The following is a 107,949-nucleotide window of genomic DNA, read 5'->3' on the forward strand; positions in this document are numbered from 1 at the left end:
TCCCTTCGGACAACTTGTCACCTTCGCTGACCAATACTTTGGTGATCTTGCCAGCATGGGGAGACGGGATTTCGAACGTGGCTTTGTCTGATTCCACCGTTACCAGCGGATCATCCACTTCGACCTCGTCACCTTCCGAGACGTTGATTTCGATGATCGGCACATCTTCAGCGCCATCCATCCCGGGCACTTTGACGGTTTCCTTGCGGCTACCGCCAGATGATTTCTTCGGCTTTGGCTTTTCCTTTTTGGCAGTTTCGCCAGAGTCACTGCTCTTGCCGGAAGATGGTTTCTCGTCTGGCGTGTCATCCTCCGAAGCGCTCTCGTCACTGACGGACATTTCCAGCAGATCCTGACCTTCGGACAACTTATCGCCCTCACTGACCAGTACCTTGCCAACCTTGCCGGCATAGGGCGACGGGATTTCGAACGTGGCTTTGTCTGATTCCACCGTTACCAGCGGATCATCCACTTCGACCTCATCGCCTTCCGAGACGTTGATTTCGATGATCGGCACATCTTCAGCACCGTCCATACCGGGTACTTTGACGGTTTCCTTGCGGGAACCACCTGATGACTTGCCGCCCCCGGATGCAGGTTGACTGTCTTTTTCACTGGTTTTCTTGTCGTCGTTATCGTCAGTGTCATCGTCTTTCGAGGCTGACGACTCCTCGGAGGGCTCATCCTCTTCATCATCAGAGTCTGAACCATCGGTGTCGATGACGCCGACAACATCGCCTTCTTTGACGGTGTCCCCGACCTTCACGGTGATTTTGACGATTTTGCCAGCAGCAGGCGAAGGCAGGTCAACGGAAGCTTTGTCCGACTCTATGGTCAGAATCGAATCTTCTTCCTCGACCGTATCGCCCTTGCTGACGGTAATTTCGATGATCTCAACTTCATCCGCGCCGCCGAGATCGGGAACCTTGATTTCCTGTTCGCTCATGGCGGTCTCCTCAGCTAATCGCCGGATTGGGTTTGTTGCGATCAATGTCGTACTCGCGCATGGCTTCGAGCACTTTCTTCTGCTCGATCTCACCGTCCCGCGCCAGCGCGGTTAACGCGGAAATCACAACGTGATAGCGATCCACCTCAAAGAAGCTGCGGAGACGTTCGCGGGTATCACTGCGCCCATAGCCATCCGTGCCCAGCACTTCATAACGAGCCGGAACCCAGGCACGCACCTGATCCGAGTAGAGCTTCATGTAATCTGTGGACGCCACAACCGGGCCCTTCTGTTTTTCCAGACACTGGGTGATATAAGGCTGTTTGGGCTTGTCATCCGGATGCAGCCGGTTCCAGCGATCCACATGCTGACCGTCCCGGGCCAGTTCGTTGAAGCTGGTAACACTCCACACATCGCTGGCGATGCCGTGATCGTCCTTCAACAATTGCGCGGCAGCCCGCACTTCGTTGAGGATGGCGCCGCTGCCAAGCAACTGCACCCTGGGTGTTTTTTTACGACCCTTGGTTTCTACCGACTCCAGCAGGTACATGCCGCGAATGATGCCGTCTTCTACGCCCTTGGGCATCGCCGGCTGTTCGTAGTTCTCATTCATCATGGTGAGGTAATAGAAGACGTTTTCGTTGCGCTCGTACATGCGCTTCATGCCTTCGTGGATCACCACAGCCATTTCATAGACGTAGGCAGGATCGTAGGACACACAGGACGGAATGGTCTGGGACAGGATAAAGCTGTGCCCGTCCTGATGCTGCAGACCTTCACCGTTAATCGTGGTGCGCCCGGCAGTACCCGCAATCAGGAAACCGCGAGCCTGAATGTCACCAGCCGCCCAGGCCAGATCACCAATCCGCTGGAAGCCGAACATCGAATAGAAACAATAGAACGGAATCAACGGGAAGTTGTTGGTGCTATAGGAGGTGGCTGCCGCTATCCAGGCTGCCATTGAGCCAGCTTCTGTGATGCCCTCCTCCAGAATCTGGCCCGTTTTCTCCTCCTTGTAATACATAATCTGGTCACGGTCCTCGGGAACGTATTTCTGCCCCTCGGCGGTGTAGATACCCAGTTGGCGGAACATGCCTTCCATACCAAAGGTACGCGCCTCATCCGGCACAATCGGTACTACCCGTTTGCCCACCCGCTTGTCTTTTGTCAGTGCGGTGAGCAGGCGCACAAAGCCCATCGTGGTGGAGACTTCCCGGCCATCCGAGCCATCCAGCATTTTCTGGAAAATATCCAGCCCAGGCACTTTCAGCGGCTGGCTATCGGTGCGGCGCTTGGGATAGAAGCCGCCCAGCTCCTGCCGGCGCTTGATCATGTACTTCATTTCAGGGCTGTCCGGCGCCGGACGATAGTAAGGCACTTCCTCCAGTTCATCGTCATTGAGCGGGACGCCAAAGCGGTCACGGAAGGCCTTGAGCCCTTCATAATCCAGCTTCTTCAGGGAGTGCGTCGTATTCTGAGCTTCACCTGCAGCACCGAAACCATAGCCCTTGATGGTATGGGCCAGAATCACAGTGGGCTGCTCTTTGTTATTCACCGCATTATGGTAGGCCGCATAAACCTTGTACGGATCATGACCGCCGCGATTGAGCTGCATGATGTCGTCATCCGACAGATCTTCCACCATTTTGGCCAGTTCCGGATAACGGCCAAAAAAGTGCTGACGCGTATAAGCGCCACCGCTATTTTTGAAGTTCTGCAATTCACCATCACAGACTTCGTCCATCACGCGCTGCATCAGGCCATCGTCATCCTGCTCAAACAGCGGGTCCCACTTGCGGCCCCAGACCACTTTCTGGACGTTCCAGTTGGCGCCCCGGAAAATGCCCTCCAGTTCCTGGATAATCTTGCCGTTGCCACGGACCGGACCATCCAGACGCTGAAGGTTGCAGTTCACCACGAAGATCAGGTTCTCGAGCTTTTCACGCCCCGCCTTGGCGATCGCACCCAGCGTCTCGGGCTCATCGCATTCGCCATCCCCCACGAAACACCAGACATGACGATCCTGTTTATCGATCAGCTCTCGGCTGTCCAGATACTTCATGATGTGGGCCTGGTAAATGGCCTGAATTGGCCCCAGCCCCATCGAAACAGTGGGGAACTGCCAGTAATCCGGCATCAACCAGGGATGGGGATAGGACGACAGCCCTGTGCCATCGGTTTCCTCACGGAACTTGTCCAGTTGCTCTTCGGTAAACCGGCCTTCCAGATAGGAGCGAGCATAAATACCGGGCGCGGAATGGCCCTGGAAATAGACCAGATCCGATTCCTGATCGCCGTCTCCGCCTTTGAAAAAGTAGTTAAACCCTACGTCGTAAAGCGTGGCGGCAGAGGAGAACGTGGAGATGTGCCCGCCCAGATCGCCAGGGCGTTTGCTCGCCCGCAACACCATCGCCAGCGCATTCCAACGAATCAGCGAGCGGATGCGGCGTTCCATGAACAGATCGCCCGGCATGCGCGCTTCCCGCGACACAGGGATGGTGTTCCTGAAAGGTGTGGTGATGGAGTATGGCAGCTCGGTGCCATCTCGGGTGGCGCGCTCGGAAAGACGTTCCATGATGAACTTGGCGCGCTCGATCCCTTCATTTTCGATCAGCGAGTCCAGTGAATCTATCCATTCCTGGGTTTCGATAGGATCTTCGTCCTGGTACATCCGACCCTCCTAAAGGTGTCAGTCAGGTTTTGCGAGGAAATAGCAATCGTTTCCAGACCTCCGCATCGCAGAGGCAGAAGCGAGGCCTGGACTATTGTTCTTAAATAAAATCGGATCTGGCAGACCTGCGAAATCATCCCTAAGCATAGAACAGCTGAAACAATTTGCTTGCTCACAGGGACGCGGCGAACGCGCTACACTGAACTACAATGGGCCTTTCATATGAACAGGACAAGACATCTGCGACCAATGTCTGATCGAGACAAGTCGCAGGCTGCGTAAAGATAAAGCGGCCCGGAACGACGCCTGCACACAACAACAATGATAGCCACTGACGCCGGCCTTACCCCGTCATCAGTCCGGCCCGGCAGCAGCACCGACAGGATCCGCATCATGTCACCCACGATCGACCGCGTTTATTTCTTCGGCACCTGCCTGATTGATGTTTTCTATCCGGGCGCAGGCATGGCCGCGATCACCCTGCTCGAGCGCGAAGGCATTGAGGTGCTGTTTCCCCAGGCCCAAACCTGTTGCGGCCAGCCGCCCTACAATTCCGGTTATGACGACGAAGCCCGCACGATTGCACGCCAGGTGATCGAGACATTCGATTTACCCATTCCCATTATTGTGCCGAGCGGCTCCTGTGCCGGCATGCTACGCAAACATTATCCCGCCCTGATGGCGGGCGACCCGCTTGAAGAAAAGGCGAACCAGCTGGCAACCCGGGTCTATGAGCTGCACCAATTCCTTCACCGGGTACTGAACATCACGCTGGAAGATCAAGGAAAACCGACGCGTGTCGTGATGCACACCTCCTGCAGCGCACGACGCGAAATGGAAGTGATGGACGACGGGCTGAGCCTGCTCCGCCAGCTCGGTAACGTCGAGGTGTGCGAACCGGAAAATGCTGAAACCTGCTGCGGCTTTGGCGGAACCTTCGCCGTGAAAATGTCGGACATATCGGAGGCCATGGTCGCTGACAAGTGCGCAGCGGTTAACGCAACGGGCGCCAGCACTTTGCTCAGCAGCGATTGTGGCTGCCTGATGAATATCCACGGCGCTCTAAAGCACCGGAATCCAGACGCGATGCCCGCCGAGCATCTTGCCGAGTTTCTATTGCGCCGAACCAGCGGAGATGCCTCATGAGTGGCTTCAGCCCCAACCCGGACCAGAATTTCGGCGTTCGCATTCAGGAGGCGTTGGGCAACAAGGAGCTGCGGGAGAGCTTCCACGGCGCGATGACATTCCTGCGGGAAAAACGCCGCCAGCAATTCCCCGACCCCGATGCGCTGGACGCCCTGCGCACCCGTGGCGCCGCCATTCGGGAACGCGCTCTGGCACAGCTCCCGGACTTGCTGGAGCAGCTAGAAGGCCAGTGCCAGCACAACGGTATCCGCGTGCACTGGGCGGAGGACGCGGCTGAGGCCAACGAGATCATCACCGGAGTTGCCCGTAAAACCGGCGGTAAACGGGTAGTCAAAGGCAAGTCGATGGCGACTGAAGAAATCGGCCTCAACACAGCCTTTGAAAATGCAGGATTCTCTTGCCTTGAATCAGATATGGGCGAGTACATCGTGCAGCAGGCCCAAGAGACGCCATCTCACATCATCATGCCGGCGATTCATCGCAACAAAGCCAGCATTGCCCGCCAGTTTGCCGAGCAAATCCCCGACACCCCCTATACCGAAGATGTCGATGAACTGATCGGCATCGGACGCCGGGTTTTACGGCGTGCTTTTGCTGACGCGGATATCGGCATCTCGGGAGTTAACTTCGCCATCGCAGAAACCGGCACACTTTGCCTGGTAGAAAACGAAGGCAATGGCCGTATGTCGACCACAGTACCCGACACACACGTTGCAGTGATGGGCATAGAGAAAGTCATTGAAAAACTGACAGACCTGCCAGATCTCTACCGGCTCCTGACCCGCTCGGCAACCGGCCAGCCAATCACCACCTACCTGAACCTGATAAGCGGACCGCGCAAGCCTGACGAAATTGACGGCCCGAGGCAGGTGCACCTGGTGCTGCTCGACAATGGCCGCAGCCGGATCTATGCCGACCGCCAGCTGCGAGAAACCCTGCGCTGCATTCGCTGCGGTGCCTGCATGAACCACTGTCCTGTATACGAGCGTCTGGGTGGCCATGCCTACGGCACAGTCTACCCCGGGCCCATCGGGCAAGTGGTGATGCCTCAACTGCTGGGGCTCGATAAAGCCGGAAAGCTGACTCAGGCCTGTTCGCTTAACGGCGCCTGCGGCGAAGCCTGCCCGGTCAAAATTCCGCTTCCAGATCTCATCCGGCGCTTGCGGCACGATGGCGTTTCCAGAACGGCCAGCCCGGTCCGTGGCCAGGGCAAACAACGCAAATGGATTGAGGCGACCATCTGGGCAACATGGCTCAGCATTCACACCCATCCCCGGCTATACCGGTTGTCGACCCTGATGGCCACCCGACTGCGCCGGCTGATGCCGCCACTACCGCGCGCGTGGACGCGGCACCGGTCACCATTGCGACCCGCCGCCAGAACATTGCATGAGACCCTGCAGCAACGCGAACGCGCGCGCCAGAAGGGGTCCGCCCGTGAGCAGTAAGAACGCTATTCTTTCCCGGCTCCGTCACGGACGGGCGGCATCCCCGGCTAACACCGCAGCCTTCGCGGCAGAGCGTGCATCTGACGCCGTCACGCCGGATCTGGACGTTATGGTTTCGGCCCTCGAAGCGGCCCATGCGCGGGTTTTTCGCTCTACCACCGGCCAGTGGGCCGACGATCTCGCCAAGCTGGCGCGCGAGCGCGGCTGGGCAAACTGGTGGATCGGCGAGGACGATGTGGGGCGCACATGGCAGGCACACGACTCAGCGCCCGCAACAACTGTTTTCAGTGATTGGGATAGCCAGAAAGCCCCCTTGTTCGATGCGGCTGAAGTGGCGCTTTGCAGGGCCCGCGCGGGCATAGCGGAAACGGGCACACTGGTTGTTGAAAGCAGTCCTCAGGTTCCGCGCACCCTGTCGCTGGTGCCCCCGGTTCACGTTGTTGTCATCGACGAAGACAGCGTCGTGGGCAGCCTGCATCAAGCCCTTGCCCACTATGAAAACAAATCCCTGCCAACCAATCTGATCTTCATTTCAGGCCCGTCAAAGACAGCGGATATTCAGCAGACGCTGGCTTATGGCGCTCACGGGCCCAGAGAGCTGATTGTTTATTTATGCCGGCGTGAGTGAGCGCCGGTTTGAGGGCCGCAGCGCCAACCCGGATTGTCCCGCCACGAATTGTAGAAACACCGATTTTTGCTTACCACTCTAAATAAAAACGTTTCTTATCCCCGCCGATTTCAGTGGCAACCAGAATACAAAAGCCGATCTTTCAACGAAAATTCTGGCGATGCGCCTCGAAAACAGCCCCTAACCAGCTGATATTGCGTTCAATGCCCGCTCCATTTTCATTAGAGCTGAAAACACTTTCGGGTTCCGGTATACTCCTCTGCCGTTTTGATCGGGGCTCCAGGAGGGTGGTGAACGCACGACAGATCGCTATTGTTTACTCGCACAGATGACGCGAGCCCCACTCCGTCCATGCCCCTTTGAAATTCTTCTGATTGATCGGTTCGCCTGTTGCGACATTGCCGATGGCAGCGATCAATGCACTAACGTAAGAGGACCTCGCATGAACTCCATCGTCAGATTTCCAGATCGCATTCCCGCTGTGGAGTTTGAAGAACGTCGCTTTCAGGTATACACCGACCGCCAGATGGACAAGATCGACGTTATTCAGTCACTTCCCGAAGAAACCCTGTTCGAAATGAAAGTGGTCGCCAGCGTGCTGCCGTTTCGGGTCAATGAATATGTCATCAACGAGCTGATCAACTGGGACAAGGTACCGAATGATCCGATCTACCAGCTGGTATTCCCGCAGCGCGAAATGCTCAGGCCCGAGCACTACGACCAGATGGCCGAACTGCATCGTTCCGGCGCCGACAAGAAAAAAATCCAGGCGCTTGCCAAGATACTGCGGGAAGATCTGAACCCTCACCCGGCAGGTCAGATGGAAATGAACATGCCCACGCTGGACGGTGAAGTGCTCGACGGTGTGCAGCACAAGTACCGCGAGACCATGCTGTTCTTCCCCTCGCAGGGCCAAACCTGTCACTCCTATTGCACATTCTGCTTCCGTTGGGCGCAGTTCGTAGGTGACAAGGATCTGAAAATGGCCAGCACCGACGCCGAAAAGATGCATGGCTATCTGAAAGAACACACCGAGATTTCAGACCTGCTGATGACCGGTGGCGACCCGATGGTGATGAAGACCAAGCATCTGGTGCAATATCTGGAGGCGTTGCTGGAGCCGGAATTCGATCACGTACAGACCATTCGTATCGGCACCAAAGCACTCACCTTCTGGCCCTATCGGTTTGTGACGGACAAGGATGCCGATGAGCTGATTGACCTGTTCGCACGTCTGGCTGAAGGCGGCAAGCACGTCGCGATCATGGCGCACTACAACCACTGGCAGGAAATCACCACGGATATCGCTGAAGAAGCCATCCGCCGGATTCGCTCAACCGGTGCCGAAATCCGCGCGCAGGGCCCGCTGATCAAGCACGTCAACGACGACGCCGATGCCTGGGCGAAGATGTGGAAGAAGCAGGTTCAGCTGGGCATTATTCCCTACTACATGTTTGTGGAGCGCGACACCGGCGCCAAGAACTACTTTGAAGTACCGCTGGCCGAGGCTTACGAGATTTACCGCGAAGCGATCAAGAAGGTTTCCGGGCTTGGCCGCACCGCTCGCGGCCCGTCAATGAGTGCGGGCCCAGGCAAAGTGGAAATTCAGGGAATTGCGGACATAAAAGGCGAGAAAGTCTTTGTGCTGCGCTTCCTGCAGGGGCGTAATCCAGATTGGGTTCAGCGGCCTTTCTTTGCCAAATACAGCGACACCGCGACCTGGCTGCATGAACTGGAACCGGCGTTTGGCGAGGAGAAGTTCTTCTTTGAAGACGAGTACGAGCAGATGCGCAAAGGAAACGGCTAAGCCCGCTGCCACCTGAATGTAAAAGCCGGACCACGTGTCCGGCTTTTTTGTGTCCGATCCGGATCGCCGCTAATTCTGACTCCGGCGATGCCCTTTGGGCACAAAACCTTCCGGCTTGTCCCGCAGCCATTCGACAAATACCCGAAGCTCCTCTAGCTCCAGCAACTTCTCGCGGGAATTGAATGTCAGGCCAAGCTCATACTCGGAACAGGTGCGATGAATCGCATTATGGCAAGGTCGGCACACCCAAAGCGTGCGGGTAATCATGTCCTCCCGGCTGAACAGCTTCAGAAAACGCCGTTTACTGTGGAGGCGACGGGGAATGAGGTGGTGACGGGTGAGCTTGGCCACGGGCCGCCGGCAAAGCTCACAGGAATCGGGTTGGGGTGGTAACTTGAGCATCGCGTTGCCGCCCCCAGCGGCCGTCCCGATTGACTAGTGCATTAACGTGTACAACTTACGACGATAGGTCCGGACATCAGGGTTGTTGTTGCCCAGCTTATCGAATAGCTCCACCAGCGTGGTTTTGGCGATGCCATCCTTATACTGACTATCGGCCTGCATCAATCGAATCAGCAGATCCATCGCCTCTGCATTGTTGTCCTTGAGGACATGCTGAAGGGCCAGTTGATGCAACGCATCGCAATCTTTCGGATTCGACTCAAGCCGGGCTTCCAGCTCCGCCATCGGCGGCAATTCGCCGGCCTGTTTCATAAACTTCAGTCGCGCCGCCAGCTGCTTGGCATGGCTTTGCATTTTATCTTCCGGCGCCAGGCTGTCGAGAATCTGCTGGGCCGTGTCGGTATCGCCCAGTTCCGCCTTGATCTGCGCCAGATCAATCAGTACGGCGATATTTTGAGGATCATCCTGATTCATCTGAACCAGAATCGTCAGCGCACCGTCGAGATCCCCCTCTTCCCAAAGCCGGTTCGCTTTGTCGTGCGGATTTTCAGCTGGAGCTTCCACGTGCTTTTCAAGCACCTTGCGAATCTCGCCTTCCGGGAGTGCGCCGTTAAAACCGTCAACCGCCTGGCCACCCTTGACCAGAATAACCGTCGGCAGGCTGCGCACACCAAGATGCCCGCTCAGTTCCTGCTGCTCGTCAGCATTGACCTTGGCCAACAGAAACGCACCTTTGTATTCCGTCGCCAGCTTTTCAAGGTGGGGCATCAACTGTTTGCAGGGCTCGCACCAGTCAGCCCAGACATCCACCAGCACAGGCGTTTCCATTGAGGCCTGCATGACCTTTTCCTGAAAGTTTTCCAGTGTGGCTTCGAAGATATGAGGTGACTCGCTCATGCACAAACCCTTGTTCGGTTGATATTGGCCTTATCGAGAGACATAAAAAGACCGGGTGATTGATTCCTTAACATGGAGCCGGCGAAGGCAATTTCAAGGCCAGCGACCGGCCGGTGCACTTGCAACCGGCCTGATCAGGGCACAGGGCTTGAAATCGAACGTAGCGCCGCTACATCAATCAAAGGCGGCAGGGTTCAGATGACCCGGCCCGACGCCACCACACAACCGACTTTTGATGCCCGGCAACAGAGAGCGACGATGACTGATCAACAACACGGTGATGAGAGCATGGAGTTCATTGGCAAGGAAGAGAACCATCGAGGTCTTGCCATCAGCCGACAGCACTTACCCAAGCGCATGTACCTGCTACCAATCTCCAATCGGCCGTTCTTCCCTGCACAGGTGCAGCCAGTGGTGGTCAACCAGAACCCCTGGAGTGAAACCATCCAGAAAGTCGGCGAGTCCAACCACCATGTACTCGGTCTCTGTTTTGTCGACTCGGAGGAAGAACACCCCGCCCCGGACAGCGATGACCTTGAAGTCATGGGCTGCGCTGTGCGCATACACAACCACCAGCAGGAAGGCGGCAAGATACAGTTCATAGCCCAGGGCCTGCGGCGGTTCCGGATAACCAAATGGCTTCAGCACAGCCCGCCGTATCTGGTAGAAGTCACCTATCCCGATGAGCCTGAAGAAGAAGCGGATGAGCTGAAGGCCTATACCCTGGCCATCATCAGCGCGATCAAGGATCTTCTGCGGACCAACCCGCTGTATGGCGAGGAGGTCAAGCAATACCTGTCGCGCTTCGGACCTGATGACAGTTCACCGCTGGCCGATTTCGGCGCATCCATGACCAGCGCTGCCGGCCGTGAACTGCAGGATGTAATCAATACGGTTCCGCTGCTGAGGCGCATGGAAAAAGTACTGCTGCTGATGCGCAAGGAGCAGGAGGTCGCCCGCCTGCAGGCAGAGATCAACGACGAAGTGAATACCAAGGTGCAAAAGCACCAGCGAGACTTCTTCCTGCGCGAACAACTCAAGGTCATACAACGCGAACTCGGCATGGCAAAGGATGACAAAACTGCCGATGTCGAGCGCTTCAATGACCGAATGGCCGCCCTTTCACCGCCTGAGCACGTTCAGGAGCGCTTTGACGAAGAGGTTCGCAAGCTATCGGTTCTGGAACAGGGATCTCCCGAATACGGCGTCACGCGTAATTATCTCGACTGGCTCACCCAGGTGCCCTGGGGTCAGTATTCCGAAGATCATTTTGACCTGTCGAGTGCGCGACAGGTGCTCGACCGTGACCATGACGGCCTCGAAGACGTTAAAGACCGCATTATCGAATTCCTCGCCGAAGGGGCCTATCGTGGAGAGGTGTCGGGCTCAATCATATTGCTTGTCGGCCCGCCGGGGGTTGGCAAAACCTCTATCGGCCGCTCGGTAGCAGACGCCCTTGGCCGAACATTCTATCGATTCAGCCTCGGCGGCATGCGGGATGAAGCCGAGATCAAGGGCCACCGGCGCACCTATATCGGTGCAATGCCGGGCAAACTGGTGCAGGCTCTGAAAGACAGCAAGGTATCAAACCCGGTGATCATGCTGGACGAGATCGATAAAATCGGCGCCTCCTTCCAGGGTGATCCCGCCTCGGCGTTACTGGAAACGCTGGATCCGGAGCAGAATCGTGACTTTCTGGATCACTATCTGGATGTCCGCACCGACCTGTCAAAAGTTCTTTTCATCTGCACGGCAAACCAGCTGGACACCATCCCCCGGCCGCTGCTCGACCGCATGGATATCATTCGCCTGTCCGGCTATATCGCAGAAGAAAAGCAGGTCATCGCCAAGCATCACCTGCTTCCCAGGCTACTCAAGCGCGCCGGGCTGCTGAAGAAGCAATTGAACATAACCGATGCGGCGATTCGCCAGATCATCGACGGATATGCACGGGAGGCCGGTGTTCGGAATCTCGAAAAGCAGCTACACAAGGTGGTGCGCAAAGGCATCGTCAAGTTGCTGCAACAACCGGACACACCGGTCAAAGTCGGCGTTGGCGATGTGCAGGACTACCTGGGCCAGCCAACCTTCCGCAAGGAAAAATCGCTTAAAGGCATCGGCGTGGTGACAGGCCTTGCCTGGACCGCCATGGGCGGCGCCACCCTGAGCATTGAGGCGTCGCGCATTCACGCCAGCCAACGGGGCTTCAAGCTGACCGGCCAACTGGGTGATGTGATGCGCGAATCGGCTGAAATCGCATACAGCTATATCGCTTCGAACCTGAAGCGCTACAAGGGCGACCCCGGTTTCTTTGACAAGTCATTTGTCCACCTGCACGTACCGGAGGGGGCAACGCCCAAAGACGGCCCCAGTGCCGGCGTGACCATGGCAACAGCGCTCTTGTCGATTGCCCGCAAAGAATCGCCGCAACCGGGTATCGCCATGACAGGCGAGTTAACACTGACCGGTCAGGTACTGCCAGTGGGGGGCATCCGTGAAAAAGTAATCGCGGCTCGTCGCCAGAAGCTGAACACACTGGTATTGCCTGAGGCGAATCGGGGGGATTTTGAGGAATTACCGGACTATCTGCGCGAAGGGATAGAAGTACACTTTGCCAAACACTTTTCGGATGTATCCAGCATTTGCTTCGGCCATAAGCCCCGGGGAGGAACTCGCGTCCACTGACGCTGTCAGAGGCTTCAGGCAAATGATGGAATTGATCTGAAGCCTTACGCATAACCCGTACGCGCAATCCACTATGGTTCAATCAAGACTCATTACTTAAACTAATTACCATCGAATTTACACATATCATGTTGCTATTCATGTTACGTGTCTGTCATCTGAGAAGAGCCCGTTGGGCGCCCATTGAGGCGCCCTTTTTTTTGCCTCGCCAACGGCTTATTTGCGCTTACCTTTGCGGCCAATAAAGCGTGCTACAAGGTCGTGCAGCCCGTCAGAAAACACTTTCACTTCCTCACTGGCCTGATCGGCCGTTTCCGCCCGGCGGGTACTGCTGTCCGCCAGCTCGGCTATGTTGACGACCTGACGGTTAATTTCCTCTGACACCTGACTTTGCTGCTCCACCGCTGCGGACATTTGCAGAAAACGATCCGTAATACGGCTGATGGCCTCTACGATTTCAGACAATGCGTGTTCCGCCTCGCGCACCCGGTCAAGCCCGGCGCCGGCAACCACCTCACCTTCACGCGCTGCGCCGACTGCGGTTCCAACTTGGCTACGGAACTCTTCTATCACATTGTGAATCCGACTTGTCGATTCCCGGGTCCGGCCCGCCAGCGATCTGACCTCATCAGCGACAACCGCAAAACCTCGCCCCTGGTCACCGGCTCTTGCAGCCTCAATGGCGGCATTGAGGGCAAGCAGGTTGGTTTGCTCGGCAATTTCAGAGATCAGATTGGCCGCCTCGCCGATGCTTTCAGTAGAACGCCCGAGCGACTCCACCGCATTGCCCACCTCATGAACGCGCTCAACCAGCGTTTCAATAGCCTTCAGAGCTTCGCGGGAGAGGCTGGCACCTTGAGCCGCATGCTCATTGGCTGTCTCTGCCTCTTTTGCGTTACTTGAGACATTCTCCGCTACCTCCTGGATCGACGCCGTCATTTGGTTAATGGCGGAAGCAACCAGATCTGTCTCAGTACGTTGGCGAGCGATAAAACTCGCACCCTCATTGATGGCTTCGTGACTTTTTGTCGCGTGACCCGCAAGAATGCCAGCCTGATCCTCGATGCGTGCCAGCGCGGTCCTTAACCTGGCCTCCTCGCTGATCAGCAACATCGCCATCTGCCCATACCGACCACGCTGATTGGTGTATGTCATGGCGATCAACGGATCTGTAAACGCATCCTCTCGCAACGCCAGGAGGGCCTGCATTCGCCCGTCGATCAGCTTGCGCAGCCCCAGGCCTGAGATCAACTGTGCAATAACGACCACAACAGAAGCTGCCACCGGCGCCAGCCAGAAGATCGCAGCAACGCTGACCACCGCGGCCACCACTAGCGGGATCGCCAGTGCCGCCAGATTTGCCAGTCGCGCGTTTGCCAACACACTGGTTTTACCAGCGTTCAGTTTGATATAAAGCGCCTCCGCCCGCTTGATCTGACTCTCGGTCGGACAGGTGCGCACTGACTCGTATCCCACCAACTCGCCGTTTTCACGAACCGGCGTCACATAGGCGCTCACCCAATAATGATCGCCGTTCTTGCAGCGGTTTTTGACGATCCCCATCCACGCAGTGCCGGACTTCAGGGTGTCCCACATATGCTTGAAAACTGACTGCGGCATATCCGGATGACGGATAATATTATGGGCTTGGCCAACCAACTCTTCACGGGAGAAACCGCTGATGGCAACAAACTCGTCGTTGCAGTACGTGATGACACCTTTGAGATTGGTAGTCGTAATCAGGCGCCCATCATTCGCCATATCAATATGGCGCTGGGTGACGGGAAGGTTTCGGCGCATAAACTCACCTCAGTTATTGGCCATTGAATGCTCACAGCTCGGGACGAACTGATACCGTACCACCGACTATAGACGACGCAGGTTTCGCTGCCGCGAGGACGCGCTGAATGTCCGCATGCCGATGAGCCTGATCAATGTCACAGTGTTTCAGGTAATTGCAAAGGCGCCAGGGTTATCCGGAAAAGGAATCAACCCCGCGCTGAAGGGAAATAGGGGGCGATGGCCCCAGTGAGCTGCAGCGCTACTCAGCTCGCCTGGGTCTTACCAGCCTTCCATCCGTCTTCACGGTTGATCGGCCCGACATCCAGCACAGGGGATGCATCGATATGATCCGCATCCATCATATTGGCGACACGCTGGAGCGATGAGACGATCATGTTCTGCTCCCACTCGTGCAGGCTCTGGAACTTTTCGATGAACTCTTCCTGCAATGGCTGCGGAGCGCTGGCGAGCAACGCCGCGCCATCGTCGGTCAGGTGGGCATGCACCTTGCGCTTGTCGGTGGTACTGCGAACCCGATAAACCAGTTTGCGATGTTCCAGCCGGTCGAGAATTGTCGTCACCGTGGCCTGACTGAGGCTGACCTTGTCAGCAATCGTGCCGATGGTGACCTGACCAAGATCGCGGATGGTCCGCATGATCAGGAGCTGGGGTGCCGTTAGTCCGGCGTTCTTGCTCAAGCGCTTTGAATGAAGATCTGTGGCACGGATGACGCGCCTGAGAGCGACAAGCACCTGCTCATAATTATTCATGGTTAAATCCCACGCGACGGGTTCGGCGAGTTCGCGATTATAAAGGCGCAGACTTTTTGATGACAAAACTTTCTTTACAGACATAACCACTCTTAACCCGACCCGAGTCCGTCTGGCACCATACCAGACCAACATCGAAGCGGCGCCTTGTGCTCTGATTGGAGAACAGGCGAGAATATGAAACCGCGCAACGGCGCTCAATTATTTACAACTCTAACTATTTTCCAAAATAAAGTCTAACACCTGCCCTTTGTGTCGTTTTGTTTCGCCTTTTGCCTCACCCGGCTGCGTCAGGCACTATGCTTGGGTTATCAACGTCAATTGGGCGTTCTGACGAGCCATTTCAACGGGATATGATCCCGCACGACATCGTCATCGCCCTTGTGACCGCAAGCATTCAACCCTGACAGGTCAACGAAACAAGAACAGGATGATCATGAACAGACTGACTCCGCGGCACGTAAACACACAGCGCCCGGCCCCCACACCCCCGAACCTGATCACACTGGTGTTGATGGCCATGTTGATGTACGGCACAGCGCCTGCCCTTGCGCAGGACATGAGTCAGCCCGGCGGCCCTGACGCCCCCCAGCCCAGCCCACCTCAAGGGGCAACAGCTCAGGACGTCACTGAACGCATCAATCATCTCGAAGAACCACTGTACAACCCGTTTGTTGAACGCTATCTGCTTGATGAAGTCAAAACGCTGCGCTCGGACCTGCTCAACACGCGTGCCGAGCTGATCGAGAAAGTGGTCGACAAGGAACTGACAGTCGCAGACAAAACCATGTCCTACGCCACCGACACGGTCACCTATTTCTTTTATCTGATAGCCGGTGCCACTTCGATACTGGTCATTATCGGCTGGAACTCGATCCGGGATATGCGCAACCAACTCTCCAGCGTTGCTGAAAGCCGCATGAATGAACTCGTCGCTGAATACGAAAAGCGACTGCAGTTCATCGAGGAACAGCTTCGACAGAAATCGGACATCATCAATCAGAACCAGGAAGAGATCGAACGCACTAACGAAGTGCATTCGCTGTGGCTGAAAGCCAGCCAGGAAACATCACAGCAGAATAAGGTATCCACTTACGACCAGATCCTGCTTCTGCGCCCAGACGACGTGGAGGCGCTGAGCTTCAAAGCCGATGCTGTGCTGGAAATGAATGAGCCCTTGTGGGCTATCAGCCTCTGCCTGCGGGCACTGAAACTGGCACCGGACAACGGCCACGCGCACTACCAGCTGGCCTGCGCCTATGCAGAAATCGGCCGCTGGGAAGACGCCATTCGGACCCTGGCCAGTGCCATCGAAATATCCGAAGCTTACCGGGATGATGCCTCGGTCGATCCCAGCTTCGCGCGACTGAAGGATTTCGACCAGTTCCTGCAACTGGTCACCCCGGAAGAAGTCGATGATCCGGACCTCACACCGCCGCCAGCGTGATGCAAACGGATGAGAGTGGCACGATCCCTGCGTATACAGGGGAATCGTGACTCGCATGTTGCTTGACAACACTGAGCCGGTGGTGTTTGTTTGTTGCATCGCTATAGGCTGATCACGCCTCATAGCATACAAAAATCATAATTAACGTCTCTTAGAAAGTTAAGGCAGGGTTCATAAACATGAAAATCAAACTGAACAAGCTTGTTGTTGGAGTTAGCGCTTCACTCGCAATGATGGCCTCTGGCGTCACCCAGGCGGACATCAAAATCGGCATCGCCGGCCCGATGACCGGCGCGGTTGCGCAGTACGGCGACATGCAGTTTTCCGGCGCACGCATGGCGATCGAGCAGATCAATGCCAATGGCGGTGTAATGGGCGAGAAGCTGGTTGCGGTAGAGCAGGATGACGTTTGTGATCCAAAACAGGCCGTAACGGTTGCCAACAACATGGTCAATGAAGGCGTTCGCTTCGTTGTCGGCCACCTGTGCTCAAGCTCGACCCAGCCTGCCTCTGACATTTATGAGGACGAAGGCATCCTGATGGTGACGCCTGCGTCAACCAGCCCGGCTATCACCGAGCGCGGATACGAGCTGGTATTCCGCACGATCGGCCTGGACAGCATGCAAGGCCCTGTCGCCGGCAAGTACATTGCCAGCCAGAAACCTGAACGTGTTGCCGTTATCCACGACAAACAGCAGTACGGTGAAGGCATCGCAAGCGCTGTTAAATCAACGCTGGAAGACGACGGCATTGACGTTGTGATGTATGAAGGCATCACCGCCGGCCAGAAAGACTTTTCATCACTGGTCACCAAGCTCAAGAAAGAAAACGTTGATTTCGTCTACTACGGCGGCTATCACCCGGAACTGGGTCTGATCCTGCGCCAGGCTCAACAGGCTAAGCTGGACGCCAAGTTCATGGGCCCTGAGGGTGTTGGCAACAAGGACATCAACACCATCGCCGGCGACGCCGCTGAAGGCCTGCTGGTAACCCTGCCACCAAGCTTCGATGAGAAAGCCGAAAACAAGTCGCTGGTCGATGCCTTTGCTAAAAAAGGTGAAGACCCTTCAGGTCCATTCGTGCTGACTTCGTACACAGCTGTTCAATTGATTGCTGACGGTATCGAAAAGGCTGACTCAAAAGACCCGATCGACGTTGCCAAAGCTCTGCGCGCCAACACCTTCAAGACTCCGATTGGCGACGTCGCGTATGACAAAAACGGCGATCTGAAATCTTTTGAGTTTGTTGTGTACGAATGGCATTCAGATGGCAGCAAAACTCCGGTAAAATGAGCTCCGTTAATATTCGGTAATGGAAGCAAGGAAAGTTTCAGGGATATCGCCTGCGCTTTCTAACGACACCTTCCCCTCAAGAGGGGGAAGGTGTTTTTTTGGAACCCTGGGTTGGCTTTTCATGGACGTGAAGCGTTTGAGCTTTCTGCAGCAAGCAGCTTTACTTACCCATGATCGGACACCCGGGGTTTTTCATATTCGGAGTTCCCAACAATGCACGACGTACTGTACTTTCTCCAGCAGCTCATAAACGGGCTGACGGTAGGAAGCGCTTATGCCCTGATAGCCATTGGGTACACAATGGTTTACGGCATTATTGGCATGATCAATTTTGCCCACGGTGAGATTTACATGATTGGCGCCTATATATCGCTGATCGTCATCACCGGCCTGGCCACGCTAGGTTCCGCGTGGCTTCCACTGGTTCTTCTTGTGGCGCTGATCTGTGCCGTAATTGTCTCCAGCTCGATGGGCTGGGCAGTTGAGCGTGTTGCCTACCGCCCGGTTCGCGGTCAGCACCGACTGATCCCCCTGATCTCAGCGATCGGCATGTCGATCTTCCTGCAAAACTATGTTCATCTCGCCCAGGGCTCGCGCAACATCGGTTTCCCATCACTGATTCAAGGTGGCATCACTATGGGTGCTGAGGATGGCTTCCAGACATCCATTTCCTATATGCAGATCACCATATTTGTTGTCACCCTGGTCTGCATGACGGCCCTGTCGATGTTTATTTCAAAGTCACGGCTCGGCCGCGCCTGCCGTGCTGTGTCGCAGGACCTAAAGATGTCGAACCTGCTAGGCATCGATACCAACCGCATCATCGCCGCCACCTTTGTTATCGGTGCAGCCCTGGCCGCTGTCGCGGGCCTGCTACTGGGCATGTATTACGGTTCGATTGATCCGCTGTTTGGCTTTATAGCCGGTCTGAAAGCATTCACCGCGGCAGTACTCGGCGGTATAGGCAGTATACCGGGCGCGATGTTGGGTGGTTTGATCCTGGGCGTTGCCGAGGCTATGACCTCCGGCTACCTGAGTGGTGAATATAAAGATGTGGTTTCCTTTGGCCTACTGATCCTCATCCTCCTGTTCCGGCCTACCGGGCTCCTCGGCAAACCGGAAGTGGAGAAGATCTGATGGTTGCACAGAATATTAAACACGCATTGTTTTGCGCGGTCATCACGCTGATCATTTCTTACCCGATACTGGGGCTTGACCTGATTGCCGAAGGGATCCAGATCAAACTGTCCGGTGCCGATACCAGCACTTACATCGGTATCGCTGCGGCTGTTTTGATCGTCTTCCTGTTCCAGCTTTTCAGGCCGGCAATCACTGGCTCACTGAGCGCCATCGGTGCGGCCAACCCGCTCCGCGATCGCAAACCACTTCCACAGGACAAGCGTGTCAGGCTGGAACGTGCAGCACTGATTCTGATCGTTATCGGCGCGCTACTGTGGCCCTTCTTTGCGTCACGCGGATCTGTCGATCTGGCGACACTGGTACTGATTTACATCATGCTGGGCCTGGGCCTGAACGTGGTGGTCGGTCTGGCAGGCTTGCTGGATCTGGGCTACGTTGCGTTCTACGCTGTGGGCGCCTACACCTTTGCATTGCTGTCGCAGTACTACGACATTTCGTTCTGGGTCGCCCTGCCGCTTGGCGCGCTGCTCGCCGCCGCCTTCGGTTTTTTGCTCGGCTTTCCGGTGCTCCGTCTGCGAGGGGACTACCTTGCAATCGTCACTCTCGGCTTTGGTGAAATCATCCGTATCCTGCTGAACAACCTGACGTCGCTGACCGGCGGCCCCAATGGCGTGGGTGGCATTCCCGACCCCACCCTGTTCGGTATGGAGTTCGGCCGACGCATCAAAACTGAAGGCAACACCTCATTCCATGAAGTCTTCAACATCCCGTACAACAGTGATCACAAGGTCATTTTCCTCTACCTTATCGCGCTACTGCTGGCCGTCGTGACACTGGTTGTCATTCGCCGATTGGTACGGATGCCGGTAGGACGCTCCTGGGAAGCGCTTCGCGAAGATGAGATCGCAGCCCGTTCGCTCGGCATGAGCCGGACCGGCGTGAAGCTTTCCGCCTTCACCATCGGTGCATTCTTTGCCGGTTTTGCCGGCACCGTGTTTGCTTCCAAGCAGGGCTTTATCAGCCCCGAGTCGTTTGTCTTCCTGGAGTCGGCCATCATCCTGGCCATTGTCGTTCTGGGCGGCATGGGCTCACAGCTTGGTGTTATTCTGGCGGCTATCGCCGTGACTGTCCTGCCCGAACTGGCCCGGGAATTCTCTGAGTACCGCATGCTGATCTTTGGCGCCGCGATGGTGCTGATGATGATCTGGCGGCCCCAGGGACTGCTCCCCATGAGCCGGGTTCATATTCAATTGAAGCAGGAGTGACGGACAATGCTTGATGTACGCAATCTGTCGATGCGATTTGGCGGCCTGCTGGCAGTGGATGGCGTTTCGCTGGACGTAAAAGAGAAAGAGATCGTATCGATTATCGGCCCAAACGGCGCCGGCAAGACGACGGTATTCAACTGCCTGAGCGGCTTCTACCAGCCTTCAGGCGGCACCATTTCTTTTGAAGGAAAAGAGATCCAGGGCATTCCGGACTACAAGATCTCGCGCCTGGGTCTGGTGCGGACCTTCCAGCATGTGCGGCTGTTTAACAGCATGACCGTGGTCGAGAACCTGCTGGTGGCCCAACATCGGCACCTCAACACGAACCTGTTCGCGGGTCTGATCAAAACACCGGCTTACAGGAAGAAGGAAGAGAAATCCCTCGAGCGCGCAGCATACTGGCTCAAGCAGGTCGGCCTGCTCGACCTGGCCAACCGCGAGGCGGGTAATCTGGCCTACGGCCAGCAGCGACGCCTGGAGATCGCGCGCTGCATGGTCACCGAGCCCAGACTGCTGATGCTGGATGAGCCGGCTGCAGGCCTCAACCCGAACGAAACCCGTGAACTCAATCAGCTCATCATCAGGCTAAAAGAAGACTACTGTGTCTCCGTTGTCCTGATTGAGCACGACATGAGTCTGGTCATGGACATTTCAGACCGGATTAACGTTATCAATCAGGGGCGCCCTCTTGCCTCGGGTACACCGGACGAGATCCGTCAAAACGACGACGTGATCAAAGCCTACCTGGGGGAGGAGTAAGCACACTATGCTGACACTCGAAAATATTCATACGCATTACGGTAAAATTGAAGCACTCCACGGTGTCTCGGTGGAAATCAATGAGGGTGAAATTGTCTCGCTGATCGGCGCCAATGGCGCCGGCAAGACCACCCTGCTAATGACAGTTTGTGGCGACCCCCAGGCCAGTTCTGGCCGGGTCATCTTCCGTGGGGAGGATATTACCCACAAATCAACCTCAGAGATCATGCGCTCCGGTATCGCGATCGTGCCTGAAGGGCGCCGGGTCTTCTCGGGTTTGACTGTTGAAGAAAACCTCCATATGGGGGGCTTTTTCCAGGACAAGGACACTAATCGCAAAACCCAGGATTACGTCTTTGATCTGTTTCCGCGCCTGAAGGAACGCCGCAGTCAGCGGGCTGGCACAATGTCCGGTGGTGAACAACAGATGCTGGCGATCGGCCGGGCACTGATGACCAGGCCCAAGATGATCATTCTGGATGAGCCCTCACTCGGTCTTGCGCCGATCATCATCCGACAGATTTTCGACATTATCGGCAGCCTTCGCGATGAAGGCATGACCGTCTTTCTGGTGGAGCAAAACGCCAAACAGGCGCTTAAACTGGCCGATCGCGGGTATGTACTCGAAACCGGACGCATCCGGCTTCAGGATACCGGCGCTAATCTGCTGGCAAATGAAGATGTTCAGAAGGCCTATCTGGGCGGCTGAAACTGCCAATCCAGACATAAAAAAGCCGGGCAATTGCCCGGCTTTTTTATTTAAGGCTACCGCGTTTTACTTAACGCTTTTGATGGTGCCCTTGTAGCCTTCAACGGTCACGTCGATGGTGCCGTAAACAAAGTAATCTTTCTTCTTTACGGTATAACGTGGTGCAACGATTACGTCGGCGCCAGAACCTTTAATCGCGTTATATGCTGCAGCAGCCTTAACCGGGGCAACCATGTCCAGCGCCGCCAGCGGTGATGAACCAGAATTCGCACCGTATGCAACGCCATCTGCATATTCAGTTTCGCCACCAACGGTGAAGAACAGAATTTTGGTAGCAGAAGAAGTGCCGGTGATCTTTTCGCCCACTTCAATGTCAGCGTTGATGTCAGTGCCCACAGTACCAGCAAGTGGAACCGGCGTAGAACTAACGTTGAGAGAGCTACAACCGGTCAGAGCGCCTGCCAGCAAAAGGCTGGATGCAATAAGAGCTTTTTTCACAACTACTTTCTCCATGTGTCATGTATTTGCCATCTTGGCGGGCGCGACTATATCGAACAGAAGTCCATATTACAAACAGTTCCATTAAATAATTTTTTAAATTCTTTTTGGAATAAATGACGTCACCGTGTTCATTTTTTTCTTCTACAATCAGTAAATTAAAAGCGCGTCATCATCACCGAATAAAATTTTTCGTCTATACTCCGTAGAACGGTCATGCATTGCCATGAAGGTGACTCGACATGAGGGCCGTTAGTCATAGTGTTTTTACATCGATGAAAAACAGAACAAGGAGTTGGACTATGAAAAAATTGATCGCAGGAGCCATTCTGTTAGGTGCTTCAAGCATGGCATTTGCTCAGCCAGGCTGTGGCGTCGGCGCCATGATCTGGAAGGGCCAGTCAGGTGCAGCACCGCATATCCTTGCGGCAACCACCAACGGTACTTTTGGTAACCAGACATTTGGTATGACCACCGGTACCCTGGGCTGTGACACAAACGAAGCCGTCAAGTCCCTGGCCATGTACATGGATAGCAACATCGACAAGATTGCCCGTGACATGTCCCGTGGCGAAGGCGAAAACCTCGAAACTCTGGCTGTGCTGCTGGGTGTAGAGGCCTCTGATCGCGACGCGTTCCGTCAGACAATGCAGAACAACTTTGCAAGCGTATTCCCTTCATCAGAAACAACGTCAGATGAAGCGGTTACTGCAATTGTCGCAGTACTCGAGTCTCACGAAACACTGCGCAAGTACGTTTCGTAAATCAGTATTATCTCAGGGACTGAATACGCACCAGGGACGGTGCGCCAAAGGCTATTTGCTCCCCCGGACTGATTCAGAACCTCATGCAGCGATTTCTCAAATCGGGGCTAAGCCCCTGTCTGGCATTTGTATTCGTCACCAGCGCGACTGTTCCCGTTTATGCCGACGAGCCTCATCAGGCCGCCCCGGATACCGCCGCCCTAGCCCTGATGCCATCCTGGCTGACACTATTAAGCTATCGACCTGACCGACTATCACCGGGTTACACCTCACAGGCAGATGATCCTGAGTTCTTTCTCAGCCCAGACGGAAAAACATCGCCCCAGGCTGAACTTGAGGCAACACTGAAAGCCATACAGGCTCCCGGCGGCGGTGATGATCACGCCCGCTGCAGGTTCCCCGCCAGAGACCGCTGGCTACGAGAACAACTGGACCTGCCTCTCACACAGGTCAACTGCCCGACCTATGACGAGTGGCGCAGCACCCTCAATACCGAGACGGTCACACTGGTATTTGCCGCGTCGTACCTGAACAGCCCTTCCTCGATGTTCGGACATACTTTTTTAAGGCTCGATCCACCAAACCGTTCTGAAGAAGCGGATCTGTTGCTGGCCAGCACAATATCTTACGCCGCTGATGCTGCAGCCCATGACAGCGAATTGATGTTTGCGTACCGGGGCATTTTCGGCGGCTATCCCGGCATTACCACCGTCCAGCCCTACTACGAAAAAATCCGACTGTACTCAGACATCGAAAACCGGGACCTGTGGGAATATCAACTCAACCTGACGCCCGAAGAAACCAGCACATTGATGGCACACGCCTGGGAAATCAAAGATCACAATTTCGATTACTATTTCTTTGACGAAAATTGCGCTTACCGCCTGCTTGCCCTGATTGACGTCGCTCGCCCCGGCACCCATTTGCTGGATGAAGTGAACACCCACGCTATTCCTTCAGACACGGTGCGATGGGTGGTGGATCACGATCTGGTCGCGTCTGTTCGCTATCGCCCTTCATCAGCCACGGTGGTTCAGACTTACCTTGATCAGCTATCGTCAGAACAACGCGAGCATGCCGCTGCACTGGCCAGTGGCGACATATCGGTTGATGATCAACGCATCACCGACCTTGCCAACGATGAGCAGGCACAAGTGCTGGACGCCACCTATGAATACGTACGCTACCAGACTCAGGCAGAAAAGTGGCCCCGTGAACGCTCTGCTTCATTATCTTACTCACTGCTAAAAGCACGAAGCGAACTGGGCCATGAAATACCCCTGCCCCAGCCACCTGAACCCGAAGTGCGGGATGATCAGGGACATGACACATTCCGAATCAGCGCGCTCGGCGGCCAGCAGGGTTCTCGCAACTTCGCTCAGCTCACATTGAGACCCGCCTACCATGATCTTCTGGATCCACCGGAAGGTTATCGCAGCGGCGCGCAACTCCAGTTCCTTCGACTGGATGCTCGCCTGTATACGGACAATGATGAACTCCAGGTCGAGCAATTGACGGCAGTGGAAATTCGCTCGCTGTCCGTCCGTGATCAGTTCTTCTCGCCACTGTCGTGGCAGGTCGGATTTGGCGGACGGAGAGCAGAGATTGAGTCGGGCAAACGCATATTTACCCCCTATCTCGATGGAGGTGCAGGCGGAGGCTGGGCGATCACCGACCAAAGCCAGGTGTTCGCAATGGCCACAGCAGACGTTGAAATTGACAATGATCTGGACAAAGGGTTTGACGCAGCACCTGGCGCGGATTTTGGCGCTTTCTACCAGGGCCACACGCTGAGCGCCAAAGGAGGTCTGCGCACCAAGGCATGGCTGATCGGCGGCCAGCACAGGGAAGACAGCGTTTATGCTGACGCCAGCTGGCATATCCGTCGCGACCTCAGCCTGACAACCGGCTGGGAAAGACGCCACCAATTTGAAAGGTACGAAACCCGATGGCAGCTAGGACTGAACATTTATTTTTAATCATAGGCCGGGCAGGTATCACCTCAAGCGGAAGGACATTAACCAAAGCGCTCGTGATGGCATCGACTCTGCTACTTGGTGGTTGCTCCGGGTTGTTTTTCTTTCCCGATCAGACGGTCTACATTACTCCGGATCGCCTCAACCTGACCTTTGACGATGTCTACATTGACACCCCGGATGGCGAACGCCTCCATGGCTGGTGGCTACCCGCCAAAGCGGGAGACGAAGACCTGGAAGGGACCGTGTATTACCTCCACGGCAATGCCCAGAACATCAGCAGCCATTTGCTTAATGTCGCCTGGCTGCCGGAACGGGGCTACAACGTCTTCCTTTTGGATTACCGGGGATTTGGCCAGTCAACGGGCTCACCCGACATAGACGGCGCTCTCCACGACGTCGAAACCGGAATGCGGTGGCTCACCACTCACCACAAAGGCCCTTACGTTCTGCTTGGGCAAAGTCTTGGTGGCGGCCTCGGGATCATGCTCGCCAGCGAATGGACGCGCAGAGGCGAACAACCACCGCTCTCCGCCGTTATTATAGACAGCAGCTTCAGTGGCTTTCGTGCAATCGCCCGGGAAAAACTGGACTCTTTCTGGCTGACCTGGCCGTTTCAGGTTCCGCTGAGCTGGACGATCCCTGATGAGTACGAAGGGATTGACCATATTCGAAACATCAGCCCAGTGCCGCTACTGATCGTTCACAGTACGCGGGATGGCATTATCCCTTTCCACAACGGTTTTGAACTTTACGATGCCGCGAGTGATCCCAAAGATTTCTTGCGCACCGATACTCCTCACGCCGCGACGTTTGTTATACCGGCCTACCGCGACGAGGCCATTGAGTTTCTGGACAAAGCACTCAGTCATCAGTAAATCGCAGACATAAAAAAACCGCGCCGGAATCAACCGCCGCGGTTTTTTCTATTCAGTGCCTGTATCAGGCGCCGAAATCGGTAGGCTGTTCGCCTTCCTTCACTTCCTTGATCGACAATTTCACACGACCACGGTTATCAACGTCGAGCACCTTAACCAGCACTTGCTGGCCTTCGCTCAGCTCGTCGGTCACATTTTCGATGCGACGCTCGGAGATCTGGGAAATATGAACCAGACCATCCTTGCCAGGCAGGATGTTCACGAAGGCACCGAAATCGACAATCCGCTCAACCTTACCCTGGTAAATTGCGCCAACTTCGATTTCCGCTGTGATTTCCATCACGCGCTTCTGAGCCGCCTGAGCTGCTTCCTGGTTGTCCGCGTAGATCTTGACGTTACCTTCATCATCGAGATCGATGGAGGCGCCAGTATCGTCGCAAATACCACGAATAACCGAGCCGCCCTTACCGATGACGTCGCGGATCTTGTCCGGATGGATCTTCATGCTGGTGATGCTTGGCGCGCGATCAGACAGCGTGGCACGTGGCGTAGAAATAACTTTCGCCATTTCGCCCAGGATGTGGATACGCGCAGCGTGAGCCTGCTCCAGCGCCTTTTCCATGATTTCTTCGGTGATGCCGTTGATCTTGATATCCATCTGCAGTGCAGTGATACCTTCAGATGTGCCGGCAACCTTGAAATCCATGTCGCCCAGATGATCTTCATCACCCAGAATGTCAGTCAATACGGCGTAGTCTTCACCTTCTTTGACAAGACCCATGGCGATACCGGCAACAGCGGCCTTGATCGGCACACCGGCATCCATCAGCGCCAGACTGGAACCACAGACTGAAGCCATGGAGCTTGAGCCGTTGGATTCAGTGATCTCGGATACTGCACGAATGGTGTACGGGAATTCTTCAGCGGTCGGCATTACCGCTGCAACGCCACGCTTGGCCAGACGGCCATGACCAATCTCACGACGACCCGGCGCGCCTACACGGCCGGTCTCACCCACACTGTATGGAGGGAAGTTGTAGTGGAACAGGAATGGATCTTTCCGCTCACCTTCAAGGGCATCGATAATCTGCATGTCCCGCGAGGTGCCCAGGGTGGTGGTCACGATGGCCTGAGTTTCACCACGGGTAAACAGCGCTGAACCGTGAGTACTTGCCAGAACGCCAACTTCAATTTCAATCGGGCGAACGGTCTTGTTGTCACGACCATCGATACGCGGCTTGCCTTCAATGACCTGACGACGCACGGTCGCTTTTTCCAGCTTGCCGAAGTACTTTTTAACGTCGTCGGCAGAGGGCTGACCCTCTTCTTCACCGGCAAGCTTCTCGATCGCGTCGTTACGCACTTCGCCCAGACGCTTGTAACGCTCCATCTTGTCGCGGATACCGTAGGCTTCAATCACTGCGCCTTCAAAGCCGCTCTTCAGCGCTTCGGCAAGATCAGTGTTGACCGCTTCAGGATCCCACTCCCAACGTGGCAGTCCCGCTTCAGCAGCCAGCTCTGCAATCGCATTAACAGCGCTTTGCAGGGCGTCGTGAGCAAACAGGACACCGCCCAACATCTGATCTTCAGTCAGGCCAGTCGCTTCGGACTCAACCATCAATACCGCATCAGATGTACCGGCAACCACCATGTCGAGCTTGGAGGTCTTGAGCTCTTCAAAAGTCGGGTTCAGGAAGTAACCTTTCTCTTCGGTGAAGCCAACGCGGGATGCACCCACTGGGCCATCAAACGGAACGCCTGACAGCGCCAACGCTGCGGAAGCAGCCAGCATGCCGGCAATATCAGGATCCTGGGTTTTGCTGGATGACATGACAGTACAGACGACCTGTACTTCGTTCATGAAACCATTGGGGAAGAGAGGGCGAATAGGACGGTCGATCAGACGCGACGTGAGCGTCTCTTTCTCGGAAGGGCGACCTTCACGCTTGAAGAAGCCACCGGGAATACGGCCTACCGCATAGGTCTTCTCGAAGTAGTTAACTGTCAGCGGGAAGAAAGGCTGACCGGGCTTGGCTTCTTTGGCTGCGACGACAGTACCCAGTACGGCGATGTCATCAATAGTCACCAGTACAGAACCGGTGGCCTGGCGTGCAATACGACCTGTTTCGATCGTGACAGTTTTGCCACCCAACTCAAATGATTTTTTTACCGGGTTCACGGTAACTCCTTATCTTTTCAGTCAATTTCGACGAAATACTGCCCATGCAGCATCCCGCGTGACGGTATTTTGAGTTACCAGAGCGGCAGTCAGGACTTGCCGGAATGAAAGCTAACAGGCTGTTGAAAAGCGAACGGATAACAGGAACCATTCGATTTTCAACAACCTGCTATTGTTCTGGCTTTCATCACCAACCGGACACGTCGACGACGACACTGGCAATGATTCAATACCGGTTTTCTGCCGGAAAACTATTATCCGGCCGCTGACATCATAGTCGAGACCAACGATAACAGTTAAACGATGATGGCAGTTCTACAGGATTATCCGGACATCTGCTATCCGGGAAATCCGACAGCAAAACAGGGGGCGAGAAGTTCTGTCGGAAGGGAAACCCTTCCGACAGAACCAACAAGGGGGAAGAAGATGCAATCAGCAGCACGGCTGCTTCAGGTCTCATCCGACCCGATGTTGGCTCAGAGAGCGTGTGATCAGATGATCAGCGACGCAGGCCAAGACGCTTGATCAGCTCAAGGTAGCGATCAGCATTTTTCTTTTTCAGGTAATCCAGCAACTTACGACGCTGGTTAACCATGCGGATCAGACCACGACGTGAGTGGTGATCCTGCTTGTTGACCTTGAAGTGATCCTGCAGCTTGTCGATATTGGCGCTCAACAGGGCAACCTGAACTTCAGGAGACCCGGTGTCGCCTTCAACTTGCTGAAAATCCTTAACAATCTGTGACTTCTCTGCGGCATTAAGAGCCATAACTCACCTCAATATTGCGATGCCATTCATACGGCCGGACCGCGCATCTCTACAGCCCGGCTAGGACAGAACCGGCATTCCGGCTCAGTCCTTCCTGACCAGTCGACGGGGTAATAGCTCGCCGTCTGGTACCTGCTCACCTAATCCGAGGAAGCGTTCACCGCCATATAGACGCACCCACCCGGATGGATGACCCGACATTTTAACGGGTTGTCCGTTTAATATCGACACAATCTGCTCGTCAGTCAGTACAATTTTCGGAAACTCCATTAATGCTGACTCGACAGGCACCAATAACGGATCGAGAGACTCACCATTCTCCCGCATAGCCTCCAGCTTTTCAGGCAGCAATGCCTGATCCAGCTCGAATCCGGCAGCCTTGGTGCGCCGCAACGCGGTCACATAAGCCCCACAGCCCAGCGCCTCACCAATATCCTCAATCAACGAACGGATATAGGTACCCTTACTGCAGGTCACCTCGATATCGAAACTGTCGCCGGAAAAGTCCAGCAGATCCAGCTGGTAAATGCTGACCGGACGCGCAGGGCGCTCGACTTCAATACCCTCACGAGCGTATTCGTAAAGCGGTCGACCTTTGTGCTTCAGCGCCGAATACATGGATGGCACTTGAGAAATGTCGCCCCGGAACCGGGTCAACACATCTTCGATCATCGCTTCGGAAAGCCCCTCCGGAAGCGGACGTTCCTTGACCACAGCACCTTCAGCGTCGCCAGTATCCGTGACAACGCCCAGCCGCCCCGTCGCGACATAAGACTTGTCGCTCTCCAGCATCAGTTGCGAGAACTTGGTCGCCTCACCGAAACATAACGGCAACACGCCAGTCGCCAGAGGATCCAGGCTACCGGTATGCCCCGCCTTTGCGGCACCATAAAGCCGCTTAACTTGCTGTAGCACACCGTTAGAGCTCACACCGATTGGCTTGTCTATAACGAGGATGCCGTTAACATTACGACCGCGACGCCGACGACTCAACTATCTTCCCCCTCGCTATCCTCTGCGCGCACTGCCGGTTGCGTACCCATTGCACGATTAATAAGTGCATCCATACGACGGCTGGTTCCGACCAGAGTATCGAAATGAAAACGCAGCTGAGGCACAACACGCAGTTTCATAGCCTTACCCAGCTGCGTGCGCAGAAAACCTGCCGCGTTGCGCAAAACCTTGAGCGAATCGCGGACGCTTTCGGATTCTTCGGTCAGTTCTTCTGTGGTCAAAAGTGAGACGTATACGTCTGCATAACCCAGGTCACGGCTAACCTTGACCGCATTGACCGTCACCATACCGAGCCGGGGATCCTTGATATCGCGCTGAACCATTTGCGCCAGCTCTCGCTGGATCTGGTCCGCAACCCGATCAATACGACTGAATTCCTTTGGCATTAGTTCCGCCCTGTAAATAAGTAAGCAGCCCTTAACGGGCCGCAGACAATCTGTGTTCTCTGAATGCACAGCGCCCCGAAGTTCGGGGCGCTGTCCGGATTACATGTCAAAGCCTTGCGCGAGCCTTCAGCTTTCCAGCTTACGCTCTACCCGGACCCGATCAAACACCTCGATCTGGTCACCCACTTTCACATCATACCCCTTAACACCGATACCGCATTCGATGCCCTTCTTCACTTCCTGGACGTCGTCCTTGAAGCGGCGAAGCGATTCAAGCTCACCTTCAAAGATCACGACATTGTCGCGCAGAACCCGGATCGGCTTGTTACGGTATACCGTGCCTTCGGTAACCATACAGCCAGCCACCTGGCCAAACTTAGGCGAACGGAAAGTATCACGCACATCGGCGATACCGATGATGTCTTCGCGGAACTCCGGTGCCAACATCCCGGTAAGAGCAGAACGCACGTCATCAATCATGTTGTAGATGATGCTGTAGTAACGAAGGTCCAGACCTTCCTGCTCAACAAGTCGCTTAGCTGCGGTATCGGCTCGTACGTTGAAGCCGAAGATCACTGAACTGGTCGCCATCGCAAGGCTGACGTCAGTTTCAGCAATCCCACCTACACCGGAAGACACGATCTTGACCTGCACTTCTTCGTTACCCATATCGAGCAACGCTTTGGTGATAGCCTCAAGCGAACCGCGGACATCGGTCTTGAGCACGACGTTAAGAGTTTTAACTTCGTCCTTGCCCATGTTTTCGAACAGATTCTCAAGCTTCGCCGCCTGCTGGCGCTGCAAGCGCTGCTCGCGCTCACGAACCTGACGGAATTCCGCAAGCTCTTTGGCCTTGCGCTCGTCAGCGACTACGAAGAACTCGTCGCCCGCATCAGGGGTGCCATTCAGGCCCAGTATTTCCACCGGTATAGAAGGACCGGCGACTTTCACCTGCACACCTGCCTCATCGGACATGGCACGAACCTTACCGAAGAAGCCACCGGCGACAACCATATCGCCCTGCTTCAGGGTACCGTTCTGAACCAGCACGGTCGCCACCGAGCCGCGGCCTTTTTCAAGGCTTGATTCAACCACAACACCCGCGCCAGACGCTGACGGCACAGCGGTCAGCTCCAGAACTTCAGACTGCAACAGCACGGCTTCCAGCAGATTATCAATACCGTCACCGGTATGCGCCGAAACCGGCACGAACTGGACGTCACCGCCCCAGTCTTCCGGAATAACCTCAAGTGCAGAAAGCTCATTCTTGATCCGGTCCGGATCAGCACCTTCCTTGTCCATCTTGTTAATGGCAACAATCAACGGAACACCAGCTGCCCGCGCATGATTCACCGCTTCCTTGGTTTGCGGCATCACGCCATCGTCAGCCGCGACTACCAGGATAACGATATCAGTGCACTGAGCACCTCGCGCCCGCATGGAAGTAAAGGCCGCGTGACCCGGCGTATCCAGGAAAGTAATCATGCCGTGACCGGTTTCAACGTGATAAGCACCGATGTGCTGGGTAATACCACCTGACTCGCCAGCAGCGACCTTCGCGCGACGAATGTGGTCCAGCAGGGAAGTCTTGCCATGGTCAACATGACCCATAACACTGATGACAGGCGCACGTGTAACGGTTTCACCTTCGAATGTCAGGGTACTGAGAACAGACTCCTCAAAAGCGTTATCGCTGGTAGTCGTCGCCTTGTGCCCCATATCTTCGGTAATCAGAACAGCTGTTTCCTGATCCAACGCCTGATTAATGGTGGCCATAACCCCCATATTCATCAGTGTCTTGATGACGTCAGCGGCTTTCACCGACATACGCTGGGCCAGATCACCCACTGTAATGGTTTCCGGAATTTCTACTTCACGCACCATAGGTTTGGTCGGTTTTTCGAAACCGTGCCTCTTCTGTTTGGGTTTCTTTTTGGCCCGAAGCGGCTTGCGCAGCGTTGTTTCTTCCTCATCTTCGGAAAGAGCTGCAACGACCGGTTCAACCGGACGGTTTCTCGGACCACGATGACCCGCCGATTTCTTCTTCGGCTTGCCATCTTCAGCGTCATCTGTGCGCTCGCGTGTTTTTTCTTTCTTCTTTTTGCTCGCTTTGCGATCTTTACCGCCGTCAGCGTCATCAGCAGAGTTGCTGATTTCCGACGCATCTGCGATGGCGTTCAGATCGACTTCTGGTTCAGGCTCGGGCTCAGGCTCAGGTTTCTTAGCTGCAGGCTCCTCCGCCTTCGCCGGCGCATCCTCAGCAACAGACGCTTCCGTCTCTGCAGGCTTTGGTGCTTCTGCCGCAGCCTCTACGGGCGCCGGCGCTTCAACCGCCGCATCATTCGCTACCGCTTCTTCAGCAACTGACTCATCTTCAGGTTGCTGCGATTCCGCACGCTTGATGTAGGTGCGCTTCTTGCGCACTTCAACGTTTACAGTTTTGGCACGCCCTGCACCGCTGCCGGCCTTCAATGTTGTCGTCGTTTTACGCTTCAACGTAATTTTGCGTGGCTCGTCGTCTGATTCACCGTGATTCTTGCGCAGATACGCCAGCAATTGCTGCTTCTCATCACTGGAAACTGAATCAGATTCTGAACGGGCACTCAGGCCAGCCTCTACGATCTGGCGCAACAAGCGATCCACGGGAGCGCCTACATCATCGGCCAGCTGTTTTACAGTTACTTCAGCCATACTGGTCCTCCTCCCCGATTATTCCTGGTCCTGGAACCAAGGCGCGCGCGCGGTCATGATTAACTGTCCCGCCCGAGCTTCTTCCATACCGTCAATATCCATCAGATCATCAACAGACTGCTCTGCCAGATCATCCATGGTACGAATACCCATACCTGCGAGCTTGAATGCCAATCCGCGCTCCATACCTTCCATATCAAGAAGGTCCTGAGCAGGCTCATTGCCTTCCAGCGCTTCTTCGCTCGCCAATGCCTGATTCAACAGACGATCCTTGGCACGACGTCGCAACTCGGTCACGGTCTCTTCATCAAAACCGTCAATCGCCAACATCTCATCCATCGGCACATAGGCCACCTCTTCGAGCGAGGTAAACCCTTCTTCTATCAAGAAGCCGGCCAGCTCTTCATCAACATCGAGATTCTCGGTGAAGTGCGTCAACAGACGATTAAGTTCCTGCTCCTGACGCTCGCCCGCTTCCTCTTCGGTCATGACATTCAGTGTCCAGCCGGTCAACTCACTCGCAAGCCGAACGTTCTGCCCATTACGACCAATGGCCTGAGCCAGGTTATCTTCACCTACAGCCACATCCATCGTGTGACGATCTTCGTCCATCACAATGGAGGCCACTTCGGCCGGCGCCATCGCATTGATGACGAGTTGGGCCGGGTTATCATCCCACAGCACGATATCGACGCGTTCACCGCCAAGTTCGTTGGACACAGCCTGAACGCGCGAGCCGCGCATACCAACACAGGCGCCAACGGGATCGATCCGGCGATCATTGGTCTTCACGGCAATTTTAGCGCGAGACCCCGGGTCACGTGCTGCGCCACGAATTTCGATCAACTCTTCAGCGATCTCAGGTACTTCGATGCGGAACAGCTCAACCAGCATTGCCGGATTTGAACGACTCAGGATCAATTGCGGGCCACGGTGATCCGTGCGAATTTCCAGCAACAGGGCGCGCACCCGATCACCCATCCGGAAGGTTTCCCGAGGGATCAGTTGATCGCGAGGCAACAACGCTTCGGCATTAGCACCCAAGTCGACAATGACGTTGTCGCGGGTCACTTTCTTGACCGTACCGGAAACCAGCTCGCTTACGCGATCGCGGTAACTGTCGACAATCTTCATGCGCTCGGCTTCGCGAACCTTCTGGAAGATGATCTGCTTGGCTGCTTGCGCCCCGATACGACCGAAAGCGACGGATTCAACTTTCTCTTCGTGGGTGTCGCCGGGATTCAGGGCGGTGTCAATCTCTTCCGCTTCCTGGAAAGTCAGCTCGGTGCCCAGTGCAGGCACTGCATCGTTATCAACAACAAGCCAGCGACGGAAGGTTTCATATTCACCGGTTTTGCGATCGATCTCGACGCGGATATCCGCCTCTTCATCGTCATAACGTTTTTTGGCAGCAGTCGCCAAGGCAAGTTCGATGGCATCGAAAATAACCTCTTTATCAACACCCTTCTCGTTAGAGACGGCCTCAACTACCAGCAAGATCTCTTTACTCATCAGATTGCCCTGCCCTTAATCCTGTAGACTTGCAGTCGAACGATTTATTCAAAAACCGGAACCACGTTGGCTTTATCAATACTGTCAATCGGAAGCAAAAACTCGTGATCATCAACAACCACAACGATATCGCTACCTTCAATTCCTTTTAATACGCCTTCAAATTTACGCCGCCCTTCAAAGGCCATGCGCAATCGGATCCTGACCCGGTGCCCGGCATAAGCTTCAAATTGCTCAAGCCTGAACAGCGGACGATCCATTCCCGGAGATGACACCTCAAGCGTGTATTCTGTCTGAATGGGATCTTCCACGTCGAGCACACCACTGACCTGGCGACTGACCGTCTCACAATCATCCACCCCGATACCTTTTTCGGCGTCATCAATGAACACCCTCAGGATGGATTGATGCCCCTGGGACCGAAACTCAATACCCCAGCAGTCGTACCCCAGCCCTTCAATCACTGGCACCAGGATGCTTTCAAGTTGCTGTACTTTGGCTGACAAAGCGGCGCTCGCCCCCGTTAGATTACGTTTCACACAAACAAAAAAAGGGCCTGTTATTCAGCCCTTTTTCGTGAAATCAGGCCTCTGACGCCAGGCCCTTTAACCAGAAAATCTTGCAACTGCAAAACCTTCCGAAGTCGTTACGTGCCAGAACACCCGATGCGCGCATCACATATTCTGCCGACAGACACCTGGCCCGTCTGAGTGCCTCAAGGCCAAGCCGGGAGACACTGCAATAATCGCCGGAGTATAAGTATGCCGGCGAGACTGGTCAAGGACTGACCAAAAAAAACGGCTTGGTATTCCAAGCCGTTTTAATAATGGTGCCGAAGGCCGGACTCGAACCGGCACGGCTTACGCCACTACCCCCTCAAGATAGCGTGTCTACCAGTTCCACCACTTCGGCAACAACCTCACTCAAGCTCGGGGAGAGCTGAATCATCCCCGGCCTCAGATTTATCTTGCGCTGCATCACTTTCTGACGCAGCAGGCGTCGTGTTATCTGACGCCGAACCTTTATTCACCTGCACTTGCTGGACCTCAGGAATACCTGCGTTACCAGCAACTTCCGCATGCTGTTTTGCAAAAACGGCAAGCGTGAAACTTGTTACGAAAAAAAGCAGAGCCAGGAAAGTGGTGAAACGCGTCAGAAAGCTACCGCTACCCTGACTACCAAACACAGTCTGGGACGCACCGCCACCAAATGCGGCGCCAGCGTCAGCACCTTTCCCCTGCTGAATCAGAACGAGACCCACCAGCGCCACGGCTATCACGACGTGAGCAACGACTACCAGTGTTTCTATCCAACCCATAATAAACTCTCTTAAACTGCCTTGCAGATGGCAAGAAAATCGGGCGCACTTAACGATGCACCACCAATCAGACCGCCATCAACATCTGGCTGAGCAAATAATTCGATTGCGTTATCCGGCTTCACGCTACCGCCATACAATAGCGATATCTCATTGGCCGGCGCACTCATCGAACCCAGAACTTCACGCATTGACGCGTGGACTGCCTGAGCATCTTCGGCCGTCGCTGTTTTGCCAGTACCTATTGCCCATACTGGCTCGTACGCCACAACAACCCGTTCCCAATCCGACCCGGACACGCCTTTAAGCGCTTCCTTCAACTGTGCTCCTACCACTTCTTCGGCGAGCCCAGCCTCTCTTTGCGTAAGCGTTTCGCCAACGCAAAGTATCAAATTCACACCTGCCTCAAGCGCCCGCGTCACCTTTTCGGCAACCAACGCATCGGACTCATCGAACAATTCACGACGTTCGGAATGACCGATCAGCGCATAGCTGCAACCACAGTCAACAGCCATTTCTGCTGAGAGCTCGCCAGTATAAGCACCACTGACCCACCGGGATATATTCTGCACTCCCAGCGATATGTCAGAACCGCCAATTCTCTGCTGCACACCTGACACAAACAATGCGGGAGGAATAATAACAATCTCCGCGCCATTATCAAGCTTTGCCAGACCTTCTCGAATATCGCTAACCAACGAATTTACAAGGTCATTCGACCCGTTCATCTTCCAGTTAGCAGCTACAATCTTACGGCGCATGACGAACCCTCAATTCAAGGGAGGGCGAACTATACAGCAGTCCGCAAAGTGACACAAGCAAGTGCATACCTGAAAACATCCTTATAGCGGTTGCGAATTCCGGACAACTGACACCAGCTCGTCAGCCCATTTTTTCATCTCTGCTTCATCCTGCCCTTCCGTCATCACGCGAATCAACGGCTCGGTACCCGAAGCTCTCAAAAGCACCCGCCCGGTGCCGCCCATCGCCTTTTCCGCTCGCTCAATGGCACTCACAATGTCAGGCCTGCCATGGGGATCAAACCGCTCATCAACCCGAACATTAATCAGCACTTGCGGCAGCCGGGACATTTCACAACGCAGTTCATACAAGGTTTTGCCCGAACGCCAGACTGCCAGCATGACCTGAAGCGCTGAAACGATACCATCACCGGTAGAGGTACAATCCCGAACGACCAGGTGTCCCGATCCTTCGCCACCCAACAACCAGCCATTCGCAACCAGCTTCTCCATCACATAGCGATCGCCAACATTGGCCCGCTCGAAAGGAATCTTTTTCTCTTGTAGCGCCAGCTCAACACCCAGATTTGTCATCAGCGTACCCACTACGCCACCTTTGAGCTGACCATCGGCCTGGCGCTGCGCTGCTATGATAAACAGCAGCTCGTCACCATCAACGATTGAACCGTCCCGATCCACCATCAGCACTCGGTCACCGTCGCCATCAAAAGCGATACCGAGATCGGCACCTGACTCTCTGACCTTTTGCCTGAGCGCATCCAAGTGAGTAGACCCGACATTCAGGTTGATGTTCAGGCCGTCCGGATCATTGCCGATCACGTCGATTTCCGCTCCCAGCTCACGAAATACCCGTGGGGCGACGTGATAGGTTGCACCGTGCGCGCAGTCGAGCACGATTCGCATGCCATCGAGCGTAAAATCGTTAGGCACTGTGCTTTTACAGAATTCAATATAACGCCCAGGCGCATCGTCAATGCGCGCCGCCTTACCCAGATCTGCCGCTTCGCAGACCTGAATATCACGTTCAAGCCAGGCCTCTATTTCCCGCTCAACCGAGTCACTGAGCTTTGTGCCCTCTGCAGAAAAAAACTTGATACCGTTATCATGGTGCGGATTATGTGACGCACTGATAACGATACCTGCGGACGCTCTGAACGTGCGAGTCAAATAGGCAATCGCCGGGGTCGGCATGGGCCCCAACAGGCGCACATCAACGCCGGCGGCAGACAACCCAGCCTCGAGCGCTGACTCAAACATGTAACCGGACAAACGCGTGTCTTTGCCGATCAGCACTCGATTACGCTGACCATGCTTTTTGAACACCTGGCCTGCAGCCCAACCCAGCTTCAACATAAAATCAGGCGTTATCGGAGACTGCCCGACACGGCCGCGGATACCGTCTGTTCCAAAGTATTTTCTTTCGCTCATTGCGAGACTTCCTCCAACGCGGCGACGACCTTCAAGGCATCCACCGTCTCCCTGACATCATGTACCCGAATAATACTTGCGCCGCTCAGGGCTGCGATAGTCGATGCAGCCAAACCCGCCGGCAAACGCTCGCCAACAGCCCGACCGGTGATCTCGCCAAGCATTGTTTTGCGCGACATCCCGACCAGCAACGGGTACCCCACCGCACGCAGTTGGTTCAGCGAAGCCAGCAACTGAAGATTGTGCGTCACCGTTTTTCCGAAACCAAATCCCGGATCCAGAATAATCCGGTCGACAGCAATGCCCGCACCCTTCGCGTCCGCAACCCGGCCCAACAAATAGGCAGTCACCTCAGCGGCGACATTGTCATAGCAAGGCGCCTGCTGCATGTTATCCGGCCGACCCTGCATATGCATCAAACAAACCGGCAACGACGATGCGGCGGCAGCCTGCAGCGCACCGGGCCGCTCCAGCGACCTCACATCGTTGATAAGACCGGCTCCAAGCGCAGCGGTTTCACCGATAACTTCAGGCGTGCTGGTATCAACAGACACCACAACATCCAGCCGCTGGCAGATGGCCTCCACTACGGGACAAACCCGATCGAGCTCTTCCTGCACTGTCACCGCTGCCGCACCAGGGCGAGTGGACTCACCGCCCACGTCGATAAAAACTGCGCCCTCACGCATCATCTTTTCCGCATGCGCCACCGCACTGTCCAAGGCGTCATAACGGCCACCGTCCGAAAAAGAATCCGGCGTCACATTCAGAATACCCATCACACAGGGCTTTGAAAGATCAACCCACTGGCCAGCAAAGTTCATCTGTGGCATCTCGCTTCTGCATGCTTGATCATTGCATCTCATATCAAAACAAAAACGCCGTCCCGCGGGACGGCGCCTTTCAAGACCTGTTCAGATCTTGCTTATCAGCACTTTGCTTTAATGCTCTCCGGCAGGACCACCAACACCCTCACTCGGGCGACGACCATCGTCCTTTTCACCTGACTCAGGCCCGACAGCAGATGTGCCGTCATCGTTGGTTCCACCATCGGCCCCCGGGCCATTCCAACCCTGGGGTGGCCGCGGCGTCTTGCCACTCATGATGTCGTCAATCTGATGGCGATCGATCGTTTCATAACGCATCAGCGCATCGGTCATCACCTCAAGCTTATCGCGGTTTTCGATAAGCATCTTGCGAGCCGTTTCATAACAGTCGTCAATAATCGTCCGCACTTCCTCGTCGATACGCTGGGCTGTTTCAGGCGAGTAAATCGTCTGACTCTGCCCGGCCGTGCGACCGAGGAACGGCTCTTCACTGTCGGTATCATACTGCAGCGGGCCCAGCTTTTCGGACAAGCCCCAACGGGTAACCATGTTGCGAGCCAACTCGGTTGCGCGTTTGATGTCATTTGACGCACCCGTCGTGACGCCGTCGAACCCAAGGGTCAGCTCTTCAGCGATACGCCCACCGAACAGACTGCAGATCTGACTGATCAGATACCGCTTACTGTGGCTGTAACGATCTTCCTCGGGCAGAAACATCGTAACGCCCAACGCCCGGCCACGGGGAATAATACTGACTTTATAGACCGGATCATGCTCTGGCGACAGACGCCCGACGATCGCGTGTCCGGATTCGTGATAGGCCGTGTTGAGCTTCTCTTTTTCATTCATCACCATGGACTTGCGCTCAGCGCCCATCATGATTTTGTCTTTTGCCAGCTCAAGCTCTTCCATCGAGACCAGGCGCTGGTTCCGGCGCGCGGCAAACAGCGCCGCTTCGTTGATAAGGTTCGCCAAGTCAGCACCCGAAAAGCCAGGCGTACCACGCGCAATTACCTTGGGCTCAATGCCATCAGCCAGGGGCACTTTCTTCATATGTACTTTGAGGATCTGTTCACGCCCGATAATGTCAGGCAGGCTCACCACTACCTGGCGATCAAACCGTCCGGGACGCAGCAGCGCAGGATCCAGAACATCTGGCCTGTTGGTTGCGGCAATCACGATAACGCCTTCGTTACCCTCAAAACCGTCCATTTCAACCAGCAACTGGTTCAGTGTCTGCTCACGCTCGTCGTGACCGCCGCCCATGCCAGCACCACGGTGACGACCAACAGCATCGATCTCGTCGATGAAAATAATACAGGGGCTTTGTTTCTTGGCCTGCTCGAACATATCCCGGACACGGGACGCGCCCACACCCACAAACATTTCAACGAAGTCAGAACCGGAAATCGAGAAGAAAGGCACCTTGGCCTCACCCGCAATGGCTTTGGCCAGCAGTGTTTTACCGGTACCCGGAGGCCCTACCATCAGGACACCTTTCGGAATACGGCCGCCCAGACGCTGGAATTTGCTCGGGTCGCGGAGGAAATCAACGATTTCCTTCACATCCTCTTTCGCCTCATCCACACCGGCAACATCAGAGAAGGTGGTCTTGATCTGATCTTCACTCATCAAGCGGGCTTTGCTCTTGCCGAATGACATCGGCCCTTTGCCGCCGCCACCGCCTTGCATCTGTCGCATGAAAAATACAAACAGCGCGATGATGATCAGGATCGGGAAGGACGCAACCAGCAACTGAGTCCAAATACTTTGGCGATCCGGCTCCTTACCAACAACCACAACGTTATTGGCAAGCAGATCATCCATTAATTTGGTGTCAGGCACCTGAGGACGTACTGTATCGAAGCGCGTGCTGTCGCCTCGTATACCGTGGATATCAAGGCCGTCAATTGTGACCTGCTTGACCTGTCCCTGTTGCACCATTTGTACAAACTGGGAGTAATTGACCTGCTGCCCACTCGTTGTGGGAGAAAAGTTCTGAAAAACCATCAGCAGTACGGCTGCAATAATCAGCCAGAGAACCAGATTTTTAGCCATATCGTTCAAGGATCGCCACCTGTGAATGTAAGGGCTACATGCCGTGCAACCCCGCAGACGGCACCGGCAAATAACCGAAACCGCCTTTTCTACAACCTTACATCAATTGTACGCCCTTTCACTAGCAACGGCTCAGTTCAAGACGACTGCTGTTTGCGAACAATTGTATCTTGCTGCACCCGAAGGCCCTTGCCCCCGCCTGGGTATCAGACCGCCTTGAACCCGCGGCAAACCTGATACACCTCCCTGGATCGCGAGCGTGAAGCACCGGGCTTACGACTCACAACGGAACTGAAACTCCCTCTCATATCCTGCAGAAGGCTATCAAAGCCCTCGCCCTGAAACACCTTGGCAACGAATACGCCCTGCGGTTTCAGCACCTGTTTGGCCATATCCAGCGCCAACTCAACCAGATCCATCGACTTGGGAATATCAACTGCAGGCATACCACTCATGTTGGGGGCCATATCTGAAATTACAACGTCAGCACGCTGATCGCCCAACATTTCCAGCAAGGCGTCGAGCACAGACTGCTCAGTAAAATCCCCCTGCAGGAAGTCCACTCCGGCAATCGAGTCCATATCCAATATATCACTCGCGACCACGCGCCCCTTGTGGCCTATGCGCTGCGCCGCAACCTGGGACCAACCGCCAGGCGCCGCACCAAGATCGACAACAAGCTGTCCCGGGCGGAAAAAGCGATCTTTATCATCAAGCTCAATGAGCTTGTAGCTTGCCCTGGAGCGATAGCCATCAATTTGCGAGCGCTTGACATATTCGTCGTCAAAGTGCTCTTTCAGCCAGCTTTTGCTGGTCCTGGAACGTGCCAAGGAAACCTCCAAAACAATAAAAAACAGGCGGTATCAGTCAGACCCCGCAGAACATAAGTAGTGCCGGCAATTCACGCACCCGACGCGCACTGATACAATCCCGTCAGTATACGAGATCGGCACTGATCGTGCCGCTCGAGATTTTAATCGCATTCATTAAGAGACTGTATTATGAGCCTGTCGCCGGAACAGCGTCGTGAGTACCGCGCTATCGCCCATCACCTCAAACCGGTTGTCATGATCGGCGACAAAGGCCTGAGCGAAAACCTCCAGAAAGAACTGGACCGCGCCTTGAACGATCATGAGCTGATCAAAATCAAGGTCGCCAGCCCGGACCGCGAAGAGCGCCGGGAAGCCATTGAAGCGCTGTGCCAGGAAGCCGGCGCCGAACTGGTCCAGATTATCGGCAAAATCGCGATCATCCTGCGGCGGGCCAAAAAACCGAATCCGAAACTGTCCAATCTTCAACGATTCAAGGACTGATCACCCCTGAAGCAAAAAGCCGGCGAATCCCGCCGGCTTTTTGCTTTAACAGGCACCGCACAATCAAGGCGATGCCAGCCTTTGAGCTATCGGTTACTAGATATGCTCAACCGTTTCAATCTCGTATTCGACCGTACCGGACGGAACACGCACCGCAACGACGTCACCTTCACTTTTACCGATCAGTGCGCGGGCAATCGGAGATGACACAGACAGCTTACCTGCCTTGATATCCGCCTCGTCTTCACCACAAATCTTGTAGGTGACGGTTTCATCCGTATCCACATTCGTGAGCGTCACTGTCACCCCGAAAATAACCTTGCCGGTATTATCGATTTTGGTGACATCAATGATCTGTGAGCCGGCCAGCTTGGATTCGATCTCCTGGATCCTTCCCTCAATGAAGCTTTGCTGCTCCCGCGCTGCATGATATTCCGCATTTTCTTTCAGATCACCGTGCTCACGTGCCTCGGCAATCGCCGCAATTACCCGCGGACGATCTTCAGACTTTAGCTTCTGCAACTCTTCCCGCAGGCTTTGCTCGCCGTGAACGGTCATTGGAACGCGATTATTCATAAGATTTAAATTCCTGCATGCAGGTCCTGGAGGCGACGTACCGTGCGCTCCGGACCGAATTTTATAGCGCGACAGAAGGCTTCACCGCCCGCAAGCGTAGTGGTGTAGGTCACCTTGTGGCGCAATGCTGACTGGCGAATCTGCGCAGAATCTGAAATCGCCTTGCGACCCTCAGTCGTGTTGATAATCAACTGTGTCTGACCATTCTTGATGGCATCGACAATATGCGGGCGGCCTTCGCGGACCTTGTTGACACGCTCGACCTCAATACCCGCAGCCCGCAGATGTTCAGCTGTGCCCGTAGTGGCAACCAGTTTGAAGCCTGCATCAATCAGATCCCGGGCCACCTTCAGCGCGCCCGGCTTATCGACATCACGCACCGATATAAACGCGGTGCCCTGCTCAGGCAAACGTTCGCCGGCAGCCAGTGCGGCCTTGGCAAAGGCCTCATCAAAGCTGTCGCCAAGCCCCATCACTTCGCCGGTCGACTTCATTTCGGGACCGAGAATCGGATCAACCGAAGGGAACTTGGCGAACGGAAAAACGGACTCCTTCACAGCATAATACTTCGGCACGATCTCGGTGGTGAAGCCCTGAGCTTTCAGTGACTGACCCGCCATGCAACGCGCCGCAATCTTGGCAAGCGAGGCGCCAATAGCCTTGGAGACAAAGGGCACGGTCCGCGAAGCCCGAGGGTTAACCTCAATGACATAGACCGTGTCGTCCTGCCACGCTAACTGGACGTTCATCAGGCCAACAACTTCCAACTCCAGCGCCATCTGCTTGACCACGTTGCGCATTTCGTCCTGCACCGCAGCCGGAAGCGTGTAGGGCGGCAACGAGCAGGCAGAGTCGCCTGAGTGCACACCGGCCTGTTCGATATGCTGCATGATGCCGCCAATCACAACATCTTCACCATCACACACCGCATCAATATCCACTTCAATAGCGGCATTCAGGAAGTGATCAAGCAACACCGGGCTATCATTGGACACCAGAACCGCGTTGCGCATGTAACGCACCAGCTCGTCCTCGTCGTAGACGATTTCCATCGCCCGACCACCAAGGACATAAGACGGACGCACCACCAGCGGATAACCAATTTCACGCGCCGCCACAATACCATCTTCATGGCTACGTACGGTCGCATTCTGGGGCTGACGCAGATCCAGGCGTGTAATCATTTGCTGGAACCGCTCACGATCCTCCGCACGGTCAATTGCATCAGGGCTGGTGCCGATAATGGGAACACCCGCAGCCTCAAGACCGCGAGCCAGCTTCAACGGAGTCTGGCCGCCGTACTGAACAATCACGCCCTTTGGCTTTTCGACATTGATAATTTCAAGCACATCTTCAAGCGTTACCGGCTCGAAATACAACCGATCCGAGGTGTCGTAATCCGTTGAAACCGTCTCGGGATTACAATTGATCATGATGGTTTCATAGCCATCTTCACGCATCGCCAAAGCCGCGTGAACACAGCAGTAATCGAACTCAATACCCTGACCAATCCGGTTTGGACCGCCACCGATGACGATGATTTTTTCACGATCCGTCGGCTGAGCTTCGCACTCTTCCTCGTAGGAGGAATACATATACGCCGTGGAGGACGCAAACTCTGCCGCGCAGGTGTCCACCCGCTTATAGACAGGACGCACGCCCAGTTCCTGCCGATGCTTGCGCAGACTGGCTTCAGAAATACCCAGCAACTTCGCCAGACGTGCATCCGAGAAGCCTTTACGCTTCAGACGGAACAGGAAGTCACGGTCGATTTCTGCCTTGCCTGCCGTTTTCAGCTCTGCCTCTTCGCGAATCAAATCTTCGATCTGCACCAGATACCAGCGATCGACATGGGTATTGCGGAAGACTTCGTCAACCGTCATCCCGGCACGGAACGCATCACCGATGTACCAGATGCGATTGGCACCGGGTACATTCAACTCCTGAATCAGGGTTTCCCGGCCATCCGAAGTGGTCACATCAACCATTTCATCAAAGCCGTCGGAACCGACCTCAAGCCCCCTCAACGCCTTCTGCATCGATTCCTGGAACGTGCGGCCGATCGCCATCACCTCACCGACAGATTTCATCTGCGTTGTCAGCCGGGCATCCGCCTGCGGGAATTTTTCGAAGGTGAAACGGGGGATTTTGGTGACAACGTAATCGATACTCGGCTCGAAGGAGGCCGGAGTGACGCCGCCGGTAATATCGTTCTGCAGCTCATCCAGGGTGTACCCGATGGCCAGCTTGGCAGCGATTTTGGCGATCGGGAAACCGGTCGCTTTGGATGCCAGCGCTGAAGAGCGCGATACCCGCGGATTCATTTCGATTACAACCATGCGGCCGTTGTCCGGATGTATACCGAACTGGACGTTGGAACCGCCTGTTTCAACACCAATTTCACGCAAGACCGCCAGGGAGGCGTTCCGCATGATCTGGTATTCCTTGTCCGTCAACGTCTGGGCCGGCGCAACCGTGATGGAATCGCCGGTGTGCACGCCCATGGCGTCAAAGTTTTCAATAGCGCACACGATAATGCAGTTGTCCTTGGCATCACGGACAACTTCCATCTCGTATTCTTTCCAGCCGATCAGCGACTCGTCGATCAACAGCTCTTTGGTGGGCGACAGATCCAGTCCGCGGGTACAGATTTCCTCAAACTCTTCGCGGTTGTATGCAATACCACCGCCGGAGCCACCCATCGTGAAAGAGGGACGGATAATGCAGGGGAAACCGATATCCTCAAGGACCTGGAAGGCCTCATCCATCGAGTGCGCCATGGAGGCACGAGGTGTATCCAGGCCAATGGCCTTCATTGCCGAGTCAAAGCGTTCCCGGTCTTCCGCCTTATCGATAGCGTCGGCGTCGGCGCCAATCATTTCCACACCGAACTCAGCGAGAACGCCGTGCTTTTCCAGATCCAGCGCGCAGTTCAACGCGGTCTGACCACCCATTGTCGGCAGCAGTGCATCGGGACGCTCTTTCTCAATTATTTTGGCGACCGTTTTCCAGGTAATCGGCTCAATATAAGTGGCATCCGCCATCGCCGGATCGGTCATGATGGTCGCCGGATTGGAGTTCACCAGAATAACCCGGAACCCTTCCTCACGCAGCGCCTTGCAGGCCTGAGCCCCCGAGTAATCGAACTCACACGCCTGGCCAATCACAATCGGGCCCGCGCCGAGGATCAGGACGCTTTTGATATCTAAACGTTTTGGCATTTCGTCGTAAACCTGTCAGCAGCTTGTTTCAGTCGTCAGCAGTCGCCACGCAAACCGTGGCCCATCGGGAATCCCGAAACTCAGGATTTTCCTGAGGCTGCCCTCTGGTCCATCAATCGGATAAAACCATCAAACAATGGCGCGACATCATGGGGTCCCGGGCTCGCTTCAGGATGACCCTGAAAACTGAAAGCCGGTCGATCTGTGCGGCGAATACCTTGCAAGGTACCGTCGAACAGAGACTTGTGAGTTATTTCGAGCGTATCGGGGAGGCTGTCACCATCAACTGCAAAGCCGTGGTTCTGACTGGTGATCATGACCGTGCCATCGTCCAGATTTTGTACCGGATGATTCGCACCGTGATGACCGTGCCCCATTTTCAGAGTCTTGGCGCCGCTGGCCAGCGCGAGCAGCTGATGACCCAGACAGATACCAAACACCGGCATATCGGTTTCAAGGATTTCCGAAATCGCCTTAATCGCGTAGTCGCATGGCTCCGGATCACCCGGACCATTGGAGAGAAACACCCCGTCAGGCGACATCGCCAGCACTTCGGACGCCGGCGTTTGCGCTGGCACGACAGTGACATCACAGCCACGGGAGGCCAGCATGCGCAGAATATTGAACTTGATACCGTAATCGTAAGCGACAACCTTGTACTTGGGCTGACTCAGCTCACCGTAGCCGTTATCGAGCGTCCAGTCCGTCTGGCTCCAGCGGTAGCTCGTTTTGCTACCCACTTCTATGGCCAGATCCATACCCTTGAGCCCCGGAAAAGCGCGAGCAAGCTCCAGCGCTTTTTCTTCGGTTGCATCCGGGCCGGCGACGATTGCGCCGTTCTGGGAACCTTTCTCTCTCAAAATGCGCGTCAGGCGTCGTGTATCAATACCGGCAATGCCGATCACATTGCTATCACGCAGGTAAGCTTCAAGGGATTGGGTTTTGCGCCAGTTACTGGCCATCAAAGGCAGGTCGCGAATAATCAGGCCTGCAGCCTGAATGCGGTCTGACTCAACATCTTCTTCATTCACACCGGTATTACCGATGTGAGGGTAAGTCAGCGTCACCATCTGACGAGCATAGGAGGGATCTGTCAGAATCTCCTGATACCCTGTCATGGCGGTATTAAAGACGACCTCGCCGCTGGTCTCTCCGTCGGCGCCGATGGCGACCCCTCTAAACAGGCTACCGTCTGCGAGCGCTAGGATTGCTGGTGAAGTCAATGCCGTTTCCTCTTCGTACCGTCGTGGCGTAGCGTTAGCGCCTCTGGAAGCACTAACCGGGAACACAGCCTGACAAATTCAAGTCGCAAAAAAGCGAGAGGGAGTCCAGAACTCCGTCCCGCTTTCGATCTCGACAGCTTTGTCGGCTGCGCGTGGTGCAGTTAAACCGCCTTATTGTAAGAAATATGGCGGACTGTGTCCACGACAAAAGCAGCGAGCAGGCATCAGAGCCACGACCAGACAAGGTGCGATTCACTGGATAAGGCAGCTAACCTTCTGTGAATCCGCACCTCAGGCAAATCACTGTCGCCATACCGGCCGGGCACGACAGTTTTGCCTATGCTTGTCAGGACTTGAGGCCAAGCACATCCTGCATGTCGTAAAGCCCGGAAGGCTTGTCAGCCAACCATTGCGCCGCGCGGGCTGCGCCTTGGGCAAACGTCATTCGGCTGCTGGCCTTATGAGTGATCTCGATACGCTCGCCCATACTGGCGAACAGCACCGTATGATCACCAACAACGTCGCCGGCACGCACAGTCTCAAACCCGATTTCCCGGGTTGAGCGCTCACCGGTGAAACCCTCCCGACCGTAGACCGCGCATTCTTTAAGGTCACGCCCCAGCGCTTCGGCAACCACCTCACCCATCCGCAATGCTGTTCCGGACGGCGCATCCTTCTTATGACGATGATGGGTTTCGATAATTTCAACATCATAGTCGTCACCCAGCACCTGAGCCGCCGTGCGAAGCAGGTTCAGCGCTACGTTGACCCCGACACTCATGTTGGGAGCCAGCACGATCGGCACGCTTTCGGCCAATGCCGCAATCTGGGCCTTATCTTCGTCCGCCAGCCCGGTCGTGCCGATAATGAGTTGCTTGCCGTGCCGCTGACAGAATGCTGCATTTTCAAGCGTGAGCGACGGAAAGGTGAAATCAATCAGCAGATCAAAGTCGTCGACGACATCTCCAAGCTGTGCAGCCATAGCAACACCCAGCTTGCCAACACCCGCAACCTCACCGGCATCAGCGCCGATCAACGAGCTTTCAGGATGCACAATCGCTGCCCCCAATGTCAGCCCCTCGGCGGAATCCACAGCCTCGATCAACACCTTCCCCATACGCCCGGCTGCGCCGGTTATCGCTACACGCGTCATGCGACCTTCCTAGAATTTCATTTCATCGAAAAAACTTTTCACGCCCTCAAACCATGAGGTTTTACGAGGCCCGTGATTGGTTCCATTCTTTCCGTCTAGCGTCTGCTGCAGCTCTTCCAGCAATTCCTTCTGACGCTTGGTCAACTTCACCGGGGTCTCAACAATCACCCGGCACAACAGATCGCCTGCCGGACCACCACGGACAGGGGCAACACCCTTGTTGCGCAGCCGGAACAACTTGCCAGTCTGGGTTTCCGCCGGAATCTTGAGCTTGACGCGACCATCAAGGGTTGGCACTTCAAGCTCTCCGCCCAATGAGGCATCAATGATGCTAATGGGTACTTCACAATATAGATTGCGACCATCGCGAGAAAAGATGGAATGCTCTTTCACGGCAACCTGCACATACAAATCGCCGGATGGCCCGCCATCGATACCCATCTCACCCTCACCGGAAAGACGAATACGATCACCAGTATCAACACCTGGCGGCACTTTGACCGACAGTGTTTTGGCCTGCTCAACCCGACCGTTACCGTGACACTTCTTACAAGGATTCTTGATTACCTTGCCAGCACCGCGACAGGTCGGGCATGCCTGCTGAACGGCAAAGAACCCCTGCTGCATACGGACCTGACCGACACCACCACAGGTGCCACAAGTTTCAGCCTGACTGCCTTTTTCGGCGCCCGAACCATCACAAAGGTCGCACTCGATATGACCCGGCACCTTGATCTGAACAGTCGTGCCTTTTACAGCTTCTTCCAGATCAAGCTCTAGCGTATAGCGAAGGTCGGCCCCGCGATTACTGCGACCGCCACGACCGCCGCCGAAGATGTCACCAAATACATCGCCGAAGATATCAGAGAAACTTCCGCCGCCACCGCCGCCGAAGCCACCCGCACCGCCCTGACCATCGACACCCGCATGGCCGAACTGGTCATAAGCACCACGCTTACTGGCATCCGCCAACACTTCATAGGCCTCGCTGGCCTCCTTGAACTTGTTCTCAGCGTCCTTGTCGTCCGGATTACGATCCGGATGATATTTCATGGCAAGCTTGCGGTACGCGCGCTTTATTTCTTTCTCGTCTGCATCCCGGGATACACCGAGAATCTCGTAATAGTCGCGTTTGGACATGTTCTGACACCCATATTCGACCCATCCGTTACGGACAGACCTGTGACTTCATCGCTAGACACATCAGAACCGCACTGAGGCGGCCCTGCTGCAAATTCGTTCACCTACAAACGCGCAAAACGCGGGCAGCCTCAGCCACCCGCGTTTTACGGTACTCACGAAAACATCGCGATTACCGCTTGTCTTCGTCTTTCACTTCTTCGAACTCGGCATCAACGGCATCGTCACCGCTCTGTGCGCTTTCAGATTGCCCTTCAGCCTGAGCACCTTGCTCGGCCTGATCAGCATGCATCTTCTGCGCGAGCTCAGAAGAGACTTCGGTCAGCTTCTGGGTCTTGGCTTCGATATCGTCTTTGTCCTGACCTTTCAGCGCTTCTTCAAGATCGCTGATTGCCGCTTCGATAGACGTTTTCTCTTCTTCGGTCACCTTGTCGCCAGCTTCGGAAAGCGTCTTGCGAACAGCGTGGACCATACCGTCACCCTGGTTACGGGTCTGAACCAGCTCTTCGAACTTGCGATCTTCCTCAGCGTTAGCTTCGGCATCCTGCACCATCTTCTCGATTTCATCGTCATTCAGACCAGACGATGCCTTGATCACGATGGACTGCTCTTTACCTGTTGCCTTGTCCTTCGCGGACACGTTCAGGATACCGTTGGCATCAATATCGAAGGTGACTTCGATTTGTGGCATGCCACGTGGCGCCGGCGGAATATCAGCCAGATCGAAACGGCCCAGCGACTTATTCTGGGTCGCCTGCTTGCGCTCACCCTGAACAACATGGATGGTCACTGCAGTCTGGTTGTCATCAGCTGTCGAGAACGTCTGCGACTTCTTGGTCGGGATCGTGGTGTTCTTATCGATCAGCGGAGTCGCAACGCCACCCATGGTTTCGATACCCAACGTCAATGGCGTCACGTCCAACAGCAGAACGTCTTTCACATCACCAGACAGTACCGCGGCCTGAATAGCAGCACCCATGGCAACCGCTTCATCCGGGTTAACATCCCGACGAGATTCCTTGCCGAAGAAGTCTTTTACCTTTTCCTGAACCAGTGGCATACGGGTCTGACCACCGACCAGAATCACTTCGTCGATTTCACTGCTATCGCAACCGGAGTCTTTCATCGCGACACGGCAAGGCTCGAGGCTGCGCTGAACCAGATCTTCAACCAGCGACTCAAGTTTGGCGCGCGTCAGCTTGACGTTCATGTGCTTGGGACCGCTGGCATCTGCCGTGATATAAGGCAGGTTAACGTCGGTCTGCTGACTGCTGGAAAGCTCGATTTTGGCCTTCTCGCCCGCTTCTTTCAGACGCTGCATGGCCAGTGAGTCGCCGCGCAGATCGATACCACTGTCTTTCTTGAACTGGTCAGCAAGGAATTCGATGACTTTCATGTCAAAGTCTTCACCGCCCAGGAATGTGTCGCCATTAGTAGCCAACACTTCAAACTGGTGCTCACCGTCAACGTCTGCGATTTCGATGATCGAGATATCGAAAGTACCGCCACCCAGGTCATAAACCGCAACCTTGCGATCGCCGCTCTTCTTGTCGAGGCCATATGCCAGCGCAGCCGCAGTTGGCTCGTTGATAATGCGCTTGACTTCAAGGCCTGCGATCTTGCCGGCATCTTTGGTTGCCTGACGCTGACTGTCGTTAAAGTAAGCCGGGACAGTGATAACCGCTTCGGTTACTTTCTCGCCAAGGTAGTCTTCAGCGGTCTTCTTCATCTTCTTCAGAATTTCCGCAGACACCTGTGGCGGCGCCATCTTCTTGCCTTTTACTTCAACCCATGCGTCGCCGTTATCAGCGCCAACGATCTTGTAAGGCACCATTTTGATGTCTTTCTGCACGACAGCGTCTTCAAACCGACGACCGATCAGGCGCTTGATGGCATACAGGGTATTGTTCGGGTTGGTCACCGCCTGACGCTTGGCAGACTGACCTACCAGAATTTCGCCTTCGTCGGTATAGGCCACGATGGATGGCGTGGTGCGATCGCCTTCAGCACTCTCAATAACCTTGACCTTGTCGCCATCCATAATGGCGACACAAGAGTTTGTGGTTCCCAGGTCGATACCAATAATTTTGCTCATTGATTCACTCCAGTTCTGTATTAGCTTTTCAGCTGATCAATTCTTAAATCGGGCCGGCTTGTTGACCGTTTAAAGCCTATATTGGCTCACATCGGATTTTTTCAAGCCTGCTCGTCAATTTTTGCGCCACCTTCGGGTTTGGCGATCATGACCATGGCAGGGCGCACCAGCCGGTCATTCAGCGTGTAGCCTTTCTGAATACAGGCAACAACGCTATTGGGCTCGGCATCAGGCGCAGGAACCATCGACATGGCTTCGTGCAGCTGCGGGTCAAATGGTTCGCCGACGGGATTCAACTGCTTCACATTGAATTTGCCGAGGCTGGACAGGAACAGCCCGAGGGTCATTTCGGCACCTTCACGAAACGAAGCAACAACGGCATCGCCGGAAGCAGCCTCGGTGCTTTCGACCGCCTTCTCCAGACTGTCAGCAACAGGCAGAAGCTCTTTTACGAACTTCTCCAGTGCAAACTTGCGAGCCTTCTCAACATCCAGTTCCGAGCGACGGCGAACATTCTGCATCTCGGCCTGTACGCGCAACACCTGCTCTTTCTGCTCGGCCAGTTGCTGTTCAAGGGCTTCAACTTCGCTTCCCTCCTGGTCGCTCTTTTCGCCACTGACACCACCCTCAATAACAACGTCGTCATCATCCAGTGCTGTCATCGGCTCAAACTCTTCGCGAGGGTCTCTCAACTCTTCCTCACCATTGTCCTTGCGGGTTTCATCTGCGCTCATCGGTCGCTCCTGATTTCAAATCATCTCTACGGCGGAAAACCGCCTTTGCCAAACAACGTGTCTGGGATATGGGGTCGCATGACGGTGTTTCAACTGCCACCCGAGTATTACTTGCAACCTGTTTTTTTACTGTATATATTCACAGTTACTGTATATTCAAACAGCCAAGAGACGCTGCAAAACGTAGCGAGCGAAGACCAGGCAAAGCGGACATTCGCGAATAAGCGCAGTTTACGTATCGTAAATGAGCATTTCGAACGGATTTCCAACGCCGCATGGCCGAGCGCAGTGGTTTTGCAGCACCCTCGATACATCTTGCGACAGGTAAGCCGGAGCGCCTTATGCTGAACCAACTCATCGTCTCCAACTACGCCATAGCGGAACGCGTTGAACTTCAGTTCCGCCAGGGCATGACAACCCTCACTGGCGAGACAGGCGCGGGCAAATCCATTGTGCTCGACGCCCTCAGCCTTGTGCTGGGCGGGCGCGCTGACGCCGGAGCCGTCAGGCACGGCGCAAAACGCGCCGACATTACCGCGAGCTTTGACGTCAGCCGTATTCCCGAGGCAACCAGTTGGCTTGAAGCCCATGACCTGGACGATGACAGCGAATGCATACTTCGCAGGGTTATCAGCAAAGACGGCCGCTCCCGCGCTTACATTAACGGCCAGCCCTGCCCCCTCGCCGATCTTCGTGAGCTGGGCGGACAGCTGATGGACATTCACAGCCAGCATCAACATCAATCACTGCTACATAAAGAAACCCATCGCAAACTACTTGATGAATTCGCCGACGCCCAGATACTGGCCGAGGAAACCCGACAGGCATGGAAACGGTGGCACCAAACCCAGTTGCGCCTGACAGAACTTCAGAGCAACCACGACGAAAACGAAGCACGACTGCAACTGTTGCGCTATCAGGTTGAGGAGCTTGACAGGCTTGCTCTGACTGACGACGAAATCAGCACACTTGAGCAGGAACAAGCTCACCTGAGCCATGCTGAAGCCGTAATGCAAAGCTGCCATAAGGCGTCACTGCTGTGCAGCGAAGATGAGCCCAGTGCAGCTGCACTCGTGCGCCAAGCCGTACAAATGATCGAGCAGCTTCCGGTTGAGGTGCCACAACTCAACGACACCTTACAAATGCTCACTGATGCCCAGATTCAACTCGATGAAGCCGGTAATAATTTGCGGCATTTCGTCGACGACTACGATGCGGACCCCGCGAAGCTCGAACAGGTAGAGGAACGTCTGAGCCTGATCTACGACCTCGCTCGCAAGCATCGAGTTAATCCGCAGGAATTGACGGCGCTTCACAATCAACTTGCGAAGGAGCTGGAAGCACTCGACGGCGGCGAAGGCAGTCTGGAGAAACTTGAAGCGGATGCGGAACAACTCTCGCTACTCTGGCAGGAGAAAGCGGACGCCCTGACAACCAGACGCGAAGCGGCTGCTACCCAGCTGGACTCCAGAATTGCTGAGGAGCTGGTGCGTCTGAGCATGCCGTCCGTGCAATTTGTCACACGACTGGCCCGCCATGAAAAGTCTGGCCCGTCACCGCTTGGCAACGAGGACATTGAATTTCTGATCAGCGCAAACCCCGGACAACCTGCAAGACCTCTCAGCAAGGTCGCGTCCGGTGGCGAGCTTTCGCGGATCAGTCTTGCGATACAAGTGGTCGTCGCCCAGACGTCCACTATCCCCACCCTGATTTTTGACGAGGTGGATGTGGGCATTGGTGGCGGCACAGCAGAGGTAGTAGGCCGCCTGTTACGGCAACTTGGCGATAACGGCCAGGTGATCTGCGTCACCCACCTTGCACAGGTCGCGGCGCAGGCGCATCAGCACTTGTTTGTCAGTAAATTCAGTGAAAAAGATGCGACTTTCTCGCGCATCGAAACACTAACCGAAGACGGCAGAGTGCGGGAAGTGGCGAGAATGCTGGGCGGTGTCGACATGACAGATCAGACCCTCGCCCATGCTCAGGAAATGTTTCAGAAAGGCCAGGCAACCCACCACTAAGTGAACCAGATTTGATTCCCCTACGCTCAAACCCCGGGCGTTTTTGGAGGCAGCAAACGCTGCCTCTTTTTTTTGCAAACGATTTGCACCAGTGCCGATCGCAACACGCCCTTAGCTGTTTGAGGGCGACACCCATCAGGTAACGCCAGACACCACAAACAAAAACGCCCGCAAGATCAAAAATCCAACGGGCGTCACTATTGACCGGCTTCGCGCCTCGGAGAAGCGTCGAATGGGCCTGCTCTTATTTCTTACTGGGCTTCACATAAAGAATCAGGCTGTGATCGACAATTTCAAAGCCGTGTTCTTCTGCGATCTTGCGCTGGCGCTCTTCGATAACCGGATCGCAAAACTCAATGACTTTGCCGGTATCGGTGCACACCATGTGATCGTGATGATCTTCGCCCGCCATTTCAAAAACGGCATGGCCACCTTCAAAGTTATGACGCAGCACAAGGCCGGCCGCCTCAAATTGAGTCAGTACCCGGTAAACAGTGGCCAGACCAACATCATCACCCGCTTCCAGCAGTTTCTTGTATACATCCTCAGCGCTCAGATGATGCTCTGACGCACTCTCGAGAATGTTGAAAATCTTGACTCGCGGAAGAGTAACCTTGAGACCGACTTTACGTAATTCGGCATTTTCAGATGACATGCTGCTGTTCGCTCTTTGGTGAACTGTCGAGTTCCGTTATGATAGCCATCGCGAAGACGGCTGGCTAACTTTTTACCTGCCGTCTGGCAAGCGTCCCAAAGATAGAGGATTTCACTACCTGATGCAAAAGCTCGCCGCTCTACTCGCCCTTGTCCTGCTTACCGGCTGTGCATTTCCCGGCGTTTACAAAATCAATGTCCAACAGGGCAACATTATAGACGAAGAAGCGCTCGCCCAGCTGACCGAAGGCATGCCCCGCAGTCAGGTGCACGCAATTATCGGGACGCCGGTTATGATCAACCCGGTCGATGCTTCGAGGGAATACTATATTTACACGTACCAGAAGAGTGGCGGGGACATCAACGAACAGCGCATCATCGTGTACTACGATGCCGACAACTACTCGCACTACGAAGCGCAGCTGCTCGACGAGACGCCCGCCTACTGATCAAATCGACCTTCGGCGACACTGCAACCCTGAAATCAGTGTCGCCTGAACACAGCCTCAAAAGCACCTGAAGCGTTGTTTATTTTTTACGGGCACGATTGATACGCGCCTGTTTCGGATCGATTTTCAAGGGCCGGTAAATTTCCACACGATCTCCATCTCGCAGTGGGTGGGTCTTGGGCAACTTGATCACTTTGCCGTAGATTCCCAGATCCATTGCCTCCAGGTCGATCTCCGGGAAAACCTGCGTGATGCCTGAAGCCACAACCGCATCATAAGCCGTCGCACCATCCTCAAGCACTGCCGACATAATTTCCTGGCGCTCAGGCGTCGCGTATGCCACTTCCACGCTGATTTGCGCTCCACCCTTCACTCTTTCACTCCTCCATACACCACAAGCGCCCTCTGACAAAACGCATCCACCATGGTATTCGCCGCCTGACTGAATACGGGGCCAAACGTCATACGCGCCAGTGAGCTGGACAACTCAAACTCCAGACGCAACACCACCTTGCAGGCATTTTCCTCCAGCGGGCGAAACTCCCAGACGCCGCGAAGGCGACGGAATGGCCCGTCAACCAGCGCCATCTCGATCATCGTTGGAGCATCGAGCCGGTTGCGCGTCGTCAGCCGGTGGCGAACACCACCCTTTGCGATATCAATCGATGCGAGAATTTCCGCTTCTGTCGCTTCATGCACCTCGGACCCACCGCACCAGGGCAGGAATTCCGGGTATCGCGGAACGTCATTAACCAGCGCATACATTTGCTCGGCGGAGAACCAGACAAGTGCGGATTTTTCGATAACTTGAGCCATTCCGATGCTTCTTTCTCTCAGCAGGTTTTGAATTGCCGACACATGTCAGGCGCTCTGATAGAGCAGATCATCCGGTACAGGTTCCTCACTTCGACCTTTCACCGATTCCTGCAAGGTTTCAGCAGGGGTTACCTGAGGCTCAGCCCCGGGCTCCGCAGGCATTGTGTCGGGCGGCGGGGGCGGCTCGGGCGTACCCGAAGGCAGCTGCTCATTATGTGATTCACACCAGAACGGCGGAGACGATGACGAACAAAGCGAACCTCCGGACTGGATCGCATAGTGGACCCCGATATAGAGAATGACGGCCGGCAACACCAGACGGATCACCCATTGCCAGATTTGCCTTACGAATACCGGACCTCGGCCGATCAACCGATTCGCCAGTTCGTCCGGCACGGCCCAACCCGCGAAGAACGCAAGCAATACGCTCACTATCGGAATAAGCAACGTACTGGTCAGCATCTCCATCCAACGGTAGATACTCCCCCCCAGGAAAGTGTCATCCGACCAGGCGTTAAAGGACAGCAGACTTGCCAGCCCCACTCCCCAGGCGGCCAGCCCGATGAGCAGCACGCTCCAGCCCCGAGGCGCCGCCAGCCGCTCCTGCAGCCAGCTGACAGAGGGCTCAAGCAAAGCAATGGAAGAACTCCAGGCCGCCAGCACGATCGTAACGAAGAATACCGTTGTGACAAATTGCCCGAACGGCAGTGCTGACAGGGCTTCTGGCAGTGCCAGAAAAACCAGATTAAATCCTTGCGTCGCATTGCCCTGATGACTGAATACCGCTGCATAAATTACGAGGCCTGCGACAATCGCAATCAACGTATCAAACAGCGCCACCGCCAGCACTGAACGTTTCAGAGGCGTCGTAGGTGCAGAATAAGCACCAAACACAACCAGCACGCCAACCCCGAGCGCCAACGTATAGAAGGCATGAGTCAGTCCCTGGCGTACCCCATTAAAGCTCAACTGTTCGGGCCGCATCGCTAAAAGGTAATTCATCGCAGCATCGATATTGCCGTATTGAATGCCGTATACCAGCAACCCGACAAGCAACAATACAAACAGTGGCATGACCACCCGCAGCGCTCGCTCAAGCCCATTCACCACGCCCTGCATGGAGGCCACCATCACCAACCCCAGGAAGAACGCATGCCACCCCATGAAAGATCGATAGTGAGCCGGGTCCTGCACCAGCGACGTCAGCACCAGCGTTAACTTGGCATCGCCGGCTCCGTCCAGTCGGCCGTAGGCCGCATAGAACACATAAGCCAGGCAGATACCTCCGATCACGGCGTAGAAGGACAACACCAGAAACCCCGCCAGCACACTCAAGCGGCCCGGCCATACCCATCGATGTGGTGCACCCGAGGCGCGGGCCAGCGTACCAAGCGCCAGCACCGCTCCATGACGCGCACCACGACCGATCGCCGCTTCAGTGAGCATTAGCGGCAGAGTTAACAACAACAAGCAGGCCAGATAGACAAGCAGAAAAGCACCGCCGCCGCTTTCTCCGACAATGTGGGGAAATGTCCACAGGTTGCTCAGCCCGACAGTCGCACCAGTGGTCGCCCAGAAGAAGGTGGTTCTGTGAGTCCAAGAGCCGGCAGGCGTCTGGTAACGTGAATGCATGAAGGGTCCCATTATTTTGGCAGCATTGTAGCGGAAACCCGCTACCAGATTCATTAACCCGGGCACGCCTCGTGACCCGCTTTGCAATACTAAGCTACAATGCATGGCTTCGCAGGGGGCCTGACCATGGCCCGTGACGTTTTTCGATCTCAGACCGAGCATTCATGAGCAAGCAGAAACCAGGCACAGGCAGTGGCACAATAGCCCTGAACAAGAAAGCCAAACACGAATACCACATCGAAGATCGCTTCGAGGCTGGCTTGTCGTTATTGGGTTGGGAAGTAAAATCAATGCGAGCAGGCAAGGCTCAGCTCACTGACGCCTATGTGCTGCTTAAAAATGGCGAAGCCTTCCTGCTAGGCCTTCACGTTACACCGCTGTCCACAGCATCGACGCACGTCATCGCCGACCCGACCCGAACTCGCAAATTGCTTCTGCACGCCAAAGAGATCGGAAAATTGTTGGGTGCCACTCAGCAGAAGGGACATACCTGCGTCCCGCTCGCGCTGTATTGGAAGAAAAACAAGGTGAAGGCCGAAATTGCCCTCGTAAAAGGCAAAAAGGACTTCGACAAGCGGCATACCGAAAAAGAACGGGACTGGGACCGCCAGAAACAGCGCATAATGAGAAACACCAACTTAAGCTAATCCGCTGGCTACCCTGTCGCATTAACGACCACTTCATTCCCTCAGCGGCCAGCACTATACTTTTCGACTCAGGGTGGGCCTGCGCTCCTGATTTGCTGTCCTGCGCGCCAACCTCACTCTCTCCCACGGAAGGACAGAGGGCTCATGACTCGCACCAGAATGACTGCCGTCGACCGCGCCTGGCTGCGCATGGAGTCGACAGAAAACCCAATGATGATCGGCGTTGTACTTGTGTTCGATCAGCCCATCTCGCTGAAGCGATTCCGCCACCTGCTAGAAGAGCGTTTTCTTCGCTTCAGGCGTTTCCGCCAAAGGGTCGTGCAATCAGGTGATCGCGCATGGTGGCAAGACGATCCCTACTTCAGCCTGGATAATCACCTGCACATTACCGGGCTGCCGGGAAAGGCTGGTCAAAATGAACTTCAGGCACTGGCAAGCGATTTAAACAGCACGCCATTAAACCCCCAGCGCCCGCTTTGGCAGATTCATTTTGTCGAGAACTATGGAGAGGGCTGCGCGCTTATCGTACGCATCCACCACTGCATTGCCGACGGCATCTCACTGGTCAGGGTGCTACTTGCACTTACCGACGATGAGCCTGACAGTAATCTCTACCAGCTCCCCACGCGCCCTCAACAGGCTCCCGATCGCGGCAAGCGCCTCGCGAGCGCCTCTCGAGAGATGCGCAACACAGCGGATGCCGGCATCCAACAACTGCGGGTCTTTGCCCGAAACGTCGCATCAAAACGGGGCTACCCTCTCCAGCTTCTGAAAACGTCCGGCAAAATCGGAATGGAATGCCTGAAGCTGGGACTGAGCCCCTCCGATCCGGACACCCGCCTGAAAGGCTCCCTGTCTGGTCGCAAGTTGGTTGCCTGGGCTAACCCCATGCCACTGAGCGACATCAAGAATACCGCCCGGGCCCTGCGAGGCACGGTCAACGACGTGCTGATGTCGGCTGCGACCGGCGCCATTCATCAGTATCTTCACGACCAGCACGAGCCACCACCCGATAGCGGCATCCGCGTCGCCGTACCCTTTAACCTCCGCCCCCTGCGGCAGCCGGTAGAAACACTGGGCAATCAGTTTGGCCTGGTGCTGGTTCCGCTGCCCATAGACGAGAGCTGCCCGCGCATGCGCTTCCATCAGGTTCAGGAAAACATGAACCGGCTAAAACGCTCCTGGCAGGCACAAGTCACCTACAGCCTGCTCGATCTTTTCGGGCGTGGGCCAGATATGCTAGAGCGACGGGCAATACAACTCCTAAGCAGCAAGGCTTCAGCTGTGCTCACTAACGTGCCGGGCCCCAAAAAACCGGTGTATCTTGCCGGCGCTCGAATGTCACAACCCATGTTTTGGGTGCCTCAGACGGGTGGCATTGGTATCGGCCTGAGCATCTTCACGTACGCGGATACTGTGCAGTTCGGCATCATTGTGGACAGGAAATTGAAAGTAGACCCACAACGCGTCATTGCGGCGTTTAATCAAAGTATCGCCGACCTGCAAGCCGCCGCGGGATCACCCAAAACCTATCCGGAAGTCGAGCGCCGCCGCGCCACCTGATACGCCGACAACTGCGGTAAACCGAGATAAACCTTGAAGTCACAAGGCCCGGGCCAATATACTGCAGGTGTAAGGGGACGACATGGCTTCGACGCTGGTTGCGAACCCTTGGGTGCATGTCGAGATGGCAGCCAATCTCGTTAATCCAAAGCTGCATATTAATAGTCGCAAACGACGAAAACTACGCACTAGCAGCGTAAGCTGCTAGTCGTCCTGACTGGGGCGCCTGTAACCCAGAAGTTACATCTCAGGACGTCATCGCTTACAGGCTGCTCTGTTATCCAGAGTTCACTGGCTAACAGCTAAGATCTAAAGAACTCGCCTCTTACACCCTGACCTTCGGGTCGTTTGAGGTTAAATTAATAGAGGGATACTAAGCATGTAGATCTTAAGGCAGAGTTCTGGCGGACGCGGGTTCGATCCCCGCCGTCTCCACCAAACAAGTACTAAAAAGCCCCTGATTTCAGGGGCTTTTTTTTCGTCTCCAATAAACCACTTCCACGCAATTTCATACGCAGTACATAGCCAACAACGCTCGCCTCAAAACGACAAAAGCCCGCAACTCAGTGCAGGCTTTTGATTGTAATCACTCGGAAATTCCTGATTTCTAGAATGGAATATCGTCATCAAAATCGTCAACAGGCTCAGGCATGCCCCCCTGCTGGCCCTGGTTGTTCTGAGCCGGAGGAGGCTGCTGACTGTACCCGCCAGAGCCACCGCCCTGCTGGGCCGCTGGCTGCTGTGGGGGACGTTGCTGCTGCGGGGCATTTTGTTGCGGAGCACTTTGTTGGCTCATTCCACTGTTGTCGCCACCGCGACTGTCCAGCATTTGCATCTGCCCATTGATATCGACAACCACTTCCGTGGTGTAACGATCCTGACCATCCTGCCCCTGCCACTTGCGGGTCTGTAGCTTACCCTCAATGTAGACCTTCGAACCTTTACGCAGGTACTGTCCGGCGATTTCAGCGATCTTGCCGAACATCACAATGCGATGCCATTCAGTTTTTGGCACCAGCTGACCGGTCTGGCGGTCCTTGTAACTTTCGTCCGTCGCCAGATTAAGGTTGGTCACTGCATTCCCGTTCGGGGTATAGCGCGTCTCCGGATCGTTGCCCAGATTGCCAATCAGAATGACTTTGTTAACGCCCCTTGCCATGTTCAACTCCCGTTGTTGTCTGTCCCCGATCACCGTCCATGGTGAATCGCTGGAATAGGTTTTCTGCTCAGGCACCTGGATATCACTTCACGATCATGCCTTAACGAATGCAAACTGCCCCAGTTGCGCCGAGTCAAAATGCTGGTAATCCACCTTGAGGTACGCGGTATCCGCGTCGCTGAGGATGACCACATCTTCCACGCCAGGCAGTGCCCGTAAGGCCTGATCGATATCCCGCAAGCCCTTGCGGTTCGATTCCGCCAACTGTACCACGAAACTTGAAGTATGACTCGGGCGAGGCATGGTTAGTGCGAAACCCAACCAAGCCAGCAACACGGCCACCATCATCATAAAAACGCCGGCTGGCCCAAATTGCTGAAGCAACTGCCCCCCCAGGACACCACCGAGAAAGGCGCCCAAAAACTGGGAGGTTGAATAGACCCCCATGGCCGTCCCCTTGGCGGCTGCAGGCGACTCTTTGCTTATCAGTGACGGCAGGCAGGCCTCCAACAGGTTAAAAGCCATAAAGAAGAAAAACAGGATGCCCCACATCACCGGCAACGACTGCGGCAAACCGATCAAAGCAGCACAAGCCAGCGTCAATACACCAACCGCCCCGCACAAAACCGGTTTCATCATGCGTTTCTTCTCGCCAATGATGATAAACGGCACCATCGCAACAAACGCGACCGCCATAACCGACAAATACACCCACCAGTGCTGCCCTGAAGGCAACCCTATACGATCCTGTAGCAGCGTTGGAATTACCAGAAACGCAGAAGTCAGCACGAGATGGAGTGCAGCTATTCCGAAGTCCAACCTCAGCAGACGCCGATCCGTCAGCACCTGTTTTAATTTGGCTTTCGCTGGCTGAGCATCCAGATGCGCACTCTGGAGTGCAGGTTTCGGCACCAGCCAACGCACCATCGCAATGGCGACCAACGCGAAAAGGCCTGTGATGTAGAAGATACCCGACAGTCCCGCCAACGACCCCAGCAAAGGCCCCAGAAACAGCGACACTGAAAACGAGACCCCTATGGACAAACCGACTGTGGCCATCGCCTTGGTTCGGTTTTCTTCACGGGTGAGATCGCTGAGCAAAGCCATCAGCACACTGGCGATTGCCCCACTACCCTGCAGAGTGCGTCCAACGATGACACCGTAGATGCTGTCAGATGCCCCTGCGACTAAGCTGCCCAGTGCGAACAGCAGCAACCCGAAGTAGATGAGTCGTTTACGACCCAATCGGTCTGACAACATGCCAAACGGGATCTGCAGCATCGCCTGACTGAGGCCGTATGCGCCTATCGCCACGCCCAATAATGCCGGGGTTGCGCCATGCAGATCTTTGCCAAGCAAAACAAACACCGGCAACACCATGAATAAGCCGAGCATGCGCAGTGCATAAACAGATGCCAGGGCGGCGACGGAACGTTTCTCGAGCGCATTCATTAAACGGCGGTATTCCCGGGTCAGTTCATCAAGAAGATTTGGCGCGCAATTGTAGCAGAGGCTTGGATTTTATAGGAGAAAGACGTCACCCAGATCATCTCTCTTTGCCCTTTCAGGAATCCTCAATTACCTTAACTTACTCACTGTGGCGAATACCTGCGTTTTGTTACCTCCTTAAGGTTTCCCGCCACTTGCCCCCGTCGTATTATGGCGCGTTTTCCGGAAGGTTGGGTTCTGGATCAGGTCTTGCCAGAGTTGCGGGGCGCAATTTCGAAATCAAGAGGTCTGTTTGTGGATTTAGCAACACTTTTGGGTCTGGTTGGCGCATCACTGGTTATCGGGTCAGCGATAGTGCTGGGCGCTTCAAGCGACGTGTTCCTGAACATGCCCTCGGTTCTTATTGTGATCGTTGGGAGCCTCTGCGTTGTACTGGCCAAGTTCAGCTTCGCGCAGTTCCTGGGGGCGTTCAAAGTAGCAGGCAGAGCTTTCTCGTTTAAGTTGCCGGACACTGAGGAAATGATCACCGAGGTGATCGATATCGCCAATACCGCCCGCAAACAAGGGGTGCTTGCGCTCGAAGAAAAGACCATCAGCCTGCCCTTTCTCGAGCAGGGTGTTCAGTTTTTGCTGGAAAGCCAGCCTGCTGAAACCATTGAAAAGCTAATGCAGAAAGAACGCCTGATGACGCTGGACCGGAATCGTTGGGGCGCAAAAGTGTTCCGGGCCCTGGCCGATGTCGGGCCGGCCATGGGTATGATCGGCACTATCGTTGGGCTAGTGCAGATGCTGTCCAATATGGAAGATCCGAAATCGATCGGCCCGGCCATGGCCGTAGCGCTACTAACCACACTCTACGGCGCAATGATGGCCACTATGTTTGCCAGTCCGATTGCGGACAAACTGGAACTCAGGATGACTGAGGAGGCACGCATGCAGGCGCTGATCATTGATGCTGTTATTGCGATTCAGGAAGGCCGTAATCCACGCGTCATTGAACAAATGCTTTCAAGTTACCTGCCGCCATCCAAGCGCGATCAAAGCGGCGACGCCGACGCTCAGAGGCAATAGCGATGGACGAGCTACCAGAAGAGGATGCCCCCGGAGTACCGGCCTGGGTCGTTACCTTTGCCGACCTGATGTCGCTGCTGATGTGCTTCTTTGTCTTGCTGCTGTCGTTTTCCGAAATCGACGCCAGCAAGTTCAAACAGATAGCGGATGAGCTATCCAAGGCATTCGGGGTGCAACGGGATGTCCCGGCTCTTGAGGTTCCAATGGGCACCTCTGCGGTATTCGAGCACTTTTCTGCCGCCAAACCAGAGCCAACAGTAATCAACGAAGTCCGACAGCAAACATCTACGGACGCCCCCAACCTGGAAACCAATACCAGCCAGGCAGAACAAAGCGCGGTCGCGAGCGAGCAGGAACAGCGGGTTAATGCCCACTTCGAGCTCCTGGAAAAAGTGCTCGAAGACGAAATCAGCGGCGGGCGCGTTGACCTGATGAAAAAGGATCAACGCATTGTCATCCGCATAGAGGAAAAGGGCTCATTCCCGTCCGGCTCAGCCGAGCTCACCTTTGCGTTTGAGGACCTCCTCTACCGAATGGCAAATGTGCTATCTGATGTGGAGGGTGAGTTCACAATCGAAGGCCATACCGATGATATCCCCATCCACAGCTCGCGGTATGACTCCAACTGGAACCTGTCGGCTGACCGCGCAGCCTCGGTCGCCAACGTCCTGATTGAGGCCGGCAACATCGAGCCCTCGCGATTCCGCGTCCAGGGCTATGCCGCTACACGCCCTCGCGCTGAAAACACAACACCTGAAAACCGAGCACTTAACCGCCGGGTGGAAATCATCATTGACCTGTCCGATTCACATCAGGAGACCCGCGTGCGCCTGCAGGACCTGATTGAGCAGGAGACTGACGGGACCTCCGACTCCAGGGACACACAAACATCGCCCGAACCGTCCGAGATAACCGCGCCTGGCAGATCCGATATTTACTGGTAATCGTACACGCTCACCCCATCAGCGCCGTCACTATCAGGCTAATCCCGGATTGTTTCATGCAAGGCCTGCCATCACGGTATACTGGTGAATTCCCGATAGAACTGTTCGAAGGTTCCCAAATCCCGAATCGTCAGCTTGAGGAGTGTCATGGATTTTATCCAGGTCAAAGGCGCGCGTACCCATAATCTGAAAAATATAGATCTCGATATCCCCAGGGATAAACTGATCGTGATCACAGGACTATCTGGCTCAGGTAAGTCATCACTCGCTTTTGACACCCTGTATGCGGAAGGCCAGCGACGCTACGTTGAATCACTGTCGACCTATGCCCGTCAATTTCTGTCGATGATGGAAAAGCCGGATATTGATCATATTGAGGGACTTTCCCCGGCCATTTCGATCGAGCAGAAATCAACGTCTCACAACCCACGCTCCACTGTCGGCACTATCACCGAGATATACGACTACCTGCGCCTGATGTTCGCCCGCGCAGGCGAACCTCGCTGCCCGGACCATGACCAGCCACTCGAAGCTCAAACCGTCAGCCAGATGGTCGATCAGGTTCTGGCGATGCCGGAGGACAGTAAACTGATGATCCTCGCTCCGGTCATTCGGGACCGAAAGGGCGAGCACCTGCAAGTTATCGATACCATGCGAACTCAGGGGTTTATTCGCCTCAGAATCGATGGGCGTGTCTATGATATCGATGATTTACCCACCCTCGACAAAAAGCGCAAACACTCGATCGACGTCGTTGTCGACCGCTTCAAGGTCAAACCGGGCCTGGAGCAACGCCTGGCTGAGAGTTTTGAAACCGCCCTGGGGCTGGCCAGCGGCATCGCATTCGTTGCCCCGATGGATGGTGAGGAGCAAGGCGAAGAGCACACCTTTTCTGCGCTCTATGCCTGCAACCTGTGCGGCTATTCCCTGAGCGAGCTCGAGCCTCGCCTGTTTTCATTCAATAACCCGGCCGGCGCCTGCCCCACCTGTGACGGTCTGGGCGTAAAGCAGTTTTTTGATCAGGAAAAAATCGTGCATCATCCGGAAGCCACGCTTGCGGAGGGGGCGATTCGGGGCTGGGATCGCCGTGCAGTCTATTATTTCCAGCTATTAGCCAGCGTTGCGCAACACTACGACATCGATATGGATACGGCATTTTTCGACCTGCCTGCCGACTTCCAGAATGTGGTACTCCACGGTTCCGGTGATGAAAACATCACCTTCAAGTACGTGAATTCTCGCGGTCAGATCATGGAGAAGGCGCACCCTTTTGAAGGAGTCTTACCTAACCTCGAGCGTCGCTACCGGGAAACCGAATCGCAAAGCATGCGCGACGAGTTGTCCAAGCACCTGAGCACTCAGCCCTGCAAAGATTGCGGCGGCTCCCGGCTAAGGCGAAGCGCCCGCCACGTATTTATCGCGAACCGCAACCTGCCCGAGATCACCCTACTCCCGGTCGGTGAAGCCTTTGATTACTTCCAGAATCTGGAACTGCCCGGCAGGCGCGGCGAAATAGCGGAAAAAATCCTGAAAGAAGTGCGCCAACGTCTCCAATTCCTGGTGAACGTCGGACTGGAATATCTGACACTGGAGCGCAGCGCCGACACACTCTCCGGCGGTGAAGCGCAGCGAATACGACTTGCCAGCCAGATCGGGGCTGGCCTTGTGGGCGTAATGTACATTCTGGACGAGCCATCAATCGGCTTGCACCAGCGGGATAACGATCGCCTGCTTTCGACCCTGGTTCATTTGCGAGATCTGGGCAACACCGTCATCGTCGTTGAGCATGATGAGGACGCCATCCGGGCCGCAGACTATGTGATCGATATCGGTCCCGGGGCCGGCGTACACGGCGGACAGGTGATCGCCTCCGGCACGCCGGCGGACATTCTCGCCAATCCGAAGTCGCTGACCGGGCAATATCTGAATGGCACAAAAGCCATCGCTGTTCCGCCTGCGCGAGCCAAAGGAAATGGCAAATCGCTGGTGCTGGCCGGTGCGACGGGAAACAACCTCAAGTCGGTCACGCTTACCATTCCATTGGGCGTCATGACCTGTATTACCGGCGTGTCCGGCTCAGGCAAATCAACGTTGATCAACGGCACGCTATACCCCGTTGCAGCAAGCAAGCTCAACAAAGCCAGCACGTTGACTCACGGCCCCTACGAAAAGCTGAATGGCCTGGAGCATCTCGACAAGGTTATTGACATTGACCAAAGCCCGATCGGCCGCACACCCCGGTCGAATCCCGCCACCTATACCGGCCTGTTCACGCCGATCCGCGAACTTTTCTCCGGAACGCAGGAAGCGCGTTCGCGTGGATACAAGCCGGGGCGGTTCTCGTTCAACGTCAAAGGCGGGCGATGTGAAGCTTGCCAGGGCGACGGCGTGATCAAGGTGGAGATGCACTTTCTTCCTGATGTTTATGTTCCCTGCGACGTCTGTAAAGGCAAGCGCTACAATCGGGAAACTCTCGAAGTCCAGTACAAGCACAGGAACATTCACGAAGTGTTGGAGATGACAGTAGAGGAAGCACGCGAGTTCTTCGATTCTGTTCCCTTTCTGGCGCGCAAACTTCAGACACTTATCGACGTTGGCCTTTCATACGTCAGGCTCGGACAGAGCGCTGTAACACTGTCCGGTGGCGAGGCCCAACGGGTCAAACTGGCACGTGAACTATCCAAACGGGACACCGGCCAGACATTGTATATTCTCGACGAGCCGACTACGGGTCTGCACTTCTACGATATACAACAGCTTCTCAACGTACTGGAACGCCTGCGCGAACACGGCAATACCATTATTGTGATCGAGCATAATCTGGATGTGATCAAAACCGCTGACTGGATCGTCGATCTCGGCCCCGAGGGCGGGAGCGGTGGCGGTGAAATTGTTGCCGAGGGCACACCTGAGGACGTTTCGGAAAACAGCAAATCCCACACCGGCTATTACCTTAAACCACTGCTGAACCGCGCGAGACAAACCACTCAATCCGACGAGACTGCCTCGAGCTAATCAAAGGATACAGGGCACCCAAAAAATCGAGGTGCCCTGGGCATATAGAAACGCGCTTTTCAATAAACTGCAGACATAAAAAAACCGGGGAAAACCCCGGTTTTTTTATGTCTGACCGCAAAGGGTTACTCTGCGTCGTCCATCTCTTCTGCTTCGACATCCAGAGGACGCCCAACCAGCTCAACAAACGCCATAGGCGCGTTGTCGCCGGCACGGAAGCCACACTTAAGAATACGAAGATAACCACCAGGACGCTCGGTGTAACGGGGGCCAAGCTCATTGAACAGCTTAGCTACCGCAGCATCACTGCGCAGGCGAGAAAACGCCAAACGACGGTTTGCTACCGAATCATTCTTGGACAGTGTGATCAAAGGTTCTGCCACACGACGAAGCTCTTTCGCCTTGGGCAACGTGGTTTTGATCAACTCATGCTCAACCAGCGACGCGGTCATGTTACGAAACATGGCCTTGCGATGCGCGCTGGTCCTGCTGAACTTACGACCACTCTTACGATGACGCATTGCTCTGATTCCTTACCTTAAACTACTAATACGGCGATCAACCGCCCAGAACCCGGTCATCACCACGAAGGCTTGCCGGCGGCCAGTTATCGAGACGCATACCCAGGGACAGACCACGAGAGGCCAGAACGTCCTTGATTTCGGTAAGCGACTTTTTGCCCAGGTTAGGCGTCTTCAGCAGCTCAACTTCAGTCCGCTGGATAAGATCGCCGATGTAGTAAATATTTTCAGCCTTCAAGCAGTTAGCTGAACGTACGGTCAACTCAAGATCATCAACCGGGCGCAACAGAATCGGATCAACTTCTTCCTCTTCCTCTACACGCTCTGGCTCTTTTTCATGATCAAAATCGACGAACACTGCCAATTGCTGCTGCAGGATAGTCGCGGCGCGACGGATCGCTTCTTCAGGATCAATCGTTCCGTTCGTTTCCAGATCAATAACCAGCTTGTCCAGATCCGTACGCTGCTCAACACGTGCATTCTCTACGGCGTAGGAAACGCGACGCACGGGGCTGTATGTAGCGTCCAGCTGAAGCCGGCCAATTGCACGGGTCTCATCTTCGTCAAGACCGCGCTGATCAGCTGCTTCGTAGCCACGACCACGAGCAATCTTGAGACGCATGTTCAACTGACCCTTTTCGCTCAGGTGACAGATAACATGGTCCGGATTGGCGATTTCGATATCGTGATCGAGCTGAATGTCAGCTGCGGTTACAACACCGGGTCCCTTTTTGCTGACAGTCAGTTCCGCTTCATCACGGCTTCCCATCATCACGGCAACGCCCTTAAGATTCAGTAGAATCTCAATCACGTCCTCCTGGACACCTTCAATCGCACTGTACTCGTGCAGCACACCGTCAATCTGTGCTTCTGTAATTGCACAGCCCGGCATTGACGACAAGAGTATACGGCGAAGAGCGCTACCCAAGGTGTGCCCAAAACCCCTTTCGAGAGGCTCGAGCGTTACCTTGGCGTGCGTTTTGCCCAAATCTTTTACGTCGATGGTACGAGGTGTCAATAACTCATGTACTGAACGCTGCATAGACGCCCCTTCTGATCTCGTTGCTAACTCAGGCCTTACTTGGAGTAAAGCTCGACGATGAGGTTCTCGTTGATGTCGGCCGTCAGCTCAGTCCGTTCTGGCACTGATCTGTATACGCCGGACATCTTGCTGGCGTCGACCTCAATCCAGGTTACAGGGGCGCGGTTGCCAGCGAGATCCAGAGCGCCTTTAACGCGCAGCTGATTCTTCGCCTTTTCGCGAACACTCACTACGTCTCCTGGTTTAACCTGATAAGACGCGATGTTCACGACACTATCATTCACCAGGATAGACTTGTGCGATACAAGCTGACGGGCTTCTGCACGAGTTGAACCAAAACCCATACGATAAACTACGTTGTCCAGACGACCTTCCAGAAGCTGAAGCAGGTTCTCACCTGTTGCGCCTTTAATCCGCGCAGCTTCTTTATAGTAGTTCCGGAACTGTTTCTCGAGTACGCCGTAGATACGACGAACTTTTTGCTTCTCACGGAGCTGTACGCCGTATTCAGACAGACGACTTCTACGTGCACCGTGCATCCCCGGAGGGGTTTCAAGGTTACACTTCGAGTCGAGTGCGCGGACGCCGCTCTTCAAGAAAAGGTCTGTCCCTTCACGACGAGACAGCTTACACTTTGGACCTATGTAACGTGCCATACTTCACTGTCTCCTGTCTTACACGCGTCGCTTCTTGGGCGGACGACAGCCGTTGTGCGGAATCGGCGTCACATCAGTGATGTTAGTGATCTTGTACCCGCAACCATTCAGCGCGCGCACAGCGGATTCACGTCCGGGCCCAGGACCCTTAACCTCTACATCCAGGTTTTTCAGGCCGTATTCAGCAGCCGCATTACCGGCTCTTTCAGCTGCTACCTGCGCAGCAAAAGGTGTGCTCTTGCGTGACCCACGGAAACCTGAACCACCTGAAGTGGCCCACGACAGGACGTTGCCCTGACGATCAGAGATGGTCACGATCGTGTTGTTGAAGGACGCGTGGATGTGCGCGACGCCATCAACAACTGTCTTTTTCACCTTTTTACGGGTACGTGTACCTGGCTTTGCCATGTTTGCCTACCTGTTACTTACGAATAGGTTTGCGAGGACCTTTACGGGTGCGAGCGTTGGTCTTGGTGCGCTGGCCGCGGACAGGAAGTCCGTGACGGTGGCGCAGACCACGATGGCAGCCCAGATCCTTCAAACGCTTGATGTTCATCTGCACTTCACGACGCAGATCGCCTTCGACGCTCAGCTTGCCCACTTCAGTACGAAGTGACTCAACCTGGTCATCGCTAAGGTCCTTGACCTTGGCGTCCGGCTTAACACCGGCTGCATCGCAAAGCTTTTGAGCTGCTGTACGACCGACCCCGAAAATATAGGTCAGTGAGACAACAGCATGTTTGTGATCGGGTATATTGACACCGGCTATACGTGCCATCCAAATTACTCCGCGTTCAAAGCTTTGCTGTGTGAATTTTCCGCCACAAAAGGCGCGCGAAATAATAGCGCCTGATCAGTTAAAGATCAAGCCCTACCATTCCGCACTTCCAGTCATCAGTTGCTATCGCGAGGATATTAACCTTGACGCTGCTTGTGGCGAGGCTCCGAGCAGATGACTCGAACTGAGCCATTGCGACGAATAACTTTGCAGTTACGGCAAATTTTCTTTACCGAAGCGCGTACTTTCATTGTCGACTCCAGTGTTACTGGGGGACCGAATAATCAGCCCCGACCATAGCCCTTCAAATTGGACTTTTTCATCAGCGACTCATACTGATGAGACATCAGATGAGACTGAACCTGCGCCATGAAATCCATGACTACAACCACGACGATTAGCAATGATGTTCCGCCAAGGTAGAAAGGAACATTCCCCGCCACCATCAACAACTGCGGAAACAGTGCAACCGCTGTAATGTACATCGCACCAAACAATGTCAGACGCGTAAGTACACCATCGATATATTTGGCAGTTTGCTCGCCTGGACGAATCCCGGGAATAAATGCCCCGGACCGTTTCAGGTTATCGGCAACTTCCCGCGGATTGTACATCAGCGCTGTATAGAAGAAGCAGAAGAAAATCACTGCTGCAGCAAACAGAATGATGTACAACGGCTGACTGGGCGCCAAAGCCTGAGACACATTGCTCAGCCACTCCATGCCTTCACTTTGACCAAACCACTGCCCCAGCGATGCAGGGAAAAGCAGAATAGACGACGCGAAGATAGGCGGAATCACACCAGCCATATTAACCTTAAGCGGCAAATGACTGGACTGCTGAGCAAATACCCGACGACCTTGCTGGCGCTTCGCGTAGTTTATAGTTAGGCGCCTTTGGCCCCGCTCCATAAACACAACGAACCCAATGACGGCTACTGCCAGAATGGCAATACCCAACACCAGCAACAAACTCATCTCACCGTTACGGGCCTGCTCAAGCGTCTGCCCGATAGCACCGGGAAGCCCGGCCACAATGCCTGCAAAGATGAGCAGTGAAATACCGTTCCCTATGCCGCGCTCAGTGATCTGTTCGCCAAGCCACATCATGAAGACTGCGCCCGAAACAAACGATACAACCGCTACGAAATGGAAGCTGAAACTGTCGTTGAAGGTAACACCCTGAGATGCCAGTCCGACCGAGATACCCAATCCCTGAACCAGGGCGAGCAAAACGGTGCCGTAGCGAGTGTACTGGCTGATCTTACGGCGACCAGCCTCACCCTCTTTCTTTAACTGTTCCAGCTGCGGACTCACTGCTGTCATCAACTGCATGATGATCGAGGCCGAGATATAAGGCATGATCCCGAGCGCAAAAATACTCATGCGCTCAAGAGCACCACCCGAGAACATGTTGAACAGACCCAGAATTGTTCCCTGGTTCTGATCAAACAATGCTGCCAAGCGATCAGGATTTATACCCGGCACCGGAATATGCGCACCGATACGGTACACCAGCAACGCAAGGAAAACGAACCAGAGCCGCGAACGCAGCTCTGCAAATCCTTTTCCGACTCCTGCCGGCATTGATGCTGTCTTGGCCATTATGTCCCCGACTCGCCTTATTCTTCGATTTTTCCGCCCGCGGCCGAAATGGCCTCACGCGCACCCTTGGTTACTTTCAGACCTTTGACAGTAACCGGACGAGTGAGCTCGCCGGACAGGATAACTTTCGCAGCGCGAATGTCATCACGGATTACGTCAGCCTTCTTGAGAGCCGCCAGATCTACAACATCGCCTTCCACTTTCGCGAGTTCGTTCAGGCGAACTTCCGCCTCGTAACGCGCAGAGCGGGAGGTGAAGCCGAACTTGGGCAGACGGCGAGCCAGCGGCTGCTGGCCACCTTCAAACCCAGGCGCGACACTGCCGCCGGAACGGGCTTTCAGACCCTTATGACCACGACCTGCGGTTTTACCGAGACCGCTACCGATACCACGACCAACACGCTTACCTGCGGGACGTGAACCGGGCTCTGGACTAAGTTCGTTGAGATGCATCTTACTTATCCTCTACCCGAACCATGTAAAAAACGCGGTTAACCATGCCGCGAGTGGAGGGTGTATCTTCCACTTCGACAGTGTGACCGATTCTACGAAGACCCAGGCCTTTCACACAGGCTTTGTGCTTAGGCTGGCAGCCGATAATGCTGCGGGTCAGTGTGACTTTCATTGTCTTGTTCGCCATGACTTCAACCCAGGATGTCTTCCACGGTCTTGCCGCGCTTGGCTGCAATATCTTCAGGCGCATGCATGTCCCGAAGACCCTTGATAGTGGCACGTACTACGTTGACCGGGTTGGTCGAGCCGTAGCATTTTGCCAGAACGTTCTGCACGCCGGTTACTTCCAGCACTGCACGCATCGCGCCGCCGGCGATGATACCAGTACCGTCAGACGCTGGCTGCATATAAACTTTGGAAGCACCGTGATTGGCACGCACAGGATACTGAAGAGTAGTGCCATCCAGCGGTACGTCAACCATGTTTTTACGGGCAGCTTCCATAGCTTTCTGAATCGCAACTGGCACTTCACGCGCCTTACCGCGACCGAAGCCAACACGACCCTTACCATCACCAACCACTGTCAGCGCTGTGAAGGCAAAGATACGACCACCTTTCACAACTTTTGCTACGCGGTTGACCTGAACCAGCTTTTCCTGGAGCTCAGGCGCTTTTTGATCATTCACGCTCATCTTCTCCACCTCTTAGAATTGCAAGCCAGCTTCACGAGCTGCATCGGCCAGTGCCTGGATGCGTCCGTGATAGCGATAGCCAGAGCGATCGAATGCAACCTGCTCGATACCGGCTGCTTTGGCACGTTCAGCGACAAGCTTGCCAACTTTCTTGGCAGCTTCCACATTCCCGGTTGCACCCTGGCGCAATTCCTTGTCCAGCGTGGAGGCAGTCGCCAGCACTTTGCTGCCGTCTGCGGTCGTGACCTGGGCGTACATGTGTCGCGGCGTACGATGTACACAGAGACGATTGGCGCCTAGCTCACGGATCTTCATGCGCACTTTACGTGCGCGACGCAATCTTTCGTTATTCGCGCTCATAGTCCCGCCTTATTTCTTCTTGGCTTCTTTACGTCTGACCTGCTCATCCGCATAACGAACACCCTTGCCTTTATAAGGCTCCGGTGGACGGTAAGCGCGGATTTCCGCAGCGACCTGGCCAACCTGTTGTTTATCGATACCGCGAATCACTACCTCAGTCTGGGTAGGTGTCTCGGCGGTAACACCTTCGGGCAACTCGTATTCAACCGGGTGAGAGAACCCCAGTGTCAGATTGAGCTTGCTGCCCTGCGCCTGTGCACGATAACCAACGCCTACGAGCTGAAGCTTGCGCTCAAAGCCGGTAGTAACACCCATTACCATGTTGTTAATCAACGCACGGGTAGTACCGGCGAGTGCACGAGACTGTTTTGCGCCATCACGCGCGGCGAAACGCAGGACGTTCTCTTCCTGCTTTACTTCAACCGCGTTATGTACGGTGAATTGAAGTGCTCCCTTGGAGCCCTTCACATTGATTTCCTGTCCGCTCAGCTTAACCTCAACACCGGAAGGCAGCACGACAGGATTATTGGCAACCCTGGACATGTGTAACTCCTAAAATACGGTGCAGATGACTTCGCCACCCACGCCGGCTTGACGCGCAGCGCGGTCTGTCATTACGCCTTTCGACGTAGAGACAATAGCGATCCCCAAACCACCGGATACTTTCGGTAGCTCCCCAGCGCCCTTATAGCGGCGCAGACTTGGACGGCTGACCCGCGTAATCGACTCGATAACCGGCTTGCCCTCAAAATACTTAAGGGTAACGGTCAGCTCGGGCTTTACGTCAGCTGAGACAGAAAAATCTGCTACGTAACCCTCGTCCTTCAGGACTTGGGCCACTGAGACCTTCATTTTTGAAGACGGCATCGTAACGTCTGCTTTGGATGCCATCTGTCCATTGCGGATACGAGTAATCATATCCGCAAGCGTATCTTGCATACTCATTGGTATGAGGCTCCTGATCTTTTTAGTTGTGCAGCGGCTTGCCGCACCGCTTACCAACAGGCACCGAAGTGCCCTAAACCATTACCAGCTAGACTTGGTCAGACCCGGGACATCACCACGCATACCTGCTTCACGCAACTTGATACGAGAAAGCTGGAATTTACGCAGAACGCCGTGCGGACGACCTGTTACCTGGCAGCGGTTACGAAGACGTGACGGGCTTGAGTCACGCGGAAGCTGCTGCAGTTTCATCTGCGCATCCCACTTTTCTTCGTCGCTGGTATTCGGGTTCTTAATGATCGCTTTAAGCTCTGAGCGCTTGGCAGCGTACTTCGCCACCAGCTTCTCACGCTTAAATTCGCGATTTTTCATCGATACCTTAGCCATTACGCTCGTTCCTTATTTCTTGAACGGAAAGCCAAAGGCTTTCAACAGTTCACGGCCTTCTTCGTCGGACTCAGCAGAAGTGGTGATTGTGATATCCAGCCCGCGAATCTTGTCGACTTTGTCGTACTCGATTTCTGGGAAGATAATCTGCTCACGCACACCCATGCTGTAGTTACCGCGACCGTCGAACGATTTCGGGTTCAGGCCACGGAAGTCACGAACACGAGGAATCGCGATGTGAACAAGGCGATCAAAAAAGTCCCACATACGCTCACCGCGCAGAGTGACTTTACAACCGATCGGCCAACCTTCACGGACTTTGAAACCCGCCACGGATTTGCGAGCTTTGGTGACAACGACTTTCTGACCGGACAGACGCTCAAGATCAGCAACTGCGTTCTCGATCAGTTTTTTATCACCGATAGCTTCGCCTACACCCATATTCAGGGTGATTTTCTCGATACGCGGCACTTGCATCGGGTTCTTGTAGCTGAACTCTGCCTGCAGTGCTGGTACCACTTCCTTCTTGTACTGCTCTTTCATATTAAGCATCGTAACCACCACCGCTTACTGGTTATCGACCGCTTCTTTCGTGGACTTAAAAACTCGCGACTTGGTGCCGTCTTCCGAAACCTGGAAGCCTACACGATCGGCTTTGCCGGTCTGCGAGTTAAAAATAGCCACGTTGGAAGCTTGGATAGGTGCTTCTTTCTCGACGATGCCACCGGGGGTACCAACCATCGGGTTAGGCTTGGTGTGCTTCTTGATCATGTTGATGCCAGAAACAATCACCCGGCCGTCGTCCTGAACTTTCAGGACTTTGCCGCGCTTACCCTTGTCTTTTCCCGTGGTGACGATTACTTCGTCATCTCGTTTGATCTTCTTCATAACCGGCCTCTAGTCCTTACAGTACTTCGGGTGCCAGTGAAATAATCTTCATGAACTTCTCGCTACGCAGCTCACGGGTAACCGGTCCAAAGATCCGGGTGCCAATGGGCGCGTCTTGGTTGTTCAGAAGTACAGCTGCGTTTCCGTCGAAACGAATCAGCGAACCGTCTGGGCGACGAACGCCCTTTGCTGTGCGTACAACAACTGCTTTAAGGACCTGGCCTTTGCGCACTTTCCCGCGGGGAATGGCTTCCTTAACGGTCACCTTAATAATATCTCCCACGCTGGCGTAACGCCGGTGCGAACCGCCCAGGACCTTGATGCACATCACACGACGGGCACCACTGTTGTCCGCGACTTCAAGCATTGTTTGAGTCTGAATCATGGTTGTTCTCCAGCAGAAACCACTTTGCCGTTACGACAAGACTCACCGTCCGGGCGAGTTACACCTTCGATGCGCGCTCGACGACATCAACCAAGGACCAGCTTTTGGTCTTGGAGATCGGCCGAGTTTCCTCGATCCGAACGATGTCACCGATGTTGCACTGATTGTTCTCGTCATGAGCATGAATTTTGGTTGAACGCTTCAGGTATTTACCGTACAGCGGGTGCTTAACCTGACGCTCGACCAGAACGACGATGGACTTCTCCATCTTGTTGCTCACGACCTTGCCGCTCAGGGTTCTGGCAGTTTTGGTAGCTTCGGTCATGTTACTGTCCTACCTTTTCATTCAAAACCGTTTTGACGCGAGCAACGTCACGCTTCACCTTCGGAAGAAGGTGAGACTGATTCAGCTGACCTGTTGCTTTACGCATACGCAGGTTGAACTGCTCCTTAAGGAGGCCGATCAGCTCTTGCTTCAGCTCGTCGACTGATTTTTCACGCAGCTCTGTTGCTTTCATCACATCACCGTCCTCGTTACAAAGGTGGTCTGGACAGGCAACTTGGCAGCGGCCAACGTGAATGCTTCGCGCGCCACGTCTTCACCAACACCTTCCATTTCGTACAACATCCGGCCTGGCTGAATTTCAGCGACCCAGTACTCAACAGAACCCTTACCTTTACCCATCCGTACTTCAAGCGGCTTGCCGGTAATCGGCTTGTCAGGGAAGATCCGAATCCAGATCTTTCCGCCCCGCTTAATCCGACGAGTCATGGTACGACGTGCCGCCTCAATCTGGCGTGCAGTTATACGACCACGAGTCGTCGCCTTCAATCCGTATTCACCGAAGCTCACCTTGTTAGCGCGGTGCGCCAGACCGGCGTTACGGCCTTTCATTACCTTGCGAAATTTGGTGCGTTTTGGCTGCAGCATACGAGTGCCCCTTTACTTAGAACCTTTCTTGCGAGAGGCATCCTTTTCAGCACGGACTTGTTCCATGCCGCCAAGAATCTCGCCCTTGAAGATCCATACCTTGACGCCGATCACACCGTAAGTGGTGTGCGCTTCGTATGTCGCGTAGTCGATATCTGCACGCAGTGTGTGCAGAGGAACACGACCCTCGCGATACCATTCGGAGCGAGCGATTTCAGCACCGCCGAGACGGCCGCCGACCTGGATCTTGATACCTTTTGCGCCCTGGCGCATTGCGTTCTGGACCGCACGCTTCATAGCGCGACGGAACATCACACGACGCTCCAGCTGGCCAGCCACGTTCTGGGCTACCAACTTGGCATCCAGATCCGGCTTCCGGACCTCTTCGATGTTGATGTGCACTGGCACACCCATCATTGCGCTGACTTCGCGACGCAGACGATCAACATCTTCACCCTTCTTACCGATAACAATACCGGGACGGGCAGTATGGATCGTGATACGGGCGTTCTGAGCAGGGCGCTCGATCACAATCTTGCTTACCGACGCCTTAACCAGACGCTTTTCCAGGAACGCGCGAACCTCAAGATCATTTAGCAGGTTCTTGGCGTATTCCTTTTTCTCGGCATACCAGACTGAGTTGTGCTCTTTAATAACACCCAGCCGCATGCCGGTCGGATTTACTTTATGACCCATCTGAGCATCTCCTACTTGTCGGCGACCTTGACGGTGATATGACAGGTGCGCTTGAAAATACGATCAGCGCGCCCCTTGGCTCGAGCCTTAATACGCTTGAGCGTCGGACCTTCATCCACACAGATTGTGGAAACCCGCAATTCGTCAACGTCCAGACCTTCGTTGTGCTCAGCGTTAGCAATGGCGGATTCAAGAGCTTTCTTGATAACCGTCGCCGCTTTCTTTGGGCTGAAAGTCAGAATGTTCAGGGCGTCCTCAACCGCCTTGCCGCGGACTTGATCTGCAACAAGACGTGCTTTCTGAGCAGAGAGGCGAGCGCCCTTGTACTTAGCCGCTACTTCCATTTCATTTCCCCTCAATTCAGCGTTTAGCTTTCTTGTCGGCAGCATGACCGCGGTAAGTGCGCGTTGCGGCGAACTCACCCAGCTTATGACCGACCATGTCTTCTGTGACATGAACCGGCACGTGTTGTTTGCCGTTATGAACAGCAATAGTCAGGCCTACCATCTCCGGGAAAACAGTCGAACGGCGCGACCAGGTTTTAATTGGTCGCTTGTCGTTGTTTTCCAGAGCTGCTTCAACCTTCTTCAACAGATGCAGGTCTATAAATGGACCTTTCTTCAAAGAACGTGGCACAGCAATTACCTCTATGTAGTCGTTTACTTGGCCGAACGACGACGTACTATCATTCTGTCAGTACGTTTGTTCTTACGAGTCTTATGCCCTTTGGTCGGAACACCCCATGGAGTAACAGGGTGGCGTCCGCCAGAGGTACGCCCTTCACCACCACCATGCGGGTGGTCAACTGGGTTCATAGCAACACCACGTACTGTTGGCCGTTTGCCGCGCCAACGTGATGCACCCGCTTTACCAAGCTGCTTGAGACTGTGCTCGCTGTTGGAAACTTCGCCCAACGTTGCGCGGCAATCCACAAGCACCTTACGCATTTCACCTGACCGAAGACGCAGCGTTGCATATGCGCCTTCACGTGCGACCAACTGTACGGATGCGCCCGCACTGCGGGCCAGCTGAGCACCTTTACCAGGCTTGAGTTCGACGCAATGAATAACCGAACCAACCGGAATATTCCGGACTGGCAGCGTGCTACCCACCTTAATCGGCGCGTCGATACCGGAGCGCACTTCGTCGCCAGCCTTGACACCTTTGGGAGCGATCATGTAACGACGCTCGCCATCGGCATACTTCAGCAGCGCGATATGCGCAGAGCGGTTAGGATCATATTCCAGACGTTCTACTACCGCCGGAATACCATCTTTGGTCCGCTTAAAATCAATCACACGGTAATGACGCTTGTGGCCACCACCGATATGACGTGTAGTGATCCGACCGAAGTGGTTACGACCACCGGTCCGGCTTAATGTTTCTACCAACGGCTCGAAAGGCTTACCTTTGTGCAAGTCAGGATTGTAAGTTTTTACAACGTGACGGCGGCCAGGAGATGTTGGCTTGGTTTTGATGATCGGCATTCTACGACCCCTTTACCTTATTCCACATCCACAAAGTCGATGTCCTGACCTTCAGCAAGACGAACGTAAGCTTTGCGAATATCATCGCGCTTACCGAAGCCACGTACCGTGCGCTTCAACTTGCCTTTCCGATTCAGAATCTGGACACCTTCGACTTTAACGTTGAACAGCTGCTCAACAGCGCGTTTGACCTCCGGCTTCGTGGCATCGGGTGCTACACGAAACACAACCTGGTTGCTTTCGGCGACCAAGGAGGCTTTCTCGGAAACATGAGGCCCGAGAAGGACCTTGTAAATACGTTCCTGATTCATCCCAGCATCTCCTCAATCTTCTTCAGAGCCGGCACGGTAACCACAACGCTTTCGAATGCAACCAAGCTGTACGGATCCATACCCGCCACATCACGAACATCCACGTTAGGAACATTGCGCGCTGCGAGGTGAAGGTTCTGTTCAACATTCTCAGTCAGGATCAGAGCGTTAGAAACACCCAGATCAGTGAGCTTTGCAGTGAAGGCCTTGGTTTTTGGCGTCTCAACAGCAATGTCGTCAACCACAACCAGACGCTCCTGGCGAACGAGTTCCGAAAGAATGGAACGCATAGCCGCCTGATACATCTTGCGGTTTACTTTTTGCTCATAGTTCTGCGGCTTGGCAGCAAAAGTAACACCACCGGAGCGCCAGATTGGGCTGCGGATGGTGCCGGCACGTGCGCGACCGGTACCCTTTTGACGCCATGGCTTCTTACCGCCACCACTGACTTCTGAGCGAGTTTTCTGAGCGCGGGTACCCTGACGGCCCGCTGCCATATAGGCAGTGACAACCTGGTGAACCAGCGACTCATTAAAGTCTTTAGCGAAGGCTGCATCAGATACTGAAATGCCCTTGCCGCTACCTGTAATTGTTAATTCCATCGCAACGCTCCTCAGGCTTTAACAGCAGGCTTGATGACAACGTTACCGCCGGTCGGGCCTGGAACGGCACCCTTCACCAGCAGCAAGTTGCGCTCAGCATCGACGCGGATCACTTCAAGGTTCTGAGTCGTTACACGCTCATTACCCATCTGACCAGCCATCTTCTTGCCTTTGAAAACTTTACCCGGACTCTGGTTCTGACCAATAGAACCCGGAGCACGATGAGACAGGGAGTTACCGTGAGTAGCGTCTTGCATGGAGAAGTTCCAACGCTTAACGGCACCGGCAAAACCTTTACCCTTGGAGGTCGCTGTCGCGTCTACGAACTGGCCTTCTGAAAATACTGAGGCAACAATTTCGCCACCAGCAGCCAGATCTTCGCCCTCGCCTTCAGCCAGACGGAATTCCCACATTCCGCGACCAGCTTCAACACCGGCACGCGCGAAATGGCCCGCTGCGCTTTTAGTTACACGAGACGCGCGACGCGTACCAACAGTCACCTGAACACCACGGTAACCATCAGTTTCGAGCGTTTTGATTTGAGTGATCCGGTTAGCTTCAACCTCAATCACTGTGACGGGTACTGCCCGCCCATCTTCCGTAAAAATACGGGTCATACCGGCCTTACGACCGACAACACCAATTGCCATGTTTCACCTCTTAAGTGTACGGGGCTCGCACCCTCTATGGCCTTAGGACAGTTACACTGATCAACAGCTTTAGCTGTTAACCGAGGCTGATCTGAACGTCTACACCCGCTGCGAGATCAAGCTTCATCAATGCATCTACTGTCTTTTCCGTAGGCTCAACAATGTCAAGCAAACGCTTATGCGTACGAATTTCATACTGATCGCGCGCGTCTTTATTGACGTGCGGAGAAACCAATATCGTGTACTTTTCCTTCCGCGTAGGCAGAGGGATAGGGCCACGCACCTGAGCGCCGGTACGTTTAGCCGTATCGACGATCTCCTGCGTAGACTGGTCGATCAGGCGATAATCAAACGCCTTCAACCGAATTCTGATCTTTTGGCTTTGCATTTTGCACCAAACTCCACTCGTAGCAGCTACTGTTAGCCGACCTTAAAAAAAGGAGCCGCATTGTATGCATAACACCCAACCCTGTCAAGCAGCCAGATTTCGGCAGCCTGAAAAAGAGCCAGTGAAAGATGCCTACATGTAAAAAGGGGCCGCAAAGAGCGGCCCCTTTTCTGCACAAAACCTATCGATTACTCGATGATCTTGGCAACGACACCAGCACCAACGGTACGACCACCTTCGCGAATCGCAAAGCGCAGACCGTCTTCCATGGCGATCGGTGCGATCAGAGTCACTTCCAGCTTGACATTGTCGCCAGGCATGACCATCTCTACACCTTCCGGCAGTTCACAAGAACCCGTTACGTCTGTTGTCCGGAAGTAAAACTGCGGACGGTAGCCTTTGAAGAACGGTGTATGACGACCACCTTCTTCTTTGCTCAGCACGTATACTTCTGACTCGAACTTGGTGTGCGGCTTGATTGAACCCGGTACGCACAGAACCTGACCACGCTCAACGTCGTCACGCTTGGTACCACGCAGCAGTACACCAACGTTCTCACCTGCACGACCTTCGTCGAGCAGCTTGCGGAACATCTCTACGCCTGTGCAGATGGTCTTGGTGGTGTCGCGGATACCCACGATTTCCACTTCGTCACCTACCTTCACGATGCCACGCTCAACACGACCGGTCACAACCGTACCGCGACCAGAGATTGAGAACACGTCCTCGATTGGCATCAGGAACGGCTGATCGATAGCACGCTCCGGCTCAGGAATGTACGCATCCAGCGCTTCAACCAGCTTCTTGACTGCGGTTGTACCCATTTCGTTGTCATCTTTACCTTCCAGCGCCATCAGCGCTGAACCGGTGATGATCGGAGTATCGTCACCCGGGAAGTCATACGCAGCCAGCAGGTCACGCACTTCCATTTCAACCAGCTCAAGCAGCTCTTCATCGTCTACCATGTCCGCTTTGTTCAGGAACACAACGATGAAAGGTACGCCAACCTGGCGAGACAGCAGGATGTGCTCACGCGTCTGCGGCATTGGGCCGTCAGCTGCGGAACAAACCAGGATTGCGCCGTCCATCTGAGCTGCGCCAGTGATCATGTTCTTGACGTAGTCAGCGTGACCCGGGCAGTCAACGTGTGCGTAGTGACGCGTTGGCGAATCGTACTCAACGTGAGAGGTTGCGATGGTGATACCACGCGCTTTCTCTTCCGGTGCGTTATCGATCTGATCGAATGCGCGCAGCTCGCCCTGACCCCAGACTTCGTGACATACACGGGTCAGTGCCGCTGTCAGCGTGGTCTTGCCATGGTCAACGTGGCCAATCGTGCCCACGTTCAAGTGTGGTTTATTACGTTCAAATTTAGCTTTAGACACGGTTACACCTCTTCCTGTTTCTTAAGTCCGGGTATCAACCCTTTTTAATGATCGCTTCGGCAATGTTTGAGGGAGCTTCTGCATAGCGAGAGAACTCCATAGCGTAGGACGCACGCCCCTGCGTTGCAGAACGCAGATCTGTGGCGTAGCCAAACATCTCCGACAACGGAACCTCGGCATTAATGACTTTGCCCGATGGGCCGTCATCCATACCCTGAACAAGACCACGACGACGGTTAAGGTCACCAACAACATCGCCCATATAATCTTCAGGCGTAACAACCTCAACCTTCATCATCGGCTCCAGCAGCGCAGGGTTGGCGATTTCAGCCGCCTTCTTCAGCGCCATTGAGCCGGCGATTTTAAATGCCATCTCGTTCGAGTCGACGTCATGGAAAGAACCATCATGCAACGTCGCCTTGATACCCAGCAGCGGATAACCCGCGAGGATACCGTTCTGCATTTGCTCTGAAATACCTTGTGAAACAGCCGGGATGTATTCCTTGGGAACCGCACCACCAACAATTTCGTTCACAAAGACGTAGTTTTCAGCATCTTCGTCGTCCAGCGCCATCGGCTCGAAGCGAACGTGAACGTGACCATACTGACCACGACCACCAGACTGACGAACGAACTTGCCTTCAACATCAACCGCTTTGCGGATGCACTCACGATAAGCCACCTGTGGCTTACCGATGTTTGCCTCGACCTTGAACTCGCGACGCATACGATCGACGATAATATCGAGGTGAAGCTCACCCATACCGGAAATAATGGTCTGACCGGATTCTTCGTCAGTGCGAACACGGAACGAAGGATCTTCCTGGGCCAATTTGCCCAGCGCCACGCCCATCTTCTCCTGGTCGGCCTTTGACTTCGGCTCAACCGCAACAGAGATAACCGGCTCCGGAAATTCCATCCGCTCGAGGACGATTTTGGCGTCTTCAGCACACAGAGTATCACCAGTACTTACGCTCTTGAGACCAATGGCAGCTGCGATATCGCCCGCAAGAACCTCTTTGATTTCCTGGCGGTCTTTCGAGTGCATCTGAACCATACGGCCAACGCGCTCTTTTTTCTGCTTAACAGAGTTATAGACCGCCTGACCGGATTCCAGCTTACCGGAGTAAACGCGGAAGAAGGTCAGCGTACCCACGAACGGATCGGTTGCGATCTTGAACGCAAGCGCTGCAAACGGTGCGTCATCGTCGACCGGACGGGTTTCTTCGCTACCGTCTTCGTCAACTTCACCGCGAATGGCTTTAACTTCATCCGGAGCAGGCAGGAATTCGACAACCGCATCCAGAACCGCCTGAACACCCTTGTTCTTAAATGCAGAACCACAGGTAGCCAGAACGATTTCGTTAGCGATGGTGCGAAGACGAAGACCTTTCTTGATATCTTCGTTGCTCAGCTCACCGTTTTCGAGATACTTCTCCATGAGCTCTTCATTGGCTTCCGCTGCAGCTTCAGCCATTTGCTCACGGTACATCTCGCACTCTTCCTGCATTTCCGCAGGAACATCCACTTCGTCGTAGGTCATACCGGAATCAGCTTCATTCCAGTAAATGGCCTTCATACGAATCAGGTCGACAACGCCTTTGAAATCTTCCTCAGCGCCAATTGGCAACTGAATAGGCACTGGTGTCGCACCAAGGCGGTTCTTGATCTGAGCAACAACACGCAGGAAGTTAGCACCAGCACGATCCATCTTGTTAACAAAGACCATGCGAGGCACTTCGTACTTGTTCGCCTGACGCCAAACAGTCTCTGACTGGGGCTCAACACCTGAAGAGCCACAGAAGACAACAACGGCACCATCAAGCACGCGCAGGGAACGCTCAACTTCAATCGTGAAGTCTACGTGGCCCGGTGTATCGATGATGTTGATGCGGTGCTCAGGGTACTGCTTGTCCATGCCGCTCCAGAAGCAAGTAGTCGCAGCAGAGGTGATGGTAATACCACGCTCCTGCTCCTGCTCCATCCAGTCCATGGTCGCCGCACCGTCGTGCACTTCACCAATTTTGTGAGAAATGCCCGTGTAAAACAGAACACGTTCGGTAGTAGTGGTTTTGCCCGCATCGACGTGCGCACAAATCCCGATATTGCGATAACGCTTGATTGGGGTCTTGCGTGCCACAGTAAAAACCTCGACTTATTAGAAACGGAAGTGAGAGAACGCCTTGTTGGCTTCTGCCATGCGGTGTACGTCTTCGCGCTTCTTAACTGCCGAACCTTTGCTGTCGGCAGCATCAAGGATTTCACCAGCCAGACGTTGCGCCATGGACTTTTCGCCACGCTTGCGCGAGAACTCTACAAGCCAGCGCATCGCCAGTGCATTCTGACGGGAGGCGCGGACTTCTACCGGAACCTGGTAGGTTGCGCCGCCAACACGGCGAGATTTGACCTCGACCATTGGCTGGATATTCTCGAGCGCCTTTTCAAACAACTCGATAGGCTCTTCCTTAGACTTTTCAGCCACGATATCAAGCGCACCATAAACTATGCGCTCGGCCACGGCCTTTTTGCCGCTTTCCATAACGTGGTTGATAAACTTAGCCAGACGCTGGCTACCAAACTTCGGATCGGGAATAATTTCCCGTTTTGCTGCAACTCTTCTTCTAGGCATCGATAAGCCCTCAAATAAAAGGTCTTCAGGAACCCCTGAGATAGCTCACGGCTACTCAGCCTTACTCTTATCGTCAGACAACGATAAAAGACCCGGTTAGGGAGATCAGGACTTGGGTCGTTTAGTACCGTACTTAGAACGGCCCTGCCTACGGTTTTGAACACCCTGGGTATCCAATGTGCCGCGAACTGTGTGGTAACGAACACCCGGCAAGTCTTTTACTCGACCGCCGCGGATCAGAACAACACTGTGCTCTTGCAGGTTGTGGCCTTCACCACCAATGTAGGAAGACACCTCGTAACCGTTAGTCAGACGAACACGGCAAACCTTACGGAGTGCTGAGTTCGGCTTCTTTGGCGTAGTGGTATACACACGAGTACACACACCACGACGCTGCGGGCAGCTTTGCAGTGCTGGCACGTCGCTTTTCGCCACTTTGCGTTTACGAGGCTTACGTACCAACTGGTTAATCGTTGCCATGTAAGCAAACTCCAAAATAATACTGGATCATTGAAATCGCCCCGAGGGGCAAAATTAAGGGACGCAAGTTTAAGCTTGCGCCCCTCGTCAGTCAAGAAGACTGCTTCCTTTTTAACCAACACCCAATCAGTAATAACCGGGGTTAGCGATTCAGCTCCGCACTCAGCGCTTCTACTACATCTTCGGCCGTTACACCCTGGCCTTCCGACATTTCACGCTTTCGGCGACGCTCGCTGTGATAAGCCAAACCGGTACCCGCAGGTATCAGACGACCGACCACAACGTTTTCCTTCAGACCGCGCAGGTAATCCCGCTTCCCGGTAACAGCACCTTCGGTAAGAACGCGCGTTGTTTCCTGGAACGAAGCTGCCGAAATAAACGAGTCAGTTGCAAGCGAGGCTTTGGTGATGCCCAGCAGCAGACGCTCGAATTTAGCCGGCTGCTTGTCAGCCGCTTCGGTCTTCGCGTTTTCGGCGATAACCTGATGGTATTCAACACTGTCACCGGCGATGAAGATCGACTCGCCAGCATCAGTAATTTCAACCTTGCGAAGCATTTGACGGCAGATAACTTCGATATGCTTGTCGTTAATTACAACACCCTGGAGACGGTAAACGTCCTGAATTTCGTTGGTGATGTATTTCGCAAGTTCTACCACGCCCAGCAGTCGGAGAATGTCGTGCGGGTTGGAAGGACCATCAGCGATCACCTCACCCCGTTCAACATTTTCACCTTCGAACACGTTCAATTGACGATACTTGGGTATCAGCACTTCATAGGCATCACCGTCTTTCGGTGTGATAACCAGGCGCTTCTTACCTTTCGTTTCCTTACCGAACGACACCATGCCTGTGATTTCAGCCAGGATTGAAGGCTCTTTCGGGCGACGCGCCTCGAACAGATCCGCAACCCGTGGCAGACCACCTGTGATATCCCGCGTTTTCGAACTTTCCTGCGGAATACGGGCAACGATATCACCAATCTCGACCTTGCCGCCGTTGCTCAGCGTGACCAACGCGTTGGCAGGCAGGAAGTACTGCGCAGGACTACCACCTGGCAGCTCAATTTCCTCGCCTTTTGCATCAACGACCTGGACCATCGGGCGAATATCCTTACCCGCAGCCGGACGCTCTTTCGGATCGATAACCTGGACGGTAGACAAACCGGTCATTTCATCGGTCTGGGTCCGGACAGTGATGCCCTGGTCCATACCGACAAATACCGCCGTACCGTTACCTTCAGCAATAATCGGGTGAGTGTGCGGATCCCACTTGGCCACAACTGCACCGGCGTCAACAGCATCACCTTGCTTGACTGAAAGCATTGCACCATAAGGCAATTTGTACCACTCGCGCTCACGCCCCTGCTCATCAGCAACAGCCAGAGCAGACGAACGGGAAACCACAACCAGCGTGCCATCGGCTTTCTCAATCGACTTCATGTTGTGCAGGCGAACCGTACCGCCGTGCTTAACCTGAATATTGTCGACCGCCGAAGCCCGACTCGCAGCGCCACCAATGTGGAAGGTCCGCATCGTCAACTGCGTGCCTGGCTCGCCGATAGACTGTGCAGCGATAACACCCACAGCCTCGCCAACGTTAACCAGATGACCACGCGCCAGATCACGACCGTAGCAGTTCGAGCAAACGCCATGGTTAGTGTCACAAGTGATCGCTGAGCGAACCCAGATCTCGTCCACACCAGCACGCTCGACCATTTCAATGGTCTTTTCGTCCAGCAGGGTGCCCGCAGCAACAACAGCATTGTCCTTATCCGTTGGCGTGAACACATCCCGCGCAGTAACACGACCAAGAACACGATCACCCAGCGGCACAACAACGTCGCCACCTTCGATGTGCGGCGTCATCAACAAGCCTTCTGACGTGCCGCAGTCCACACTGGTCACGACCAGATCCTGAGACACATCCACCAGACGACGGGTCAAGTAACCGGAGTTCGCTGTCTTCAATGCGGTATCAGCAAGACCCTTACGAGCACCGTGTGTTGAGATGAAGTACTGGAGTACGTTCAAGCCCTCACGGAAGTTCGCGGTAATTGGTGTCTCGATGATGGAGCCATCCGGCTTCGCCATCAGACCACGCATACCGGCCAGCTGACGAATCTGGGCCGCAGAACCCCGCGCGCCCGAGTCTGCCATCATATAAACCGAGTTAAACGACTCCTGATAGAGCGGTTCGCCGTCTTCGCCTTTGACAACAACACCGTTCTTGTCGACAACTTCTTCCTGGGACAAGCGCTCCATCATGGCCTTGGACACTTTGTCGTTCGCCCGTGACCAGATGTCGATAACCTTGTTGTATTTCTCACCCTGCGTCAGAAGACCGGAACCGTACTGGCTTTCAATTTCCAGAACCTCGTCTTCTGCCGCCTTTATCATTTCGTACTTCTCTGGCGGGATTTCGAAATCGTTCACGCCAATAGACGTACCGGATACCGTTGCATAATGGAAACCGGTATACATCAGCTGATCAGCAAAGATTACGCTCTCTTTGAGACCCACTGTGCGGTAGCACACGTTGATCAGATTAGAGATCGCCTTCTTGACCATCGGTTTGTTGACGATTTCGAACGGCATGCCATCAGGAACAATATCGAACAGCAGCGCGCGACCAACCGTAGTGTCGACGATGTTAAAGGTTTCGGTAACCTCACCGTCTTCACTGCGCAGCACTTCCTTGACCCGAACCTTGATGCTCGCCTGCAAATCCACCTTATGCGCACCGTATGCACGATGAACCTCTTTGGTGTCAGCGAATACACGACCTTCGCCGAGCGCTGTTTTACGCTCACGAGTCATGTAATACAGACCAAGAACAACGTCCTGAGAAGGCACGATGATCGGCTCGCCGTTTGCCGGCGACAATACGTTGTTGGTCGACATCATCAACGCACGCGCTTCGAGCTGGGCTTCCAGTGTCAACGGTACGTGTACCGCCATCTGGTCACCATCGAAGTCGGCGTTATAGGCCGCACAAACCAGCGGGTGCAGCTGAATAGCCTTACCTTCAATCAGTACCGGTTCAAACGCCTGAATACCCAAACGGTGAAGCGTCGGTGCCCGGTTCAGCAGAATCGGGTGCTCGCGAATAACTTCGTCCAGAATATCCCAGACAACCGCTTCTTCACGCTCAACCATCTTCTTGGCGGCTTTGATCGTAGTCGCGAGACCGCGATGCTCAAGCTTGGCGAAGATAAACGGCTTGAAGAGTTCCAGACCCATCTTTTTCGGCAGGCCACACTGATGCAGGCGCAGGTACGGCCCTACAACGATAACCGAACGACCAGAGTAGTCGACACGCTTACCCAGCAGGTTCTGACGGAAACGACCTTGCTTACCCTTGATCATATCTGCCAGCGACTTCAGCGGACGCTTGTTGGTACCGGTAATCGCGCGACCACGACGACCGTTGTCCAGCAGGGCATCAACCGCTTCCTGTAGCATCCGCTTCTCGTTCCGCACGATAATGTCAGGTGCGTTCAGCTCCAGCAGGCGCTTCAGACGGTTGTTCCGGTTGATCACGCGGCGGTACAGATCGTTGAGGTCAGACGTCGCAAAACGACCACCATCCAGCGGCACCAGAGGACGCAGATCTGGCGGCAGAACCGGCAGCACGGTCATGATCATGTCGCCCGGACGATTGCCGGAGAACAGGAAAGCCTCTAGCAGCTTGAGCCGCTTGCTCAGCTTCTTGATCTTGGTCTCGGAGTTGGTCTGCGGAATTTCTTCACGCAAACGATCAACTTCTGACTGGAGATCGATATCTTCCAGCAGAGCCTTAACGGCTTCTGCACCCATACGGGCATCAAACTCGTCGCCGAACTCCTCGAGCGCTTCATAGTACTGCTCATCATTCAGCAGTTGACCGCGCTCAAGCGTGGTCATCCCAGGCTCGATAACAATAAACGATTCGAAATAGAGAACGCGTTCGATATCCCGAAGGGTCATATCCATCATCAAACCGATACGCGAAGGCAGCGACTTGAGGAACCAGATATGCGCAACAGGACTTGCCAGTTCAATGTGACCCATGCGCTCACGACGCACATTGGCCAACGCAACTTCAACACCGCACTTCTCGCAGATAACACCGCGGTGCTTGAGGCGCTTGTACTTGCCGCACAGGCATTCGTAGTCTTTGATCGGGCCAAAAATTTTGGCACAGAACAGGCCGTCACGCTCTGGCTTGAACGTGCGGTAGTTGATCGTTTCGGGCTTTTTAACTTCGCCGAACGACCATGAGCGAATCATGTCAGGTGAAGCCAAACCAATACGGATGGCATCAAATTCCTGCTTCTGGTTCTGGCTCTTGAGAAGATTCAGTAAATCTTTCATCAGTAACAGCTCCGGATGGCGTTAATCTCGGGCGGGCACTTTAACGTGCCCGCTCACGCTGCCAAAAAACAAATCGGCTCAGTCGGATTCCAGCTCGATATCGATACCCAGCGAGCGGATTTCCTTGACAAGAACGTTGAAGGACTCAGGCATGCCTGGTTCCATGCGATGATCGCCATCGACAATGTTCTTGTACATCTTGGTCCGACCATTCACGTCGTCAGACTTAACGGTGAGCATTTCCTGCAACGTATACGCCGCACCATAGGCCTCGAGCGCCCATACTTCCATCTCACCGAAACGCTGACCACCGAACTGCGCCTTACCACCCAGCGGCTGCTGCGTAACAAGACTGTACGAACCGGTAGAGCGGGCGTGCATTTTGTCGTCGATCAGGTGGTTCAGCTTCAACATATACATGTAGCCAACCGTAACCGGACGATCAAACTGATTACCCGTGCGTCCATCAAACAACGTTGTCTGGCCGCTGGTATTCATGTCAGCCAGCTCGAGCATCCGCTTGACTTCGGATTCCTTGGCGCCATCGAATACCGCTGTCGCCATTGGAACGCCGCCGCACAGATTCCGCGAGAGCTCGAGAATTTCATCGTCACTCAACGAGTCCAACGGTACCGGCGTGGTTTCATCGCTATGGTTGTAGATCTGGTCCAGCAACTCACGCAAGTCAGCCACTTTACGCTGTTCGTCGAGCATCGCATTAATCTTGCGACCGAGGCCTTTGGCTGCGGCACCAAGATGCGTCTCAAGAACCTGACCAACGTTCATCCGCGATGGAACACCCAACGGGTTCAGAACGACATCAACCGGATTACCCTGCTCGTCATAAGGCATATCTTCGATCGGCATAACCGCCGAGATAACACCTTTGTTACCGTGACGACCGGCCATCTTATCACCCGGCTGAATGCGGCGTTTGATCGCAAGGTAAACCTTGACGATTTTCAGTACGCCCGGCGCAAGATCATCGCCTTGCTGAAGCTTGCGCTTCTTGTCGTCAAAACGCTCTTCATGCACCTTGCGGCGATCTTCGAGGCCCTGCTCAGATTTCTCGAGCAGCTCGTTCAGCGACTCGTCTTTCATGCGCAGCTTGAACCAGTCTTCCCGTGGCAGCTCGCCGAGGAAGGCTTCGTCAAGTTTGGCACCCTTCTTCAGACCCGGGCCACTGATCACTTCCTGCCCGTTGAGCGCATTAGTCAAACGCTCATAAGTCGCACCTTCAACGATGCGGTACTCGTCTTTGAGATCTTTCCGGTACTTGTCCAGCTGCTGCTTTTCAATGACCTGGGCACGCTGATCTTTCTCGATACCGTCTCGGGTGAAGACCTGGACGTCGATGACAGTACCGCGGGTACCTGTAGGTACGCGCGATGAGGTGTCCTTAACATCGGAAGCCTTCTCGCCAAAGATGGCACGCAGAAGTTTTTCCTCCGGCGTAAGCTGGGTCTCACCTTTTGGTGTCACCTTGCCTACCAGGATATCGCCGGCACCAACTTCAGCACCGATATAAACAATACCCGACTCATCCAATTTGGACAGAGCACTTTCACCAACGTTCGGAATATCGGCGGTAATCTCTTCACTGCCCAGCTTGGTGTCACGCGCAACGCAGGTCAGTTCCTGGATGTGAATCGTCGTGAAACGGTCTTCCTGAACGACTTTTTCGGATACCAGAATGGAATCCTCAAAGTTGTAGCCGTTCCAGGGCATGAATGCGATGCGCATGTTCTGCCCAAGGGCCAGCTCGCCCAAATCAACAGAGGGACCATCGGCCAACACATCACCACGGGCAACAACATCGCCCTGCCTGACGATTGAGCGCTGGTTGATACAGGTGTTCTGGTTAGAACGGGTGTACTTGGTCAGGTTGTAGATATCCACACCTGCATCACCCGCTTCCGTTTCACCATCGTCAACGCGGATAACAATACGCGCTGCATCAACACTCTCAATCACACCACCACGACGTGCGGTCACGCAGACACCGGAATCCTGAGCCACAATTCGCTCAATACCGGTTCCGACCAGCGGCTTGTCAGCGCGCAATGTCGGCACGGCCTGACGTTGCATGTTCGAGCCCATCAGAGCCCGGTTCGCGTCATCGTGCTCGAGGAACGGGATCAGGGAAGCGGCAACAGACACAACCTGGCGCGGAGAAACGTCTTTGAAATTAACGTTTTCCGGCGGCGTGACTGTAAATTCGTTCTGATGCCGAACCGTAACCAGCTCGTCAACCAGGCGATTTTTTGCGTCAGTCGCCGCACTTGCCTGTGCGATCACGTAATTGCTTTCTTCAATCGCCGAAAGATACTGAATGTCGTCAGTTACGACGCCATCAACAACTTTACGGTACGGACTCTCAAGGAAACCATAGGAGTTCGTACGGGCATAAGTCGCCAGCGAGTTGATCAGACCAATGTTCGGACCTTCAGGGGTCTCGATCGGACATACACGACCATAGTGAGTCGGATGAACGTCACGAACCTCAAAGCCTGCTCGCTCACGGGTCAGGCCACCGGGGCCGAGAGCCGAAACGCGACGCTTGTGCGTCACTTCAGACAGCGGGTTGTTCTGGTCCATAAACTGGGACAGCTGGCTTGAGCCAAAGAATTCCTTGACTGCCGCAGCGACCGGCTTGGCGTTGATCAGATCCTGAGGCATCAGGCCTTCACTTTCTGCCAGGCTCAGACGTTCCCGAACGGCGCGCTCTACACGCACAAGACCGACACGGAACTGGTTCTCTGCCATCTCACCGACAGAACGGATACGACGGTTACCCAGATTGTCAATGTCGTCGACATTGCCCTGACCGTTACGAATCGCAATCAGCGTTTTCAGAACATCAATAATGTCGTCGTTAGTCAGAATGCCCTTACCGGTCGACTCTTCACGACCCAAGCGGCGATTCAGCTTCATACGACCAACAGCAGACAAGTCATAACGCTCTTCGGAGAAGAAGAGGTTATTGAACAGATTTTCTGCAGATTCTTTCGTTGGCGGCTCGCCAGGACGCATCATGCGATAAATCTCAACCAGCGCTTCCAGCGGAGTACGGGTTGGATCATTGCGCAACGTATCCGACATAAACGGACCGCAATCGAGATCGTTGGTATAGAGTGTTTCCAGCTCTTTGATGCCAGCTTTCAACAGTGTCTCAACAGACTCGTCGGTCAATTCGGTATTGCACTCAAGAATCAGCTCACCGGTCGACTCATCAACGATATCACGAGCCGTCACACGGCCATTCAGGTACGCCGTTGGCACTTCCAGTTCGCTGATGCCGGATTTCTCCAGCTGCCGGATATGCTTGGCCGTAACACGACGTCCCTCTTCGACAATGACGCTGCCGTCTTTGTCTTTGATATCAAAGGTCGCGATGTCGCCACGCAAACGGCTTGGGACCAACTCGAGCATGCAGGTTTCTTCGCCCAGACGGAACTTACTGGTATCAAAGAACATCTCGAGCATTTGCTCAGAGGTAAAATTCAATGCTCGCAGCAGGATAGACGCAGGCAATTTCCGCCGGCGGTCAATCCGCACGAAAACGCTGTCTTTCGGATCAAACTCGAAATCCAGCCATGAGCCACGGTAAGGAATCACTCGGGCAGAATAAAGCAGCTTGCCGGAGGAGTGTGTCTTACCCTTATCGTGGTCAAAGAATACGCCAGGGGAACGGTGAAGCTGAGACACGATAACGCGCTCAGTACCGTTAACGACAAACGTGCCGTTCTCAGTCATCAAGGGCATTTCGCCCATGTAGACTTCCTGTTCTTTTATGTCCTTGATCGCTTTATTCGAAGATTCTTTATCGTAGATAATCAAGCGAACTTTTACCCGCAACGGAGCAGCGTATGTCACGCCCCGTAGCTGACATTCCTTGACATCAAATACCGGCTCGCCAATACGGTAGCTCACATATTCGAGCGCCGCGTTGCCAGAGTAACTGGCAATCGGGAATACGGATTTAAAGGCCGCGTGCAAACCAGTTTCCTGGCGCGTATCCGCAGCAGCTTCCATTTGGAGGAAGTCCCGATATGAATCCAGCTGAATAGACAGCAAATAGGGGACATCCATCACGGAAGGCAATTTACTAAAGTCTTTGCGAATCCGCTTTTTTTCAGTGTAGGAGTAAGTCATCTGCATTCCCCAGCTTTAGACCTGATACTTGGTATCAAGAAGCAACCATTTACCTGCTTCGGGGCCGAATTGCTCGGCTAACTGCGCCGTCTCGAACAAGACTCGGGCTGTAGGTTATAGCATATACAACAGAAAAAGGCCGGTGGCACATAGAGCCACCAGCCAATTCCATGCCTAAGGCACGTATGCGGTCAACAACAGCCAGCCCTTACTTGAGCTCAACTGAAGCGCCTGCTTCCTCAAGCTTCTTCTTCGCTTCTTCAGCGTCAGCCTTGCTAGCGCCTTCCTTGATGGTAGAAGGAGCGCTATCGACCATTTCCTTCGCTTCTTTCAGGCCAAGACCTGTCAGTTCACGAACGGCTTTGATGGCGTTAACTTTCTTTTCGCCAGCACCGGTCAGGATTACGTCAAATTCGGTCTGCTCTTCAGCAGCAGCACCAGCGTCACCGCCAGCAGCAGGCGCAGCAGCAACAGCTGCAGCAGCAGATACACCGAACTTCTCTTCCATTGCTTCAACCAGCGCAACTACATCCATTACGCTCATTTCAGCGATTGCATTCAAAATATCGTCGTTAGACAAAGCCATGACTTTCTCCCAATGTAAAAAATAACGTTATCAACAGAATCAAGCAGCGTCTTGCTTCTGGTCTCGAACTGCCGCAACTGCGCGAGTAATCTTCGAAGGAACTTCGTTGAGAGTACGCGCAAGCTTGGTAATCGGTGCCTGTGTCACAATGGCCAGCATCGTCAACGCTTCGTGGCGTGTCGGAAGCTTGGCGAGGCGATCAATCTGGTCCGCACCCATCAGCTCACCGCCGACAGCCAGACCCTTGATTTCGAATACCTCTTTCTCTTTGGCAAAATCCTTCAGCAGGCGCGCAGCGGCACCTGGATCTTCCATTGAGAAGGCCAAAATTGTAGGACCAACCAGTGCGTCTTTGATGCACTCAAACTCGGTACCGACGATTGCAAGTTTCGCCAGGTTGTTACGCACAACCTTCAGACGCACTTGCTCGGCACGAGCTTTGGCACGCAACGCCGTCATATCACCAGAGGTGATACCACGGTAGTCAGCCAATACAACAGACAGAGCACCACCGGCAGTCTCGTTGACTTCAGCGACGATCGCCTTCTTGTCTTCGAGTCGAATTGCCACTGGATTTCTCCTTGATTTCGCCGGCTTTCGCCAGCAAACCCATCTCTACTCTTCGAACCCACCGGACTCTGCCTATAGACAGGACAACCCCGGCGGACCTCAGAGCGCTATACGGTGTTTGGGTTCAGAGAACGTCATCACACCGTCTGCGCAGGCGTTGCTTTAACCCTTTTTGCTCAACAACTCAGCAAGCGGGGGCCTGCGGTCTTTGACAGCCTCGGCTTCCGCCTAGACTACAAAGTGTCTACTGATCAGATATCAAGACCACTCTGATCAATAGTCAGACCAGGCCCCATGGTCGAAGACAGCGTTACCTTCTTGAGGTAAACGCCCTTCGCCGATGAAGGCTTGGCCTTTTTAAGATCTGCGATCAATGATTCAAGGTTTTCCTTGATGGCATTGGCCGCGAATTCCACGTTACCCATGGGCGCGTGAATAATACCGTTCTTGTCAGTACGGTACCGAACCTGACCCGCTTTGGCGTTTTTAACAGCCGTTTCAACGTCAGGGGTTACAGTACCAACTTTCGGGTTAGGCATCAGACCACGAGGACCCAGAATCTGGCCCAACTGACCTACAACGCGCATTGCGTCCGGAGTCGCGATAACAACATCAAAATCCATGTTGCCTTTCTTAACTTCTTCCGCCAGATCATCCATACCGACGATATCAGCACCGGCCGCAGTTGCCTTTTCAGCATTTGCACCCTGAGTAAACACCGCCACACGTACGGTTTTACCAGTACCATGGGGAAGCACAGTAGAGCTACGAACCACCTGGTCCGATTTACGCGCATCAACGCCCAGGTTGACCGCAACATCGACAGACTCTTTAAATTTGACCGACTGACCCAGCTCAACCAGCAGGTTAACCGCCTCATCTACAGAGTACGCACGAGTAGAGTCTACTTTTTCACGAATAAGCTTTTGACGCTTGCTCAGCTTAGCCATCTTACAGACCCTCCACGTTCAGACCCATGCTACGCGCAGTGCCCGCAATCGTGCGAACTGCAGCGTCCATGTCAGCAGCCGTCAAATCAGGCTCCTTGGTCGTGGCAATTTCTTCGAGCTGTGCGCGTGTAACAGTACCAACCTTGTCGGTATTTGGACGCGCAGAACCGCTTTTCAGACCCGCAGCTTTTTTCAGCAAAACAGCTGCTGGCGGGGTCTTAGTAATAAAGGTGAAGCTACGATCACTGTATACAGTGATGACAACCGGAATCGGCAGCCCCTGCTCCATCTCTTGAGTCTTCGCGTTAAACGCCTTACAAAACTCCATAATGTTGACACCGTGCTGACCCAGAGCCGGACCTACCGGTGGACTAGGATTCGCTTTACCGGCCGCAACCTGAAGCTTGATATACGCTTCGATCTTCTTTGCCATGATTAAACTCCTATGGGTTCAAGCGCCTTAACGGCTCCCCTGCTTCAGACACAAAAAGCCCGCGTCACCAATGAGTGCGCGAGCTTCCCGCTTAATTCCAGGATCAGTCTTTTTCGACCTGACCAAATTCCAGCTCAACAGGCGTTGAGCGACCAAAAATAAGGACGGCGACTTTAACACGACTCTTGTCGTAGTCAACCTCTTCCACGACACCATTGAAATCTGCAAACGGACCTTCGACAACGCGAACGATCTCGCCTGGCTCAAACAGCGTCTTCGGCTTGGGCTTGTCCACGCCGCTTTCAACGCGACGCAAGATGGCATCGGCCTCTTTTTCGGTAATCGGAGCGGGCTTATCCTTTGTACCACCAATAAAGCCCAGTACACGCGGCGTGTTTTTCACCAGATGCCAGGACTCATCATCCATTTCCATCTGAACAAGCACATACCCCGGATAAAACTTACGCTCACTCTTGCGCTTTTTGCCATCACGCATCTCGACGACTTCTTCAGTCGGAACGAGAATTTCACCAAACTTATCTTCAAGTTCGTTGAGAGCAACGCGCTCCAGAAGAGTGCGCATAACGTGCTTTTCATAGCCAGAATACGCATGAACAACGTACCAGCGCTTAGCCATTTGCTCTCTCCTGTTAACCAATCACTCCGGAGACCAGCCAACTGATCAACGAATCCATACCCCACAGCAAGAGCGCCACCACCAGCACAAACGCAACCACTATCACGGTCGTCTGAACAAGCTCGGGACGCGTCGGCCACACTACCTTCCGGATCTCGACACGGGCTTCTTTGAGAAGCAACGCAAAACGACGACCACGCGAGGTCTGCAAGGCAACAAATGCCGCAACCAACGCGAGCGCCACAAGACCAAGTGCTCGATAGAGTATCGACTCGGCACCAAAATAAAGGTTACCGACAACACCTGCGGCAATTAAAACAAAAACAACCAGCCACTTGACTACATCAAAACGACCGGGTGCCTGCGCTATTTTAGACTCCATAGGAATCAGCTTCTGGTATTCCAAGGATTAAAAATGGCAGGCCAGGAGGGAATCGAACCCCCAACCTGCGGTTTTGGAGACCGCTGCTCTGCCAATTGAGCTACTGGCCTGCACCGAAACTACTCAGTGCTTACTCCAGGATCTTGGCAACGACACCAGCACCAACGGTACGACCACCTTCGCGAATCGCAAAGCGCAGACCGTCTTCCATGGCGATCGGTGCGATCAGAGTCACTTCCAGCTTGACATTGTCGCCAGGCATGACCATCTCTACACCTTCCGGCAGTTCACAAGAACCCGTTACGTCTGTTGTCCGGAAGTAAAACTGCGGACGGTAGCCTTTGAAGAACGGTGTATGACGACCACCTTCTTCTTTGCTCAGCACGTATACTTCTGACTCGAACTTGGTGTGCGGCTTGATTGAACCCGGTACGCACAGAACCTGACCACGCTCAACGTCGTCACGCTTGGTACCACGCAGCAGTACACCAACGTTCTCACCTGCACGACCTTCGTCGAGCAGCTTGCGGAACATCTCTACGCCTGTGCAGATGGTCTTGGTGGTGTCGCGGATACCCACGATTTCCACTTCGTCACCTACCTTCACGATGCCACGCTCAACACGACCGGTCACAACCGTACCGCGACCAGAGATTGAGAACACGTCCTCGATTGGCATCAGGAACGGCTGATCGATAGCACGCTCCGGCTCAGGAATGTACGCATCCAGCGCTTCAACCAGCTTCTTGACTGCGGTTGTACCCATTTCGTTGTCATCTTTACCTTCCAGCGCCATCAGCGCTGAACCGGTGATGATCGGAGTATCGTCACCCGGGAAGTCATACGCAGCCAGCAGGTCACGCACTTCCATTTCAACCAGCTCAAGCAGCTCTTCATCGTCTACCATGTCCGCTTTGTTCAGGAACACAACGATGAAAGGTACGCCAACCTGGCGAGACAGCAGGATGTGCTCACGCGTCTGCGGCATTGGGCCGTCAGCTGCGGAACAAACCAGGATTGCGCCGTCCATCTGAGCTGCGCCAGTGATCATGTTCTTGACGTAGTCAGCGTGACCCGGGCAGTCAACGTGTGCGTAGTGACGCGTTGGCGAATCGTACTCAACGTGAGAGGTTGCGATGGTGATACCACGCGCTTTCTCTTCCGGTGCGTTATCGATCTGATCGAATGCGCGCAGCTCGCCCTGACCCCAGACTTCGTGACATACACGGGTCAGTGCCGCTGTCAGCGTGGTCTTGCCATGGTCAACGTGGCCAATCGTGCCCACGTTCAAGTGTGGTTTATTACGTTCAAACTTAGCCTTGGACATTCGACCTATCCCCCTATCAACTATTGATAAGTAACGTTGACCGGACAAATAATGGAGCTCATGACCGGAATTGAACCGGTGACCTCATCCTTACCAAGGATGTGCTCTACCGACTGAGCTACATGAGCGCACTACTTCACTTGCCAAATCTGGAGCGGGCAGCGGGAATCGAACCCGCGTCATCAGCTTGGAAGGCTGAGGTAATAGCCACTATACGATGCCCGCATTCAAAATTAGTGGTGGAGGGGGCAGGATTCGAACCTGCGAAGCTTTCGCGTCAGATTTACAGTCTGATCCCTTTGGCCACTCGGGAACCCCTCCAATCCGGATGAAACCAAACACCCGAACAAAACCGAAAAGAGTGGAGCTGGCGGACGGAATCGAACCCCCGACCTGCTGATTACAAGTCAGCTGCTCTACCAACTGAGCTACGCCAGCCCACATTCGCCTCTTCAGCGAGGGCGGTATACTACGGATTTTTAGAGGTCGTTGCAACACCCTCGCAGGCTGCAAACTGCACCAATTTCAAATCTTTTGAATACCGGCTCAACCATTGCTCAATTTCCCGAGCATCAAGCTGAGGCCCTGCCTCAAAAACGAGGGCGTAGCTTAGCTGATTCTTATCCATATTGACCAGTACAGTTTCGATATTTTTCGATTGAAAACGAGCATTTAGACTTTGAGCGAGTCGTTCTGACTCAAAAAGGCCCAGAGAAATCCCGTTTTTGTACTCTCCCTCCGTGACCAGATAACTGTCGACGCCCGCACGCTGAAGCCGCTCCAGACTCCCCAGTGCCGCCTCTCTTGTTTTGTAAGGCGGTATCAACACCCAATGATAGGAATCGCGACGAGTGACCACGTCGTCAACATGCACATTGAATAACTTCAGCTCCTCACTGGCGGCAAAATGCTCTGCAGCGGCTTTGGTACCGAATCCCTCAACCCGGCCACAGTGCTCTCCCACCGCCCTGGCACCATCAATTACACCATCATCAACAACAGGACGAGGAATCGACGGGGCCTGACTCCCGGCACCCGCCAACGGCAATTTGAGCCCCGATACCCTGGGAACACTCCCTCGCCCCTCCTCAACATCCACCCTTGCGGGTCCCGCGAAGTAATCAACTCCCCAGAGCATTACGAGATTCAACAGCAAAACAACCACGACAATACGCTTCATCAGGAGGCACGCTCGAGATCAACCGCGACCAGGCCGCTCAAAACCAGCTCAGGGACAACTTCACCAGGCATGCCAGCGGCGCTCAGCAGGTGCGCATCACCACCCGTCAGATAAACGGTGTCGATACCTCGCATCTGACAATCCGCCTCAAGCTTTGCACCGAGCCCTCCAAACAGCCAGTTCAAACCGTGCTTCACACAGGATGCTGTCGAGCGACCCGGTTCGCTACGCAAATCGTCAGACTGCCCAAAATTCACTCTGGCCGTATTGGTTTTCAGAGAATCTTCCATCAATCGCTTACCCGGAAGAATATATCCACCGAGATGCACGCCTTCAGAATCGAGAAAATCAACGGTTATTGCGCTTCCGGCATCGACGACGACGAGCGCACTGGACGTAATAGCTCGAGCTCCAATTAATGCGTGCCATCGATCCGCACCAAGCAATTCAGGCTGCGCATAGGCGCATTGCACGCCACACTGGAGAGGTTCCGGCCAATGGAAGACAGGCACCACACCGAATCGGGACTGAAGAATCAGTGCCAGATTCTTCCGGGCCTCGTCCGAAATGACTGTCGACACCGCAATGTGATCTACATCCTCGGCCGAGACTTCAGCAAAGACCTTTGCGTCGCCGTTGTCACAGGCACCGGACTGAACCACACCGCGCCCATCTAAAAGACACCACTTGATGCGCGTATTACCCGCATCAATATATAACCTCATTGACTCCGCCTTAGACTGAGTTCGCCAGCCCGTATGATGACCTGACCATCCGCTGTATCAAGCAAATAGGCTCCGGCAGAATCCACACCAGCCCCGACACCTTGCAGATTCTCGGGCTCTGTATGCAAGGACGCGCCCAGCAAACCGTCCCGTGCCCGCCATTCATCCTGAAATGCCGTAAAACCCGCTCGCTCAAAATGAGCTAACGCCTCGAGTGTCTGATTCACAACTTCAGCAATGATTTCGTTTCGCCGCCATGTCACTGAGGGCGCGGCCCTATCAAGACTGACCCATGGCTGATCCACCGCAGCATCAACACGATCCATATGAACATTGATCCCTACACCCACAATGACCCGGACCGCACCCTCAAGCTCTCCCTGCAACTCAATCAAGATACCGGCCAACTTACACCCATTAAACAGCACATCATTGGGCCATTTGAGCGCCGCCCCCTTCAAACCGAGAGATTCCAGCGCGCGACACACCGCAATACCAACGACAAGACTGAGCCCTTCCAGCGCAGAAAAACCACCCTGCAATCGCACCCCCATACTCAAATAGATATTTTCGCCCGCAGGGCTTGACCAGACACGCCCCCTGCGACCACGCCCCTGGGTTTGACGATCAGCCACACAGATAAAAACGTCATCACCCCCGCGCCGCTCGAACTGCATAACCCGGGAATTAGTGGAATCAACTTTATCAAGAACCTCTAAAGAAGCACGGCGTCGGGCCGAATCAGCAAGCAGCGATATGATGGCGTCATGGTCAAGCAAATCCAGATGCCCCTGCAAACGGTAACCCTTACCCCGAACCCGCTCTATTGCCAGACCTGGCTCAATCAACCGGTTCAGCTGCTTCCACACCGCAGTGCGGCTCACTCCTAGCGACTGGGCCAAGGCCTCACCGGAATGCCATTCGCCATCGGAGAGAATGGAAAGCAGTGTCTGATTTTTTCTCATGACGTCAACTCGGTGGCCGGGAAGGAAAACAATGGCCGGATTAAACAACAGGTGAGCCCAAAAGACAAAATGATCGCGGCAGAGCATGCTGCCGGGATCATTTTCGAGCAAGGTTTACTGGATGGGAGTGGCCGTCAAATTGGCTTCAATATCGAAATTCTGCATTTTGACGCCGTATACTGCAGTTGCTGCGCCGCCAGTCGGATGAACCAGGTCAACATTGTTAACCGATAGCTCCTTGAAGCGCACATTGGCCTGTACTGCAAGACCCAGAGGGCGGTCAGCCTGATCCTGAGAAGACGGCGATGCCTCGTATCGATAGCCGGCGGCGGTTGATGAGTCCATTACTTTCTCGTCACCACGACTCCCCACAACACCATTCGCGTCGGCACCGTCGCTCTTTTTCACAACCTTCGTTTGATACACGTCAATTGCAAGATCTGTCTGCAAACCGTAAGTGTTGTCCTCTTCGCCATCACCATCAAGATCGACGCCATCACTGGTGTATATATCATTGAGCACCAACTGCGTACCGGTTCCATTAACACCATCCGTCCGATTCGTTTCCCACAAAAAAGAATTGCGCCGGGTATCGCTGATAGCTCGAGCGAAGATTTGCTTCATTTTGATGGTAACGCCTTCTTCTCCGCGCGCCTGCCACATTCCGCCGGACGCCGAACAGCTCGCTGCATCACCGCCGGAACCCCCTGCGCAAACATCGCCCGCGCCGCCAGGAGAAACCGTCATACTGCTTCCCTTTTCGTAATTCTGGATCACGAAACGCCCAAAGCTCCCACCGGTCTCCTTGTCGCCCACACGAAGATTACCAATATCCATCGTACCCCACGCTTCACCTTTGATTATCGCAAGACCATCATCAGTGACATCGACCGTCATATTACGCACATGGGCGTCATAATTAAGATCGGTCGCCCACAACCCTTTTTGCGCGACAGGGCCCTGCCCCTCATCATATGCGGAGGCAATCAGGGCAGCTTTACCGTTGGTGATTTGAATATCGGAATTAATCGTCAAACCTTCACCGGAAGCCCCACCGGCACCAAGGGTTATCTGCCCATCAATCTCAAAGTCATAGGCGGGATAGAAGCCCAGAGCCAACAACAACTCGGAGCCGCCCTGAAGCGGCGCATCATCGTCGCCAACCCGGAGGCCATTAAGGCGGTAGCCGCCTTTCACCCCTTCAAACCCCAGGCGTAAGCCGTCGTAAAACTCCGTCCCACCCAGCGTTTCATTCCGAGTCACGTTGACGGTTACATCACCCCGTCCCCAAGACTGTAAACCACTTAACACTATACGGTTGCCATCGTCGGTATACCCTATATTGGCGTTAACCAAACTCCACTCAGCCGCCAAACGCAAACCCTGAGCTCCGGCATCTTCATGACCTCCAGCCATAAGGTAAACCGCATTTGTATACTGCTGACCCGCTATAGTCTGATCAGCAAAGAGATAATCAAGGTCAACCTCGCCGATGCTCTTTCCATTGCCGCCCAGTTCAATTCGGTCAATACCAAGAGAACCGCTTATAGAATCTGCTGTCAGCGCAAGCCCTTGCCGCCCTTGCCAGTCCGGCGCTACATCAATGCGCAGCGTATTGACTGAAGTCTGCCCCGCAATACCACGCAACGCGATCGCGTTGCCGTCATCACGGTAGATGAAATTTGCGCTGTTAATCGTCGTTTCGCTGTCGATCCGCAACCCTTCGGTTCCAAATCGCCCTCCGGCGGCAATCGTGGTTGCAGTGGAAAGATCGAAATCTCCGCTGAGACTGCCGTAGCTCGCCAAAGCTGATCCTGATGACGCATCAACGCTAACCCCGTGATTGAGAGGATTACTACTGTAACGAATCGCATCGATTGAGAAGTTCCCGGTCACAGATGGCGCGACAAACTCAAGAGTTGACCCCACGGCATCAAGCGTCATTCCCGGAGCACTGACGACCATATCAATACCGTCGAAAAATACTTCATTGCCGTTAGTCCGGTAACCCAGCCGGCCGTCGGTCATGGTGTAGGCAAGATCGAAAGTATAACCATCGACGCCGAGAGCGCCGCCGGGCGACATGCGCAAGTTGCCCTGCAGAGTCTGATCCAGGAAGACCCCTCCCATACTTGCGCCTGCACTATCAGAAAGACGGACATCGCTGAACTCTATACGGCGATCTTCAACAAGGAAATCGAGGTTAAGGCTGGCATCGTTATAGATATCAACTTTGATAATATGGTGCGCCGCACCATCAGGATCGGTCGCCGACCCAACACGAAAGCCCTCCAGGTGGATACCGTTGCCATCATCAAAATAAGATATACGATCAGCTGTCATCTTCAGGTCGAGATCCATAGTGATCCCGCTCTGACCACTAATACCCGCCAAGTCTGTGTCTTCGAGGCTGGTCATATCCGCCGCAACCAATGGCGAAGCGATCGAAATGACCACGGCGAGGGACGTCACTAACGACTTTTTATTATTCAATGTCATCATATTACGCCCCTTCAGGGATTCCCGGTGGGAAAGACCAGCAAGTTGCCCTCCAGGACAACATCACCCTGCATTTCTACCGAGAAAATATCCGTTTGCTGGAACCCCGGATCAGTTGGGCGTGCGGTGCTGCTTGTTGCCAGCTTGAACTGTACCGAGTCGTATCGGACGACATTGGGCAAACCGATTTCCAGGACGTCCTGATTAAACAAGGCGCCGTCTCCGCCGAACCCGGAATCAATTGTACGCACCCGAAGCGTAAGCCCCTCAAAAGCGAACTTGCCTCTTATATCATCGAGCACCATCCAGCCGCCGTCCTGCTTCAGGCGATAGGCAATGCGGGCTCCGCATCGCTTGTCAGCATCGGAACAACTGCCAAAATAGGTGTTCTGGATAGGCCCACCATCAGCATTGATGCTGATATCACCAGACAGATAGATACCGCCTTGCCCCGATATATCAGAAAGATCACCATCATCCAGACGGTTCATCTCAGCCGCCGCAGGCAGAGAGGACAGCGCTCCGCCAAACAGAACGGCGACAGACAGCGCGACCCCGGGAATAAAATGCCTCATTGCGCCAAATCCTTGGTCTGAATTTTCAGATGCTGAATAAGCATCCCCTGGATACGGGAAGACCCGAAATCCCGGTCTCCTACGCTCAGATTACCCACTGTGATATTGCTGCGATATTCGGGATTCGTATAGTAATCCTCGTAGTAATCCCAGGTTCCGGCATCACTGCTGGCGCGGAGTCCGTCGGCGCCGACCGAGCCCGCTTGCGGCTTCGGAATTGCTGCGACTTCAACCAGAAAGTTACCACTACCATTCACATCGAAATACATCGACTGAAGCGCATTTCCCAGAGCCAATTCCAGCGCAAAATCCTTCATTGAAATACGGGAGCCGCACACTGCGGTGTCTTTATCGCAGGCGTTAATTGATAACTCGGGGGTATAGAAGTTCAACTTAAACTGGCCGACCATCTGATGCCGGTCGTTATCACCCCACAACCTCAGATAGCTACCATCAATGACAGCACTTTGAGCATGAATGTTGATGTTGGCGGATTCCTGACTACCCACTTTGAGATTGAGCTGCAACCCGATATCCGGTCGCTCACCCTGAGGCAACTCAGCACTCGCCGGTCGGCTTGAGCAGGTTCCTGATCCTGCTGATGCAGAACTGCTCATGCAATCATAGCCCACCGAGGCATCGACCATTTTCGGTGCCGCAAACTCCATCACCGCCGTCTCCGGGACCCCAATGTCATTGCCGTCGATCACATCAATACTATAGGGATTAACCAAACGACCGAGATTGACTGGAGAAAGATCCTGGCCGTAATTGCTTCCCGCTCCCGAGATATAAAGCTTGTTTACGACTATTTCGACGTCTTCGCCCTGAGAGTTTTTGATACCACCTATTTTAAAAACCTGGCCGTTTTCGACATCGGTGCCGTGTGCAAATTTGAAATCCTCAAGCACGAGACCGATTCCGGCGCCATCCACTTCCGACAACTCCGTCTCCGAAAGACTTTTCATTTCCGCAGGCGCCATCGCAGGCAGCAACATAAGCCCTGTCATGGCAACTTTTTTGATCCAGTCTATTCGGTTCAAACTGCCACTCTCCCTGAGTTCACGCATCAGAACATGCCGATACCGCGATCTATATATTCCCGGCGCTGTCCTTCAATTCCGGACAAAGCCTCGTTCAAATTGACCTCAACAGCGCCGTTCGGAATATTGAAAAATGCACCTGCCGTGGCCTTGATAAAGTCTTCCCTGGAGGGATTTGTTTTGGCCAGATCCGCCAAATACTCCACATCCTTCGTCTGGAAAGAGATAAATGCGCCATCTGAAGGGCCGGTAATAACACGCTGACCGCCGACATCTTCGATTTGACCGATGGGCATACTGTTATAGATTCCCAGATCAAAGCACGCTTGAATACCGAGCACTTCACACTGCTGAGCAACAACCACAACATCGCAGCCGCCAATCAGGGAGCAGTTCTCAGTGTAGAGCTCAGACGTCAGTGTTGGAGATATCAGATTGATCACGCCGGCCACCAGGAAATTTACATCTTCAAGTATGAAACTTTCGCCGTTGGGAACGCCTATGTATTCAGAGCGAACCGGATCAAGGTCTCCATAATTTTCGCGATCAGGGTTACCTTGAACCAGCCGCGCTTTTGTTTTCAACGGACTCCCGCCGGCAAGCACCGGTGTCAGGAACCCCACCATCTGGTCGAAAAAATTACCGTTGGATTCCGCATTAGCAAGGCCCTGACCCCGATCGAGAATGTCGATATTGATATTCCCTGTCAGCTGCTGAATGGCTCCGGACAGCACCCCTTGCGCCTCACCGAAACCAAAGCGAAAACCTATAATTTCTTCACTGCCTTCGTCATAGGCAAATTCAAGATAAGGATTGGAGATTTGAAATGGCACGATATCGCCATCCTGATAAGCACTGCCATCTGGCTTCAGTTGCCGCGCGGCGTTCGGATTACGCTCGTAATAGGAAGAATCGTAAATATATCCGAGGGAAAAATTATTGATAAGTACATCTGAAGAGCCTGAAATTTCACCTTCACGCTCATAGCGGCCCAACTCAAAGACATCAACGTTGGTCTGCAGCTCTATATCCATACCCAGATTTATCCGGGTGTAGGCAGTATTGTTGTCAGCATCAGGATGATGCTGACGATCGACTGAAACAAACGCCTGCCCGGTAACCTCAGATAGCGCAGCGTCCGTTATAGGCTGAAGCTCTGCATTCACGGCAGTCCCAACACTCAGCAGCATCGGGAGTAATAGATACTTTTTAATCATGATGACATCTCACCGGCAGCAGTTTGTTGTTCTGTAATGCTGCACATCAGGTTTAAATCATGAGCGTCTCTGAACGTTATTGTTTTGTTCACTTCTTGAGCAGATGTTAGTCCTGATGAGCGAGTTGGTGTGTGCGCAGCGTCATAGAATCGACGAAATTAAAGGGAACCGCTTCGTTTTGGCACAATATGCCATGTTGATGGCGCAAAAGTAGGCTGCGGCAGTTTATTCCGCCCAATAAAAAACCCCAGACACATCGCTGTGCTGGGGTTTTCAGAATTAGGAGCCTGACGATGACCTACTCTCGCATGAGCAAAAGCCACACTACCATCGGCGCTGATTCGTTTCACT

104 protein-coding genes, 6 tRNA genes and 1 other RNA gene are annotated in these 107,949 nt (G+C 54.3%); 23 read left to right on the forward strand and 88 right to left on the reverse strand.

Annotation, left to right across the window (positions count from 1 at the left end; genetic code table 11):
- Both ACUN9X_RS17690 and aceE read right to left on the reverse strand, forming a co-directional pair.
- Positions 1-946 (reverse strand): biotin/lipoyl-containing protein (locus ACUN9X_RS17690; protein ID WP_445473916.1); only part of this gene is annotated, 946 nt, incomplete at its 3' end.
- Positions 947-956: 10 nt separating this feature from the next.
- Positions 957-3,617, reverse strand: coding sequence for a pyruvate dehydrogenase (acetyl-transferring), homodimeric type (gene aceE, locus ACUN9X_RS17695; RefSeq protein WP_260038111.1), 2,661 nt, complete (start codon positions 3,615-3,617; stop codon positions 957-959).
- A 393-nt stretch (positions 3,618-4,010) separates the two neighbouring features.
- Between aceE and ACUN9X_RS17700 the strand changes: the two genes are divergently transcribed.
- The 4 genes from ACUN9X_RS17700 (at position 4,011) to ACUN9X_RS17715 (ending at position 8,646) form a co-directional block, all read left to right on the forward strand.
- A complete protein-coding gene (locus ACUN9X_RS17700; RefSeq protein ID WP_445473917.1) occupies positions 4,011-4,763 on the forward strand; it encodes a (Fe-S)-binding protein in 753 nt (250 codons plus the stop codon).
- A complete protein-coding gene (locus ACUN9X_RS17705; protein ID WP_445473918.1) occupies positions 4,760-6,211 on the forward strand; it encodes a LutB/LldF family L-lactate oxidation iron-sulfur protein in 1,452 nt (483 codons plus the stop codon). The genes ACUN9X_RS17700 and ACUN9X_RS17705 overlap by 4 nt, the downstream gene beginning before the upstream one ends.
- Positions 6,201-6,839, forward strand: coding sequence for a LutC/YkgG family protein (locus ACUN9X_RS17710; protein WP_445473919.1), 639 nt, complete (start codon positions 6,201-6,203; stop codon positions 6,837-6,839). The genes ACUN9X_RS17705 and ACUN9X_RS17710 overlap by 11 nt, the downstream gene beginning before the upstream one ends.
- Before the next feature lie 442 nt (positions 6,840-7,281).
- Positions 7,282-8,646, forward strand: coding sequence for a KamA family radical SAM protein (locus tag ACUN9X_RS17715; protein WP_445473920.1), 1,365 nt, complete (start codon positions 7,282-7,284; stop codon positions 8,644-8,646).
- Positions 8,647-8,715: 69 nt separating this feature from the next.
- On the opposite strand, the gene ACUN9X_RS17720 is transcribed toward ACUN9X_RS17715, so the two are convergent.
- Both ACUN9X_RS17720 and ACUN9X_RS17725 read right to left on the reverse strand, forming a co-directional pair.
- Positions 8,716-9,048 carry a hypothetical protein gene (locus tag ACUN9X_RS17720; protein WP_445473921.1) on the reverse strand — a complete coding sequence of 111 codons (333 nt, stop codon included), beginning with the start codon at positions 9,046-9,048 and terminating at the stop codon, positions 8,716-8,718.
- A 33-nt stretch (positions 9,049-9,081) separates the two neighbouring features.
- Positions 9,082-9,945, reverse strand: a complete 864-nt coding sequence (locus tag ACUN9X_RS17725; RefSeq protein ID WP_445473922.1) for a tetratricopeptide repeat protein — start codon at positions 9,943-9,945, stop codon at positions 9,082-9,084.
- Positions 9,946-10,203: 258 nt separating this feature from the next.
- Here ACUN9X_RS17725 and lon point away from each other — a divergent pair, with 258 nt between their 5' ends.
- The gene (lon, locus tag ACUN9X_RS17730) at positions 10,204-12,630 is read left to right on the forward strand and encodes an endopeptidase La (RefSeq protein WP_445473923.1); all 2,427 of its coding nucleotides are present in this window, start codon (positions 10,204-10,206) and stop codon (positions 12,628-12,630) included.
- Positions 12,631-12,846: 216 nt separating this feature from the next.
- On the opposite strand, the gene ACUN9X_RS17735 is transcribed toward lon, so the two are convergent.
- A complete protein-coding gene (locus ACUN9X_RS17735) occupies positions 12,847-14,430 on the reverse strand; it encodes a methyl-accepting chemotaxis protein (protein ID WP_445473924.1) in 1,584 nt (527 codons plus the stop codon).
- 245 nt (positions 14,431-14,675) lie between these two features.
- Positions 14,676-15,182 (reverse strand): MarR family winged helix-turn-helix transcriptional regulator, encoded by a 507-nt coding sequence (locus tag ACUN9X_RS17740; protein WP_260038120.1) that lies wholly within the window; start codon positions 15,180-15,182, stop codon positions 14,676-14,678.
- Between the two features lie 559 nt (positions 15,183-15,741).
- On the opposite strand from ACUN9X_RS17740, the gene ACUN9X_RS17745 reads away from it, so the two are divergent.
- The 6 genes from ACUN9X_RS17745 to ACUN9X_RS17770 all read left to right on the forward strand — a co-directional run bounded on the left by ACUN9X_RS17745 (position 15,742) and on the right by ACUN9X_RS17770 (position 21,797).
- Complete coding sequence (locus tag ACUN9X_RS17745) at positions 15,742-16,629, forward strand: TPR end-of-group domain-containing protein (protein ID WP_260038248.1); 888 nt, start codon at positions 15,742-15,744, stop codon at positions 16,627-16,629.
- Between the two features lie 179 nt (positions 16,630-16,808).
- Complete coding sequence (locus tag ACUN9X_RS17750) at positions 16,809-17,921, forward strand: branched-chain amino acid ABC transporter substrate-binding protein (protein WP_260038121.1); 1,113 nt, start codon at positions 16,809-16,811, stop codon at positions 17,919-17,921.
- A 213-nt stretch (positions 17,922-18,134) separates the two neighbouring features.
- A complete protein-coding gene (gene livH / locus ACUN9X_RS17755; protein WP_260038122.1) occupies positions 18,135-19,058 on the forward strand; it encodes a high-affinity branched-chain amino acid ABC transporter permease LivH in 924 nt (307 codons plus the stop codon).
- Positions 19,058-20,326: a high-affinity branched-chain amino acid ABC transporter permease LivM gene (locus ACUN9X_RS17760; RefSeq protein WP_260038123.1), complete on the forward strand. Its 1,269-nt coding sequence runs from the start codon at positions 19,058-19,060 to the stop codon at positions 20,324-20,326. Before livH ends, ACUN9X_RS17760 begins: the two co-directional genes overlap by 1 nt.
- A gap of 6 nt (positions 20,327-20,332) precedes the next feature.
- Positions 20,333-21,088, forward strand: coding sequence for a high-affinity branched-chain amino acid ABC transporter ATP-binding protein LivG (gene livG, locus ACUN9X_RS17765; protein WP_260038124.1), 756 nt, complete (start codon positions 20,333-20,335; stop codon positions 21,086-21,088).
- 7 nt (positions 21,089-21,095) lie between these two features.
- Positions 21,096-21,797, forward strand: a complete 702-nt coding sequence (locus ACUN9X_RS17770; RefSeq protein ID WP_260038125.1) for an ABC transporter ATP-binding protein — start codon at positions 21,096-21,098, stop codon at positions 21,795-21,797.
- A gap of 66 nt (positions 21,798-21,863) precedes the next feature.
- Here ACUN9X_RS17770 and ACUN9X_RS17775 read toward each other — a convergent pair whose 3' ends face one another.
- Positions 21,864-22,295 carry a hypothetical protein gene (locus tag ACUN9X_RS17775; protein ID WP_445473925.1) on the reverse strand — a complete coding sequence of 144 codons (432 nt, stop codon included), beginning with the start codon at positions 22,293-22,295 and terminating at the stop codon, positions 21,864-21,866.
- Between the two features lie 302 nt (positions 22,296-22,597).
- On the opposite strand from ACUN9X_RS17775, the gene ACUN9X_RS17780 reads away from it, so the two are divergent.
- The 3 genes from ACUN9X_RS17780 to ACUN9X_RS17790 all read left to right on the forward strand — a co-directional run bounded on the left by ACUN9X_RS17780 (position 22,598) and on the right by ACUN9X_RS17790 (position 25,913).
- Positions 22,598-23,059 carry a DUF3015 domain-containing protein gene (locus ACUN9X_RS17780; RefSeq protein ID WP_260038127.1) on the forward strand — a complete coding sequence of 154 codons (462 nt, stop codon included), beginning with the start codon at positions 22,598-22,600 and terminating at the stop codon, positions 23,057-23,059.
- 83 nt (positions 23,060-23,142) lie between these two features.
- The gene (locus tag ACUN9X_RS17785; RefSeq protein WP_445473926.1) at positions 23,143-25,038 is read left to right on the forward strand and encodes an Lnb N-terminal periplasmic domain-containing protein; all 1,896 of its coding nucleotides are present in this window, start codon (positions 23,143-23,145) and stop codon (positions 25,036-25,038) included.
- A 56-nt stretch (positions 25,039-25,094) separates the two neighbouring features.
- A complete protein-coding gene (locus ACUN9X_RS17790; protein WP_445473927.1) occupies positions 25,095-25,913 on the forward strand; it encodes an alpha/beta hydrolase in 819 nt (272 codons plus the stop codon).
- A gap of 64 nt (positions 25,914-25,977) precedes the next feature.
- Here ACUN9X_RS17790 and pnp read toward each other — a convergent pair whose 3' ends face one another.
- The 14 genes from pnp to rlmE form a co-directional block, all read right to left on the reverse strand.
- Complete coding sequence (gene pnp / locus ACUN9X_RS17795) at positions 25,978-28,092, reverse strand: polyribonucleotide nucleotidyltransferase (protein WP_445473928.1); 2,115 nt, start codon at positions 28,090-28,092, stop codon at positions 25,978-25,980.
- A 499-nt stretch (positions 28,093-28,591) separates the two neighbouring features.
- Positions 28,592-28,861, reverse strand: a complete 270-nt coding sequence (rpsO, locus tag ACUN9X_RS17800) for a 30S ribosomal protein S15 (RefSeq protein WP_260038133.1) — start codon at positions 28,859-28,861, stop codon at positions 28,592-28,594.
- Between the two features lie 84 nt (positions 28,862-28,945).
- Positions 28,946-29,854 (reverse strand): tRNA pseudouridine(55) synthase TruB, encoded by a 909-nt coding sequence (gene truB / locus ACUN9X_RS17805; RefSeq protein WP_260038134.1) that lies wholly within the window; start codon positions 29,852-29,854, stop codon positions 28,946-28,948.
- The gene (rbfA, locus tag ACUN9X_RS17810) at positions 29,851-30,261 is read right to left on the reverse strand and encodes a 30S ribosome-binding factor RbfA (RefSeq protein WP_260038135.1); all 411 of its coding nucleotides are present in this window, start codon (positions 30,259-30,261) and stop codon (positions 29,851-29,853) included. Before rbfA ends, truB begins: the two co-directional genes overlap by 4 nt.
- Before the next feature lie 126 nt (positions 30,262-30,387).
- The gene (infB, locus tag ACUN9X_RS17815) at positions 30,388-32,952 is read right to left on the reverse strand and encodes a translation initiation factor IF-2 (RefSeq protein ID WP_260038136.1); all 2,565 of its coding nucleotides are present in this window, start codon (positions 32,950-32,952) and stop codon (positions 30,388-30,390) included.
- Positions 32,953-32,970: 18 nt separating this feature from the next.
- Positions 32,971-34,464 carry a transcription termination factor NusA gene (nusA, locus tag ACUN9X_RS17820; protein WP_260038137.1) on the reverse strand — a complete coding sequence of 498 codons (1,494 nt, stop codon included), beginning with the start codon at positions 34,462-34,464 and terminating at the stop codon, positions 32,971-32,973.
- A gap of 44 nt (positions 34,465-34,508) precedes the next feature.
- Positions 34,509-34,970: a ribosome maturation factor RimP gene (gene rimP, locus ACUN9X_RS17825; protein WP_260038138.1), complete on the reverse strand. Its 462-nt coding sequence runs from the start codon at positions 34,968-34,970 to the stop codon at positions 34,509-34,511.
- Between the two features lie 321 nt (positions 34,971-35,291).
- Positions 35,292-35,376: transfer RNA gene (locus ACUN9X_RS17830), tRNA-Leu, on the reverse strand.
- A gap of 7 nt (positions 35,377-35,383) precedes the next feature.
- Positions 35,384-35,782, reverse strand: a complete 399-nt coding sequence (secG, locus tag ACUN9X_RS17835; protein WP_260038139.1) for a preprotein translocase subunit SecG — start codon at positions 35,780-35,782, stop codon at positions 35,384-35,386.
- 11 nt (positions 35,783-35,793) lie between these two features.
- The gene (tpiA, locus tag ACUN9X_RS17840) at positions 35,794-36,543 is read right to left on the reverse strand and encodes a triose-phosphate isomerase (RefSeq protein ID WP_260038141.1); all 750 of its coding nucleotides are present in this window, start codon (positions 36,541-36,543) and stop codon (positions 35,794-35,796) included.
- An 81-nt stretch (positions 36,544-36,624) separates the two neighbouring features.
- The gene (gene glmM / locus ACUN9X_RS17845) at positions 36,625-37,971 is read right to left on the reverse strand and encodes a phosphoglucosamine mutase (RefSeq protein WP_260038143.1); all 1,347 of its coding nucleotides are present in this window, start codon (positions 37,969-37,971) and stop codon (positions 36,625-36,627) included.
- Complete coding sequence (gene folP / locus ACUN9X_RS17850; RefSeq protein WP_260038249.1) at positions 37,968-38,795, reverse strand: dihydropteroate synthase; 828 nt, start codon at positions 38,793-38,795, stop codon at positions 37,968-37,970. Before folP ends, glmM begins: the two co-directional genes overlap by 4 nt.
- Positions 38,796-38,912: 117 nt before the next feature.
- On the reverse strand, positions 38,913-40,865 hold the full coding sequence (gene ftsH, locus ACUN9X_RS17855; protein WP_260038145.1) for an ATP-dependent zinc metalloprotease FtsH: 1,953 nt from the start codon (positions 40,863-40,865) through the stop codon (positions 38,913-38,915).
- A 197-nt stretch (positions 40,866-41,062) separates the two neighbouring features.
- On the reverse strand, positions 41,063-41,686 hold the full coding sequence (rlmE, locus tag ACUN9X_RS17860; protein WP_260038146.1) for a 23S rRNA (uridine(2552)-2'-O)-methyltransferase RlmE: 624 nt from the start codon (positions 41,684-41,686) through the stop codon (positions 41,063-41,065).
- A 171-nt stretch (positions 41,687-41,857) separates the two neighbouring features.
- Between rlmE and yhbY the strand changes: the two genes are divergently transcribed.
- Positions 41,858-42,169 (forward strand): ribosome assembly RNA-binding protein YhbY, encoded by a 312-nt coding sequence (gene yhbY, locus ACUN9X_RS17865; RefSeq protein WP_260038147.1) that lies wholly within the window; start codon positions 41,858-41,860, stop codon positions 42,167-42,169.
- Between the two features lie 96 nt (positions 42,170-42,265).
- Here yhbY and greA read toward each other — a convergent pair whose 3' ends face one another.
- From greA to grpE, 7 genes are all read right to left on the reverse strand, one after another.
- Positions 42,266-42,745, reverse strand: a complete 480-nt coding sequence (gene greA, locus ACUN9X_RS17870; RefSeq protein ID WP_260038148.1) for a transcription elongation factor GreA — start codon at positions 42,743-42,745, stop codon at positions 42,266-42,268.
- 5 nt (positions 42,746-42,750) lie between these two features.
- Positions 42,751-45,966: a carbamoyl-phosphate synthase large subunit gene (carB, locus tag ACUN9X_RS17875; protein WP_260038149.1), complete on the reverse strand. Its 3,216-nt coding sequence runs from the start codon at positions 45,964-45,966 to the stop codon at positions 42,751-42,753.
- Positions 45,967-46,046: 80 nt separating this feature from the next.
- Positions 46,047-47,189, reverse strand: coding sequence for a glutamine-hydrolyzing carbamoyl-phosphate synthase small subunit (carA, locus tag ACUN9X_RS17880; RefSeq protein ID WP_445473929.1), 1,143 nt, complete (start codon positions 47,187-47,189; stop codon positions 46,047-46,049).
- 346 nt (positions 47,190-47,535) lie between these two features.
- Positions 47,536-48,342, reverse strand: a complete 807-nt coding sequence (dapB, locus tag ACUN9X_RS17885; RefSeq protein ID WP_260038151.1) for a 4-hydroxy-tetrahydrodipicolinate reductase — start codon at positions 48,340-48,342, stop codon at positions 47,536-47,538.
- Positions 48,343-48,351: 9 nt separating this feature from the next.
- Positions 48,352-49,482: a molecular chaperone DnaJ gene (gene dnaJ / locus ACUN9X_RS17890; RefSeq protein ID WP_260038152.1), complete on the reverse strand. Its 1,131-nt coding sequence runs from the start codon at positions 49,480-49,482 to the stop codon at positions 48,352-48,354.
- A gap of 172 nt (positions 49,483-49,654) precedes the next feature.
- Positions 49,655-51,577, reverse strand: a complete 1,923-nt coding sequence (gene dnaK, locus ACUN9X_RS17895; protein ID WP_260038154.1) for a molecular chaperone DnaK — start codon at positions 51,575-51,577, stop codon at positions 49,655-49,657.
- A 101-nt stretch (positions 51,578-51,678) separates the two neighbouring features.
- Entirely contained in the window at positions 51,679-52,311 is a 633-nt protein-coding gene (grpE, locus tag ACUN9X_RS17900) for a nucleotide exchange factor GrpE (protein ID WP_445473930.1), read from the reverse strand.
- Between the two features lie 341 nt (positions 52,312-52,652).
- Here grpE and recN point away from each other — a divergent pair, with 341 nt between their 5' ends.
- A complete protein-coding gene (gene recN / locus ACUN9X_RS17905) occupies positions 52,653-54,332 on the forward strand; it encodes a DNA repair protein RecN (RefSeq protein ID WP_445473931.1) in 1,680 nt (559 codons plus the stop codon).
- A 244-nt stretch (positions 54,333-54,576) separates the two neighbouring features.
- Here the strand turns inward: recN and fur are convergent, their stop codons facing one another.
- Entirely contained in the window at positions 54,577-54,987 is a 411-nt protein-coding gene (fur, locus tag ACUN9X_RS17910; protein WP_260038160.1) for a ferric iron uptake transcriptional regulator, read from the reverse strand.
- Between the two features lie 121 nt (positions 54,988-55,108).
- Between fur and ACUN9X_RS17915 the strand changes: the two genes are divergently transcribed.
- Positions 55,109-55,435 (forward strand): outer membrane protein assembly factor BamE, encoded by a 327-nt coding sequence (locus tag ACUN9X_RS17915; protein ID WP_260038161.1) that lies wholly within the window; start codon positions 55,109-55,111, stop codon positions 55,433-55,435.
- Positions 55,436-55,514: 79 nt separating this feature from the next.
- Here ACUN9X_RS17915 and ACUN9X_RS17920 read toward each other — a convergent pair whose 3' ends face one another.
- Genes ACUN9X_RS17920 through ACUN9X_RS17930 form a run of 3 tightly spaced genes read right to left on the reverse strand, consistent with a single transcriptional unit; the run spans position 55,515 to position 57,883 of the window.
- Positions 55,515-55,808 carry an RnfH family protein gene (locus ACUN9X_RS17920; protein ID WP_260038162.1) on the reverse strand — a complete coding sequence of 98 codons (294 nt, stop codon included), beginning with the start codon at positions 55,806-55,808 and terminating at the stop codon, positions 55,515-55,517.
- Positions 55,805-56,251, reverse strand: coding sequence for a type II toxin-antitoxin system RatA family toxin (locus tag ACUN9X_RS17925; protein ID WP_260038163.1), 447 nt, complete (start codon positions 56,249-56,251; stop codon positions 55,805-55,807). The genes ACUN9X_RS17920 and ACUN9X_RS17925 overlap by 4 nt, the downstream gene beginning before the upstream one ends.
- A 45-nt stretch (positions 56,252-56,296) precedes the next feature.
- A complete protein-coding gene (locus tag ACUN9X_RS17930; RefSeq protein WP_445473932.1) occupies positions 56,297-57,883 on the reverse strand; it encodes a sodium-dependent transporter in 1,587 nt (528 codons plus the stop codon).
- 164 nt (positions 57,884-58,047) lie between these two features.
- Here ACUN9X_RS17930 and smpB point away from each other — a divergent pair, with 164 nt between their 5' ends.
- The 3 genes from smpB to ssrA all read left to right on the forward strand — a co-directional run bounded on the left by smpB (position 58,048) and on the right by ssrA (position 60,531).
- Complete coding sequence (smpB, locus tag ACUN9X_RS17935) at positions 58,048-58,530, forward strand: SsrA-binding protein SmpB (RefSeq protein WP_260038165.1); 483 nt, start codon at positions 58,048-58,050, stop codon at positions 58,528-58,530.
- A 144-nt stretch (positions 58,531-58,674) separates the two neighbouring features.
- Positions 58,675-60,093, forward strand: coding sequence for a wax ester/triacylglycerol synthase family O-acyltransferase (locus ACUN9X_RS17940; protein WP_445473933.1), 1,419 nt, complete (start codon positions 58,675-58,677; stop codon positions 60,091-60,093).
- Positions 60,094-60,166: 73 nt separating this feature from the next.
- Positions 60,167-60,531: a transfer-messenger RNA gene (gene ssrA, locus ACUN9X_RS17945) on the forward strand.
- A gap of 169 nt (positions 60,532-60,700) precedes the next feature.
- Here the strand turns inward: ssrA and ssb are convergent.
- Positions 60,701-61,252, reverse strand: coding sequence for a single-stranded DNA-binding protein (ssb, locus tag ACUN9X_RS17950; protein WP_445473934.1), 552 nt, complete (start codon positions 61,250-61,252; stop codon positions 60,701-60,703).
- Positions 61,253-61,345: 93 nt separating this feature from the next.
- A complete protein-coding gene (locus tag ACUN9X_RS17955; RefSeq protein WP_445473935.1) occupies positions 61,346-62,704 on the reverse strand; it encodes an MFS transporter in 1,359 nt (452 codons plus the stop codon).
- Positions 62,705-62,995: 291 nt separating this feature from the next.
- Here ACUN9X_RS17955 and pomA point away from each other — a divergent pair, with 291 nt between their 5' ends.
- The 3 genes from pomA to uvrA all read left to right on the forward strand — a co-directional run bounded on the left by pomA (position 62,996) and on the right by uvrA (position 67,731).
- Positions 62,996-63,772: a flagellar motor protein PomA gene (gene pomA / locus ACUN9X_RS17960; protein WP_260038172.1), complete on the forward strand. Its 777-nt coding sequence runs from the start codon at positions 62,996-62,998 to the stop codon at positions 63,770-63,772.
- A gap of 2 nt (positions 63,773-63,774) precedes the next feature.
- On the forward strand, positions 63,775-64,716 hold the full coding sequence (locus ACUN9X_RS17965) for a MotB family protein (RefSeq protein ID WP_260038173.1): 942 nt from the start codon (positions 63,775-63,777) through the stop codon (positions 64,714-64,716).
- Between the two features lie 147 nt (positions 64,717-64,863).
- Positions 64,864-67,731 (forward strand): excinuclease ABC subunit UvrA, encoded by a 2,868-nt coding sequence (gene uvrA / locus ACUN9X_RS17970; protein ID WP_445473936.1) that lies wholly within the window; start codon positions 64,864-64,866, stop codon positions 67,729-67,731.
- Between the two features lie 125 nt (positions 67,732-67,856).
- Here uvrA and rplQ read toward each other — a convergent pair whose 3' ends face one another.
- From rplQ to ACUN9X_RS18240, 54 genes are all read right to left on the reverse strand, one after another.
- Positions 67,857-68,252 carry a 50S ribosomal protein L17 gene (gene rplQ, locus ACUN9X_RS17975; protein WP_260038175.1) on the reverse strand — a complete coding sequence of 132 codons (396 nt, stop codon included), beginning with the start codon at positions 68,250-68,252 and terminating at the stop codon, positions 67,857-67,859.
- 37 nt (positions 68,253-68,289) lie between these two features.
- Positions 68,290-69,294, reverse strand: a complete 1,005-nt coding sequence (locus ACUN9X_RS17980; protein ID WP_445473937.1) for a DNA-directed RNA polymerase subunit alpha — start codon at positions 69,292-69,294, stop codon at positions 68,290-68,292.
- 35 nt (positions 69,295-69,329) lie between these two features.
- Complete coding sequence (rpsD, locus tag ACUN9X_RS17985) at positions 69,330-69,950, reverse strand: 30S ribosomal protein S4 (protein WP_260038177.1); 621 nt, start codon at positions 69,948-69,950, stop codon at positions 69,330-69,332.
- A gap of 18 nt (positions 69,951-69,968) precedes the next feature.
- A complete protein-coding gene (gene rpsK, locus ACUN9X_RS17990) occupies positions 69,969-70,358 on the reverse strand; it encodes a 30S ribosomal protein S11 (protein ID WP_004580767.1) in 390 nt (129 codons plus the stop codon).
- Positions 70,359-70,371: 13 nt separating this feature from the next.
- Positions 70,372-70,728, reverse strand: coding sequence for a 30S ribosomal protein S13 (gene rpsM, locus ACUN9X_RS17995; protein WP_260038178.1), 357 nt, complete (start codon positions 70,726-70,728; stop codon positions 70,372-70,374).
- A 137-nt stretch (positions 70,729-70,865) separates the two neighbouring features.
- Positions 70,866-70,979 (reverse strand): 50S ribosomal protein L36, encoded by a 114-nt coding sequence (gene rpmJ, locus ACUN9X_RS18000; RefSeq protein WP_008174902.1) that lies wholly within the window; start codon positions 70,977-70,979, stop codon positions 70,866-70,868.
- A gap of 33 nt (positions 70,980-71,012) precedes the next feature.
- Positions 71,013-72,332 (reverse strand): preprotein translocase subunit SecY, encoded by a 1,320-nt coding sequence (gene secY, locus ACUN9X_RS18005; RefSeq protein ID WP_260038180.1) that lies wholly within the window; start codon positions 72,330-72,332, stop codon positions 71,013-71,015.
- 17 nt (positions 72,333-72,349) lie between these two features.
- Entirely contained in the window at positions 72,350-72,784 is a 435-nt protein-coding gene (rplO, locus tag ACUN9X_RS18010) for a 50S ribosomal protein L15 (protein WP_260038181.1), read from the reverse strand.
- Position 72,785: 1 nt separating this feature from the next.
- The gene (gene rpmD / locus ACUN9X_RS18015) at positions 72,786-72,971 is read right to left on the reverse strand and encodes a 50S ribosomal protein L30 (protein ID WP_260038182.1); all 186 of its coding nucleotides are present in this window, start codon (positions 72,969-72,971) and stop codon (positions 72,786-72,788) included.
- A gap of 4 nt (positions 72,972-72,975) precedes the next feature.
- The gene (gene rpsE / locus ACUN9X_RS18020) at positions 72,976-73,476 is read right to left on the reverse strand and encodes a 30S ribosomal protein S5 (protein ID WP_260038187.1); all 501 of its coding nucleotides are present in this window, start codon (positions 73,474-73,476) and stop codon (positions 72,976-72,978) included.
- 12 nt (positions 73,477-73,488) lie between these two features.
- Positions 73,489-73,836, reverse strand: coding sequence for a 50S ribosomal protein L18 (gene rplR / locus ACUN9X_RS18025; protein WP_260038189.1), 348 nt, complete (start codon positions 73,834-73,836; stop codon positions 73,489-73,491).
- 9 nt (positions 73,837-73,845) lie between these two features.
- Positions 73,846-74,379, reverse strand: coding sequence for a 50S ribosomal protein L6 (gene rplF / locus ACUN9X_RS18030; RefSeq protein WP_445473938.1), 534 nt, complete (start codon positions 74,377-74,379; stop codon positions 73,846-73,848).
- Between the two features lie 9 nt (positions 74,380-74,388).
- A complete protein-coding gene (gene rpsH, locus ACUN9X_RS18035) occupies positions 74,389-74,781 on the reverse strand; it encodes a 30S ribosomal protein S8 (RefSeq protein ID WP_260038193.1) in 393 nt (130 codons plus the stop codon).
- 81 nt (positions 74,782-74,862) lie between these two features.
- Complete coding sequence (gene rpsN / locus ACUN9X_RS18040; protein WP_260038195.1) at positions 74,863-75,168, reverse strand: 30S ribosomal protein S14; 306 nt, start codon at positions 75,166-75,168, stop codon at positions 74,863-74,865.
- A 12-nt stretch (positions 75,169-75,180) separates the two neighbouring features.
- Positions 75,181-75,720, reverse strand: a complete 540-nt coding sequence (rplE, locus tag ACUN9X_RS18045) for a 50S ribosomal protein L5 (RefSeq protein ID WP_260038197.1) — start codon at positions 75,718-75,720, stop codon at positions 75,181-75,183.
- Between the two features lie 15 nt (positions 75,721-75,735).
- A complete protein-coding gene (rplX, locus tag ACUN9X_RS18050) occupies positions 75,736-76,056 on the reverse strand; it encodes a 50S ribosomal protein L24 (protein WP_260038198.1) in 321 nt (106 codons plus the stop codon).
- Positions 76,057-76,072: 16 nt separating this feature from the next.
- A complete protein-coding gene (gene rplN, locus ACUN9X_RS18055; protein ID WP_004580754.1) occupies positions 76,073-76,441 on the reverse strand; it encodes a 50S ribosomal protein L14 in 369 nt (122 codons plus the stop codon).
- 58 nt (positions 76,442-76,499) lie between these two features.
- Positions 76,500-76,766 carry a 30S ribosomal protein S17 gene (gene rpsQ, locus ACUN9X_RS18060; protein WP_260038199.1) on the reverse strand — a complete coding sequence of 89 codons (267 nt, stop codon included), beginning with the start codon at positions 76,764-76,766 and terminating at the stop codon, positions 76,500-76,502.
- 1 nt (position 76,767) lies between these two features.
- Positions 76,768-76,959, reverse strand: a complete 192-nt coding sequence (rpmC, locus tag ACUN9X_RS18065) for a 50S ribosomal protein L29 (protein WP_260038201.1) — start codon at positions 76,957-76,959, stop codon at positions 76,768-76,770.
- Positions 76,959-77,372 carry a 50S ribosomal protein L16 gene (rplP, locus tag ACUN9X_RS18070; RefSeq protein ID WP_260038203.1) on the reverse strand — a complete coding sequence of 138 codons (414 nt, stop codon included), beginning with the start codon at positions 77,370-77,372 and terminating at the stop codon, positions 76,959-76,961. Before rplP ends, rpmC begins: the two co-directional genes overlap by 1 nt.
- A gap of 12 nt (positions 77,373-77,384) precedes the next feature.
- Positions 77,385-78,068, reverse strand: coding sequence for a 30S ribosomal protein S3 (gene rpsC / locus ACUN9X_RS18075; RefSeq protein ID WP_260038205.1), 684 nt, complete (start codon positions 78,066-78,068; stop codon positions 77,385-77,387).
- Positions 78,069-78,079: 11 nt separating this feature from the next.
- Positions 78,080-78,412: a 50S ribosomal protein L22 gene (gene rplV, locus ACUN9X_RS18080; protein WP_260038206.1), complete on the reverse strand. Its 333-nt coding sequence runs from the start codon at positions 78,410-78,412 to the stop codon at positions 78,080-78,082.
- A gap of 16 nt (positions 78,413-78,428) precedes the next feature.
- On the reverse strand, positions 78,429-78,704 hold the full coding sequence (rpsS, locus tag ACUN9X_RS18085) for a 30S ribosomal protein S19 (RefSeq protein WP_260038207.1): 276 nt from the start codon (positions 78,702-78,704) through the stop codon (positions 78,429-78,431).
- 23 nt (positions 78,705-78,727) lie between these two features.
- Positions 78,728-79,555 carry a 50S ribosomal protein L2 gene (gene rplB, locus ACUN9X_RS18090; RefSeq protein WP_260038208.1) on the reverse strand — a complete coding sequence of 276 codons (828 nt, stop codon included), beginning with the start codon at positions 79,553-79,555 and terminating at the stop codon, positions 78,728-78,730.
- A gap of 17 nt (positions 79,556-79,572) precedes the next feature.
- Positions 79,573-79,866, reverse strand: a complete 294-nt coding sequence (gene rplW / locus ACUN9X_RS18095; RefSeq protein WP_260038209.1) for a 50S ribosomal protein L23 — start codon at positions 79,864-79,866, stop codon at positions 79,573-79,575.
- Complete coding sequence (gene rplD, locus ACUN9X_RS18100; protein WP_445473939.1) at positions 79,863-80,468, reverse strand: 50S ribosomal protein L4; 606 nt, start codon at positions 80,466-80,468, stop codon at positions 79,863-79,865. Before rplD ends, rplW begins: the two co-directional genes overlap by 4 nt.
- A gap of 11 nt (positions 80,469-80,479) precedes the next feature.
- Complete coding sequence (gene rplC / locus ACUN9X_RS18105) at positions 80,480-81,118, reverse strand: 50S ribosomal protein L3 (RefSeq protein ID WP_260038211.1); 639 nt, start codon at positions 81,116-81,118, stop codon at positions 80,480-80,482.
- A gap of 76 nt (positions 81,119-81,194) precedes the next feature.
- Positions 81,195-81,506: a 30S ribosomal protein S10 gene (rpsJ, locus tag ACUN9X_RS18110; protein ID WP_041341420.1), complete on the reverse strand. Its 312-nt coding sequence runs from the start codon at positions 81,504-81,506 to the stop codon at positions 81,195-81,197.
- 188 nt (positions 81,507-81,694) lie between these two features.
- Complete coding sequence (tuf, locus tag ACUN9X_RS18115; RefSeq protein WP_260038214.1) at positions 81,695-82,891, reverse strand: elongation factor Tu; 1,197 nt, start codon at positions 82,889-82,891, stop codon at positions 81,695-81,697.
- A gap of 34 nt (positions 82,892-82,925) precedes the next feature.
- Positions 82,926-85,031, reverse strand: a complete 2,106-nt coding sequence (gene fusA, locus ACUN9X_RS18120) for an elongation factor G (RefSeq protein WP_260038216.1) — start codon at positions 85,029-85,031, stop codon at positions 82,926-82,928.
- A gap of 18 nt (positions 85,032-85,049) precedes the next feature.
- Positions 85,050-85,520 carry a 30S ribosomal protein S7 gene (gene rpsG, locus ACUN9X_RS18125; protein ID WP_260038217.1) on the reverse strand — a complete coding sequence of 157 codons (471 nt, stop codon included), beginning with the start codon at positions 85,518-85,520 and terminating at the stop codon, positions 85,050-85,052.
- A gap of 105 nt (positions 85,521-85,625) precedes the next feature.
- Entirely contained in the window at positions 85,626-86,000 is a 375-nt protein-coding gene (rpsL, locus tag ACUN9X_RS18130; RefSeq protein WP_260038218.1) for a 30S ribosomal protein S12, read from the reverse strand.
- A 142-nt stretch (positions 86,001-86,142) separates the two neighbouring features.
- Complete coding sequence (gene rpoC, locus ACUN9X_RS18135) at positions 86,143-90,354, reverse strand: DNA-directed RNA polymerase subunit beta' (protein ID WP_445473940.1); 4,212 nt, start codon at positions 90,352-90,354, stop codon at positions 86,143-86,145.
- Between the two features lie 78 nt (positions 90,355-90,432).
- A complete protein-coding gene (rpoB, locus tag ACUN9X_RS18140; RefSeq protein WP_445473941.1) occupies positions 90,433-94,509 on the reverse strand; it encodes a DNA-directed RNA polymerase subunit beta in 4,077 nt (1,358 codons plus the stop codon).
- 208 nt (positions 94,510-94,717) lie between these two features.
- The gene (gene rplL / locus ACUN9X_RS18145; RefSeq protein ID WP_260038221.1) at positions 94,718-95,095 is read right to left on the reverse strand and encodes a 50S ribosomal protein L7/L12; all 378 of its coding nucleotides are present in this window, start codon (positions 95,093-95,095) and stop codon (positions 94,718-94,720) included.
- Positions 95,096-95,134: 39 nt separating this feature from the next.
- Complete coding sequence (gene rplJ, locus ACUN9X_RS18150) at positions 95,135-95,665, reverse strand: 50S ribosomal protein L10 (protein ID WP_260038222.1); 531 nt, start codon at positions 95,663-95,665, stop codon at positions 95,135-95,137.
- Positions 95,666-95,916: 251 nt separating this feature from the next.
- A complete protein-coding gene (rplA, locus tag ACUN9X_RS18155) occupies positions 95,917-96,615 on the reverse strand; it encodes a 50S ribosomal protein L1 (RefSeq protein ID WP_260038223.1) in 699 nt (232 codons plus the stop codon).
- Position 96,616: 1 nt separating this feature from the next.
- Positions 96,617-97,048, reverse strand: coding sequence for a 50S ribosomal protein L11 (rplK, locus tag ACUN9X_RS18160; RefSeq protein ID WP_260038224.1), 432 nt, complete (start codon positions 97,046-97,048; stop codon positions 96,617-96,619).
- 103 nt (positions 97,049-97,151) lie between these two features.
- Positions 97,152-97,685, reverse strand: coding sequence for a transcription termination/antitermination protein NusG (nusG, locus tag ACUN9X_RS18165; protein WP_260038226.1), 534 nt, complete (start codon positions 97,683-97,685; stop codon positions 97,152-97,154).
- Between the two features lie 13 nt (positions 97,686-97,698).
- A complete protein-coding gene (gene secE, locus ACUN9X_RS18170; protein ID WP_445473942.1) occupies positions 97,699-98,067 on the reverse strand; it encodes a preprotein translocase subunit SecE in 369 nt (122 codons plus the stop codon).
- Between the two features lie 34 nt (positions 98,068-98,101).
- A tRNA-Trp gene (locus ACUN9X_RS18175) sits at positions 98,102-98,177 on the reverse strand.
- Between the two features lie 20 nt (positions 98,178-98,197).
- A complete protein-coding gene (gene tuf, locus ACUN9X_RS18180; RefSeq protein ID WP_260038228.1) occupies positions 98,198-99,394 on the reverse strand; it encodes an elongation factor Tu in 1,197 nt (398 codons plus the stop codon).
- A gap of 52 nt (positions 99,395-99,446) precedes the next feature.
- Positions 99,447-99,522 (reverse strand) — tRNA-Thr (locus ACUN9X_RS18185).
- Between the two features lie 22 nt (positions 99,523-99,544).
- Positions 99,545-99,619, reverse strand: a tRNA-Gly gene (locus ACUN9X_RS18190).
- A 12-nt stretch (positions 99,620-99,631) separates the two neighbouring features.
- Positions 99,632-99,715, reverse strand: a tRNA-Tyr gene (locus tag ACUN9X_RS18195).
- Between the two features lie 41 nt (positions 99,716-99,756).
- A tRNA-Thr gene (locus tag ACUN9X_RS18200) sits at positions 99,757-99,832 on the reverse strand.
- 31 nt (positions 99,833-99,863) lie between these two features.
- Complete coding sequence (locus ACUN9X_RS18205) at positions 99,864-100,574, reverse strand: SPOR domain-containing protein (RefSeq protein ID WP_445473943.1); 711 nt, start codon at positions 100,572-100,574, stop codon at positions 99,864-99,866.
- A complete protein-coding gene (locus ACUN9X_RS18210) occupies positions 100,574-101,299 on the reverse strand; it encodes a type III pantothenate kinase (protein ID WP_445473944.1) in 726 nt (241 codons plus the stop codon). Before ACUN9X_RS18210 ends, ACUN9X_RS18205 begins: the two co-directional genes overlap by 1 nt.
- The gene (locus tag ACUN9X_RS18215) at positions 101,296-102,264 is read right to left on the reverse strand and encodes a biotin--[acetyl-CoA-carboxylase] ligase (protein ID WP_445473945.1); all 969 of its coding nucleotides are present in this window, start codon (positions 102,262-102,264) and stop codon (positions 101,296-101,298) included. Before ACUN9X_RS18215 ends, ACUN9X_RS18210 begins: the two co-directional genes overlap by 4 nt.
- Positions 102,265-102,378: 114 nt before the next feature.
- On the reverse strand, positions 102,379-104,766 hold the full coding sequence (locus tag ACUN9X_RS18220; RefSeq protein ID WP_445473946.1) for a DUF6160 family protein: 2,388 nt from the start codon (positions 104,764-104,766) through the stop codon (positions 102,379-102,381).
- An 11-nt stretch (positions 104,767-104,777) separates the two neighbouring features.
- Positions 104,778-105,338 carry a DUF6160 family protein gene (locus tag ACUN9X_RS18225; protein ID WP_260038231.1) on the reverse strand — a complete coding sequence of 187 codons (561 nt, stop codon included), beginning with the start codon at positions 105,336-105,338 and terminating at the stop codon, positions 104,778-104,780.
- Positions 105,335-106,273, reverse strand: coding sequence for a hypothetical protein (locus ACUN9X_RS18230; protein WP_445473949.1), 939 nt, complete (start codon positions 106,271-106,273; stop codon positions 105,335-105,337). The genes ACUN9X_RS18225 and ACUN9X_RS18230 overlap by 4 nt, the downstream gene beginning before the upstream one ends.
- Before the next feature lie 134 nt (positions 106,274-106,407).
- Positions 106,408-107,598 (reverse strand): DUF6160 family protein, encoded by a 1,191-nt coding sequence (locus ACUN9X_RS18235; protein ID WP_445473947.1) that lies wholly within the window; start codon positions 107,596-107,598, stop codon positions 106,408-106,410.
- A 158-nt stretch (positions 107,599-107,756) separates the two neighbouring features.
- A partial coding sequence (locus ACUN9X_RS18240; RefSeq protein ID WP_445473948.1) for a hypothetical protein occupies positions 107,757-107,949 on the reverse strand: 193 nt, incomplete at its 5' end.

The organism is Marinobacter sp. V032 (genome assembly GCF_052645435.1).

What these genes read in the sequence shown, in the direction of transcription:
- ACUN9X_RS17955 (WP_445473935.1), bottom strand. Translation starts at nt 62,704, where the DNA reads ATGAATGCGCTCGAGAAACGTTCCGTCGCCGCCCTGGCATCTGTTTAT.
- infB (WP_260038136.1), bottom strand. Translation starts at nt 32,952, where the DNA reads ATGGCTGAAGTAACTGTAAAACAGCTGGCCGATGATGTAGGCGCTCCC.
- ACUN9X_RS17785 (WP_445473926.1), top strand. Translation starts at nt 23,143, where the DNA reads ATGCAGCGATTTCTCAAATCGGGGCTAAGCCCCTGTCTGGCATTTGTA.
- rpsQ (WP_260038199.1), bottom strand. Translation starts at nt 76,766, where the DNA reads ATGACCGAAGCTACCAAAACTGCCAGAACCCTGAGCGGCAAGGTCGTG.
- rplX (WP_260038198.1), bottom strand. Translation starts at nt 76,056, where the DNA reads ATGAAGAAGATCAAACGAGATGACGAAGTAATCGTCACCACGGGAAAA.
- ACUN9X_RS18225 (WP_260038231.1), bottom strand. Translation starts at nt 105,338, where the DNA reads ATGAGGCATTTTATTCCCGGGGTCGCGCTGTCTGTCGCCGTTCTGTTT.
- ACUN9X_RS18235 (WP_445473947.1), bottom strand. Translation starts at nt 107,598, where the DNA reads ATGATTAAAAAGTATCTATTACTCCCGATGCTGCTGAGTGTTGGGACT.
- ACUN9X_RS17925 (WP_260038163.1), bottom strand. Translation starts at nt 56,251, where the DNA reads ATGGCTCAAGTTATCGAAAAATCCGCACTTGTCTGGTTCTCCGCCGAG.
- nusA (WP_260038137.1), bottom strand. Translation starts at nt 34,464, where the DNA reads ATGAGTAAAGAGATCTTGCTGGTAGTTGAGGCCGTCTCTAACGAGAAG.
- rplP (WP_260038203.1), bottom strand. Translation starts at nt 77,372, where the DNA reads ATGCTGCAGCCAAAACGCACCAAATTTCGCAAGGTAATGAAAGGCCGT.
- ACUN9X_RS17715 (WP_445473920.1), top strand. Translation starts at nt 7,282, where the DNA reads ATGAACTCCATCGTCAGATTTCCAGATCGCATTCCCGCTGTGGAGTTT.
- livH (WP_260038122.1), top strand. Translation starts at nt 18,135, where the DNA reads ATGCACGACGTACTGTACTTTCTCCAGCAGCTCATAAACGGGCTGACG.
- ACUN9X_RS17705 (WP_445473918.1), top strand. Translation starts at nt 4,760, where the DNA reads ATGAGTGGCTTCAGCCCCAACCCGGACCAGAATTTCGGCGTTCGCATT.
- rplL (WP_260038221.1), bottom strand. Translation starts at nt 95,095, where the DNA reads ATGGCTTTGTCTAACGACGATATTTTGAATGCAATCGCTGAAATGAGC.
- rpsJ (WP_041341420.1), bottom strand. Translation starts at nt 81,506, where the DNA reads ATGCAAAGCCAAAAGATCAGAATTCGGTTGAAGGCGTTTGATTATCGC.
- ssb (WP_445473934.1), bottom strand. Translation starts at nt 61,252, where the DNA reads ATGGCAAGGGGCGTTAACAAAGTCATTCTGATTGGCAATCTGGGCAAC.
- dnaK (WP_260038154.1), bottom strand. Translation starts at nt 51,577, where the DNA reads ATGAGCAAAATTATTGGTATCGACCTGGGAACCACAAACTCTTGTGTC.
- recN (WP_445473931.1), top strand. Translation starts at nt 52,653, where the DNA reads ATGCTGAACCAACTCATCGTCTCCAACTACGCCATAGCGGAACGCGTT.
- greA (WP_260038148.1), bottom strand. Translation starts at nt 42,745, where the DNA reads ATGAATAATCGCGTTCCAATGACCGTTCACGGCGAGCAAAGCCTGCGG.
- rplQ (WP_260038175.1), bottom strand. Translation starts at nt 68,252, where the DNA reads ATGCGTCATCGTAAGAGTGGTCGTAAGTTCAGCAGGACCAGCGCGCAT.
- rpsG (WP_260038217.1), bottom strand. Translation starts at nt 85,520, where the DNA reads ATGCCTAGAAGAAGAGTTGCAGCAAAACGGGAAATTATTCCCGATCCG.
- rplD (WP_445473939.1), bottom strand. Translation starts at nt 80,468, where the DNA reads ATGGAATTAACAATTACAGGTAGCGGCAAGGGCATTTCAGTATCTGAT.
- secG (WP_260038139.1), bottom strand. Translation starts at nt 35,782, where the DNA reads ATGGGTTGGATAGAAACACTGGTAGTCGTTGCTCACGTCGTGATAGCC.
- ACUN9X_RS17965 (WP_260038173.1), top strand. Translation starts at nt 63,775, where the DNA reads ATGGACGAGCTACCAGAAGAGGATGCCCCCGGAGTACCGGCCTGGGTC.
- rbfA (WP_260038135.1), bottom strand. Translation starts at nt 30,261, where the DNA reads ATGCCAAAGGAATTCAGTCGTATTGATCGGGTTGCGGACCAGATCCAG.
- rplE (WP_260038197.1), bottom strand. Translation starts at nt 75,720, where the DNA reads ATGCTTAATATGAAAGAGCAGTACAAGAAGGAAGTGGTACCAGCACTG.
- ACUN9X_RS18205 (WP_445473943.1), bottom strand. Translation starts at nt 100,574, where the DNA reads ATGAAGCGTATTGTCGTGGTTGTTTTGCTGTTGAATCTCGTAATGCTC.
- ACUN9X_RS17930 (WP_445473932.1), bottom strand. Translation starts at nt 57,883, where the DNA reads ATGCATTCACGTTACCAGACGCCTGCCGGCTCTTGGACTCACAGAACC.
- rpsC (WP_260038205.1), bottom strand. Translation starts at nt 78,068, where the DNA reads ATGGGTCATAAAGTAAATCCGACCGGCATGCGGCTGGGTGTTATTAAA.
- rplN (WP_004580754.1), bottom strand. Translation starts at nt 76,441, where the DNA reads ATGATTCAGACTCAAACAATGCTTGAAGTCGCGGACAACAGTGGTGCC.
- ACUN9X_RS17780 (WP_260038127.1), top strand. Translation starts at nt 22,598, where the DNA reads ATGAAAAAATTGATCGCAGGAGCCATTCTGTTAGGTGCTTCAAGCATG.
- rplV (WP_260038206.1), bottom strand. Translation starts at nt 78,412, where the DNA reads ATGGAAGTAGCGGCTAAGTACAAGGGCGCTCGCCTCTCTGCTCAGAAA.
- rpmJ (WP_008174902.1), bottom strand. Translation starts at nt 70,979, where the DNA reads ATGAAAGTACGCGCTTCGGTAAAGAAAATTTGCCGTAACTGCAAAGTT.
- rplC (WP_260038211.1), bottom strand. Translation starts at nt 81,118, where the DNA reads ATGGCAATTGGTGTTGTCGGTCGTAAGGCCGGTATGACCCGTATTTTT.
- livG (WP_260038124.1), top strand. Translation starts at nt 20,333, where the DNA reads ATGCTTGATGTACGCAATCTGTCGATGCGATTTGGCGGCCTGCTGGCA.
- aceE (WP_260038111.1), bottom strand. Translation starts at nt 3,617, where the DNA reads ATGTACCAGGACGAAGATCCTATCGAAACCCAGGAATGGATAGATTCA.
- rplO (WP_260038181.1), bottom strand. Translation starts at nt 72,784, where the DNA reads ATGCATCTCAACGAACTTAGTCCAGAGCCCGGTTCACGTCCCGCAGGT.
- smpB (WP_260038165.1), top strand. Translation starts at nt 58,048, where the DNA reads ATGAGCAAGCAGAAACCAGGCACAGGCAGTGGCACAATAGCCCTGAAC.
- tuf (WP_260038228.1), bottom strand. Translation starts at nt 99,394, where the DNA reads ATGTCCAAGGCTAAGTTTGAACGTAATAAACCACACTTGAACGTGGGC.
- ACUN9X_RS17760 (WP_260038123.1), top strand. Translation starts at nt 19,058, where the DNA reads ATGGTTGCACAGAATATTAAACACGCATTGTTTTGCGCGGTCATCACG.
- nusG (WP_260038226.1), bottom strand. Translation starts at nt 97,685, where the DNA reads ATGGCTAAGCGCTGGTACGTTGTTCATGCGTATTCTGGCTATGAAAAG.
- ACUN9X_RS18210 (WP_445473944.1), bottom strand. Translation starts at nt 101,299, where the DNA reads ATGAGGTTATATATTGATGCGGGTAATACGCGCATCAAGTGGTGTCTT.
- ACUN9X_RS17790 (WP_445473927.1), top strand. Translation starts at nt 25,095, where the DNA reads ATGGCATCGACTCTGCTACTTGGTGGTTGCTCCGGGTTGTTTTTCTTT.
- ACUN9X_RS17720 (WP_445473921.1), bottom strand. Translation starts at nt 9,048, where the DNA reads ATGCTCAAGTTACCACCCCAACCCGATTCCTGTGAGCTTTGCCGGCGG.
- rpsN (WP_260038195.1), bottom strand. Translation starts at nt 75,168, where the DNA reads ATGGCTAAGGTATCGATGAAAAATCGCGAATTTAAGCGTGAGAAGCTG.
- rpsM (WP_260038178.1), bottom strand. Translation starts at nt 70,728, where the DNA reads ATGGCACGTATAGCCGGTGTCAATATACCCGATCACAAACATGCTGTT.
- ACUN9X_RS17700 (WP_445473917.1), top strand. Translation starts at nt 4,011, where the DNA reads ATGTCACCCACGATCGACCGCGTTTATTTCTTCGGCACCTGCCTGATT.
- rpoC (WP_445473940.1), bottom strand. Translation starts at nt 90,354, where the DNA reads ATGAAAGATTTACTGAATCTTCTCAAGAGCCAGAACCAGAAGCAGGAA.
- ACUN9X_RS17750 (WP_260038121.1), top strand. Translation starts at nt 16,809, where the DNA reads ATGAAAATCAAACTGAACAAGCTTGTTGTTGGAGTTAGCGCTTCACTC.
- secE (WP_445473942.1), bottom strand. Translation starts at nt 98,067, where the DNA reads ATGGAGTCTAAAATAGCGCAGGCACCCGGTCGTTTTGATGTAGTCAAG.
- rpoB (WP_445473941.1), bottom strand. Translation starts at nt 94,509, where the DNA reads ATGACTTACTCCTACACTGAAAAAAAGCGGATTCGCAAAGACTTTAGT.
- rpsH (WP_260038193.1), bottom strand. Translation starts at nt 74,781, where the DNA reads ATGAGTATGCAAGATACGCTTGCGGATATGATTACTCGTATCCGCAAT.
- grpE (WP_445473930.1), bottom strand. Translation starts at nt 52,311, where the DNA reads ATGAGCGCAGATGAAACCCGCAAGGACAATGGTGAGGAAGAGTTGAGA.
- rpmD (WP_260038182.1), bottom strand. Translation starts at nt 72,971, where the DNA reads ATGGCGAACAAGACAATGAAAGTCACACTGACCCGCAGCATTATCGGC.
- carB (WP_260038149.1), bottom strand. Translation starts at nt 45,966, where the DNA reads ATGCCAAAACGTTTAGATATCAAAAGCGTCCTGATCCTCGGCGCGGGC.
- glmM (WP_260038143.1), bottom strand. Translation starts at nt 37,971, where the DNA reads ATGAGCGAAAGAAAATACTTTGGAACAGACGGTATCCGCGGCCGTGTC.
- ACUN9X_RS17915 (WP_260038161.1), top strand. Translation starts at nt 55,109, where the DNA reads ATGCAAAAGCTCGCCGCTCTACTCGCCCTTGTCCTGCTTACCGGCTGT.
- ACUN9X_RS18215 (WP_445473945.1), bottom strand. Translation starts at nt 102,264, where the DNA reads ATGAGAAAAAATCAGACACTGCTTTCCATTCTCTCCGATGGCGAATGG.
- rplB (WP_260038208.1), bottom strand. Translation starts at nt 79,555, where the DNA reads ATGCCGATCATCAAAACCAAGCCAACATCTCCTGGCCGCCGTCACGTT.
- ACUN9X_RS17725 (WP_445473922.1), bottom strand. Translation starts at nt 9,945, where the DNA reads ATGAGCGAGTCACCTCATATCTTCGAAGCCACACTGGAAAACTTTCAG.
- ACUN9X_RS17735 (WP_445473924.1), bottom strand. Translation starts at nt 14,430, where the DNA reads ATGCGCCGAAACCTTCCCGTCACCCAGCGCCATATTGATATGGCGAAT.
- uvrA (WP_445473936.1), top strand. Translation starts at nt 64,864, where the DNA reads ATGGATTTTATCCAGGTCAAAGGCGCGCGTACCCATAATCTGAAAAAT.
- rplR (WP_260038189.1), bottom strand. Translation starts at nt 73,836, where the DNA reads ATGAGCGCGAATAACGAAAGATTGCGTCGCGCACGTAAAGTGCGCATG.
- lon (WP_445473923.1), top strand. Translation starts at nt 10,204, where the DNA reads ATGACTGATCAACAACACGGTGATGAGAGCATGGAGTTCATTGGCAAG.
- rplA (WP_260038223.1), bottom strand. Translation starts at nt 96,615, where the DNA reads ATGGCTAAGCTGAGCAAGCGTCAAAAGCTTATTCGTGAAAAAGTAGAC.
- dnaJ (WP_260038152.1), bottom strand. Translation starts at nt 49,482, where the DNA reads ATGTCCAAACGCGACTATTACGAGATTCTCGGTGTATCCCGGGATGCA.
- rpsD (WP_260038177.1), bottom strand. Translation starts at nt 69,950, where the DNA reads ATGGCACGTTACATAGGTCCAAAGTGTAAGCTGTCTCGTCGTGAAGGG.
- ACUN9X_RS17740 (WP_260038120.1), bottom strand. Translation starts at nt 15,182, where the DNA reads ATGAATAATTATGAGCAGGTGCTTGTCGCTCTCAGGCGCGTCATCCGT.
- secY (WP_260038180.1), bottom strand. Translation starts at nt 72,332, where the DNA reads ATGGCCAAGACAGCATCAATGCCGGCAGGAGTCGGAAAAGGATTTGCA.
- rpmC (WP_260038201.1), bottom strand. Translation starts at nt 76,959, where the DNA reads ATGAAAGCAACAGAGCTGCGTGAAAAATCAGTCGACGAGCTGAAGCAA.
- ACUN9X_RS17770 (WP_260038125.1), top strand. Translation starts at nt 21,096, where the DNA reads ATGCTGACACTCGAAAATATTCATACGCATTACGGTAAAATTGAAGCA.
- ACUN9X_RS17980 (WP_445473937.1), bottom strand. Translation starts at nt 69,294, where the DNA reads ATGCAGCGTTCAGTACATGAGTTATTGACACCTCGTACCATCGACGTA.
- rplK (WP_260038224.1), bottom strand. Translation starts at nt 97,048, where the DNA reads ATGGCAAAGAAGATCGAAGCGTATATCAAGCTTCAGGTTGCGGCCGGT.
- ACUN9X_RS18220 (WP_445473946.1), bottom strand. Translation starts at nt 104,766, where the DNA reads ATGATGACATTGAATAATAAAAAGTCGTTAGTGACGTCCCTCGCCGTG.
- ACUN9X_RS17940 (WP_445473933.1), top strand. Translation starts at nt 58,675, where the DNA reads ATGACTCGCACCAGAATGACTGCCGTCGACCGCGCCTGGCTGCGCATG.
- rplW (WP_260038209.1), bottom strand. Translation starts at nt 79,866, where the DNA reads ATGAATCAGGAACGTATTTACAAGGTCCTTCTCGGGCCTCATGTTTCC.
- folP (WP_260038249.1), bottom strand. Translation starts at nt 38,795, where the DNA reads ATGAACTTTGCTGGCCAGTGGGTTGATCTTTCAAAGCCCTGTGTGATG.
- rpsK (WP_004580767.1), bottom strand. Translation starts at nt 70,358, where the DNA reads ATGGCAAAGCCAGGTACACGTACCCGTAAAAAGGTGAAAAAGACAGTT.
- rpsE (WP_260038187.1), bottom strand. Translation starts at nt 73,476, where the DNA reads ATGAGCGTGAATGATCAAAAAGCGCCTGAGCTCCAGGAAAAGCTGGTT.
- tpiA (WP_260038141.1), bottom strand. Translation starts at nt 36,543, where the DNA reads ATGCGCCGTAAGATTGTAGCTGCTAACTGGAAGATGAACGGGTCGAAT.
- rpsL (WP_260038218.1), bottom strand. Translation starts at nt 86,000, where the DNA reads ATGGCAACGATTAACCAGTTGGTACGTAAGCCTCGTAAACGCAAAGTG.
- dapB (WP_260038151.1), bottom strand. Translation starts at nt 48,342, where the DNA reads ATGACGCGTGTAGCGATAACCGGCGCAGCCGGGCGTATGGGGAAGGTG.
- yhbY (WP_260038147.1), top strand. Translation starts at nt 41,858, where the DNA reads ATGAGCCTGTCGCCGGAACAGCGTCGTGAGTACCGCGCTATCGCCCAT.
- ACUN9X_RS17745 (WP_260038248.1), top strand. Translation starts at nt 15,742, where the DNA reads ATGAGTCAGCCCGGCGGCCCTGACGCCCCCCAGCCCAGCCCACCTCAA.
- rplF (WP_445473938.1), bottom strand. Translation starts at nt 74,379, where the DNA reads ATGTCCAGGGTTGCCAATAATCCTGTCGTGCTGCCTTCCGGTGTTGAG.
- fur (WP_260038160.1), bottom strand. Translation starts at nt 54,987, where the DNA reads ATGTCATCTGAAAATGCCGAATTACGTAAAGTCGGTCTCAAGGTTACT.
- rpsO (WP_260038133.1), bottom strand. Translation starts at nt 28,861, where the DNA reads ATGGCTCTTAATGCCGCAGAGAAGTCACAGATTGTTAAGGATTTTCAG.